A 111772-nucleotide genomic window follows, 5' to 3' on the forward strand; every position below is an offset into this window, starting at 1 on the left:
GGTGCGCGGCGGGTCCAACCTCTACACGCATATCAAGGACCAGAACGCCACGGTGGGGGCCTGGGAGTTCCATGCGCTGCGCAGCTACCTGCGCAACCGGTTCCCCGTGGCGCATCTGTGGGAAAAAGGGCCGGGGATGAAGATCAGCGAGGAGGGGCTGACCCGCGTGTCCTCGACCATAACCATCGGCGAGTTGCCGGTCTGGTCCGAGTACGTCAAGACCGGCTTCGGCAAGTCGAAGCAGGCGCTGCGCGTCGGCCTGCACGGGCAGCTGACCGGCGCGACCCGGATGGAGCCGCTGGGCAAGGGCGGCGCAAACGTCGAGATAGGATCGGCTGGCGGACGCGAGAGCCACCACGTGCCGCAGTACCTGCTGGTGGAGTTCTATCGCGGAGTGAGCAAGAAGCCCGGGGTGAATACCTGGGGCGCGACGGGGGATTACTGGGTGCCGGGGTTCACCGGCACCGGGGTCAAGCCGCTGGAGCGGCCCAAGGGCAAGAAGGAATACACCGCCTTCGAGGGCGACGGGTTCAAGGTGGATCTCGCAAAGCTCGACCCCAACTCCGAACGCGGCTCGGGCATGCCCACCGTTTCGCTCGCCACGGACACGCACCAGAAGGGGCAGCTGCACATGTCCGGCAAATCCGCCTGGGGCATTGCGGACGAGCTGGACGCGCCGCTCTCGCAAGGCGTGGCGATGTATGGCCATTACGTCGGCAAGATGGTCTCGGGCGCGAAGGCGAAGAAGAGCCTGACCGACGCAGCCCCCGGTGGGCTCGACACGCCGGGCGGGTTCCGGGGCATGGTGGACGCGGTGATGACCGGCGCGAAAGCGCCCGGGAACAACAGCGGGCAAGCGGCGCTCTCGGACCTGCACAAGGTGACCGAAGCGACGATGAAGGCCGGGTATGTCCAGTTCGTCGGGTACATGAAGGGGCAGTTGAAGAAGGGTCTCGAAGACCTCGAGGTCGAGACCTACCGGACGGTGGCCCGCACCCATTCCGGCTATTCCAAGAACGATTCCGGCGAGACTTTCCCCAAGGGATACGAGGCCGAGGCCTCGTCGAGCTGGATCAACGCCGTCGTCGCCGCGCTAAAGGAAAAGAACAAGCAGCAGTTCGGCGACATGTACGTGGCAAGCGCATGGTGATGGCATGACCGATTATCCCCCGAACAAACGCGGTTTCCTGCTCAAGGGCGCCATCGTCGAGTTGAAGGAAGGCGGGCTGATCGGCTTCACGCCGTCCTTCCACATCTTCCAGTACAACCCGCAGGTGCTGAACACGACGGTGGGCCTGAACTACGGCACGCCGATGAAGGCCGCCGGGGTGGCGAAGGCACAACAGGAGGACAAGCCCGTTTACTACTTCGGCGGGCAGGCGATGGCGGCGCAGCCGGACGATCCGCAGCTGTCCTTCACCATGGATATCGTTCTCGACGCCATAGACGATCTCGACGAGGGCCATCCCATCGGCATCACCGTGGGCATTGCCGACCGGCTCGCCGGGCTGGAGTTGATGGCCTACCCGAGCAACACGCTGTTCGAGAACGCGCTTGCGGCGGTCGGGGACGCCATCGGCGATGCGCTGGGCTTCCGCAGCACGGTCGATGTGCCGCTCCAAAGCATCCAGATCTTCGTTTTCGGCCCCGGCAAGCTGCTGCCCGTGCGCCTGACCGCCATGACCATCGAGGAACAGGCGTTTCATCCGAACCTGCTTTACCCGATCCGGGCCAAGGTCAGCCTCGGGATGCAGGTGCTGCGGCCGTCCGATCTGAAAATGTACCCCGAAACCTCGCTGGTCCGGCAGATCGCTACCGGCTGCTACATCTTCACCCGCGAACAAAAGAGCGTCCTGTCCACCGTGGGCGGCCTCTATCGCGGGGCGGAGGCCGTCATGGACATCGTGGGAGACCTGTTTTGACCTATCCGAAAACCAGCCGCTACCATGGTTTGCCCCTGCGCAGCGTTCCCGGCCCGGACGGCAAACCCGTCACCGTCGTCGAAGCGCCCCGCCGCGAGGACCTGCCGACGCTGGGTTGGCACGCCTACCAGCCGGGGCAGACGCTCGATCACCTTGGCCACGCCTATTGCGGTGCCCCGCAGGCGTGGTGGCGGGTCCCGGATCACATGAACGTCCTCTGGGCGGATTCGCTGACGGAAGAGATGGAAATCGCCATCCCGAAGACGGGAGGCGCGCGGTAACCCATGGCCTTCAACTGCGGCATCGACGTGAGTGGCACCCCGGCAGACGATCTGTCGGCGCAGGCGCTTGTGGTGGTGACGGAGGAGATCGGGCGCGATACGCAATGGGAGCTGCAGCTGGAACTGCTGCCCCGGGACGGCGATTTCCCGCAATTGCTGGACGACCGGCTGTCGCCCTCCACGGAGATCGGCATCTACGCCAAGACCCCGCCCCTCGGGATAGACGTCCTCAGCGTTGGCCCCGTGGAGGGGCAGTCCATCAGTCTCGTGAATGGGGCCGAGGGGTCCACCCTTACGGTCTACGGGCGCGGGGCGGAGGCGCGGCTCGACCAGAGCGAGACGATAACCGTGCACGAGGGGCTGACCACCACGGACGGCACTATCGTCATGGGCATCCTCGCGGGCAAGACCATGATCCCGGACGTGGATCTGACCCTGATGGCGCGTCCGCCGCTCGGCCATCCCATCGTGCAGCGCGGCAGCGATCTGCAACTGATCCGCCACCTCGCCCGTCGCAACGGCATGGAATTCTGGATCAGCTATGTCGCCGCCCCGGTCGGCCCGGTGGTCACCACCGGCCATTTCCGCAAGATCGCGCCCACGCCGTCGCCCAACCTGCCGGAGCTTAAGCTGAACGCAGGGCGCGATCTGATGGGGGCGCAGAAGGCCAATATCGCGGCGCTCGACATTCATTTCGACATCGTCGCCCCGACGAAAGTTCTCGCCGACGGCATCGACATCGGCCCCGGGAGCGGGATCAGCGGTGAGACCGAATTGCCCACCATGGACCCGCTCGGAACGACGCCGTTCCACGAGATCGGCAACACGCCCCGCGACATGCGCCTGACCAGCGCGGCGGACGGGGCCGGGGATTTGCAGGGCATGGCGAAGGGGGTGCTGACCGAGGCGCAGTTCTTCCTTCGCGCCGAATGCGAGGTCAGCGCCCACGACCTCGGCGCGGTGCTGCACGCCCATGACACCGTCAAGGTCAGCGGCGCGGGCTCGCGCCATTCGGGGCGGTACATCGTCGAGAAGGTGGAGCACCGCTTCGACGACACCGGCCACACCATGCGCCTGCGTCTGATGCGCAATGCCTGGGGCGAGGATACGCCCCTGTCCATCGTGGGGTTATGACAGATGCCGAGAAACGAGACCGAACAACTGCACGACATCGTCACCCGGCGCTTCTATGGCAAGTACCGGGGCGAGATGATGGGCATGGTCCAGTCACTCCCGCCGCCGCAACGCCCGCGCGTCATGGTCAAGGTTCCCGCAGTCCTGGGCGACGCGACGTTGCCCGCCGAGGTCTGCGTGCCCTATGCGGAACAGGGGGCAGGGTTCCTGATGGTGCCGGAGAACGGCTCGCTGATCTGGGTGGAGTTCGAGGCGGGCGATCCGCGCTTTCCGATCTGGGTCGGGTGCCTGTGGCCCGATGGCGCGGCGCCGGTGCAGGTCATGCAACTGCCGGGCAAGAAGGTGCTGCAGACCGGCGTGACCACGCTGGAAATGGACGACGGCGCCCGCACCGCCACACTCAGCACCTCGCGCGGGCCAAAGCTCGCCATGGCGGGGGAGGTGACGATCTCCACCGGCGTCGCCTCGCCCACGGTCAAGGTAACGACATCGGAGGCGGAGCTGGGCACGGCGGGGGTCGGCAAGGTCTCCGTCACCAGCACCGGCACCAGCATCAACAGCGGGGGGTTGGATGTGACCTGATGGCCAAGTTCCTGACAGAAGCGACGAAACTGACCTGCCCGCACGGGGCAAGCTGCACCGTGACCGCCACGGAGCAGAGCGTGTCGGCCACCACCGGCAAGCTGTTGAAGCCCACGGACAGTTTCACGGTCTCCGGCTGCCAGTTCAAGATCCCCGCCGGTCCGGCGCAGATCCCCAGCCCCTGTACCACGGTGGTCTGGCTGTTTTCGAGCATGCGCGTGCAGGGCCCGTACCTGACGCAATCCTCTGTCGGGGTTTGCTTCAGCGCGCTGGGTTTCCCGCAGGGCACGCTGACCATCGCCAATCCCGATCCCCGCGCGGAGGGCATGTGATGCTGCGACCAACCCGCAAATCCTCTGTCGCTCGCAATTTCCTCGTCCCGATGGGTGTGGACAGCAGTCTTGGCGCACTCAGGACCGTCACCGACGCGGAAGTGCAGATCAAGGCGCTTCTGATGCAATTGCTGATGACCGATCCCGGCGAGCGCGTCATGCGGCCCGAGTTTGGCACCGGCATTCGCGGCATGGTCTTCGAGCCGCTGCGGCAGGCCTCCGCGGCGCTGGTCAAGGCGGCGATCTGGGGCGCGGTGCAGGCGCATCTGGGTGACGTGGTTCGGCTCAGGCAGGTGAAGGTGGAAGTGGCGGACAGCGCCCTGCTGATCGACGTGACCTACAGCATCACGCTCAGCCCCGAACCGCAGTTCCTCAATCTGGAGGTGCCGCGATGAACGGTCCCGACAGGCTGGCGCTTCTGCGGGCGCATCCGGTGCTGACTGGCATCGACTTCGTCACGGTCGGGCCGGATCACGATGTGGTGGAGGTGATCTTCCACAAGACACCCTCGCAGGATCTGCAGGACGATCTGACGGTGGCCGATGTCACCGTTCTGCCCGACCCGCCGGACGGTGCCCCCGCGCCTGCCATTGACGAGATCACCTGGCACGGCCCTGCCGCGCAGCGTCGCCTGCGCATCCGGTTCAACGGCCCCGGCCCCTTCGCGCCGCAACGGCTGACCATCACCCATGGCGACATGGACCCGTACTTCGGCACGGTGCTGTTCTCCTTCAAGGCGGGCTGCCCCTCGCCTTTCGACTGCGCCCCGGACGACGGCTGCCCGCCGGAGCCGGGCTCCGCGCCGCTGCTGAGCTATCTGGCGCGGGATTTCGACAGCTATCGCCAGTTGCTTCTCGACTACGCCGAGACCCATTGGCCGGAATGGTCCGAACGTCATGCGTCGGATTTCGGGGTGATGATGCTGGAGGTCATGGCGGCGCTCGCGGATGAGCTGGCCTACTATCAGGACCGCGTCTCGCAGGAGGCTTTCTTTCCCCGCGCCACCCAGCCCCGCTCGCTGCGTGCCCATGCAAGGATGGTGGCGCATGACCCGGTGCAGGCAGAGTCCGGTTTTGGCTTTGTGGTAGCGGAGGTGAACGGCGCGGCGGGCGTGGTTCCGGCAGGAACGCGTGTCTGGGCACAGGCGCAGACCGGGGAGCGGATCGCCTACACCGTTGGAAAGGGGCTGGCGGAGGAGTTGGGCGGCGTTGGCTATGCCGTCGATGCCGCCCGCAACGCGCTGGACCCGCATATCTGGGATGAGGACGATCTCTGCCTTTTGCCCGGCACGCGGGAAATCTGGCTTCGAGGCGCTTTGACCGCCGCCCTGCCGCTGGACGATGTGACCGAGGACGGCACCCCGGCGCGGCGGCTGTTCCTCGTGCAGGCGGCGGATGTGGCGGAGGAACTCCCCTTCGGCGCCCGCATCGTGCTGATGACCGAAGCCGAGGATGACGCCGACCCGCTGACCGGCGACGTGATCACCCGGATCACCCTGTCCGAGCCGCTGGACGCCCCGGTCTGGCTGCCGACGCTGACGGTGCATGGCAACCTGCTGCCCGTCAGCCCGGGGGAGACGCAGGACGGCTGGTGTCTGGCAGGCCGCGCCGAAGATGCGCCAGTGGGGTTGGCGGATGACCTGATGGCGGCGCTCCTGACCTCCATCGAACGGCAGGGCGGGGAGGGTGAGGTCATTCACCGCCTGTTCATCCCCGGCAGCGACGAGGCCGGTCTGGTCTGGCGGAACGGCGTGCCGGATGTGGCGCTGATCCAGCAGCAGGTGGTCGGCGGCGTGCCGAACGATGATCTGGATTGGCAATGGCGGGCGTCTCTGGTGGGGGCAGTGTCGTCCTTGCCCGAGAGCCGTGATTTCACATTGGAGGAGGGGCGCTGGGATACCATCCGCACCTTCCGCCGCCCCGAGGGCGACGTGATCCACCGAGACTATGCCAGCCCCTTCGGCCACACGATCCGCTTCGGCAATGGCGAGTTCGGTGTGCAACCGCCTCGGGGGACATTGTTCCGCATGGTCTGGCGGCTCGGCGGTGGCGTTGCGGCGAACGTCGGGGCGGGGGTCCTGACCGGGATCGAGGTGCCGCCGGGGCTGGATCTGACTATCACCAATCCGCTGGCCATCGACGGCGGACGTCTGGCCGAAACCCCCGCCGAGACTCGCATCATCGCCCCCGAAGCCTGGCGGCAGATCACCTATCGCGCCGTGCGCCCGGAGGATTACGCCGAGGCTGCGACGCGTCTGCCATGGGTCGAGAACGCCGCGTCTGTGTCGCGCTGGACCGGCTCCTGGCTGACCGTCTTCACCACGCCGGATCCGCGCGATACGACCGGGCTGTCCGGCGACCGCCGTGCCGAACTTGAACGCTGGCTCGACATGTTCCGGCAGACCGGGCGCGACAGCCGCGTCTCGGACCCTCTCTATGCCGACATCGACCTCGAACTGACCGTCTGTGCAACGCGGGGCACCGATCCGTCCGCCTTGGCCAAGCGTCTCACGTCCCGGCTTTCCTCCGCCCGGGGGGCGCTCTTCGATCCGAACGCGCTCAGCTTCGGCACTGGCATCGACCGCTCCGACATTGTCGCCGCCGTGCATGAAGACCCCGGCGTCCGGGCGGTGGAACGCATCCGGCTCAGGCGGCGCGGCTGGTTCGACTGGCGCGACATGGCGGCCCGCTACGCCCCCGAAGGCACCGCTGAAATCATCCGCATCGAGACCAACCGCGCCCGCCCGGAACGCGGCGCGGTCACGGTCCTCGTGGAGGGAGGCACATGAAGCCCTGTTTCTGCCCTGTCCCGGCCCCCGACGCCACCCTGCTCGACATCCCGCCGAACCTGCCTTGGATTCCACGGCAGCCGGGGCGGTTCTCCGACTTTGCCCGGGAACTGCGCCAATCCATCGGGGCGGTGCCTGCGCTGGACGACTGGAGCACCTACGCCCCGCGAGACCTTGGCCGGATGCTGATCGAGTTCTGGGCGGTGATCGGCGAGGTGCAGGGGTTCTATGATGAGGTCCGCGCCAACGAGGCCTATCTCGGGACCGCGCAGGGGGCGGATGCTTTGGCCGATCTCGTCGCCATCCTCGGCCACGAACGCCGCCCCGCCGTTTCGGCGCAGGCGCTTCTGGCCTTGCAGGTGAGTGGGGTCCGGTCCGTCACGCTCCCCGCCACCGCCGCCTTCCGCTCCGGCGCCGTCGATGGCGGCCCGCCGCAGATATTCGAGACCGGCTCGGAGGCGGGGCTGCATCCGGCCTTCTCTGCGTTGGACCCGCTGCCGCTGCCGCCTGAGACCCTGCGCGACGCGCTGGGTCTGGCCGGGACGGCAACCACGCTGCCTTATCTCTATATTCTGCCCGATACGCTGAACGTGAAGACCGGCGATCTGCTTGTGGCTGAAACCGCCGATACGCTGGCCGTCAGCAAGGTCACGCGCCTGCGGGAAGAGGCCTTCGACAACGCGCCGCCGCTGACGAAGGTGACGCTCGATCCGCCTTTGGCGCTCTCGCCCGATGTCGCGCCGGAGGACGTCAGCCTCTGGCGCATGAACAGCCGGGCGCGGCCGTGGCTGACAGCCGCGGTGTCCGGCGATCCGGCGGTCTATCCGGCGTCGGGCGGCGAGATCGTGCTTGAAACAACCCTGCCGCAGGTCGCCGCCGGGGATTTCGTCACGCTCTACACGCCGGATGCCCGGGACGTGGCGCGAGTGTCGCAGACGGGGCTTGTCCGCATGACCCTGACCGCCGCCACGACGATCAGCGCGGAGGACAGCGAGGGCGATCCGCTGCCGATCCCGGTTCCGGCGGTGAAGACGCAGGTGACGAAGCTGACCCTGCCCGGCCACGACCGGCTGACCACAAGTATTGGCACGCTGACCATCGGCCATGCGGCGGTGAGCGCAGGCAAGCTCGGCACGCCGCCGGTGACGCGGCTGACAGCCTCCGGCGGCGAGAACCTGCCGCTTGCCGATGGTCGCCGCGTGCGGCAGGCGCTGAGTGTCGCGGAGCCGCAGGGCCGCACCGTGATCCTTGCCGACCGCTTCGGCGCGGGGCAAGCGGTGGAGGCGGAGATCGACCCGGCCTCGGGCACGCTGGCCCTCGGGGCGCTGGACTTACCGCTCGACATCGCGCTGCCGGTGCGGGCTCGGGGCAATGTGGTCCATGTGACCCGGGGCGAGAGAGTTGTCGACGAGGTGATCGGCCATGGCGACGGCGCGGTGGGCTTCCAACGGTTCAAGCTCGGCAACGGCCCGCTGACCTATCTCGAAGCGCCAAACGAGGAGGGACTTGCGCCGCAGATCGAGGTCCGGGTGGACGGGCAGCGGGTGGGCCGGGTGCCGACGCTGTTCGGGGTTGCAGCGGATCGGCTGGTCTATCGGATGCGCGATGTGGCGGGCGAGGAGCCGAAGGTCGAGTTCGGGGATGGCGTCTGGGGGGCGCGGCTCAGGACCGGAGCTGTCGTGACGGCCAGTTATCGCTTCGGCGGGGGCAAGGCGGCACCGGAGGCAGGCTCGATCAGCCAGCTTGTTGCGGCGAAGGCGGAGATCACGGCCATCGACCAACCCTTTGCGGCCTTCGGCGGGGCGGACGCAGAAACGCCGGAATCCCTGCGCGAGAGCGCGCCTGCCTCGGCTTTGCTGCTCGGGCGGGTGGTTTCCCTGATCGACTTCGAAACCGCCGCCGCGCAGCATCCTGGGGTCACTGGTGCACAGGCGCGATGGGCGTGGTCGGCGCGGAAACAACGGCCCTTGGTCCGGGTCTACGTCGCCCCGGATTCAGGCCTGGTGAAAGGCGTGTCGGAACGGCTCAGGGCCTTGAGCGATCCGTCCGTTCCGCTGGAAGTCGTCGCGGCGGTGCCGATGCCGCTGCGATTGGTGCTCAACGTCACGGTCTTCGATGATTTCCGCGAGGCGGACGTTCTTGCGACTTTGCGACTGGCCTTGACCGGCCCCGGAGCCCGGCTGGACATCGCCGCTCCGCAGATCGGTGCAGCGCTGTTCCCGAGCGTGATCACCGCCGAGGTCATGGCGGTCGAAGGTATCGACCGGGTGGACGTCATCACGCTGGATGGCGCGGCCCTGCCCCAGACCGGCCTTGCCGTGCCGGAAGGCCAATGGGCGACCATCGACCCGGCCCGGGGCGGGGCGTTGATCCTGAACGGGGAGAACGGTTCCGCATGAACGCGCAAAAGGACACCACCGTCTACGACGGCTACGACGCCTATTTCGCGGAACGGCTCTGGGACATGATCCCGCGCCAGTACCGCGACATGGATTTCGCAGACGCGGAAAACCCGGGCGTTCTGCGCGGTTTCATCGAAGCGCTGGCGCAGCAGGCGGCGGGTGTGCGACGCAGTCATGACCGCCTCTGGGAAGACCAGATGATCGAAACCGCCGCGCCCTGGGCCGCGTCCTATATCGGGGCGTTGGTGGGGACCCGGATGCTGCCGCAACAGAACCTGCGCGGGCAGATCGCGGATGTGGCGAAGACGATCTACTATCGCCAGCGGATCGGCACGCCCGCCCTGCTGGAACAGCTGATTTCCGACATCGCCGGATGGGAGGGCGTGGTGGTCGAGGGCTTCACCACACTGGCCCGCACGCCGCATGGGCTGGACGCGCGGCGTGATGCGGTGAAATGGGCCGGGGCGGCGGATGTCCGGTCTCCGACCCTGACTTACACCGTCGATGGCGGGCCGTTCGATCCATTGCGGCACACCCCGGAGATGGCCGCGCCGAAGGGCAGACGAGGCAGCCATGCGATCAGCCGGGTGACGTTTCACCTGTATCCGGTGTCAGCGATCCGCACGCGTGGTGTCCGGCCCCGGGCGATTCCCGGCGCGGCGGATGCCTATACCTTCGACCCCTCGGGGCGCGACGTGCCTCTGTTCGCGCCAAGAGGCCGGGACGAGGTGACGGAGACGGCGACACCCGGCGCGGATTGGGCTCCCGCGTTGCCCTGGGACCTGCCAGCACCGATCCCCTGCGGGATGCTGGGGCACGATGTCTATCGCCTGACCCGGGCGGCAGTCGTGACGCTGGTTGGCGATGGCGACCTGACGCCAGCGCAGGGTGAGGCACTTGCCCCGTTGGAGGGGCATGTCTTCGACGGGCTGAGCCGGTTGCGTCAGGGCCTTCTGACCCGCCCCGGCGGTGCGGCGCTGCTCGCCCTGCCGATCCTCGACGCCATCCGCGCGGCGACGATCCTGCCGGAGTGTGGCAAGAGCGCCCTGCTCGGCGTTGCGATGTCCGTCGAGCGGGGCGGTGCGTCGGCCGAGACCTTTGAAGGCACCAGCGCCGGGGACCTGTCCGATCCCGCAACGATCCGGGCACAGCGTGGTCTGGTGATCGACCCGGTGCGCGGGCGATTCCGCTTTGCCGCGCCGCCCGTCGCCGGGGCCTTGACCGTCGATTACCATACCGGCCACCTGACCGCGCTCGGGGCGACCGGGCACACGCGGACCGTGCCGGATGCTCCGGTGACGCTGGGTACGAACAATGGCAACTGGCCGATTGCGGCGAACTGGCCGCGCGACGGGCACTTGCAGGTGGATGATAGCCTGACCTACGGCCAGCCGCCGGATGTGGACGACATCGTCCATCTGACGGTGTCCAGCCCCTCGGGTGAGCGCCCCTATGCGCGGCTCAATGGGGACTGGACCCTGACCGCCCATGCCGATGGCAACGCGGTGCTGCATCTGGACGGGCTGTGGCTCGGGGCCGGGGCTCCGGCGAGCCTGGTGCTGGAGGGCGACTGGGAGGAGGTCCGGATCAGCGCCAGCACGCTGGACCCGGGCGGTGCCCTGTCATCCGATGTAGGCGCGGACGTGCTGCCGCCCCTGCCGCTGATCGTCAACGGGCGGGTGGAGCTTCTGGTCCTCGACCGAAGCATCGCGGCGCAGGTTGCAGCCTCCGGCCATATCGAGAGCATGGACATCGCGGATAGCACCCTGCAATCGCAGGGTTTTGCCATCAACGCCGCCGACGCGCGGCTGACCATCAAGCGCTCCACCGTGCTGGAAGGCAACGTCCGGGTGCAGGAACTCTGGTCCTCCGACAGCCTGTTTGCCGGGCATGTGGTGGCCTTCAACCTGCAGACCGGCTGTTTCCGCTACTCCGCCGCCCGGCAGCCCTCGCATGTGCCGAAACCCTATCGTGCCCATGTCCTCGAACCAAACGAGACCGGCGGCACGCTGTTCCGCTCCCGCCGCTTCGGCGATCCCGGCTATGCCCGCCTGCAAGTCACCGCGCCGGAGCCAGTCAGGACAGCGAACAGCGAGCGCAACGAGATGGGCGTCTTTGCCAGCCACAGGGCGGAGACGCGGCTGACCAGTCTGAAACAGAAGATCGAGGAATACGCGCCGTTCGGGCTCTTGCCGATCTGGCGATTTGAAACGTGATTTTTCAGGAAGGAGGGCGCCATGGCGACCCGCGACCATTCAGTTTCCCGCTTTGATCCCCGGATCAACACGCGCGGCATCGAAGGCCAGACAGGCCGGGTGATTACGGATGAGGACCTGACCCTGATCGGACAGGTCACATCCGAGGAGATGGCACAGGACCGCATCGGGATCATCGGGCCACAGGGCACGTCCGATCATGGCTTCCGTATTTCTGCTGCCAACGTCGATGCGGGGACGCCGGATTTCCGAATCGAGGCAGGCAACTACTGGATCGGCGGGCTGAGGGCGCAATTGCACGCGGACACGACCTTCCTGCTGCAACCGGACTGGCTGCAAAACCCCGGTGGCTCCGTCGCGGCGGGAGACCGGATGGACATGGTCTGGCTGGAGGTCTGGGAGCAGATCGTCGGCGCCACCGAGGACGTGGCGATGGTTGATCCGTCGCTGGGCGGTATCGACACCACGGCGCGGCGGCGTGTGATGAGCCGGGTGCATCTGGCCGAGGATCTCGAAGGGGAGGATTGCGCGGAGGTCTGGGAGAGCCTGCGTCGGCGGTGGCTGGAGGCCGGGGCCGGTGTGGTCACGCCGCTCTTCGAGCTTGCGGGCAACGGCACGCTGACCACGCGCTTCACCGGCGAAGGGGTGGTGCAGGACCTGTGCTCGCCCCCGGTGGCGACTGGTTTCCTCGGTGCGGCCAACCGGGCGATCCGGGTGCAGATGACCTCCGCCGACACCTTCTGCTGGGGGTTCGAGAACGGCGGGCGGCTGCTGCGGGCGCGGGTGACGGAGGCCAACACGCTGACCCTGTTGACCGATCCGGTAGACGCGCACCACTGGCCCGCGCCGGGGCAGGTGGTGCAGGTCCTGCCCTTGGGCGCGGTGCTGACCCACGGCGAGAAGATCGCGGACGAGCTGTTCGATTGCCATTTCACGACCGTCGAGGCCGGGTATGACCCGGACGAGGGCACCTTTACCCTGACCGACGCCGTGCCGGGCGGCTTTGGCGAGGCTTGGAAGGCGCGGGCCGATGCGGATGCTCTCGGGCGGACCAAGTTCGGCACGAGCGAGCCGCACGGCGATTACGTCTTTGTCCGCATCTGGGACCGGGGCGAGGACCGCTCCGCGCCGGAACTCGATGCAACGGTGCCGCAGGTGCTCGGCACCACGGGGATCGAGGTGGCGATCGGCGGCGACACCCTGCGGCGCGGCGACAGCTGGGAAATCTCGGCGCGACCCAGTGCTCCGGACGAGATCATTCCGTGGCAGATGGAAGTGGGCAAACCCTACGGGCCGTACCGCCGCTATGTCGCGCCACTCGCGCGCATCTTCTGGCAGGGGCGCAGACGGGCCACGGTGTTCGATTGCCGCACCACCTTCCGCCCGCTGACGCGGCTGGGCGATTGCGTGACGCTCAGGGTGGGCGACGGCACCCACAGCCACGGCGATTACGAACACATTCAGGACGCGGTCAACGCCCTGCCGCCGGCCGGGGGAAAGATCCTCGTCCTGCCGGGGCGCTACGAGGAGCGTGTGGAGATCGACGATTTCCACGGGGCGCATGGGATCACCATAGAAGGCTGCAAAGGGCGCACCTTCGTCATCGCGCCGGACGACCGGGATCGGCCCGTGTTCGGTATCCGGGACTCGGAGCGGGTCACGCTGAAGGACATGACCATCGAAGCGCCGGAGCAGCTGGCCGTTCTCGCCGTGCGCTCCCCGCGCAACCGGATCGGCTCGCGCCATATCCGGCTGGAGAACCTCCAGATCAACCACGCGCAGCGCGGCGGCGTCATGCTGCTGGCCACGCAGGAGGCGGTGATCGAAGGCTGCGCCCTGCATGCGGACGGCACCTTCAATCCGGGTGTGCGCCTGCCTGATGTCATCCACCGACCCTCCATCTATGTTCAGGGCGACGGACTGACCGTGAAGGGTTGTCAGCTGATGGGCTTGTCCGAAGAGGCGCTGACGCTGGTGCTCGGCGGTATCCAGGTCGGCGGCGCGAGCGAGGATGTGCTGATCGAAGGCTGCTCCATCGCGGGCTGTTACGGCCATGGCATCACGCTTGGGTCGGTGTCTTGGGTGCGGAACACCAATGCCGGAACCATCGAGGACGCCTTCGCCAACCTCGGCATCGAGGCGGTGCAGAGCCAGGATTTCTGGCTCAACGCCGACAACTGCTTCGGCATCGACCCGGGGCGCAGGCCGGTGGACCCGGAGGACGATGTCAGCGTGCTGATCCCGATCTCCGACGGGCCGGTGGAGCAGATCGTCATCCGCGATTGCGAGATTTTCGGCATGGGGGCCTGCGGGATTTCGGTGGCGATGTACTTCGACTTCGACGCCAACCCGGATTTCATCACGACGAACGATCTGGAAATCCGGCACAACCGGATCTTCGGCAACCTTCTGGGCGAGAACGTGCCTTATCCGCAGGAATACCGTGCGGTCGCGGCCTATGGCGGGGTGACCTTGGGCGATGCTTCCGGGGTCGAGATCCGCGACAACCGGATCGAGGAGAACGGCCTGAGCGACGATACGCCGAAGACCGGCATCTTTGTGCTGTTCGGCGAGAGCGTTGCGATCTGTGACAACGTCATCCGCGGCAATGGCCGCCGGGCCGACCAGGCGGATGCAGAGCCGTCCGGCTGGCGCGGCGGCGTGGTGATCGGGCAGGTCAGGCCGAAGCCGCAGGCCGGGCCGGAAACGGACGACGGCATCCGCAGCGACGGCGCGCAGGCGCTGCGCGTCACCGGCAACACCATCGTCGCGCCGCAGGGCCGGGCGGTGACCGCCTTCGGCCTCGGCGCGATGATGGTAACCGGCAATCGGCTGACCACGCAGAGCGGCGGCACGGGAAGCTGGCTGAGTGCGCTCTCGGGCATCGGGATCGCCCCGCAGAAGATGGACCTCGGCACCGTGCTTCTGGCGGCGGTTCTGGTGGCCTTCGAGGAAGGCCGCGCGCCGAATGCGCTCTCCGGGCATGGCATCCTGACCGCGATGGGCGGCGAGGTGGTGGCGCTGGGCAACAGCGGCTTTTCCTCGGAGCTGTACTTGCAGACGCTTGGCCTCTCCGGGGCCTTGGTGCAGGGCGAGGACGCCGCATTCGACTACAGCGGCGATCTGATGGCCGGGGGTGACATCATGCTCTCGGACAACCAGATCCGGCTCGACGGGCAGGACGGCCGCCCCGCCACCTCGGTCAGTGCCGTGGTTGCGGCCTCGCTCGACAGCGTGATGATGCAGGGCAACCAGATCGCGCTCGACATCGGTCTCAACGATTTCGTCGCGATCAATGCGCTGGCGCTGGGCTGGACGGTTCATGCCTCGGACAACCGGCTGAAGGAGCCGATCCTGAATGCCTTCCTGTCGGCCCTGACGCTCGGGCTGATGAACACGACGGTCTACAACCAGGCGACGCATTGTGTGTTGGCCTTCGGTCCGCCGGGGATGCGGGAAGACACCGGCAATACCGAAGCGGTCGAAGCCTTCTTCGATTTCGACGTGCCGCTCTGCGACATGCTGCGGCGGGCGCTGATCGGGCTCAATGACTTCCAGGCCGTGGCAATGCCGGTCCAGTGAGGAGAAAACCGATGATGAAGAAGACGATCAAGCTCGGGGACTTCAAGAGCCCCATCGACGCCGACAGCTTCGCCTCCGGCCTGATGCAATTGCCCAAGCTGACGGACGCCATGCGGATCGCCGGGCTACGGGACGGGACAGGCATGGCTCAGGCAAAGGTCGTGGCCGCCGAGCGTGCGGCCCTGCGGGCGAAACTGCGCGACGATCCGGTTGCCGAGGCCCGTGCGGAAAAGGCCCGTGCGGACGCCAAGGCGTTGTCCGACGCCCTGGAGCGCGAGGTGACGCGCGTGACCACGGGATTGGCCGGGACGTTGAAGCCGGAGGGCGGCGGCAAGCCGAAGAAGGATACGTTCACGGTCAGCGGGACGTTGATGACGATACGCGGCCTGAAGATGCACGGCGTCACGGTGCGCGGTTGGGCGGGCAAGCGCAAGGAACCGTTCGAGGCGGTCACCTCGGAGGAAGGGGTCTTCACCATGGCCGTCCCGATTGGCGAGGACAGCGCGGTATCCGAAGGGGATACCCTGCACTTCGAGGTGGTCTGGAAGAAGGAGACATTCAGCCACGATGGCTTCCCGGTGCTGACCGTGGCTGCGGGCGGGAAGGCGGAGGTCGTCCTGACCATGCCGAACACCAATGCGCCGAAAAAGGACCCGGGAAAGAAGGAAGCGGCGTCGAAGGACCCTGCAAAGGTCCGGGCGGATACCGGGTTGACGAAGGCCCGAAGGGCCAACGCCCGGCTGAACCGGCTGATCGGGCCGTGGGACATCCTGAAGAAATGAAATAGGGGCGCGGTTGTCCCGCGCCCCGGTCTTGTGTCGCGATGGACCGCGTCTCAGCGCAGCGGCGCGGGCGGCTCGATGTCGCGGGTCATGCCCTTGGGGGCGAAAAGCTGACTGCTCATGGGACTCTCCTTTAAGTCTGGTTGCCTCTTGGGTCCATTTTCTTGCGGACCGATGGAGCCGTTTGCCGGTCCGGGCGTTCCGTGGAAGGCGCGGATCGGTACGGCTGCTCTCAGGGAAACCAGCTTGAAGGTGTTTGTGTCAATCCGAGTCGGGCAAAGGTTAACGCCGTTGCTTTGCGCCTGTGCCGTAAAAGACCCATTGGTCACCAAGGGGTTCCGGCATTCGCGTCACTGACTGCCGCAGGTGCGGGTCCTGCGGCATACAACGCGCGGGCCGGTCACGGGCCGAAACGTCAGCGGGTCCGGTCGCTCGTGTCGACGGCGGTCGGCGGTTCGGACGCGCCAATCTTGGGAGCCCGCGCCGATGCTGACCCTTTCAGGGTCAGCAGTTTGTGCGTGTCGATCCGCTGGGTTGTCGGCGGCTCGCTGTTGCCGATTTTCGGCGCTTGCGCCGCGTCGGTGCCCTTGAGGGACAGGATTTTGTCCGTGTTTACCTTCATGGCGATCTCCCTTGATCGGAGGTGCGGCAGGTCTCAGCCGCTGGCGGGTTCGGTGGACCCGATCTTCGGCGCCCGGGCGGCAGAGGCTCCCTTGAGCACCAGCAATTTGGCCGTGTCGATGTCCTGAATGACCGGCTCGGACGTCCCGATCTTCGGTGTACGGGCGGAAACGGGGCCCTTGAGAACAAGCAATTTCGCAGTGTCGAGCATGATGGCGATGTCCAATCCAAAGCAGGTTTCGGGGCCGTGTCGAGCCCCGGCGCGGGTATCACTGCTCGCAGCCTCGCCTTTTTCCCGCAGTTTGCCAACGGGGTTCGGCAGAAAAATGTTGATTATACACAGGTTCCTGATTCACATTCGGAAATGAGCAGACAAAAGGTTAAAAAATCGCCATGGCCAGCACAGGCATGTCACAGCACGAAACCCATCTGGACGCGCTCGGACGCCTCATGCGGGGCTGGCCGGGAGAGGCGCTCGACCCGCGCGGCATCGTACGCATCGTGAACCGTGGGGGAAGCAAGCCGCCGATTTTCTGGGTGTTCAATGCGCGCCACGAGCCGGAGAACTTCGCCCGTGAACTGGGTCAGGACCAGCCGCTGATCTACGCCCGCTCACTGCATCTCGTCATGCCGCCGGACCAGGATCGGGCAGCGGCCAATCTTCCTCTGGCGCGGTACTACGCCCAGGTGCTGACCCCGAACCTCACCGGCCTGCACCTGTTCCTCGGTGCCAACTGCCAGGGCGCGCGGCTGATGCTGGAATTGACCCGGATCTTGCGCGGCAACGGCGGCCGGGTGTCCGGGGTCTGCGTCATCTCCGCCCTGCCGGATATCGAGGTCGGCGTTCCGGCGCTGCTGATCTACGGAAGCCGCGATCCGCAGCACGATCCGTTTTTCTTCGACGCGGTTTCCGCCCAGAAACAGGCGAGCCGCTGCTTTGCCACGGTCCGGCGCATCGTCATCGACGCGGGACACGGGCAATACGCGGTAGAAGGCACGGTGGAGACCGTCGTGGCGCGGGTTCAGGAGTTTTCCGTGTCCCTCAATTCCCGCCCGGTCTTCAGCGCCTGAACGAAGTCCTTCACAGTTGGATGCAGGATCAGCGCCGACGGGTGCACCGGCACGCCCAAGGCCTGTTCCATGGCGGCAGAGATTTCCACCGCCTTGATCGACTCGCCGCCGAGGTCGAAGAAGTCGCTGTCTTCGGTGATGTCCTCGCCGGGAAAGGCCTTGGCGAAGGTTTCCCGGACCAGGCCGTCGACGTCGCTCCAGGGGTCAGAATCTGTCAAAGCCGCTTTCCTTGTCTTCTGCCAAAGCCTTGAGATGCTTCAGCGAAATCTTGCCTGACGCGTTGCGCGGCAGGGTTTCGGTGACCCAGAACACATCCGGGTGTTTCATGGTGGACACATGGCGCCGCACCTCCCGGGCCAGGGTGTCGCGAGGCAGGCCGGTTTCCACCGCCAATGCAATCAGGTCGCCCTCGTCGCGGGCGTCGGGCAGGGCGAAGGCCATGCAATCGCGAACGCCCTCCATGGCGAGCACGACCTCCTCGATCTCCGTCAGGTTGATGGTCACGCTGCGGCGGCAGGCGAGTTGCTCGCTGCGGCCCAGGACATAGAGAAACCCGTCCTCATCCATGCGCCCGAGGTCGCCGGGGCGGACGATCTGGCCGTTGATCCAATGCATCTGTACCGCGATCAGGCCGGTCTCCCCGGCGGGCAAACGGTTCTGGTCGGCGTCCTCGATCCATACCTCGATACCGTTCAGCGGGCGGCCGACCGAACCGGGGCGCTCCTCCGCTTCCTTTCCGGTGATCATCGCCACCGCCCCGGCGCGGCTCATGGAATAGGTGTTGCAGGCGGCGGGGCTGAGCAGGTGATGCGCCCGTTGCAGGTCTTCGCGCGCAATCGGCCCGCCGACGGTGGAGAACCGCTGCAATTGTGGGTAGGCCGGGCCGAGGGTCGCGATGTCGCGGGTGTCGTGCAGTTTCAGCAGGTCGCGGATCAGCACCGGCGCCAGGGAGACCGACCGCAATTCCGGATGCATCAGGGCGCGATCAAGCTCTTCGAGCGTGTGAAACAGCGGCATGCTGATCAGGGTGCAGCCGTAGGTCAGCAGCCGCAGCCAGTGCGTCGCCACGGCGTTGAATGACAACGATCCTTGCGTCAGTCCGTTCAGCCGGTGGATATTGCCGATCAGGGTGAAGTTCGTATCGAGCAGCGCAATGAAGTCGCGGTGACTGCGATGCCGGAACTTCGCGGCTCCGGTGGTGCCGGACGTGGCGAGATGGATCGACGGGGTGTCTTCGATGTCGTCGAAGGACAGCATGCCGTCGGGGAGGATGTCGGGCCGGTCCGGCAGCAGCACGAAATCCGGCTCCCGGGCGAGCCGCTTGAAGTCCGTGAAAAAGCGCGTGGCCCCGACCTGTTCGGCGGAAGCGCGGATCTCGGCTGCGGTTTGGCGGATGTCGAAAAACACCGGCGCGGCGCCGAGCGACCAGAGCGCCAGCATCGCCTCCACGCCGCGCGGCTGGTCGGCGCAGATCAGCGCCACCGGCTCGCCCCGCGTCACGCCGGCGTCGCGGAACAGATCCGCCAGCAGCGCGGCCCGGGACATCACGGTGCCCCGGCTGATCACCCGTCCCTCGCGTTCAATGAGCGGCGCCGCGGGGTCTGCCAGCACATGCGCCTTGAAGGCATCGCCGAAATTCGTGGCGTCAGTCTGCATCCATCGCCTTTCTGGCATCCGTGAACAGGGTCTGGCCGAAGGGGGAGAACAGGGCGTGTTCCGTCAGCACCGGCAGACAGTCGTCGAAAGCCTTGCGCGCGGCCTCGGACTGTTGCGCGAGGTCGTCGGCCCAGTCCGGGGCCAGCGGCGATGCACAGACCACGCGCGCGGCGGCGACCATGCGGGCAGAGACCCAGGCGGCGTGAAAGATCCCCTCCATCGGACGCGGCTCGCGGCGCAGCGGCGAAGCGTAGCGGGCCTCGCCGTCGTTCAGCAGGACCGCGTCGTCGAGGTGATACAGGAACATCCGAAGATGTGCGCTTTCATGGACCACGCTCATCAGCGCCCGAGCCGGTGACGTCAGCGCTTCGGCGTTGAAGATCAGCGCCCCGAAGGCATCGAAGCTGGACGCGCCGCCGAAATGGCCGGTGCTGCCCGCGCCGGGTACGGCGAGCAGGATCTGGGACACCAGGGCAGCAAGGTCTGCGTGCCAGTCCGGCGCGGCGCGATGCAGGGTATCGAGTGCCTCGCCCAGCGTCCTCCGGGCGGCGTTGATCAGGACCGGCGGCGGGGCGTCGAGGTGGGTCATCAGGCCAACATCGTCGAGGAAGGCCGCGCGAAGCAGCGCCTCGCCAGCGGGCGTCAGCGCCTCGGGCGAGAACGGCAGGATCGTGAGAGCCTCTGGCGCTGCCGTTCCCTGCGGCGCGGCGTCGAGCAGCGTCGTGCAGGCCGCGCGGAACCCGTCCCGGTCACCACCCTGCGCCGCCTTGAGGATCGCGGCATGACCCGCAAAGACCACCGGCGCGGGGAACGGATCCGCATTCAGGGTCAGGTCCGACAGACGGGCCGGGGACAACCCCTCCGGCGCGACGCCCGCACCTGCCTCGAAGACCAGATGGTGCAGGGACGTGTGCAGACGCGTCCGCAGGTCTGACCGCGTGGCCTCCAGGGTCGAAACTGCCGGGAAAAACGTCATGGCACCCTTCGTCAAATGCACCTTGCCGAAGGTATGCGGGAGGCTTGCCCGGCTTTCAAGGGCCGTCACACCAGCCCATCCGTCTCATTGCGCCAGCAGCGCTTCGATCCGTGCCACCCGCGCCTGGAGGTCCGCGTTGGCGCGTTTCTGGTCCGCGAGTTGGTCGTGCAATTCCGCGATGTACAAATGCGCCTTCTCCAACTCGTTCAGCATGCCGCCGGTCATGTCGGTCAGGTTGAACGGGCCGTCCTCCGGTGTTGGCCCGACATTCGGCAGGTGCCGCAAGCTGCGCATCATCTCGGCCTGTTCGGGGATCGACGGCAGCGGGTAATCGTCATCGAACACCCGGTCACACCCGGCGCTGCAGCCTCCCACGGTATAGATCTTGCCGGAAATCGTCAGGTCGCCGTACCGGCTGAGCGCCATCTGCAGGCCGCCATCGGAATGGTTCACCATGAACCGCCCCTGCGCATTGTTCTCATGCACGAAGTACCAATCGTTCCCGGTATCCGTGTTGGCGAGGGTGAAATAGCTGCCGCCGTTGTTCTCCATCCGGAACATCTCGCGCACGGCCTTGGTGGTCGAGGCTTCCTCGACCTTGATCGCCGCGGTGCCATCCGTGCGCCTCAGATGCAGCGCGGTTTCGGGATTGTAGAGGCCCATGCCGGTGTTGCCGTTGGCCGCAAGGTAAAGCGCGTATTCGCGGGCGCCGTGCTCCGCAACGAAAGGGCTCTTCTCCGCCGTGTAATCGAACAGCTGGAAGCGTGCATTGTCGGCGGTGACCTCCCAGACCTGCCAAGGCTTGCCGCCACTGGCGTCCTGCTCCAGACGGATGGACGGGTTGTTCGGGCTGACCATGTGCAGGTCCCTCCCGGGCAGCGCCGTCCCGAAGCCGATCCGGCCCGACTGCGACACCACAAGCGCATTGTCGCGGGTGTCGCCCTTGATCTTGAAGGGCGTCATGGCGTTGTCGACATCGCTGATCGAGAAATTGTCCTCGCCGCCGCTGAAATCGTCATTGATGTTGATGCGCCAATCGCCGCTGGGATAGCCGCTGGAGCTGGTATCCACGAAATTCAGGTGGATCTGCGTGGTCTTGATCCTGAAATCGTCGATGCCGGGAACCTCCGGATCGGCGCAGGCCGAGCCGACGCAGAGAAAATTGCGGATGGTGGGATCGGTGGTGGAGAGCACCTCCGCCGAAGCCGACCCGGCGGTCAGAGACAGTGAGATGATGATGGGGGTTGCGAAACGTCCGGGCATGGAAACCCTCCTTTCTCAATAGGATTTCGAGGCGCGGCGGGCCGACCGCGCCTGGATCTGAAAACCTTTGTCCACGGGACGGCCGCGATGGCTCACCCGAATGGACCGGAAACAATGCAGAGCAGCATACACGGAAACCGCCGGAACACCAAAACCCCGGCGGCTGATCCGCCCGTCAACGGGCGGCGAGCGACCGCACGAGGGCTTCAAGCTCTGCCAGCCGGGCGTCCTGCGCGGTGACACGCGCCTCCAGTGCCGCATTCTCCCCGTGCAACTCCGCGATATAGAGATGGGCCTTCTCCAGTTCGTTCAGCATCCCCCCGGTCATGGCGGTGAGGTTGAACGGACCGTCTTCCGGTGTCGGTCCGACGTTCGGCAGATGCTTCATTTCCCGCATCATGGCGGCCTGTTCGGCAATGCTCGGCAGCGGGTAGTCCGCGTCGAACACCCGGTCACAGCCCGCCGAACAGCTTCCGGCGGTGAAGAGCTGGCCCTGAATGGTCAGATCGCCCTCCGCCGTCAGGGTCATTTCCGGACCGTCAGCCACGCCATCGGTGATGATGAAGCGGTTGGGGCTGTTCTGTTCGTGGGTGAAATACCATGTTGTCCCGCTGGCGGTATTGTCGAGAGTGAAATAGGAGCCACCGTTGTTCTGCATCAGGAACATCTCGCGCACTGCCGGGGCGGCGCTGCTGTCCTCCACGATGATCTTCGATCCTGGCGCACGGACGTGCAGCTTGGCCTGCGGTGACGCATAGCCGATGCCCACCCGACCAGCGTTGTCGAGATAAAGCGTGCTGGTGGGGGTGTTGGACTCGATCTGGAAAGGAAGGCTGCCCGAAAGGGTGCGATCCTGGACCGTGAAGTTCTGGCCGCCGACCACATCCCATTTCCTGGCCGTCCCTGTCTGTTCGAGCCGCAACGTCGGGTCGATGGCCGCCTTCAGGTGCAGATCCTTTTCCGGGATGGACGTCCGAAAGCCGATCTGCCCGTCGCTGCCGATCCAGAGCGTGTCATTCGGCGCGGCGTTCTCGACGGTGAACGGCGTGGTGTTGTCGTCCTCGTCCTTGATGGTGAAACGGTCGATGCCGCTGCCGCTGTCGTTGATCTTCAGCCGCCAGTCGCCGGACTGGATGCCGGGCGTGGTCGAAGTGTCCTCGAATATGATATCCGTGGTCGTGTACTTCAGCTTGAGAGGTGGGCTGCCTGTGCCGTTGCTTTCGCTTGTCTGGCACGAAGAACCAACGCACATCGTGCCGTTGAACGATGACATGGAGCCGTTGAAATAATTGGTGCTGGACCCGTTCTGTGTGATCTTTCCGCTGATAACCACATCGGTGTTGTGAAGGTCCTGCGCGAGGGCAAGGGGCGCCACCAGCGACCAAAACACGGCGGCTCCGGTAAGCCGGATGGGTGAGGTTTGCATGGTATTCTCCTTGATGCCCCGGCGAAAGGCCGGGTCAATATCGTTGGTTCGGAATAAGATTGCGGCCCTGCGGACGAGCAATTGACGAAGGGTAAAGGACGGGTCCCGGTCGAGTCAAACCGCGTGACCAACCGGGACAGGGGCGCCCCGCGCGATCAGTCGCGCCCGGATTGCCGTGCGATCCAGGTTTCAACCGCTGCCAGCCTGTCTGTCATGGCCGCGTTTTCCGCCTCCTGTACACGCAGCCGCTCTTCCAGTTCGGCGATATAGAGATGGGCCTTTTCCAACTCGTTGAGCATGCCGCCGGTCATCTGGGTGAGGTTGAACGGTCCATTCTCCGGCGTCGGTCCGACGTTCGGCAGATGCTTCCTCTCCCGCATCATGGCCGCCTGTTCGGCAATGCTTGGCAGTGGGTAGTCCGCCTCGAAGACTCGGTCACATCCGGCGGTACAACTTCCAGCGGTGAAGAGTTGCCCCTGAATGGTCAGGTTGCCCTCCGCCGACAGGGTCATTTCCGGACCGTCGGCCACGCCGTCGGTGATGATGAAGCGGTTGGGAGATGCATTTTCATGGGTGAAGTACCACGTCGTCCCGCTGCTGGTGTTGTCCAGCGTGAAGTAGGACCCGCCGTTGTTGCGCATGGCGAACATCTCGCGCACCGCGGAGGGGCTGGCGGCGGTATTCTCGACCAGCACCGAGGCCGTGCCGTCGGTCCGCTGGACATGCAGTGCGGATGCCGGGTTGTTCAGCCCGAGGCCGATGCTGCCGGTCGCGGCGTCGGCGAAGATGTTGTTCTTGTTGTCGGTGCCCCAGACCCTGAAATTGTAGTCGTTCTTGAAGGCGTTCACGTCGAGGATATTGTCGCGCATGTAGATCGCGCCGTCGGGGACGGTCTCCTTGATGATGAACGGCTGCGTGTTGGCCGTCTGGTTGTAGACGAGGAACGTGCCGACAGAGTTCAGCAGGTCGTAGACCTGCGCCCCGTCGCCCGACTCCATGCGGATCGCGGCGATGGTGCCGGTGCCGATAAGGTGGACGTCGCGGCCGGGAATGCTGGTCCCGATGCCGAGCCGCCCGTTCGAGGCCAGATGCAGCCCGCCATCCGGCGCGCCGCCCTCGATGCGGAAGGGGACACTGCCGGAGGTCTCGTCCTCGATGCGAAATTCCTCGGGGTCGTTCGCCACGGGGCCGTTGGTCGCGATCGCCCAATCCCGGCTGGGAAAGCCTGTGGTGATGCTGACGTCGTCGAAGCGGAGCCGGGTGCTGCCGCCCTTCACCTTCAGTTCGCTGTAGGTGGCGTTGAAATCCTCTGCGGCGGCACAGCTTGCGCCGACGCAGAGGTCGTTCTGGATGATCGCCTCGTCCGTCGTGAGGACGACATCAGCGAATGAGGGGATGGAGAGGCAGGGCGCGAGGACCAGCGTCAAGACAAGATGGTGTGCAAAGACAGAGCGGGACCACATGGGATCAATACCTTTTCTTGAGGGATAATGCGCACGCAATGGGGGTGCTTCAAAATCGAAATCAACCAATAGGTAAATCATTGCGGCATCTTTCGAAGATGGCCGGTTTCGAGTGCTATGTCAAAAGGTTGGCGCATGGACAGCGCGCACTCCGCCGCCATGGAAGTGCGCACTGGGCGCGGCTCAATTTGTCGGAAAGTTGAAATCCTGCCCCGCCTGCCTCAGCGGCTCGCGAGGCTTTCCACAAGCGCTTCGAGCCGGGCGATGCGCGCCTCCTGCTCGGCATTGCGTGCCCGTTCCGCCGCGACCGTGTCGTGCAGCTCGGCAATGTAGAGATGCGCCTTTTCCAGCTCGTTCAGCATGCCGCCGGTCATTTTCGTCAGGTTGAACGGGCCGTCCTCCGGCGTCGGGCCGACGTTGGGCAGGTGCTTGAGCGCTTTCATCTGTGCCGCCTGCTCCGCGATGCTGGGTAGCGGGTAGTCCGCATCGAACACCCGGTCACAACCGGACGCACAGGAGCCGGCGGTGAAGAGCTGGCCCTGAATGGTCAGATCGCCATCCGCCGTCAGCGTCATTTCCGGCCCGTCCGCCACGCCATCGGTGATGATGAAACGGTTGGGCGCGGCCTGTTCGTGAGTGAAATACCAGGTCGTGCCGCTGCTGGAGTTGGCGAGCGTGAAATACGATCCGCCATTGTTCGTCATGTTGAACATCTCGCGGACCGCCGAGGAGCCGCCGCTGGCTTCGACGAGGATGCGTGGGCTCGCGCCCGCGACATGCAGGTTGGCGGTGGGAATGCTGGTGCCCAGCCCGAGATTGCCGCTCGGTGCCATCCAGAAGGCGTTATCCGGGATGCCCGCCTGCAGCGTGAAGGGCGTGGTCCCGGCCGTCGTGTCCTCGATGGCAAACTTGTCGATGCCGCCATCCGCCCGAGCTTGCGGATCGTTGACGCGGATGATCCAGTCGTTGTTCGGACTGGTGGAACTGGACGTATCGTCGAAGACGATGGAGTGCTGGGTATATTTCATCACCAACGTTTCGTCGTTGGCGAAGGTCGTGGTGGGAGAGCAGACATTGCCGAGGCACAGGCTGCCGTCGATCACGCTGTCGTCTTCCACGTAAAGGCTGCCGGTCGATCCGAGGTCCACGGTCAGATCGCCTTCGATGATGTAGTCGCCAGTGAGGGTCGTCTGTGCCAATGCAGGGCCTGCGAGACACACAAGCAAGGCGGCAAAGGAGCGGATCGAAAATTGGGTCATGGAAAGGACTCCGGTTCGGTCTGGGTAATGGATATGGGTCGAAGGAAACGCCTGTTGCAGGCCAAGGCCTGCGGGCGACGCAATTACCCGATGCTACGGCGATCTGCGTCGCCCTGTCAATTTTCCGATGCGGCTCAAAGCCTTGAGGCAAGGTCTCGCAGCATCGCCTCCATCTCGGTCATGTGCTCGTCTTGCGTCCTCAGCCGGTCCTCCAGCGTGGCAATCGTTGCCTTCTGGTCCTGGATCACGTCCTCCTGGTCGAGCGTGTAGAGCGTCAGTTCCTCGACCTTCTGGAGCAGCGTCATCTGCATGCCGGTCATGTCGAGGCCTTCGGCCCTGATCTCCGCGGCGGAGGGCACCTCCGGCAGATGGCCGTTCTTCTCGATAAAGGCCCGGACTTCGGAGAGCGGCTTCAGAGCGTAGTCCTCGCCGAAGACGAAGTCCGGTACATCGAGTTGCGTTGCCCCGGCGAAGTACCGGCCGGACACGGTCATGTCCCCGGTCCGGGTCAACGCCATCTGCACGCCGCCGTCGGAATGGTTGATCAGGAACCGGCCCTGCGTGTTGTTTTCATGGACGTAATACCACGAATTGCCCGACGCCGTGTTCGTGAGGGTGAAGTAGGAGCCGCCGTTGTTGCGCATCTCGAACATCTCGCGGACGGCTATGCTCCGGCTGGTCTCCTCGATGCGGAGTTTCGCCGTTCCGTTGGCGCGCCAGATGTGCAGAGCCGCTCCGACACCGCTTGTCCCCATGCCGATATCCCCGTTGCCGGTGATGCGCAGCGCGTTGGTCGGGGCATTCTTGAAGATCGAGAACGGCGTGGTGTTCAGGTTGATGTCGCGGATGAACATGTTGCCATGATTGAACAGCATGTCCCAGGCCTGCGCGGGAAGACCGCCGGCGCTGGACTGCTCGAAGCGGATCGTCGGCGATGACGGGGAGACGATGTGCAATTCCGTCTGTGGCAGGGATGTGCCAAGGCCAAGGGCGCCGTCACCGGCAAGATACAGGCTGTTGGTCGGCGTATCGCCCTGGATCACGAAGGGTTTCGTGCCGATTGTCAGGTTCTCGACGGCAAAGAGGTTTTCTCCGTTCAGGAAATCCTCGTTCGCCCGCAAACGCCAGTCGTAATAGGGGTACGAGCTTGTCGGACTCGACATGTCGATGAATTCGAGCCGCGGAGAGCCCGCCTTGAGCCTCGCAATGGCTTCCCCGGGGACGTAGCTTTCGGGATCGCTGCATCCCGAACCGACGCAGAGATTGTCACGGATGATGGTGTGGTTGTTGATGACGTTGTCGGCAAGCGCCGGAATGGCTGTAAGGGCAAGGACACATGTCAGCTCTGCTGTGCGCATTTTGAAACTCCTTCTGGAATGCGCACAGCATAGGGATTTCTCGTCAAAACGCAGGTCAGGAATATCGCTGCGCCTTTGCCCGCCATGTCGGAAGGCTCACCTTGCCGCGAGCGCTTCGACCATACGGCGCAGCTCCGCGATCTCTGCCCGCTCCGCTTCGAGGTCGGCCATCCGCGCCTCCAGCTCGGCAATGTAGAGATGCGCCTTCTCCAGTTCGTTCAGCATCCCGCCGGTCATTTTCGTCAGGTTGAACGGGCCATCCTCCGGCGTCGGACCGACATTCGGCAGGTGCTTCAGAGATTTCATCAGCGCCGCCTGTTCCGCAATCGTCGGCAGCGGGTAATCCTCGTCGAACACGCGGTCACAGCCCGCCGAACAGGAGCCTGCGGTATACAGGTCGCCCATCAGCGTCATGTCGCCGGTCCGGGTGAGCGCCAACTGCAACCCGCCGTCCGAGTGGTTGATGAAGAACCGGCCCTGCGGGTTGTTCTCGTGGACGTAGTACCACGAGTTGCCCGTCGCGGTGTTGGCCAGCGTGAAATAGGAACCGCCGTTGTTGCGCATCTCCAGCATTTCGCGGGCGGCGGTTGTCGGACTGTCTTCCTCGATCCGGATGCGGGCGTTGCCGTTGTCGCGCAGGATGTGCAGCGCCGCGCCAACGCTGCCGGTGCCAATCCCGATGTTGCCCTCTTGCGAGATGCGCAAGGAATACTCCGGCGCATTCTTGGCGATCGACAGCGGCGCGGTGTTCAGGTTGACGTCCCGGATCGCCATACCGGCGCTGTTGAAGATCATCTCGTAGGTCTGCGCCGGAAATCCGCCCGCCGTGGATTGTTCGAAGCGAATGCCGGGAGTGCTGGGCGAGACGATGTGGATGTCCTGCTGCGGCAGCGTCGTACGCAGGCCGATCTTGCCTGAGTTGTGGACATACAGGCTGTTCGACGGTGCATCGCCCAGGATGGTGAAAGGTCTTGCGCCCGTCGACAGGTTATCAACCGCGAACAGGTTCAGGCCGCCGAAAAAATCTTCGTTCGCCCGGATGCGCCAATCGTAATAGGAGTAGGACCCGGCGTCAGTGGAGGTGTCGAAGAATTCGATGCGCGGGTAGATGTCCCGCAACCGGACGAGGGCTTCGCCGGTTGCGTAGGGCTCCGGATCGACGCAGCCGTCCCCGACGCACAGGTTGTTCCGGATGATCGTGTTACTGGTGATGACATTATCGGCGTGAGCCGGCACGGCAAGGCAAACAAAGGCAAGGGCCAGGGACGTGAAACGCATCTGAATACTCCGTCTGGAAATACCAAGAGACTGCATGATGCGAAAGGAAACGCCCAGTCAGGTTTTCCTGTCAAGGCAGTGCCGTGCCAGTGACCTTCAGCAGCACGTCAACCTGCCTGCGCAGGTCTGAAATCTCGTCGCGCTCCGCTTCGAGGTCGGCCACCCGCGCCTCCAGCTCGGCAATGTAGAGATGGGCCTTCTCCAGTTCGTTCAGCATGCCGCCGGTCATCTGCGTCAGGTTGAACGGGCCGTTCTCCGGCGTCGGACCGACATTCGGCAGGTGCCTGTTTGCCTTCATCATCGCGGCCTGTTCCGCAATCGTGGGCAGCGGATAGTCCTCGTCGAACACCCGGTCACATCCAGCGGCACAGGAGCCTGCGGTGAACAGCTGACCGGGGATCGTCATATCGCCGGTGCGGGTCAGGGACAGTTGCAGGCCGCCGTCGGAATGATTGATGAAAAAACGCCCTTGCGTGTTGTTCTCGTGGACGAAATACCATTCGTTGCCCGTGGCGCTGTTGGCCAGCGTGAAATACGATCCGCCATTGTTCTCCATCTTGAACATTTCCCGGGCGGCGGCAGTGCTTGCTGAGGAGTTGTCCACGAGAATCCTTGCGGTGCCCGGCTTGGCCACGTGCAGGCTCGCCGACGGCGTGGACGTACCCAGTCCGACATTGCTGGTGTCGTCCACATAGAGGCTGTGTGTTCCCGCGCCGTTCTCGATCGTCAAAGGCACCCTGTTGAGAATTGTGCCGACGTCGACCAGCTGAAAGCCGAAATCGGACAGCTGCAGATCCAGAATTTGCGAAGTGGCGCCACCGGAGGTGTCCTGTTCGAGCCGCAGGGTCGGGGCAAGCTCGTCGACCACATGCAACTCGCGTTGCGGCAGACTGGTGCCAAATCCAATCCCGTCCGGTTCGATGATCAGCGAAGACGTCGGCGCCAGTCCGTTGATCAGGAACGGCGTCGTGGTGCTCGTGCTGACCCGGCTTGCGCTGATGCCGAAGTCCTTGGCGCCGCCGTTGGTTGCGCTGGCGAACAGGTTCCATTCGATCTCCGTGCTGTTCGAGCTGTCGAAATAGATCCTCGGCGAGGTCGCCTTGAGGATGATGCCGCTCCACGGGGCCGCTTCGGAATCCCCGGCGACGCAGCTTGGACCGATACAGGCGTTGCCGATCACGCCGAGATCGTCATTGATGAGGTTCTCCGCCTGAGCGGGAAGCGAGAAAAACGCGATGCAGGTCGTGTGAATGAAAATGCTGGTGAGATGTCGCACGGTATTTTGGTCCTCCATAAGAAACGTCTGAAAAATCCGAAAATTGATACGGGTCTGGTCCGCACGGACAGTGGGATGACCTCTGGATCGGCCGGAATGGTGAATGATTTTGAGACAATAGCAGAACCGGCAGCCCGCGTTGACTCCAAATTGCCAACTTGCGTGCAGGGCGCGGCGGCTTTCCTCGACCGGCGTGACAGGCGACTGGGTCGAGTCCGGAATATGATACGGATTTGAGTTACTTTTACCCCCCCGGCGCAGCGATCCAAGGGGCGCTTTGTCGCCGCGCTTGTCCTTGCGCGGCAAACACGATCATCCGGCGGCTTTGGAAAGCAAGGCATTGATTTCACGAGGTCATCGCTCTCCAATACCTCGGACATTGGTTCTGGCGTAAGCACCGGGCGGTCTGTCCGATGGTGATGCGTCACTACCATGCGCCCGGCGTTGGCGGGGCGAGCGGCACAGCCTGGAAACGGGCAGCGCTAACGGTGTGGAAAGCTTTCCCGTGGAATGACTCCCTCCGTATCCAACGAGAGGAATATTCGGGACATGAAGCTCAGATCCATGATCACAACCGCGGCGTTCGCCTGTTCGCTGCCCCTTGTCGCCAACGCTGCCCAGGGTATCGACAATGCGCATGTGCGCTTTGCGCAGGTGGCGGCGCTCGAAGGCCCCGCCGCGGCGCTTGGGCAGGGTATGCGCCTCGGCCTGCTTGCCGCCTTCGAAGAGGCGAACGCGGCGGGCGGTGTCCATGGTCGGACGCTCGAACTCGACAGCCAGGACGATGGCTATGAGCCGGACCAGTCGATTTCCCACGTGAAATCGGTGATCGGCGGCGACAACCACATCGGCCTGATTGGCGCAGTCGGCACCCCGACCGCTGCAGCGACGCAGCCGCTCGCCACAGAGGCGGGCATGCCCTACATCGGCCCGTTCACCGGGGCCGGGTTCCTCCGCGATGCGGCGCTCAGCAACGTGCTGAACGTGCGCGCGACCTATTTCGCCGAGACGGAGGCGTGGATTCAGTACCTGGTGGACAAACAGGGCATGAAGTCCGTGGCCATCCTCTACCAGGACGACGGTTTCGGGCGCGTCGGCCTTGCCGGTGTGCAGGCAGCTCTTGAGAAACGCGGCATGACGCTGGCTGCGGAAGGCACCTACACGCGCAACACGACGGCGGTGAAGACGGCCCTGCTGGACATCCGCAAGGCGAAGCCTGACGCGGTTGTCATGGTCGGGGCCTACAAGCCCGTCGCCGAGTTCATCAAGCTGTCGCGACAACTGAAATTCGATCCGACCTTCGTGAACATCTCCTTTGTCGGGTCCGAAGCACTTGCCGCAGAGCTGGGTGATGCCGGTGAAGGTGTGATCATCAGCCAGGTGGTGCCCTTCCCGTGGGACAACTCCATCCCTGTCGTGGCGCAGTACCAGGCTGCGCTGGCGAAGGTCGATCCGTCCGCCGCGCCGGGCTTCGTCTCGCTCGAGGGGTATCTGACGGGTCGTCTTGCGATCAAGGCGCTGGAAGACGCCGGGCAGGATCTCACCCGCGCGGGGTACCTCGAGGCCATGTCACATTTGTCCACGCTCGATTTCGGCGGTGTCACCATGCAGTTCGGACCGGGAGACAATCAGGGCATGGACAGCGTGTTCCTCACCCGGATCACCAAAGACGGCAGTTTCGAACCCATCGAATGACTTCTTCAGGGCCCGGTCGCCGTGGTGGCCGGGCCTGTCTTTCCAACGTCGTATCAAATGGCGAGAATAACATGACCGAGCAGACACCGTCGGCGAGCCGCCGCACCTGGCGACCCTTTTCCAAACTGAGCTCCAAGATCATGCTGATCCTGGTCGCCCTTGGCAGTGTCTCGATGCTCGTGGGACTGGTTGCCTCGATGACCTTTTCCAGCATCACCGACAGCATGACCGACCTGACCAGCGTGCGACTGTCCGCGCTTGAAAACAGCAGCGCCCTGATCGAAGCCGCGGACGGTACGAAGAATGCCATGGTCGATGTGCTTACCGAGCGCAACGCGGAGGCGCTGGCGACGGCAGCCAACGAAGTTGAAAAAGCGACCGCCGCGTTGAATGCCGTCGTTTCCGATCTTCCCGAGGATGTCCGCCCACTTGTGGAGGGCGACGCGCGGAATGCCAACGCAATGCTGGCGCGGCTGGTCGGGGCGCGGCAGACCCAGCAAACCAACCAGATGGGCATCGCCGAGAGGATTGACGTCCTGCAAACCCGAAGCGCATCGTTGCAGGCGCACATGATCGAAGTCGCCGACGAGGCTTACTTCGACCTCACATTGGGCGGTGAGTCGACCATCAGTGGCGTCGAGACCACGCTCAAGACCCTGGTCGAGGAACAATTCAGCGGATTGCAGGGCCTGTTGCAGGCACGGGCCGAGGCCAACCTGCTTGCGGGGATGCTCTACGCGCTCCAGATGACGGACGACATCGGGACGCGAACCTTGCTTGCCGATGTCACAAATTCGGCCGAAGCCCGGCTGAAATCCACGATCGAGCAGCTTTCCGGCAATCCGACGACGCGGGACTACGTTCCGGTCCTGCAGGAGGCCGCGGCGTTCTTTGACGGACTCATCGTCACCAACGGGTTTCCCCGTCCGAGCATGCAGCCGCGCATCCTCGAAACCCGCCGTGATCTCGACCAGTCGCTGTCTGACGCAATCGACAACACGGTCTTCATGCTCACGATCAACGCCGAAGAGGCCATCGGAAACAGTCGCGACGCAATCCAGTCGCTGCTCGACAACGAGGTCGGACAGATCAACACGTTGTTCTCTATCAGCAAGCTCATCAACCGCTTCCAGGTGGCCGCGCTGGACCTCGTCATCGCACCGGGCGTCGCCGAAGCCCGGGCGGCGGCGGAGGGTCTCAATTCGGCGGCGTCCGAGCTGACTGTTTTCGAGGATTTCTCCGATGGGCGGCTGCGCGAGGATCTGAATGCGCTGGCCGCGCTCGGCGATCCGGAGACCGGGTTGCTACTCTACAAACTCGCCATGCTGGAAGCGGATTCGATGGCTGCGGATGCCGCGAAGTCGACGTCGGCGGCGGTCTACACCATCAGCAATGTCGCCAGCGACCTGGCTTCGGAGAACCTGACAGCCATCGCGAACATGGCGCATGGCATCCGGACGGACGTGGCCAAAGCGAATGCACAGGTAAACCAGTTGCTCTTTGCGCTTGGCGGGGCCGTTCTGCTGGCCTTCGTGCTGACCCGCTGGATGGTCAACCGGCCGCTCGACAGGCTGCGTGCCTCGACAGAGCGGCTCGCCGAAGGCGACCTGGCCGAGGTCAAAGGGTTTGAGCGGTCGAGCGAAGAGATATTCCGGATCGCCAGCGCCCTTGCCGTTTTCCGGAATGGCCTTCTGGAAAAACGTGAAATGGCCGAACGTCAGGAGAGGGAGCAACGGCTTCGGTCGGAGCAGCAGGATGCCGCGGTAGCGGCCATCGGTGGCGGCCTCGCGCGCTTGTCGCGTGGCGACCTGTCGCAACAGATCACCGCCGACGTGGCTGAGGGCTATGCCAAGTTGCGGGACGATTTCAACCGGGCGCAGGAAACGTTGCGCGACATGCTGAAAGACATGGCCGACACCTCGACGGGACTCCAGGACAGCGCGAACCAGATCGGCTCTGCCTCAGAGGACCTGTCGCGCCGTACGGAGAACCAGGCCGCGACGCTGGAAGAGTCCGTTGCTGCGCTGGATCTCGTGACGTCGGCGGTCAACGCCTCGGCCGACAGTGCCCGCGACGCGGAGAACAGCCTGGATGCGGCGCGCGCCGAAGCTCAGCAAACCGGCGATGTCGTTCGCGACGCGATTGGTGCCATGCAGCAGATCAAGAGCGGCTCAGACAGCATTTCGCGCATCGTCGGTGTCATCGACGACATCGCCTTCCAGACCAACCTGCTGGCCCTGAATGCCGGGGTCGAGGCGGCGCGCGCAGGATCGTCCGGCAGCGGTTTCGCGGTGGTCGCCGCGGAGGTGCGCGGGCTTGCCCACAGGTCATCTGAATCCGCCATGGAGATCAAGGCACTGATTGACCAAAGCGCGGCGCAGGTTGATGAAGGTGTCGATCTTGTCGGTCGCGCCGGAGAAGCGCTGACGGCCATGCTGGACCGGTTCGGCGCGGTTTCGAGTATGATGAGCAGCATAGCGCAGTCTGCAATGGAGCAGTCGGTGAGCCTCAAGGAGGTCAACAGCGCGATGAACAATCTTGACCGCGTGACCCAGGACAACGCTGCGATGGTCCAGGAATCGGCAACAGCCACGCAGAGGATGACGGCGGACGCGGCGCGCATGGCCAGCCTCGCAGCCCGGTTCACGACGGACGTGACGCCACGTGCGGACTCTCAAGCGGCAGACGCGCCCAAGGCCAGACCGCGACACGTGCGAGCGGCCTGAGGACGGTCGGCGCGGACGGATCGGGCGATCGCTCCCGGTTGCTCGATCTTCTGCGCCATTTCGGACCGTCCGACGACGGCTGTATGGACTATGGTTAGAGGCAACTCATCCGCCGCGAATAGAGGGCGGGTTCCCCGGCCCTGCGTGCGGTGACGCAGTCAAGCGCCGTCAGGGTCTTGGAAAGCGAGCAGGTTTCTGCAACATGCGGAAACCGCCACGCCGGACCAAGAGGCCTGCTGTGGTCGCGGCCTTGGGAGAGGGATTTCCATGATGCATTTCTATTCATCGCCGGGCAGCTGTGGCATCGGCATTCGGGTTCTGCTCGAAGAAGTGGGCGCCCGGTTCGAAGCCCATGCACTGAACTTCGCCGCCAAGGAGCAGATGGATGCACCTTATCGTGCCGTAAATCCCAAGGGCAAAGTGCCGGCACTCGTGCGTGATGACGGGTCGCTGCTGACCGAGTTTCAAGCGATCGCGTTCTGGCTCGCCGACGCCTTCCCGGATGCGGCGCTGGTGCCGTCTGATCCGGAGGGCCGCCTGCGGGTCATGGAAATCATGGATTACATGGTCGGCTCGGTACACATGCGCGGCTTTACCTTCGTGATTGTCCCCGGCAAGTTCACCCCGACGCCCGCGTTCCAGGAGGAACTCGTCACCCACGGCAAGGCGCAGATCGCCATCGGCTTTGCGACGCTTGTCGATGTCCTGGGTGACAAGGATTACCTGATGGGCGCATTCGGCATCCCCGATGCGGCGCTGTTCTACATGACCCGGTGGGCAGTGGAAAAGGGCGTGAATCTGCCGCCGTCACTGGCGGCGCATCACAACCGGATGCTTTCCCGGCCCGCCGTTTTGCGTGCACTTGAGGGCGAGGGCATCGCGGTTCGCCGCGCCGCCTGATTGCCGGGCCGGAACCGCAGGGCGCGTCCCTCCTGGACCAGCTTCGATCGGCGCGTGATGTACGCGACACCGCGCCGAGCAGCAGTCCGGCCGAGGCGCGTCACACGCGAAGGCTGGGTACAATGGGTTGGCGCAAAACGAGAACGGCCGGGACCAGCGACAGCAGTAGCGTCACGGAGACGAAGCCAGCGAGGAAATGGATCTCGCTCCAGCCGAGCGGTGCGTTGACCAGAATGTCGGTTCGGGCGGTCACCACGCGGGACAGGACCGTGGCAGCGGCGAAACCGAGTCCGAGCCCTAGCAGCGATCCGGCGAGCAACAGGACCGCACCGAAGGACCAGACCACGGCAAAGACGAACCGGGCCGGAGCACCGAGCGCCCGCAAGAGCGCGATCTGCCGGTGGAAGAGGCGGGAGAGGATGAACAGCCCGAGCAGGACGGCTGCGGCCACGAGGATCTGGGTGACCAGTGCCATCAACGACATGATCTGCCGCACGTCGCCGAGCACGCGATACAGCTGTGCCAGAACCGCGCCGGGGAAGAAGGCCATGGTCTCGCGGTCGCGGGTGAATGCGGAGCGCAGGGCATAGTTGGCCCAGAGCGCCTCGGACCGGACCACGATGACAGGGGTGCCGGGGAAGTAGTCCGCATCGAAGGGTGGGCCAAGCTGGTCCCCGGCCTCCGGTGCATGGCCATTGGCGAGGCCATGGACCTCCCAGACGCTTTCGATCGGAAGAAGGATGGCCCGGTCCCAGGGCGTACCCGTCGGGGCGAGGCGGCCGACGATCGTCAGATGGGCATCGCCATGGGCGTCCTCTTCCGCCGCGTCGCCGTGACCATGCGCGGGCTCGAAGTCTTCGCCGATGTCCAGCGGAACGAGCGCGCCCGCAAGCGCTTCGTCATGCGCTGCCCACATCCGACCCTCGATCCGGTCGTCGGCAAGGTAACGGGCGAAATCGGCGGTAGTCCCGACCACGGAGGACGTGCCATAGCTGTCGCCAAAAGCCAGTGGCGCGGCGATGGAGACATTCTCGTTGCCCGCGATCTCGGTGTAGGTCGCGCCATCCAACAGCGGCATGTCCGAGGGTTGCAGGAAGACGGCGGCCATCATCACGGTCATCTCGCTGCCGGGAGCGGAGACGATCAGGTCGAACTTGTCGGCCGCCTGCGCCGTGCCGTGCCGCAGGCCGCGCTCCTGCGCCAGAAGGCCGATGCCCATGCCGACGGAAATGGCGATTAGCAGGACGAACAGCGTGGAAGCGCCGCGAAACCGGCTGAGGATGGCGCGTACCAGCGGCCATGGCGCGAATCCGCGCAGGACGATCCCACCGACGAGAAGCGCAGGCAGGAGCAGAAGCGCCGTCGCGAGGCTGTCCTGCGCGAGGGCGGGGAGGGTGTCCCAGAGGGTCAGCATGGCGCGGCCTCGTTGTCTGCGGTCAGGGTGCCATCGGCAATCGTCAGGACGCGGTCCATGCGGGCGATCAGCCGTGCGTCGTGACTGACGGCGATCAGCGTGCAGCCGGTTTGCCGCGCCAGCATCACGAGATCGTCGATGAGCCGGTCGGCGGCGGCGCGGTCGAGGCTGGCGGTGGGTTCGTCGGCGAGCAGCACCGGCGCTTCGGAGGCCATGGCGCGGGCGATGGCCACCCGCTGGCGCTCGCCGCCGGAGAAGCTGGAGACCCCGCGGAGGCCGGTATCGGCGAGCCCCAGCGCCGTGAGGCGCGCGCGGGCGCGGGCATGCAGAGCCGCCCGCTCGCGGCGGGGCCGGAAAAGGGCGGAAAGCGCCGCGTTGTCTGCCGCGCCCAACTCCTCGAACAGCAGGAAGTCCTGAAAGATCATACCGATCCGGTCCGCACGAAACCGGGCCCGGCGCTCCAGGTTCAGGTTGAAAATGTCGACATCTCCCCAGCGCACATGCCCCCGGGCTTGCAGCAGACCCGCAAGCGCAAAGAGCAGCGTTGACTTGCCGGCACCGGATGGCCCTTCGATGCCGACAAGCGTACCGGGGGAAACCTGCAGGTCGGGCACAGAGAGCAGGACGCGGCCGCGATCGCTGGTCACGGTCAGGCCGGAAACAGTCAAAGGCAGTCCCATGGTTCAGGCGACGCTCGCGTCGGCCAGGCGGACGAGGCTGACAAAGCCGGTCTCGGGGTCCTTGTAGGCACCGAGTTCCAGCACGCCGGAGGTGACGATCTTCTTGTTGTAGGGCACCACGTCAACTGTCCGCTTGGTATAGACGGCAAGGATGTCGTTCGGCCAATCCGCCTCGGTCTCGCAGAACGGGCAGACGGACATCGGGCGGCGGGTGAGGACAAAGAAGCTGCTTTCCGCCTTCAGGGGCGGGGCCATGTAGCCATCGACCGAGATCCTCTGGCCTTCGCTGTCCTTCGCCAGCTGCGAAATCGCCTTGCGGTCATAGAGATAGCGCAGCTTGAGAACCTCATCGGCGGCAAGCGCCGGGCGGGCCAGGAGCGGCGTTGCAAGTGCGGCGCTGACGAAACGGCGGCGGGTGAGCATCGTATGTTTTCCTTCGGTTCCGCCAACGGGGGCGGGCTTGTCGCCCCTTGGGACGAAACACGGGGCCCTGACGGTGCCGGGCCCCGTGCGGTGGTCATCGAGACGCGGTCACTCGGCGTTGATGGCGTGGTTCATCACGTGGAAGATCACGTTCTGCTCGATCGTGCCATCGACCAGATGCGCCCACGGACCCTTGGCATAGACGGCCACGTCCTCGCCGGAGTGGGTTTCCGATTCCATCGGGATAAGCGCCTGCTGGAGGTAGTCGAGATCCATCGCTTCCTCTTCGGTGACTTCGGGACGCGAGCCGGAGTAGTCGTTCTCGCCTTCGCCCTTCAGCAGGATCGAGCCGGAGCCGTTGGCATAGGTGATGACCGAGTAAGGCTTGCCGTCATCCGCGAGGTTCGGCTCATCGGTGTGCTTGTCCTCGGTCTGGGAGATGCCATAGCACAGGCCCTGGATCGGCGTGCCGCGCCCGCAGTAGCCGTTGAAGGTGATGGCGTGCTCATGGTCGGCGGTGACGATGATCAGGGTGTCCTCGTCGTTGGTCAGCTCATCGGCGAGAGCCACGGCCTCGGTCCAGATCATGCCATCGGCGGCGGTGCGGGCGAAGTTGCCGGCGTGGTTGGCGTGGTCGACACGGCCAGCCTCGATTTCGAGGTAGTAGCCGTTCTCGTTCTGGCTCAGGAACTCGATGGCGGTGCGGGTCATGTCGACCAGCGACGGCTCGGTGTCCGGACGGTCGGCTTCATAGGAGACGTGGCTGTCGGTCCACAGGCCGAGGATCGGCTTGCCCATGTCCAGCGCGTTCAGCTCTTCGAGGTTGGCAGCGTACTGGATGCCCGCATCCTTTGCCACGGCGAGCAGATCCTGACCGTCGGGACGATGGCCGGTGCCGCCGTTCGGGGTCTGCGCGCCTTTCGGCGTGAAGTAGCGCGAACCGCCGCCGAGCACGATGTCCACCATGCCGGAGGTCATCGAGTCGATCATCTGGGCGGCGATGTCCTTCTGGGCGGTGCAGCCCTCCGGCAGCTCGTCTTCCCAGTTGCGGTTGGCGGTCTTGGAGTAGACAGCGGCCGGGGTGGCGTGGGTCACGCGGGCGGTGGTCACGATGCCGACCGACTTGCCCATGCCCTCGACGATCTCGGCGAAAGTGGTCAGTTCGTTGCCAGCCACGGTCGAGCAATCGTCATGGATCGCCGAACCGGAGAGGTTGATCAGGTTGAAGCGCTGCTTCACGCCGGTGTTCATCGCGCCTGCGGTCGGCGCGGAGTCCGGGGTCTGGGCGTTGATGTTGTAGGTCTTCACGATACCGTTGTAGAAATCGTTGGTCTCGTAGGGCAGCACTTCCTCTTCGCCGAAGTTGCCCTTCTGCTGACCCACGTACAGGCGGGTGGCATAGTTGGTGCCGACGCCGTTGCCGTCGGCGATCATCAGGATCACGTTCTTCGCCTTGCCGGTGTTGGCCTGGCGGGCGATGATTTCCTGGATTGTGGTCTCACCGGCGGTGAACCAGTCGTTGTCGGTCTGAACCGAGGGCAGCTCCTGTGCGGAGACGGCGGTTGCCGCGCTCAGGGCCAGAGCGGAGATCAAGGTGCGTTTCATGCGGGCATTTCCTGATGGCTGTTTCGATCGCCAACCCGTTCGGGCTGACAGCTCAGGTGCTCCTTAGGGGCGCTGTGTAACGGGTGCGTGATGCTTTCATGACAGTATTTGACACGTCCTGACTCCCGGCCGCTTGGCCTTGCGGACCGCGTGTTCTATACCCGAACACTCGCCAGAACCGGAGCCGCTCATGGGTCTCGTCCGCCAATCGCCGCTGATCGCCCCCTTGCCGGACGGGCCGTTCCGCTTCTTCGCGCTCGATGTGGAGACCGCGAACAACCAGCGCGGCAGCATATGCCAGCTCGGGATTGCCTGCGTGCGTTTCGACCGCTCCATCGACACCTGGGTGACCTATGTGGACCCGCAGACCGACGACTGGTCCTGCACCCGCATCCACGGGATCACCGGCGAACATGTCATCGGCGCGCCCCTTCTGTGTGATGTGCTCGACGTGATCGAGGCACGGCTCAGCGGGCATGTGATCTACCAGCATTCCGGCTTCGACAAGGCGGCGATTGCCGCCGGGTGCCGGGAGTACCAGCGCGATGCACCTGAATGGGAATGGCGAGACAGCGTGCTCGTCGCACGCAAAGCCTGGCCGGAGCTGAAGCGCAACGGCGGGCACGGGCTGGCCTCGCTCAAGGACTACCTTGGCCTCGATTTCCGTCACCACGACGCGGGCGAAGATGCCCGTGCGGCGGCGGAGGTGGTGCTGCGGGCCGAAACCGTATTTGCCGGGTGAGTCTTCGGGATTCGCCGGGGTGGATTGACCGGAATTTGATCAAGATCCGCATTGACGGCGCGTCACGAAAAGAGGGTTCTTCGTCGACGCTAACCGCGAAAGCGGGGTCAAGATTTTGTAATCGCGTAAAAATACCCTCATGCGCATGGCATCATGTGCCCGGCGCATGGCCTCATGCAACATCGGCATTTGCCCTTTGCAACCTCCCCTCCCTAGGGTCGCGCCAGTCAAACAGGGAGTCATAATATGTCATTTCTCAAATCCTGCGTCGCCGCCTCCGCGCTGGCCATCGCGCTCGCGGCCCCGGCCTATGCCGAAGTCACGCTGAACGTCGCCTACGATGCGGACCCGGTCTCGCTCGACCCGTATGAGCAGCTGTCGGGCGGCACGCTGCAGCTCAGCCACATGACCTTCGATCCGCTGGTGCGCTGGACGCAGGACCTGCAGTTCGAGCCGCGCCTCGCCACCGAATGGGAGCAGGTCGACGACACCACCATGCGCTTCAAGCTGCGTGAAGGCGTCAAGTTCCATTCCGGCAACGAGATGACCGCGAAGGATTTCGTCTGGACCTTCGACCGCGTCAAGGAAAGCCCCGACTTCAAGGGCATCTTCGCGCCCTTCACCGGCATCACCGCCGTCGACGATTATACCATCGAGGTGAAGACCGCCGAGCCTTATCCGCTGGTCCTGCACACCATGACCTACATGTTCCCGATGGACAGCGCCTTCTACGAGGGCACCACCGAGGACGGCAAGGACAAGTCCGAGATCGTCAAGCACGGTGACAGCTTCGCCTCGCGCAACATCTCCGGCACCGGCCCGTTCACCGTGACCGCCCGCGAACAGGGTGTGAAGGTCGAGTTCGAGCGCAACCCGAACTACTGGGACACGGAGTCCAAGGGTAACGTGGACCATATCGTCCTGACCCCGATCAAGGAAGATCCGACCCGCGTCGCGGCGCTGCTGTCCGGTGACGTCGACTTCATCGCGCCGGTGCCGCCGACCGACCTCAAGCGGATCGAGGATGCCGAGGGCGTCAACCTGATCACCATGCCGGGCACCCGGATCATCACGTTCCAGATGAACCAGAACCGTGTCGAGGCGTTCAAGGACCCGAAGGTGCGTCTGGCCATCGACTACGCGGTGAACAACGCCGGGATCGTGGACCGCATCATGCGCGGGTTCGCCACCGTGGGCGCGCAGGCCTCCCCCGAGGGCTACGCCGGCTACTCTGCCGACATCACCCCGCGTTTCGACGTGGAGAAGGCCAAGGCGCTTATGGCCGAGGCGGGCTATGCCGACGGCTTCTCCATCACCATGCTGGCGCCGAACAACCGCTATGTGAACGACGACAAGATCGCGCAGGCGGTGGCCTCCATGCTGTCGCAGATCAACATCAAGGTTGACCTGCAGACCATGCCGAAGGCGCAGTACTGGCCCGCCTTCGACGAGCGTGCGGCGGACATGATGATGATCGGCTGGCACTCGGACACCGAAGACTCGGCCAACTTCCACCAGTTCCTGACCGCCTGTCCGAACCCGGACAACGGCAATGGCCAGTACAACTCCGGCAACTACTGCAACCCGGAAGCCGATGCGCTGATGGACAAGGCGAATGCCGAGACCGATCCGGAAGCTCGCGCCAAGATGCTGCAGGATCTGGAAAAGATCCTCTATGACGAAGCGGCCTTCATCCCGCTGCACTGGCAGGACCTCGCCTGGGGCGCAAAAGCCGGCATGAACGCCGACGAGATCGTGAACCAGCTCGACTTCCCCTACTTCGGCGACCTCGTCGTCTCCGAGTAAGACCGGGATCGGAGCCCGGGCAAACCGGGTCAATCTTCCCCTGGAAGGGCGGTCCTTCGCCCTTCATTTCCGCCACGGGCCGTGGTTCTTCCGCGGCCCGTGTGCCATCCTGTGCCCGGGGCCGACCCCGGCCTGACTTCCAGGAGGACCGCCGTCCATGTTCGCTTACCTCGTCAAACGGGTGTTCCAGGCCATTGCCGTGATGCTGGTGATCTCGCTCATCGGGTTTGCCATCCAGGGCAATCTCGGCGACCCCCTGCGCGAACTCGTGGGCCAGTCCGTCTCGGAAGAGACCCGCAACGAATTGCGCGACCAGCTCGGTCTCAACGACCCCTTTCTCGTGCAATACTGGCGCTTTCTCGGCAACGCCGTGCATGGCGACCTCGGCACCTCCTACTTCTTCAAGGAACCGGCGGTCGACGTGATCCTCAAAAAGCTGCCCGCGACGCTGGAACTCGTCTTCGGCGCGACGGTGATCATCGTCGGTCTCTCCGTCCCGCTCGGCGTCTATACCGCCATCAAGCCGAACAGCTGGCTGAGCCGCGCCATCATGGCGATCAGTATCGTCGGCATCTCCATCCCGGTTTTCCTCACCGCCATCCTGATGATCTACCTCTTCTCGGTAGAACTCGGCTGGGCGCCGTCCTTCGGACGCGGGGAAACCGTGCATGTCTTCGGGTACTGGGACACCAACTTCCTCACCCTCGACGGCTGGGCACATATCGTCATGCCCTCGATTGCCCTCTCCTCCATCATGCTGCCGATGTTCATCCGGTTGATCCGCGCCGAGATGATGGAAGTGCTGCAATCCGAATACGTCCGCTTCGCCAAGGCAAAAGGCATCGCGCCCTGGCGGATCTACTTCATCCACGCGCTGAAGAATACGCTCCTGCCGGTCATCACCGTGGGCGGCGTGCAGATCGGGACGATGGTGGCTTACACGATCCTGACCGAGACCGTCTTCAGCTGGCCCGGCATGGGCTCGATGTTCCTCGAAGCGGTCAACCGCACGGACACGCCGCTGATCGTGGCCTACCTGATCGTGGTCGGCTTCATCTTCGTCGTGACGAACACCATTGTCGACCTGATCTACGGGCTTGTGAATCCCACCGTCAAACTCGCGAGGCTGGGCGCATGACCGACCAATCCGCAAACCCCGTCCTGCTGCCGCGCCGCCCGTCCCGGTTCAAGGCGCTCTGGGACAGCCACATCGGTTACAGCTTCCGACGCAACCCGGTGGCCATCGTCTCCTTCACGGTGTTCGTCATCATCACGATGCTGAGCCTGCTCGCCCCGCTGATCGCGCCCTTCGATCCCTACGATCCGGCGCAGATCGACATCATGAATTCCGAATATCCGCCGTCATGGATCGACGGTTCGCTCCCGGAATTCTGGCTCGGCACCGACGATCAGGGCCGCGATCTGTGGTCCACCATCCTCTACGGCACGCGCCTGTCACTGATGATCGGACTCTGCGCGGTGCTGGTGCAGGCCTTCCTCGGCATCTCCATCGGCCTGATCTCCGGCTATGTCGGCGGCAGGACGGACAGCATCCTCATGCGCCTTGCGGACATTCAACTGTCCTTCTCCACCCTCATGGTCGCGATCATCTTTCTCGCCCTGACCCAGGCCCTCTTCGGCTCCGAAGTCTTCGGCCAATACGCGGTGATCTTCCTGATCCTCGTGATCGGCGTCGCCGAATGGCCGCAATATGCAAGGACCGTCCGCGCCACGGTGCTGGCCGAGAAGAAAAAGGAATACGTCGACGCGGTGCGCGTCCTCGGTTTCGGCCCGGGGCGGATCATGGTGCGGCACATCCTGCCGAACTCGCTCTCCCCGATCTTCGTCATTTCCACCGTGCAGGTGGCCAACGCCATCATCTCCGAAGCCTCCCTGTCGTTCCTCGGCCTCGGCATGCCGCCCTCGCAACCCTCGCTCGGCTCGCTGATCTCCGCGGGCTTCGATTACATCCTGTCGGGAAGCTGGTGGATCACGGTGATTCCGGGTGTCGTTCTGGTTGTGCTGGTCCTTGTCATCAACCTGCTCGGCGACTGGGTGCGCGACGTGCTCAACCCGAAACTCTACAAGGGGTGATCCGATGAGCCTGCTTTCCGTCCGTGACCTCACCGTCAAATTCGCCAAGCGCGGCGAGACCGTCACCGCCCTCAACGGCATCTCCTTCGACATCGCCCGCGGCGAGCGGGTCGGCGTGGTCGGCGAGTCCGGCGCGGGCAAATCGATCACCGGCTTTGCCCTGATGAACCTGCTCTCGCGCCCCGGCTATATCGACGGCGGCCAGATCCTGTTCGAGGGGCAGGACGTGCTGAAAATGTCTGAACGGCAGGTCCGCGCCCTGCGCGGCAACCGCATGGCGATGATCTTTCAGGACCCGATGGTGACGCTGAACCCCGTCCTGACCATCGGCCAGCAGATGATCGAGACCCTGCGCGCACACCGCAAGCTCTCCCATGAGGAAGCCCGTCAGATCGCACTGGTCAAGCTCAAGGAAGTCTACATCCCCTCCCCGGAGGCCCGCCTCGACCAATACCCGCACGAACTTTCGGGTGGTATGCGCCAGCGCATCGTCATCGCCATCGCCTTGCTGCTCGATCCGCAACTGATCATTGCCGACGAGCCGACCACCGCGCTCGACGTGACCATTCAGGCCGACATCATGGAATTGCTGCTTGAAATGTGCCGGTCGAACATGGTCGGGCTCATGCTCATCACCCACGACCTTGGCGTGGTGTCCCAGATCACCGAGCGCACGCTCGTGATGTACGCGGGCCGCATCATCGAGTCGGGAAAGACCCGCTCGATCATCAACGACCCGCAGCATCCCTATACGCAAGGCCTCATCAACGCGCTGCCGCAACAGACGCCGCCCGGCTCCCGCCTCAAGCAGATCCCCGGCACCATGCCGACGCTCTCGGCCATGCCGGACGGCTGCCCCTTCAACCCGCGTTGCCCTCTGGCAACGGACATCTGCCGCCAGACCATGCCGCCGATCACCCAATACGGCGACGTGCAGGTCGCCTGCCACGAGGTCCAGCGCCTGCACGCCGACCTGACGACGGAGGCCGCGCAATGACCGCCCCACTCCTGCAGATCCGCAATCTGGAAAAGCACTTCGACGTCGAGAGCGGCTTTCTCGAAAGCCTGAAATTCAGAGAAGGCAAGCTGGTCCGGGACACCACAGCCGTGCATGCCGTCAACGACATCTCCTTCGACATCGCGAAGGGCGAGGCGGTTTGCGTTGTCGGCGAGAGCGGTTGTGGCAAATCCACCGTCGCCCGGATGGTCGCCAACCTGCTGGAGCCGTCCGCCGGGTCGATCACCTATGACGGCCAGCGCATCGACACGCTCCGGGGCCGCGACCTGCTGCCGATCCGCAAGAAGATCCAGATGGTCTTCCAGAACCCCTATGCCTCGCTCAACCCGCGCATGACCATCGGGCAGACGCTGGAAGAGCCGACGACGTATCACAACCCGAAGGCCAGTGCCGGGGAAATCCGGGACAAGATCGCCGCCGTCATGAAATCCGTCGGCGTCGATCCGGCCTGGGCCTCGCGCTATTCGCACGAGCTTTCCGGCGGCCAACGCCAGCGCATCGCCATCGCCCGCGCTCTGACCGTCGATCCGGAGTTCATCGTCGCCGATGAGCCGATCTCCGCGCTCGACGTCTCCATTCAGGCGCAGGTGCTGAACCTCATGCTGGAGATGCAGGAGCAGCACGGCATCACCTACCTGTTCATCACCCACGATCTCTCCGTGGTCGAGCATTTCGGGACGAGGGTTGTCGTCCTCTACCTCGGTTCCATCTGCGAGGTGGCCGACACGCGGACGCTGTTCGCCAACCCGAAACACCCGTATACGAAGGCGCTGCTCTCCGCCGTACCGCAACTCAAGGACGACCGTCCGAATCACATCCGGCTCAGGGGCGAGATCCCGACGCCGATCAACCTGCCCTCGGGCTGCCCGTTCCAGACCCGCTGCCCGCTTGCGAACACCCGATGCCGGTCCGAGAAGCCCGCGAGCCTGCGGCAACCCGACGGAAGCCTTGTGGCTTGCCACGCAGTAGAGGAAGGTCGGGCAGACAAGGACATGCGAGAGGCCGTCTGACGTGGAATTCAACTGGCTGCGCGATTTCATCGCCCTGACCGCGACGCAGAGCTTCTCTCGCGCCGCCGAGGAGCGACACGTCAGCCAACCCGCCTTCTCCCGCCGCATCCGCGCACTGGAGGCCGCCGTGGGTGCGACCCTCATCAATCGCGAGACCCTGCCGCTGTCGCTGACCCCCGCCGGGGCGATCTTCCACGATCAGGCCAAGGCGATGCTGCGCACCGTCGAGGAAACCATCGAGCGGTGCCAGGCAGCGGAGGTGGAGGACGAGAACCTGCTGCGCCTTGCGGCCAGCCAATCGCTCTATACGACCTACCACAACAGCCACTTCCAGAGCCACGTGGACGCCGGGCACCTGTCGGTCGACCTCGGCGCTACCGCATGGCCCGCCGAGAAATTCGCCGCCGCGTTGCAGTCCGGCGGCGTCGACCTCGTCATGGTCTACTGGCACCCGGCGCTGGGCTTTCTCGCGCCGCTCGATCAGGGGGCGTTCGAGTACGTCACCATCACGCACGACCGGTTCATCCCCGTTTCGCGGCCCGATCCGCAGGGTCAACCGATGTTCCGCCTGCCGGGCAAGGACAAGACCCGCGTGCCGCTGATCTCCTACGGTTCCGCCTCGGTGCTGCGTCCCATCGTCGACGACCTGCTGGAGCGGCACGAGGGCACGGCGCATACGTTGCTGGTCAGCTCCAACGCGCTGTCGTCCTCGGTCAAGGCGCTGATTTCCGAGGGCTTCGGACTTGGTTGGCTGCCCCGCCGGTTCTGCGACCGGGAGCTCGACGGCGGCACGCTGGTGCCCGCAGGCGATGCGCGGTTCGAGGCGGACATCGAGATCCGCCTCTACCGCCGCCGCGACAATCGCAAACCGATGCTGGACAAGGTCTGGCGCGCGGTCGCGGCACGGGATGGAATGCCGCTGGACGGCGTCACCGCCTACCACAAGGTCACGCGCCTGAACCCGGGCAAGACCGCGTCCTGACGCGCTTCGCCAGACCGCGTCAGCCTTCGAGGTCGGTGATCATGTCGACGCGCGTGCCGTGCCGCCCGCCTTCGAATTCCGTCGTCAGGAACGCCTCGACAATCGCCAGGGCAAGGCCTTCTCCGACCACCCGTGCGCCGATGGACAGCATGTTGGCGTCATTGTGGGCGCGGATCATCCGGGCCGAGAATTCGTCCGCGCAGACACCGCACCGGATGCCCTTGACCTTGTTCGCGGCCATCATGATGCCCTGTCCGGTCCCGCAGAGGATGATGCCGAGATGGCAGTCCCCCGACGCGACCTTGTGCGCCGCGGCCGCGCCATGCGTCGGGTAATGGGTGCTTTCCGGCGAGGTCGGGCCGATGTCGACCGGCTCGAAGCCGAGGCTGGCAATGTGGCGGGCGACTGCCTGCCGCAGGGCAATCGCTGCGTGGTCGCTGGAAAGGACGATACGTCTGGTCTCGGTCATGGAAGGGGTCCCGCGTGGTGAGGTTTGCTGCCACAAACCCCAATCGGCGGCGCAGGTCAAATCCGGAACTGTCACAAACGGTCACTGATGCCGTCGGATGCTGGTCCTGTGGTCGGTTTCGGAGCGTGCGCTCCGCCTGAGATTAGTGTTGCGCGGATCGCGTCCGGAGGGTTTTCTGGGCCACGCACATGCCGCGAAACGCGAAGGACCCCAACATGACCGACGCTCCCGTCAAAGGCCCCGCCTCCTACTTTCCGTCCATCGAGAAGAAATACGGGCGGCCGATCCAGGAATGGCTCGACATGGTCGAAGCGCTGGAAGGGGAGGCGCACATGCAGCGGGTCAACTGGCTCAAGACGGAACACGGCCTGGGGCACGGTAATGCAAACGCCATCGTCGCCCATGTGATGGCGGGCAAGACCTGACAGCAAAACCGGATCTGTCCGGAGGCGGCGAACGGGCGCATCATCGCCCGTCGTCCGTTTGGATGCCGCATGAGACGCAGCAGGCGCAAGACACTGTCAGTCGAAGGCGATGGCGACGGAGCCGAAGGCCCCGAAATCGGCGTCGATGACGGTGCCCGGCGGGCATTCGAGCGGTGCGATGAAGCTGCCGGAAAGGATGACCTGACCGGCTTCGATGCGCTGGCCGTATTGATGCATGCGCCGGGCGAGCCAGACGATGCCCATGACGGGATCGTCCAGAACGGCGGCGCCGAGGCCCGTGGCGACGACCTCGCCATCCTTGCGGACGATCGCCCCGGTCCAGCGCAGGTCGTGGGCGTCCGGCGCGTGGCGCTCCGCCCCGAGCACGATCCCCGCGTTCGCGGCATTGTCTGACACGGTGTCGACGATCACCCGCGCCCTGCCGGTCATCGGATCGGCGCGCAGGATTCGGGTATCGAGGATCTCCAGAGACGGCACGACGGCCTCCATCGCCGCCAGCACCTGCTCACGCGTGACATCCCCGTCCAGCGGCGCTTTCATGACGAAGGCGATCTCCGCCTCGACGCGCGGCTGGATGAAGCGGCCTTTCGGAACGGTGCTTCCGGTTTCAAACAGCATATCATCGTAGAGCACACCCGAATCCGGCGTGTCGATTTTCAGCGCCTCCTGCATGACCTTCGAGGTCAGGCCGATCTTCCAACCCAGGATGCTGCGCCCCTGCGCCAGCTTCCGCGCCATCTGCGCCGACTGGATGGCATAGGCATCGTCCAGCGTCATCTCCGGGTGCCGCAGGGACAGCAGGCCAATCTGGCTCCGGGTCTCCTCCGCCATCAGCAGGTCCGCCGCGGCGATTTCGATCTCGTCCGGGGTCATTCTTCCTCCACCGTGTTGCGCAATATACCGATACCCTCCGCCTCCACCTCGATCACATCGCCGGGTTTCAGCCAGATTGGCGGATCGAACCGCGCGCCCGCGCCGGTCGGCGTGCCACAGACGATCACGTCGCCGGGCACCAGCGTCGTAAAGGTGGAGACGTAGCTCACGATATAGCGGAAGTCGTACATCATGCGTGACGTGCGGTCCTGCTGGCGCACCTCGCCATTCACCCGGGTTTCGAGCTTGACGTCGTCAAGCTGCGCCGCATGCGTGAAAGGTACGAGCCAAGGCCCGATGGAGCCGGAGCGGTCCCAGTTCTTGCCCTGCGTGACGTTGAACTTGGCATGACGGACCCAGTCGCGGATGGTGCCTTCATTGCAGAGCGTCAGCGCGGCGATGTGGTCGTAGGCCGCCTCTCGGGCAATGCGGCGGCCGCCCTTGCCGATGACGATGGCGATCTCGCCTTCGTAGTCGAGTTGCTCGCTCTCCGGCGGGCGGATCAGCGGCTGGCCATGGCCGGTGAAGCTGCGCGGGAAGCGGATGAACAGGCTGGGGAAAGCCTTCGCATCCGTGGTCCCGTCCTTGTACTCCGCGTTGCGGTCCGGAAAATTCACCCCGACGCAGATCAACTTTTCGGGGTTTGCTATGGGGATGAGGAAGGTGACGTCCTCCTCCTGCCAGTCCGGCGCACACCCGTCAGCGGCCTGCAGAAGCTCGGCCAGTGCCCCGGCTGCGACGGCCTCCTTGAGGCCCCTGAAGCGGGTGCCGAACTGCGCCGTCAGGTCGACGATGCCGGTTTCGGAGGCAACGCCATAGCGGTCCTGTCCTCCCGCGTGAAAGGCGACAAGGCGGCTCATGGCGCGATGATCGGCGAGGCGCCGAGGGTCGAGGGTTGCGGCTCCAGCCCCTGAAACAGCGAGCCATGCTCGAACCAGCTGCGCGGCGCGGGAGCGCCCCAGAGGGTCTGACGCTGCGGGTCCTTGAGGTCCCACTTGATGGCTTCGAGGTCCGGATCGACGGTCTGGTAGTCGGAGCAGTAGATCTCGATCCGGTGACCATCGGGGTCGAGGATGTAGAGAAAGAAGGCGTTGGAGATGCCATGCCGCCCCGGCCCGCGCTCGATGTTGGCCACATATCCGGTGGTCGACATCAGATCGAGCAGGTCGATGATGTTCAGGGGCGTCGGCACCCAGAAGGCGGTGTGGTGCAGGCGTGGGCCGAGACCGTTGGTGAAGGCGATGTCATGCACGCCGCCCTTGCGATGGGTCCAGGCGGCCCAAAGCCGTTTCGACTCCGCGTCCTCGGTGTATTCCGTCACCCGGAAGCCGATCTCGTTGTAGAAGGCAACAGCGGCGTCCACGTCCGGCACGAAACAGTTGAAGTGGTCGATGCGGAGTGGCTTCACACCCTTGTAGAGCGCGTATTTCTGATGGATCGGCGCGAGACGATCCATCTTGTGGTAGAATTCGACAGGCATCCCGAGATGGTCATGCGTCGCCAGCGTCCGGCCCTGATACGGCCGCTCGACCCAGGTGCAGGCATGGCCCCGCGCCGTGAACCACGCTTCTGCCTTGTCGAGGCATTCCTCGTCGAAGACCTTGAAGGACAACGCCTTCACATGCGCGGCGTCCGACTTGTGCAGAACCATGCAGTGATGGCCGCGCTCCTCCATCGCCCGCAGGTAGACGGTGCTCTCGTCCTCGTCGGTGATCTGGAGGCCCAGCGTATCGACGTAGAAGCGCTTGGACGCGGCGAGGTCCGTCACGCCGAAATCGACATGGCTCAGACGGATGATGTTGAAAGGCGGGTAAAGGTTCGGGGCGGGAATGGGCATGGCGGTCTCCGTATCGGATGCGAAGGGATCGGGGGAGCTGGTCCGGGCTTGTCAGTCCTGTAGGGCAGCCCGCGCGGACGCATATTTCGCGGTCAGCCGCGCCCGGGTGTCCTCCTGCAACAAGGATAACCGAACCGGATCGGCGTTGTCGTCCAGGTCGGCGTGCTTGACGATCCGCGCATGCGCATCGCTCTTGACGCGGGTGTAATAGGACTCCGACGTCTCCCCCGCGCGGCGGGTCAGCGCGTCGACGGCATGGGCGATCTCCGGGCCGAATTGTGTCCCGATCTCGCCCAGAGTCACCGCCGTGTCCTCGACCACGTCATGCAGAAGTGCCACGACACGCGCGGTGTCCGCATGCGGCCCTTCCGGCACCCGCGCGGCGACCCGCGCGACATGCCCGATGTAAGGTGCACCGGCCTTGTCCACCTGTCCTGCGTGGGCGGTCAGGGCCAGTTCGAAGGCGTCTCCAATTAGTCCCATCTCAGCCTCCCAATTTCGGAATCTTGTGACCGGTGCGAGGGAAGGAGACGTTCACCGTCTCCATGTAGAAGTCGAAGGACCAGTCGCCGCCGTCACGGCCGATGCCGCTGGCCTTCACGCCACCAAAGGGCGTCGGCAGGTGGCGGATGTTCTCGGAGTTCACCCACATCATCCCGGCCTGCAAGTCGTCCGTCATGCGCATGGCGCGGCCAAGATCGTTGGTCCAGAGATAGGCGGCGAGGCCATATTGCACGTCATTGGCTAGGCGCAGCGCCTCTTCCTCGTCCCTAAAGGGGATCGCGGTCAGCACGGGGCCGAAGATTTCCTCCTGCGCGATGGCCATGTCATTGGTCGCTTGTGTGAAGAGAGTCGGCGCGACGTAGCAGCCTTCCGTCCCCACCTTGCCGCCACCGGCGGCGATCGTCGCACCCTCGGCACGGGCCTTGTCCATGTAGGACAGGACCTTGGCCTCGTGCTCGGGATGGATCAGCGGGCCGACAACCGTTTCCGGGTCGAGCGGATGGCCAACCTTGATGCGCTTCGCCGCCTGGGCAACGCGCTGACAGACGTCGTCGTAAATGCTTTCCTGCACCAGAAGACGCGAGGACGACGTGCAGCGCTCTCCGTTCAGCGAGTAGATCATGAAGACGGCGGCATCCACCGCGCGGTCGATGTCGGCATCGTCGAAGACGATGACCGGGTTCTTGCCGCCCAGCTCGAAATGCACCCGCTTCAGCGTCGCCGCGCCCTGCGCCATGATCATGGAGCCGGTGCGGCTTTCTCCGACGAAGGCGATGGCCTTGATGTCCGGATGCTCGGTCAGCCGCTTGCCCGCATCCTCGCCGAAGCCGTTGACCACGTTCAGCACGCCCTTGGGCAGGCCGGCTTCCTCGGCAATCTCCACCAGCAGCTTCGCCGTCATCGGCGAGAATTCGGCGGGCTTGTGCACCACCGTGCAGCCGGAGGCCAGCGCCGGGGCGATCTTCCACGTGGACAGCATGAAAGGCGTGTTCCAGGGCGTGATGACCCCCACCGGGCCGATGGGGCGCTTCGAGGTGGTGTTCATCTGCGTCGGCGTGCGCGTCACCGCGCCGTCCTCCGCGCCCGGTGCCTGATCGGCGAAGTAGCGGAAGTTGGCCGCGCCGCGGATCGCCGCCTTCGACATGAAGCGCAGCGCCTGTCCGGTGTCCATGCACTCGGTGAAGGCGATTTCCTCGGCCCGCGCCTCGATGGCCTCCGCGACCTTGATGAGGATCTTGCGCCGCTCCGCGCCGGGGGTCTTCGACCAGCCCGGGAAAGCCGCCTTCGCTGCCGCCACAGCCGCGTCGATATCCGCTTCTGCGCCCCGTGCAACCTGTGCCAGCACCGTCAGATCGACGGGCGAGACGGTTTCGAAGGTCGCGCCAGACGCCGCAGGCACCGAAGCGCCGCCGATATGGTTCATCACGCCCCCTTCGGCAAAGCGGGCCATATAGTCCCGCGCCCTGGCGATATTGCTTTCAAGCGTCATGTCTCAGTCCTCTTTCTGCTCCGGCGTCGGTTCGTCCCCTTGGGGCGAGAGCCGGGCGTGGATCGGCGTGTCTTTCCAGCTGAGCGTCGGGTCTGACACCCGGATGTCCAGCGACAGGGCGAAATGCGGCTCGGCAAGCCGCTCCGAGAGCACCTCCTGCGCTGCAGCAAAGATCCGGTCTCCCGCCGCCTTCAGGACATCTGTCGTCCGGCCTGCGCCGACGGACAGGGTCATCGCGGCGAAATCATTCTCCACCAGCCCGTCCGCAACAATGCACACATCCGCCCGGTGCGCCCGCACCCGGATGCCGGCCAGGGGAAAGATCCCCGCAGTGGTCATCGCCCCGTGCGCCGCGCGGCACAACCGTTCGACGACCTCCGGCGCGAGCCCCGGCGAATACTCGATGGACAGATGCGGCATGACTCTCCCCCCTCTTTCTCTTCACATGTTAAACACTGTGCCGGTTGTCAATCCTTAACATGTGAAGTACACCTTCGGCATTCCGGAGGGTACCGTTCCATGCAGACACGCCAGACGGCTTCCAGCACCGCGCTCGCCCGCACCCGGCGTACCCTGCCGATGGCGCTGTTGCGGGCGCGGGAAACGGTCATGGAACAATTCAGGCCCATGCTGAACCGGCTCGACGTGACCGAGCAGCAATGGCGCGTGCTGCGCGTTCTGGACGAGGCCGACCGGATGGACGCCACCGAGCTTGCCACCCGCGCCGCGATCCTCGCGCCGTCTCTCTCCCGTATTCTCAAATCGCTCGAAGCCCGAGGGTTCATCGCGTCGGGCAAGGACGCCGCCGACCGCCGCCGCACCCTCATCAGCCTCACCGAGACCGGCGCCCGTTTCTTGGCCGACGCCTCTCCCGAAAGCGCCGAAATTTACGCTCGGATCGAGGCGCAGGTCGGGAAGGACGCCATCGAAACGCTCCTGGACCAGATCGAAACGCTCATCGACAGGATGAACACCGGGCAGTGAGGCCGCGTCCTGCCTCGCGTACCCGGACCGCCCCCTCGTGTTGACAGCCCATACCCCGCTGAGTACCGATTGAAGTCTCCGCGTCGCCATCGGCCCCCCCTGTTCCGGCAGGCACAGTGCCGGGCTGGACGCTGTGGGTGACAAGGAAGGGGAGAGCCGCGTCATGTCCGGGAAAACCAGGAAGGTGATCATCACCTGTGCCGTGACCGGCTCCATCCACACGCCATCCATGTCGCCGCATCTGCCGATGACACCGGAAGACATCGCGGATGCCGCCATCGGGGCCGCGGAGGCGGGTGCGGCGATCATCCACCTGCATTCACGCAGGCCCGATACCGGCCTGCCGGACCAGTCCATCGACGCCTACAGGAACATCCTGCCGGTCATCAAGCAGCGCACCGGCGCGGTGCTGAACATCACCACCGGCGGCTCGGCGCTGATGACGACGGAGGAGCGGCTCGGGCCGGCCCTGCATTACAAGCCCGAGGTGGCCAGCCTCAACATGGGCAGCATGAACTTCGGCCTCTACCCGATGCTGAAGCGGTACAAGGACTTCCGGTACGATTGGGAAGAAGAGTACCTGCGCGGCTCCGACGACCGCGTGTTCAAGAATACCTTCAAGGACATCGAGACCATCCTGACGAAATGCGCCGACAATGGCACGCGCTTCGAGGTGGAGTGTTATGACATCGGGCACCTCTACACCTGCAAGCACTTCGTCGACCGGGGCCTGATCAAGGCACCGCTGTTCATCCAGTCCGTCTTCGGCATTCTCGGCGGGATCGGACAGCATCCGGAAGACGTGATGCACATGAAGCGCACGGCGGACCGGCTGTTCGGCGATCAATACCAATGGTCCGTGCTGGGCGCGGGAGCGAAGCAAATGCAGATCGCGGCGCAGTCCGTGATGCTGGGCGGCCACGTGCGCGTCGGGCTGGAGGACTCGCTCTGGCTGGGCCGGGGCATGCTGGCGGAAAGCAACGCGGCGCAGGTCACCTTTGCAAGGAAGATGATCGAGGACCTCGGGCTGGAGGTCGCTACGCCGGATGAGGCGCGCGAGATGCTGGAACTGAAAGGGAGCCATGATGTCAACTTCTGACACGCTGATCGCTGAGCGCACGGGCAACGTCCTGCGCCTGACGATCAACCGACCGGAAAAGCGCAACGCCATCAACGACGAGACCATCCTCGCCCTGACGGCCGCCTTCAGGGAAGCCTCGCAGGATACGGAGATCCGTGTCATCGTGCTGACCGGCGCGGGCGAGAAGGCCTTCTGTTCCGGGGCCGATCTGGGCGGCGGTGTGTTCGCCTTCGATTATTCCGAGCCGAAATCGAACTATGCCGACATGCTCCGCGCCGCCCGGCTCTGCACCGTGCCGGTGGTCGGCCGGATCAACGGCTTCTGCCTCGCGGGGGGCATGGGGCTGCTGGCAATCTGCGACGTGGCGATTGCCGCCGACACCGCGAAGTTCGGCCTGCCGGAAGTCAAGGTCGGCCTCTTCCCGATGCAGGTCGCCGCGCTTCTGCAACGCATGATCCCGCCCCGGATGTTCGCAGAAATGTGCTACACCGGCGAGATGATCGACGCAGCCGAGGCGCAGGCTGTGGGTCTGGTCAACGCCGTTGTCGCCCCGGACGCCCTGGATGCCAAGGTGGACGAGATGGTCGCCCGCATCTCGGCCAATTCCCCGACGGCGATCCGGCGCGGGAAATACGCGCTCGCGGCAACCGCGGGCATGGCGCCGGAACAGGCTCTGGCGCACATGGAGGCGCAGGCAGGCCTGATGTCGCTGACCGAGGACGCCCGCGAAGGTATGACGGCCTTTACCGAAAAACGCAAACCGCAGTGGACCGGCCGCTGAGCCGAACCGGGCCTCACCAACAGGAGCCGCAAGATGAAGATCACCCGCGCAGGCAGCGCCCCCTCGAAACCAGGTCCGGGAGAGTGGTTCACCGGACAGGTGCGCATGGACCCGCTGTTCCAGGCCGAAGCCCCGGGCCGGGCCGCAGGCGCGCATGTGACCTTTGAACCCGGTGCCCGCACCGCATGGCACACCCACCCCGCCGGTCAGACGCTGATCGTCACCTTCGGCCGGGGCCGCGTTCAGCGCGAGGGCGGTCCCGTCGAAGACATTCACCCCGGCGACGTCGTCTGGTTTCCTGCCGGTGAGAAACACTGGCACGGCGCCGCGCCCGACACCGCCATGAGCCATATCGCCATTCAGGAGGTCGTCGACGGCTCTGCCGTGACCTGGCTCGATCACGTCACCGACGCCGAATACGCGGGCTGACGAGACCCGCAGTTTGATGACCCGGCGGCGTCCGGGCCGGAGGATCTGACCATGGACTTCACCATCTCCCCCCGCATCGAGGACTTCCGCGTCCGCATTGCGCGGTTTGTCGAGGACGAGATCATTCCGCTGGAAGCGGATCGTGCCAACTACGACCCGCATGAGAACATCCGCAAGGACGTGCTTCACGGTCTGCGCGAGAAGGCGAAGGCGGAGGGGCTCTGGTGTCTTCAGCTGAAAAAGGAGACCGGCGGGCAGGAACTCGGCATTCAGGGCATGGCGGTCTGCTACGAGGAGATGAACCGCTCGATCTTCGGACCCTGCGTGTTCAATGCCGCCGCGCCCGATGACGGCAACATGCAGGTTCTGGAGAAGGTCGCGACCGAGGCGCAAAAGGCCGAATGGCTCCAGCCCATCGTGCGCGGCGACGTGCAGTCGGCCTTCGTGATGACCGAACCGGCCCCCGGCTCCGGCTCCGATCCGGGCGGCATGATGCTGACCAGGGCCGAAAGGCGCAATGACCGCTACATCGTCCGCGGCCGCAAGTGGTTCATCACCGGCGCGGAAGAGGCCGAGCATTTCATCCTGATCGCCCGCACCTCCGACGATCCGCGCAGGGGGCTGTCGGCCTTCCTGCACCGCAAGGACACCCCCGGGTTCCGCATCGAGCGCCGCATCCCGATCATGGGACCGGAGGAGCATGGCGGGCATTGCGAGGTCGTCTACGAAGACATGGAAATCCCCGCCGAGAACCTCCTGATGGAGGAAGGCGACGGGCTGAAGCTCACCCAGATCCGCCTTGGACCGGCCCGGCTGACCCATTGCATGCGCTGGTTGGGGCTGGCGAAACGCTGCGTCGAGTTCGCGTCGGAGTATGCACAGAACCGTTTTGCGTTCGGCGAGCGCCTGTCCCAGCGCGAGAGCGTGCAGATGATGATGGGCGATCTCGCGATGCAGATCGAGATCGGCCGTCTGCTGGTGATGAAGGCGGCCTGGGAACTGGACCGCGGCAGTTATGCCCGCAAGGAGGTCTCGATGGCCAAGGTGCATGTGGCGAACGTCCTGCACAAGGCAGCCGACACCGCGATTCAGATCAACGGCGCTCGGGGGTATTCGAAGGACACGCCCCTGGAATGGATCTATCGCTACGCCCGCCAGGCTCGGCTCGTCGATGGCGCGGACGAGGTCCACAAGATGGTCTTGCACCGCAATGTCGAGAAGGAAGGTCGCGGCTTCTGGACATGGGACGTGCAGACATGACCCACGAACAGATGAATGACGAAAGACAGGCCTTCTGGGCGGCGCTGTCCGAAGCCGCTCCGGAGCTTGGTATCGAAGCAAGTCCGGGGTGGGAAAAGGAAATCGGTCTGTCCCGGGACGGTCGGGTGCGGATCAAGATGTCCCTGTCCCAGGACAAGACATCGGTCTACCTGGTGGCAAGGTCGGACGCGGCCCGTGACTGGGTGCTCGCCCATCTTGACGGTTTGGCCAAAGAGCTGCGCACCACAGTCGGCACAGCCAGCGGCGAGCCGGACAAGGGCCGATGGTTTCGCAAGGACAATGCCAAGGCCTGTGTCACCGTGCGCAGGCAGTGGCCGGAGGCGATCCGCTGGCTGCGGGCACAACATGCGACGTTCAAATCAGCCATAGCGGTCTTGGAGGGGACATGACTCCCGACTTCGATCCGGCGCGTCTGGAGGCGTTCCTTGCCGCGCAGTTCGGAGAAAAGGCGGCGATGCAGGTCCAGCGCATCGCCGGGGGCCAGTCGAACCCGACCTATTTCGTCACCTGGGGCAATCAAAGAATGGTCCTGCGCAAGCAGCCCAATGGCCCGATCCTGCGCGGCGCCCATGCGGTGGACCGCGAGTTCCGCGTGATGTCCGCGCTGCACCCTGCGGGCGTGCCGGTGCCGCGCCCCGTGATGTTTTGCGATGATCCCGACGTGCTCGGTACGCCTTTCTACCTGATGGAGCGGGTCGAGGGCCGGGTGTTCCCGGACGGGGCGCTGACCGACGCCAGGCCGGAGGAGCGCCCCGCGCTCTGGATGGGCCTCGCCGATGCCATGGCGAAAATGCACGCCGTCGTCCCGGGCGATGTTGGCCTCGGCGATTTCGGCAAGCCGGGCAACTACTTCGCACGGCAGATTGGCCGCTGGTCCCGACAATGGGAGGAAAGCTCGCACCCGCCGATTCCCGAGCTGGACGAATTGGCGCACTGGCTCCGGGAGAACCAGCCGCTGGACGACGGGCATGTCAGTCTCGCCCATGGCGATTACCGGATGGGCAACGTGTTGTTCCACCCGACGGAGCCCCACGTCGTCGCCATCCTCGACTGGGAACTCTCGACGCTTGGCCATCCGCTGGCCGACCTCGGGTATTGCTGCATGGCCTGGCATTCGAGCCCCGACGAATACGGCGGGCTCCTCGGATTGGACCGTGCTGCGTTGAACCTGCCGTCCGAGGAGGATTTCGTCGCCCGCTACAGGGCTGCGAGCCCCGGACTGGCGCCGCCGATGCCCTTTCACAAGGCCTTTGCCCTCTTCCGCTTCGCGGTGATCTGGGTCGGCATCGCGGACCGGGTCAAGGCGGGCACAGCCGCAGGGGCGCAATCCCCGGACGGCATGGCCGCGAAATTCGCACGGCGCGGGATCGAAGTCATCGAAGGCAGGCACTGACAGGAAGGACATCCGACCGGTCGGCATCGTCGGCGCGGGCACCATGGGCATCGGCGTCATGATCACCTGCATCAGGCGGGCCTTTCCGTTATGCTGGTGGATCGCAGCGTGGACGCTTGTTGGTGCGGCAGAATAACAGGCGAAACACCTGGATCGGCAGGTCGATACGGGTTGGATCACGCAGAAACAGCCGGATTCTGCGCAGTATTTGATGCGCGGCGCGATCGAGACGGCGGCATTGAGCGACACCGTCAGGCCCTTTCTCATCGCGCCCGCGCAGGAACGGGGGCAGCCGACCGGCAGGCCGCGACGAGTCTTGGCTGCACTCGGGAACAGATGGACAGACACGGGGTCCGGACGGATCGGACCGGGACGGCCGCCGCCTCTCCTGACGCAAGCCACCGTCAGGAATTGCGGGCCAATCGGAAGCGGATAAAACGCACCTTATGGATCGAGTGACGCTGGTCTTGAGGACTCGAATCTGCGTCTTGCGTCGAGGGCATCTGGAGGCATCCTCCAGATCGCTGTTCCGCGATGCCCCCAAGCCGGGGGATTCCATGCGTCATGGCCGGACCGCTTCGGACAAATCCCCAACCGCAAAACCCTTCAAACAAGGGCTTTCCGGATGTCTCTAACCATGTTCGGAGAGGAAAGTGGTGCCGCTGAAGGGACTCGAACCCCCGACCCCATCATTACGAATGACGTGCTCTACCAGCTGAGCTACAGCGGCCCTGGTGGCGGGCTATTAGCAAACAGCCCGCCGCATGGAAAGGGCTATTTTGCCCGTTCGGGTTCCGCGTCGATCACCTCCGCATCCTCCGGTTCCGTCATCTCGGGCGCCGGGGCGGGTTTGGCAGGGTCGGCGACCGGGACGGGGGCTTTCGAGTGGTCCTCGATCGCGCCCACGATCAGCGGCAGCATCTCCGCGCCAGCCGGCAGGACGACCTCCGACTGAGGCGGCTTGGTCCAGCTCAGCGTGTCGAAGGCCCCGCAGTTGGAGCAGAGCGGCGTCCATTCCGCGTGGATCGTGTGGCAGTTGTCGCAGACCCATTGCGGGCCGCGCGGGGCGGTCAGCGCCTTGGCGAGGAAGCCGCGCACCACGGCGTCCGCCGCGCCTTCGCCCTTCTCGATGGCGGCCATGATCGCCAGCACCCGGGCGTCCGGATCGCTCTCCATCAGATCGCCCAGGGCGCGGCGCGCCTCCGGGAAGTTCTCCGCCGCGAGGTTCAGTTCCGCCTTGAGCAGCCTGGTCTCGCGGTGTTCCGGCTTGATCGAGGTCAGCGCGGTGAAGCGCTTGACCCGCTGCTCCGGTGTCTCGTTCGGTTCGATTGCGGCAAAGGCGGCGGCGAGATCCGGGTGCGGGTGCACCTCCCATGCCTTCTTGAGAATGCGGATCGCGTTCTTCTTGCGGTTCTGCGCGATATAGCCCTTCGCCGCCATGGCCGCCGCGGGGATCAGGTCGGGCGAGGCCTTGTTGGCCTTGATCGCCGCCTCGGCCGCAGCCGCGCTGGCGGCGTCGTCCTTGATTTCCTGTGCCTCGGAGAGCGCCAGCACCGCGTCGCGTCGCTTGAACACATCGCGCGGCAGCGTGCCGGTCTTCAGTTTGGTTTCCAGCGTCTTGCGCGCGCCGACCCAGTCGGAGCTTTCCGCTTGCAGGCGCAGCAGCGTGTCCTGCACCTCCACATGCTTCGGCTTGATCGCAAAGGCACGCTCCGCCAGTTTCAGCGCCGTGTCGGTGTCGCCGGTGGCCAGCTTCTGCTTCATCAACCCGCGCACGCCGACGAACCGGGTGTTCTCGTCCTTCAGCAGGCGCTTGTAGACCTCCTCGGCCTTCTTGGTATCTCCCACCATCTCAGCCGCCTGCGCGGTGATCAGGTTGGTCAGGTCCGGACGGTTCAGGTACTTGTCCGCCTTCGTCGCCTTCGCCATGGCCAGGCGGCCCTCGCCGGAGGCCAGCGCCATGAGGCCCTCGGAGAGCGCCTGGAACCCCTTGCGTTCGCGGTTGCGGTCGAAATAGCGGCTGAGCGCGGTTTCATCGCCGTTGATCCACTTGAGTACCGCGATGACGAGGCCGAAGACCTTGAAGAACAGCCAGACCAGAACCACCAGCACGGTGGCTGCAATCACCGATTGCAGCGGTCCGAGGGTGTATTCGGTCCCGGCAACGGTGATCTGCACGCCGCCGGAGCTTTCCATGAGGTAGCCGGCGCCAAGGGTCAGGGCCGCGACCAGCGCGACGAAAACGACAATCTTGATGAGTGACCAGAGCATTTCGTGACCCTTATTGCTTATTCAAGTCTTGGGCGAGCGTCTGCGCCGCGGCGAGCACGTCCCGGCGGGCCTCGGCGCGCGCGGTCCAGTCGGACAGCACCGCTTGTGCTTCGGCGGGCAGCGCCGCGAGTTCCGTCAGCGCGGCATCCAGGTCCCCGGCCTTCACGTCGGCTTCGGCACGGGACAGCACGGCGTCCGGGTCGTCGCCTTCGCGCGGCTGCGTGGAGCGTGCGCCCAACTGCGCCGAGAGGAAACTGGAGAATCCGCCGCCGCCCTCGCCGCTGTCGGCCTTGCGGGCCGCAGCCAGCGCGTCGCGGGCGACATCGGGGAAGTCCGTGGCCAGCGCGGTCAGCGTCACCACGCCCTCTTCGGCATGGGCGCTCAGCACCTCGGGCACGGTCACGCCATTGCCGGTCAGCACCGTCAGCGGCGCGGCAAAGGGCTTGCCCTCCTGCGCCAGCGCGATGACCTCGGCGGCGGCGCCCCGGCTCGCGGCCAGTGTCGCCTGATCCTCGGCATCGGCATTGGCGGCAAGAGCCTTCTCTGCCATCGCCATGATCTCAGCCTTCTGCTCCTCGACCGCCTGTTTCTGGGCGGTGATCGCACCGCGCAGCTCATCGAGTTCGCGTTCATAGGCGGCAATCGCCTCCGGACCCACCGCATCGGCCACCGGGGCCTTCTCGACGGCGGTCAGGCGGCTGTCGAACTGCGCGAGACTCTCCTCCAGCTTCGACTGCCCGTCCCTGAGGCCGCTCAACCCGTCTTCGACCCCCGCGACGGAGGTGGACAAGGGGCCAAGGTCGATGATGCCGATGGCCTTCTGCGCCTCGGCGAGCTCTGCCTGCAACTTGGCGATCTGCTCGGACTGCGCTTCGATGGTGGCGCGGGCCTCTTGTTCGAAGGCGCTCTGTTCCTCGCCGCCGAACAGGTCCAGCTGTGCCGCGCCGAAACCCAGCGCCGCCGCGACAAGCCCGCCGAGCACGGTCGGGACAAAGCCGCCCTTGCGTTCGATGATCTTCTCCTGAACCACGGTGGTCGGGGCGGCGGGGGTCTCGCGGACCGGCTCGACCTTCTCCGATGCCATGTCGTCCGTGGTCTCCTCGTCCACCACTTCCGCCGCGCCGGTGGCATTGCTCACGTCGTCCGAGAGCGTCTCCGGACGGACCAGCGTGTCCGCAGGGGCCTCCGGCAATGCCAGATCCCGCGTCGCGCCCTCGCTTTCGCCCTCCAGCACCTCCGCCTCGGAGGTCACAGCTTCAACGGCCACAGGGTCGGAGGCCTCCTGCGCGGGCGCCGCTTCGATGCTGTCGTCCGATGCGGCAACGGTCTCGTCTCCGGCGCCGCCCGTCACGGTGTCCGTCATCTCTTCGGGTTTGGCATCATTCTCCCCGGTCTGATCCGAGGGCTTGTTGGACTTTGCCTTTGCCACGTGTCGTCACCCTTTCACTTGCCCCGTGTGTCCGTCGCGGGCACGCCGGTCATGGCCTTCAACTGTCAACCGATTCCCCGGGAGTTTCCAGCAATTCCAGAACAGCCGTCTGCATCGCGTCGGAATCGGGTCGGCTTGCGATTGTCTGTCTTCTTATATGAAGCGCGGAGAGGGGCTTGACCACAGCCGGACTGAGACCCGCGACAAGAAGCGGCGCTTTAATCGGCAATCTGGCGAAAAGCGCGGCGGTTCTCGGCGAGTAGAGCGGTGCGATAACGGGAATTTTTCCCGCCAATGCGGTCAGCGCCTCTTCTGTGGGCGGGATCTCCGGCTGGTCGTAGATCACGGCCTCCGTCACGTCCAGCCCCTCGGCGCTGAGGCGCTCGGCGATATTGCCCCGGCTGTGGGTGCCATGGACGTGCAGCCATTGGCCTTCGGGGCGCTCTTGCGACATCCGCGCGATCAACGCCTCTGCATCGCCCTGCGCGGACTGCGCTTCCATGCCGGACTCCGATGCGGCCCGCGCGGTGGCGTCGCCCACCGTCACGCAGGGCAGGTCCCGACGCCCGCTCCGCGCGATCCAGAGCCGCACGCCGTTGGCGGAGGTGAAGATCAGCCCGTCGAGGCCCTCCTGCGCGGGCATGTCGCCTGTCGAGGCGACCCCGATCAACGGGGCATAGACCTCCCGGAACCGCGCGCCCTTGTCCCGCAGCGCCCGCACCACGCCCTCCGCCTGCGCCCTCGGGCGGGTCATCAGAAGGATCGGCAGCGGGCTCTGCATCGGCGCTCCGGGATTGTGAGGCGGCTTTGGCGGTGGTACTCGGCAGGGCAGGGTAAGGCAATGGAAAGACGGATGGACCGTTTCCCGCTCATTCTGGGCATCGAGAGCAGTTGCGACGATACCGCCGCCGCATTGGTGAGCGGGCGGCAGGTTCTGTCCTCCGTGGTCATGGGCCAGAACGCGCTGCATGCGGATTTTGGCGGCGTCGTGCCGGAAATCGCGGCGCGGGCGCATGCGGAGCGCCTCGACCTCTGCGTCGAGCAGGCCTTGCAGGAGGCAGGCGTGCCGCTGCAGGAGATCGACGCCATCGCCGTCACCGCCGGGCCGGGGCTGATCGGAGGGGTGCTGTCGGGCGTGATGCTGGCAAAGGGGCTGTCCGCCGGTTTGGGCAAGCCGCTGATCGGCGTGAACCACCTTGCAGGCCATGCGCTGACGCCCCGCCTCACCGATGGCCTTGTGTTCCCCTACCTGATGCTGCTCGTCTCCGGCGGCCATTGCCAGTTCCTGACCGTCTCCGGCCCGCAGGCGTTCACCCGCCTCGGCGGCACGATCGACGATGCCCCGGGCGAGGCCTTCGACAAGACCGCGCGTATCCTCGGCCTGCCGCAGCCGGGCGGGCCGTCGGTTGAAGCCGCGGCGAAGCAAGGCGATGAAAAGCGGTTCCGTTTTCCGCGCCCGCTGCTCGACCGCGACGGCTGCGACATGTCCTTCTCCGGGCTGAAGACCGCCATCCTGCGCCAGCGCGACGCGCTGATCGCGGAGCAGGGGGGGCTGACCGGGCAGGACCGCGCCGACCTTTGCGCCGGGTTTCAGGCCGCCGTGCGCGATGTGCTGACGGAGAAGACCCGTCGCGCGATTGCCCTCTACCAAGGTGAAAACCCTGTCAAACCGGCCCTCGCGGTTGCCGGAGGGGTGGCCGCGAACATGGCTTTGCGCGGGGCGCTGGAAACCCTCTGTGCCCAGACCGGCCTCACGTTTACCGCCCCGCCGCTGCGTCTGTGCACCGACAATGCGGCGATGATCGCCTATGCCGGGTCCGAACTCTTCGCGCTTGGCGAGACCTCCGACATGACCCTCGCCGCCCGCCCGCGCTGGCCGCTCGACAAACGCGCCGCGCCCCTCGTCGGCTCCGGCAAGAAGGGGGCGAAGGCATGAACGTCGCCGTGCTCGGCGGCGGCGCCTTCGGCACCGCGCTCGCCATCGCCATCGGGCAGACCCGCACCGTGACCCTCTGGGCGCGGGACAGCCGCCACTTGCAGGAGCACCGCGAAAGCGCGCGCCTGCCGCAGGCCATGCTGCCGCCAAACGTCACCGTCACCGGCGATCTGCCGCAGGCGCTGGATCACGATACACTGCTGTTCTCCATGCCGATGCAGGCGCTCAGCCCGTTTGCCGACGCCATCGGAGACCCGCTGACGGGCAAGGCGCTCGTCGCCTGCTGCAAGGGCATCGACCTGAACACCCTCACCGGCCCCGCGGCCATCCTCGCTGCCAAATGGCCGGAGGCGGTCCCCGCCATCCTCACCGGCCCCAGTTTCGCCGCCGACATCGCGCGGGGGCTGCCCACCGCGCTGACCCTCGCCTGTGCAGACGAGACGCGCGGCGAGACGTTGCAAAAGCAGCTGTCCACCCTCACCCTGCGGCTCTACCGCACCGCGGATGTCACCGGCGCGGAGCTGGGCGGGGCGCTGAAGAACGTCATCGCCATCGCCTGCGGGGCCTGCATCGGGGCGGGGCTGGGAGACAGTGCCCGTGCCGCGCTGATGACCCGGGGCTTTGCCGAGATGACGCGCCTCGCGGCTCTCCTCGGTGCGAAACCGGAGACCCTTGCGGGGCTCTCCGGCCTTGGCGATCTGACGCTGACCTGCACCTCCGACCTGTCACGCAACTTTCGCTACGGTCTGGCGTTGGGGCAGGGCGACGCCTTCGATCCGGCCATCACCGTCGAAGGGGCCGCCACCGCCCGCGCCGTCGCCCGCCTCGCCGAACAGAAGGGTTTGCCCTTGCCCGTCTGCACCGCCGTCTCCCGGCTCACGTCCGGAGATCTCACCGTTCCGCAGGCCATGGAGGCCCTGCTCTCTCGCCCCCTCAAGGAGGAATAACACATGCTCATCGCCCTCATCGCCCACGACAAGCCCGACGCGTTGCAGACCCGCAAGGACAACCGCGACGCTCACCTCGCCTATATCGAGGCCACCGGCGTGGTGAACCAGGCCGGGCCGCTGCTCGATGAGGCAGGCGAGATGTGCGGCAGCCTCGTGATCCTCGACGTGACCGACATGAGTGCGGCGCAGGACTGGGCCGCGAACGATCCCTATGCCAAGGCCGGGCTTTTCGCCGACGTGACGCTGACCCCGTGGAAGCGGGTCATCGGCGGATGAGATACTGGATCTTCAAGTCCGAGCCGGAGACCTGGGGCTGGGACGACCAGCTGGCCAGGGGCGATGCGGGCGAGGAATGGAACGGCGTGCGCAACTACCAGGCGCGCAACTTCATGCGGGAGATGAATGTCGGGGATCGCGGCTTCTTCTATCACTCGCAGAAGGAGCGGGCGATCGTCGGCAGCGTCGAAGTCATCACAGAATCGCACCCGGACAGCACCACGGACGACGACCGCTGGGACTGCGTCGACATCAGGGCTCTGGAGACGGCGAAGACGCCAGTGACACTGGACCGGATCAAGGCCGACCCTCGGCTTGCGGAGATGGTCCTTGTCAGGAACTCCCGCCTCTCGGTGCAGCCTGTGACAGCGGAAGAATGGCGGATCCTCTGCGATCTGGCCGGGCTTTCCGCCTGACCGCGCCGGTGCCACTCGAACTTAGCGGACGGCGTCCGTCGCCTCGCTGAACTTGCGCAGCAGAAACTGGTAGGACGGCAGGTCCCGGATGGCGATGGCACGGAGAATTGACTGCCGCGCCTCGTCGCTCTGGCCCATGTCGTGCAGGAATTCCGCCCTGACGGCCAGGAAGCCGGGCGTCTCCCCAAGCGTCCCGGACAACGCCGTCAGCTCCTCGAAACACGCCTCCCGGAAGATGCTCCGGCGCAGCTTGTAGAGGAAGGCAGGGCGGTGGGCGACCGGGAACAGGTCGCGGTATTTGCAATAGATCGCGAAGGCCGTGGCGGGTTTGCGCGCGACTATGGCGTTGGCGATGGTCTGCGGGCGCGCCTCGCCGAAACGGCGGGCAGCGCGGATGCTGTGGGCGATGGCCTCCGCATCGCCGGTCAGGCAGGCGTCGAAGATGCGTTCCAGCGTCTTCGTCCGGGTCACGCATTTGACGCTGCCGTGACCGAGGTTATCGAGCCGCACCAGACGCGCGTCGATCACCGCCATGATGCGCTCGGCACTTTCCCGGTCTCCGGCGTCGTGCGGATCGCAGGCAAGGATATTCAGCGCGGCACCATCCCCGGCGGCGATCTCCATGCCGTGGTTCAGGGCCGGGTCGAAATACTGCGTGAAACGGCGGTCGGCGATGACGTCCGGGTCGATGGAATACTGCGGCGAGAAGGACAGCGCCACGTCGAGCCGGAAATCCCGCCCGTATTTCAGCACGGCCCAGGCGCCCATGCTGAAGCCATAGCCGATGCGCCGCTCCGCGCTGTCGAGGAGCGGGCCGGCGGCGTTCAGCGCCGACCGGACGGAGGCTTCCGGATACCAGTTCTGCCGCTTTCCGACGAAGCCGATGGCGGGCAGGTCCAGCTTGCCGATCGGCTCCCCGGCCCAGATCGTCGGCTGAGGGTAGGGGCGCATCATCATTTCGCCGAAGGTCACGATCAACGCGTCGGTCCGGCTGCCGGGCTGGTGGATGCACTGGAGGTGCGCGTCCTCGTAGAGCAGGCTGTTCGTCATGCGGTCTTTCGCCCTGTGCTGGTGCGGTGCGGGCAACGGCGCGACTGACTGGCCCGGCGCTGCCTGACAGGGTGCTTAGGACCTTCCCGGGGCGGGGACAAGATCGGCCGAGGCCACCCCGTCATCCATGGCAAGGCCCCGCACCTCGCGGCACGGGGCCCTGTCGATCCGTCGGATCAGCGGCTCAGAGTTTGCCGATGGTCCAGAAGAAGGTCTCGCCCGAACTGTCGTCGACACCGTCGTTATCGGTGCTGACCCAGGCGGTGCCGTCCTCGAAGATGGCCAGCCCCTCGATCTTGTCGACCACGTAGCCGCCCTGGGCCTTCAGGTCCGGCAGCAGGTCGCGGACCTCTTCCTTCGACACCACCGGCAGATCGCCGCCCAGCGGGGCGGGCACCATCTCCGACGCCGGGATGCGGTAGATCTTCTTGGTCACCGCCGCCGCACCGATCTGGTTGTCCCGTTCGATCACGTAGACGTAGTCGCCATGCGCCACGATCTCCGAAAGGCCGACCCAGCCGGTCTCCGGCTCGGCCTTGGAATAGGCCACCACGCCCCATTCCTCGGTCTCAATGTTGTAGGCGACCAGCTTCACGCGGTTCTTGGGATCGTCCTTCCACTCCCGTTGAACCGCCATCCACAGGGTGTCGCCCAGCTTGGTGATGCCCTCGAGCCCGAAACGGGTCTCGTTGGCCAGCAGCTCCGCCGGGAGGCTGATCTCGTCCTTGATCTGGCCCTTGGCGTTCACGTGGTAGAGCGCATGCGGAACGAGGCGGTCGGTGCGGCCCTCGCTGGCGATCCAGAAGCCGCCTTCGCCGTCCAGCGTGATGCCCTCCATGTCGAGCTTCTGCGCGGGCTGGCCGGCACGCGTCACCGGCAGGGCGGAAACGATCCGCGCGGGGGTCTGTTTCGTGTCGACGGTGAAGATCGTCGGCTGGTAGCCGTAGAAGCTGTCGTTGACGAAGTAGATCAGACCGTCCTCGCCTGCGACCATGCCGGAGTTCGCGCCCCAGCCGATCAGCTCATCCGCACCGGCGGAAGTCAGCTGCGGGTAGGCCGCCGGGGCGTCCTGGTACTCGTACAGCATCACATGCGCCCGCACGCCGCCGTCCTCCACGAGGTCGGCCTCGTTGGCGGTGGCAAAGAGGTTGCGCTCGGGGATGGCGATGATGCCTTCCGGGGCGATGCCGGACGGCAGGACCTGTTTGAACACCGGGTTCGCCGGATCGGTCACGTCATAGACGGAGACGGTCGAGGAGCGCTCACCCAGCACGAAGGCATAAGGCACCCCGCCGAAGGTGGCGAATTCCATGCCTTCCGGCTCCACGCCCTTGGCATCGGACCGCTTGTCCGGGTAGTGCCCCGCCTGAATGATCGCGGTCTCGAAGTCGGAGCCGCTCTCGAACACTTCGGTGCCGTCCTTGCGGAACACGGTGATGGAGCGCGAGCCGCCGTCCATGTCGCCTTCGTTGGCGATCATGAAGTGCGTGTCGTCGAGCCACTGAACCCCGTCCGGCTCGCGCAGGCGGCCGGGCTGAGCATCGGTGAACAGCAGCGCGGCGCGCTCGTCCACGGTGTCGATGCGGGTCAGGTCGACGCTGCCTGCGGAGAAATGGCTCATCACGGTGCCATCGGCGCCGATCACCACCATCTCGTTGTTTTCCTGCATGGTCACGACGATCTCGCCGAGGCCGTTCACGTCCACGAACTCCGGTTCGGGATCTTCCGGCGCGATCTGCGCAAGGCCGGTCACGTCGATCCGCTGGATGTCGCAATCCATGGCGCCGTCGGTGATCGTCACCTTGCTGACCCAACCTGCCGGCATCTGGCCGACGCGGCCATCACCCGCGTCCTCGTCCCGCTCGTTCTCGATGGCGACGGCGATGAACGTGCCCGCCTCGTCATGCGCGGTGGAGTCCGGCTGGCCACCGAGGTCGCATTCCTGCCCGATCTCGCCGGTGGCGAGGTCCACGGACACGAGCTTGCCGCCCGGGTTTGTGTAGCTCTCGGAGGTGTTCACCGCGACATAGGCGGTATTGCCGATCACGGTGACGGAGGTCGGCTCGCCGCCCATGTCGGTGTTGCCCAGCGGCTTCGGAGCCTTCGGGTCGGTGATGTCAATGCGGCCGACCACGCCCAGCGGGCTGTCGGTGTAGATCAGCGTCATGCCGTCTTCCGACGCGGCAATGATCTCGGCGCTGCTCTCGCGGCTGGTGTCCGCGCCGTCTGCCATGTTCAGCGGCGTGGCAAAGCTGGCGATGCGGTTGAAGTTCATCTCGGCCTGGGCCGACCCGGCGATCAGCGCGGCGGCGCTGGTCATGGTAAGCATGCGGATCACGAAGGAATCCCCCTGTTGCTGCAATACCGGGTTGCTGTGGCGGGGAAAGGTAACAGGCGTGCGACGGTTCTGTGAAGGTTTTTGCACCGCCCGGGTCAGCCCCGGTGACAGGCTGCCGCCTGGTAAACGATGCCGGTATCGTCGAAGTAGAGCGTCTCGGCCGCCAGCATTCCGCGATGGTTGCGGTAGGTGAGGGTCAGCATCCCGAACCCGTCGAAGACGTCCAGAACCTCGAACCGCAAGTCCGGTTGCCTGTCCAGCGCCGCCGCCCAATAGGCCCGCAGCGCCGACTTGCCCCGGAGTTCGCCCTGTCCGACCAAGGCCAATGCCTTGTTCGAGCGGAACACGATGTCCTCTCGGTAATGCGCCATGATCCGGCCCAGGTCATGGCTGTTCCACCCGTCTTGCCAGTCCTGTGCAAACGCCTGCGCGTCCATTCCGTCCTCCCGAGTCGAAAAAGGTCAATATTAATGACCTTAACCATATCAAGATGTCGGGCAAAGGACTTGGTCCGCCCGTCCTTGCGCGGAGCAGCCCCGGCCTTGAGCCGGGGCCTCCTGATTTCGGGTCATGAGGTCCCGGGACAAGCGCGTCACTCCGCGAGGCTCTTGGCCAGCCGCATCAGCGTTACGGCCTCTTGCCGGTAGCCGAAAGGATCGTCACCCCGCGCCGCCGTCGCCGCCGCGATGGCGTCGTCATAGCTGAAGTCGCCGATCAGTTCGGAGCCCTGCAACAGCTGTCCGAACCCGGCGATTGCCACGGCGAATTGCGCATCCGGAAGCGGCGGCGTGTCCGCGAGGATCGGTGCCTCGATCAACGCGCTGGCGTCCTCGCCCGGTGCCTTGTAGCGCAGCCGCAGGAAGCCCAGTTCCTCCACCGGCCCACCCTCGGGTGCCGCGCCATAACGCAGGGGATCGGTCAGACGCGCGTCCGAGCCGGCCGGCGTGATCTCGTACAGGGCCGTGACCTGATGGCCCGCGCCGATCTCGCCGGCGTCCACCTTGTCATTGTTGAAATCCTCCCGTTTGAGCGCCCGCGTCTCGTAGCCGATCAGCCGGTATTCCGCGACCGCCGCCGGGTTCCACTCCACCTGGATCTTCACGTCGTCCGCAATCGGTACCAAAGCCCCGGTGAGTTGATCCACCAGCACCTTCTGCGCCTCGCTCAGCGTGTCGATATAGGCCGCCATGCCGTTCCCGGTCTGCGCCAACGCCTGCATTGTGGCATCGTCCAGATTGCCCCGGCCAAAGCCCAGCACGCTGAGGTAGGTGCCGCTCTCACGCTCCTTGGCGATGTAGTCCTTCAAAGCCTCCGGATCGCTGATCCCGACGTTGAAGTCGCCATCGGTGGCGAGGATCACGCGGCTGACCTCGCCATCCGCTGTCATCTCTTTCGCTGTGGCATAGGCTTGCTGCAGACCCGCCTGACCGGCGGTTCCGCCGCCCGCGTCGAGCCGCTCCAGCGCGTCCAGGATCGTCTGGCGTTCGCTTGCCGGTGTCGGGTCCAGTACCCGCCCGGCGCTGCCCGCATAGGTCACGATCGAAACGGAATCCTCCGCCGACAGCTGGCCCAGCAGCAGCCGGAACGACTGCTTCAGCAGCGGCAGCTTGTTCGGGTCCGACATGCTGCCGCTGGTGTCGATCAGGAACACGAGGTTCAGCGGCGGCCGCGCCTCTGGCATCGCGCCCTGCAGGCCGATATGCACCAGCTTCGTGCCCTCCCGCCACGGGCTGTCCATCACGCCCAATGAGGCGCGGAACGGATCCGCCCCCTGCGGTGCAGGGTATTCATAGGGGAAGTAGTTCACCATCTCCTCGATCCGCACCGCGCCCTCGGGCGGCAGACTGCCATAGGTCAGCGAATTGCGGATGATCGACCAGGAGGCCGTGTCCACGTCGATGGAGAAGGTCGAAACCGGGTCTTCGGCGACCACCTTGATCGGGTTGGCGTCCGCGTCCGGATAGGCTTCGGTGTCCGCCTCCACCGGCAGTGCTTCGACCATCGGGGCTTCCGGTGCCAGCGCACCGACCATGCCGCCCGCCGCGGAATCCCGCGCCATCATCTTCGGCGCAGCCATCGGAGCGGGGGCGGGCAAGGGTTCGGCTTCCTCGACCATGACCGGCTCCATGACCACCACATCATCGGCCATCTCCGCCTCGGGTTTGGCGGCAAAGTCGCTCTCGGTCATCGTCATGTCCGGCGCCCGGGCGTTTTTCTGCACGACCGGAATGACCGCCACCATCGCTAGGGCGACAAGGGCGGTGGAGGCGGTCATCACACCGCGCGAAGACAGGGGTTTCAACAACATGGCAAGTGCTCCTCTGAGGCCCCGCCTTTCGGGGCGTTCAGAAGTAGGACGCAGGGCATCGCGGTTTCCTTGGAGCGCGTCGAAATTTTTCATCGCCAAAGCGAGATTTTCCGCCCGCCGCGCCGCATCCGGCTCCGGTGTCGCGGCGTCCAGCGCCGCTTTCAGATCGTCGAACTCGCTCATGCCTCCGCCTCCAGCATCTGCTTCAGCTTCTTCTTCGCCTCGGACATGCGCCAGCTCACCGTGCCTTCGGAAACGCCCAGAACCTCGGCCACCGCCGCATGGCTCAGACCTTCGAGCACCAGAACCACCGTCTCCCGCAACTCCGGCGGGGTCAGGCGGTCCATGGCGAGGCGCAGCCAGTCCAGCCGCTCCGCCGTCTCCGCCGCCTCGGCCCGGCGGGCGATCTCCCAATCGCCCCAGCCATCCGCCGCCCGCGCATGGGTGCCCAGCCGCCGGAACCGATCCCGCGATGCGTTGACGGTGATCCGGTAGAGCCAGGTCGTCACGCTGGCCTCGCCCCGGTAGCCTTGCAGCTTCGCGGGCAGCGCGGCGCAGATGTCCTGCGTCAGGTCTTCCGCATCGGCGCGGCTGCCGGTCAGACGGAAGGCCAGCCGGAAGATTCGGTCGTGCAGGCGGAGGATCAGCTGCCCGAAGGCCTCCCGATCCCCGCCCGCAGCCGCAAGCGCAAGGGTTTCATCCGATACCGTCATGTCCATCACAGTGCATCAGACGCACCGGAATGGGAATTCCTTGGACGGCCTCGCGATTTTCCGGTGAGGCGGAAAATTTTGCCGGGACAAGATTTTCAGTCGGGGTCGTCCTTGGTTGCGCCATTGGTCTGAGCGACCAATGGACGACGCCCCGGACCCCGCGGTATTTTCGGACCAAAGAAGACCCGGGCCGGAGCCGCCCCCGTCAGTTTCGCCCTTCGCGCAGCCAGGCGCCGACGATCAGGGCCGAGGCCAGGATCAGCACCAGCCAGGCCGGGAGCAGCGGCGATTGCCGCACGTCCAGCGTCTCGAAGGCCTCGCGCGGGGTGATGCCGATCCAGCCGCGTCCCGCTGCCGGGCGGCCCGGGCGGACGCTGCGGATGGCGGGCACGCCGTCCGCGAGCCGGGGCGTGCCGCCGCGCAGGCTCTCGATCATCGGCGCGAGGGCGTCGGCGCTTGCGATGGTCTGTTCGAACTCGCGCGGCGCGGCGGGACCGAGGCCGATCACCGCGCTCTGGTCGCCTTCCTCCAGCCGGTAAAGCCCGATGTCAGGGCCCTCGTAGAGCGCCTCGAAGCGGCCAGGGCTGACTTCCTGCAGGGGCACCTCCTCGGTCTCGCCATCGGGCCGGGTCACCGTTACCGCGCCAATGTCGTCGCCCAGCGAGCGGCGGATGATGCGCATGGTCTGGCCTGTCGGCTCCGCCCAGAGTGCCTCTTCCTCAAGGTCCGGCTCCTTCATCATCCAGTGCGCCAGACGCCGCAGCAGTTCCAGCTGCGGCCCGCCGCCCTCGAACCCGCGGGACCAGAGCCAGGCATGATCCGAGGCCAGCAGCGCCACGCGCCCTTCGCCGACGCGGTCGAGGATCAGCAGCGGGCGCTCGTCCACGCCGGACATCAGCACCTCGCCCCGGTCCGGTGTCACCTCCACCTGCCGCATCCAGCGGCCCCAGGTGTCCGCCCCTTGCAGGCCCGCCGTCACCGGGTGCTTGTGGCCAAGGTCCGTCACCGTCGGGCGATAGCCCTCCTCCACCACCCGCGCCGTGGGCTCCGCCGGCATGATCTGCGCCAAAGGCGACCGGTAGATCGAATCCGCCGAGGCAAAATCCGGCCCCGCCGCGATCAGCACCGCGCCGCCGTTCTCCACGTAGTTGCGGATGTTGTCGAAGTAGATCGACGGCAGGATGCCGCGCCGCTTGTAGCGGTCGAAGATGATCAGGTCGAAATCGTCGATCTTTTCAAGGAACAGCTCCCGCGTCGGGAAGGCGATCAGCGAGAGTTCGTTGACCGGCACGCCGTCCTGTTTCTCCGGCGGGCGCAGGATGGTGAAGTGCACAAGGTCCACCGAGGAATCCGATTTCAGCAGGTTGCGCCAGGTCCGTCCGCCGGGGTGCGGCTCGCCCGACACCAGCAGCACGCGCAGCCGGTCGCGCACGCCGTTGATCTGCACCAGGGCCCGGTTATTGCGGTCGGTCAGCTCGCCATCCGCTTCGGGCACGACGAATTCGATCACGTTCAGCCCGCCGTGGGGCAGGGTGATGGGCAGGCTCATGTCCGCGCCGATCGGCACCGTGAAGCTCTGCGGTTCCGCACCGTCGACGGAAATCCTGAGTTCGGTTTCGGCATCGCCCGGTGCCGCGCCGTCGTCCTCCACGCGCAGGGTCAGCTCGACCTCCTCGCCGAGGATGGCGAAGGCGGGGGCGTTGCGCACAGTGAGGCGGCGGTCCCAGTCGTCCTCCTGCCCGGTCAGCAGCAGGTGCATCGGCGCGGGCAGGTCGGGCGCGCGCTCGAGGTCATGCAGGCGGCCATCGGACAGCAGCAGCACCCCCGCGATGCGCCCGCGCGGCTCCTCGGCGAGCGCCGCGCTCAGCGCTGTCATCAGTTGCGTGCCGGCATCGCCCTCGCCATCACCGACAGGGATGCGCCGGACTTCAGTGTTCGGGCGGGCCAGCAGCTGCGCTTCCAGCCTGTCCGCCGCGTCCTCCGTGACGCCCGCCCGCTCCGCCAGCTGTTGCGAGGCGCTCTGGTCTTCGAGGATCAGCACGATGTCGGCCAGCGGCGCGCGGTCTTCCACCTGCCAGCTCGGCTGCGACAGCGCCGCCACCAGCACCACACCTGCCAGCAGGCGCAACGCCCAGCCGGTCAGCCCGCGCCACAGCGCCAGCAGCGCCCCGCCCAGTGCCAGTGCGCCAATGATGACTACGATCCACCACGGCAGCAGCGGGTCGAAAACGATCTGTCCGGTCATTGTCCAAGCCTGTCCAGCAATGCAGGCACATGCACCTGATCGCTTTTGTAATTGCCGGTGAGCACATGCATCACGAGGTTTACGCCGAACCGCGCGGCGATTTCCCGTTGCCGTTCCCCGCTGTAGCCGCGCCCGAGTTGCACCAGCGGCTGGCCCTGCTCGTCGACCGCCCAGGCCGAAGCCCAGTCATTGCCGCCGATCACCACCGGGGTGACGTTGTCGTTGAGGTTGCGGAAGGGCATGCCGTCGATCAACTCTGCATCCGGCGGCGCCGCCTCGACCCAGACATCGCGCCCGACGTAGCGGCCCGGGAAATCCTGCAACAGGTAAAAGGCGCGGGTGAGGACGTGGTCCTCCGGCACAGGCTCCAGCGGCGGAATGTCCAGGGGGCGGGCAAGCTCCTGCAGCTTGCGGCCGTTCGGCGTGTTCGCGCCAAAGCCCGCGATGTCGGCGTCCCGGGTGTCGAAGACGATCATCCCACCGGAGCGCAGATACTCGTTCAGCTTGACATAGGCCGCTTCGGAGGGCGTCGGCTGGTCCGGGGTGATGGGCCAGTAGAGCAGCGGAAAGAACGCCAGTTCGTCGGTTTCGAGATCGACGCCCATGGGCTGTGCGGGCTCCACCGAGGTGCGGAAATAGAGCGTGTCCGACAGGCCGCGCAGACCTGCCTCCGCGAGGTCGTCGAGCCGCTGATCGCCCGTGATGACATGCGCCAGCACCACCTCCGAACTGGCGAGGATCGCCAGCCGGTCGTCTGTTGGCGTGTCTTGGGCCTGACCCCGATCCGGCAGCGCCATCAGCGCCAGCAGGATCATCGCCGGGCCGATCGCCCTTGGTCCGCGCAGCCGCCCGGAGAGCGCCAGCGAGGCGATCACATCAGCCAGCAGCAAGGTAATCGCCAAAGCCAGAAGCCACCCGGCCAGCGGTGTCTCGCGGGGTGCGCTCAGGCCGCGCAGCGCCGTCCCTGCGGGCCAGGTCATCGGGGCGAGCGTCGCATCCACGCTGATCACGTTCCGCGCCAGCGAGCGGTTCTCGCCCTGGTAGATCCCCGGGCGCAGCTCCGGCCCGAGGGGGTCCTGCACCAGCGACTCGCCCGCCACACCCGGCAGCGTCCCGGCATCCTGCGCCGCGCCAAAGGCGTCCAGCACCCGCAAAGGCTGCCACACGGTGCCTTCCATCTCGCCGGCCTCCGGCGGCTCCGCCAGCGAGGACACCGCCAACCGCTCCAGCATCTGCACGAACAGTCCCGACAGCGGCAGGCTCGACCATTCCGCGTTCGCCGTCACGTGGAACAGCACCACCTGACCCTGACCCACGCGCTTGCGCGTCACCAGGGGCGTGCCATCGGTCAGCTGCGCGATCACCCGCTCCGCCAGCGTCGGGTCCGGCTGTGCCATCACCTGACTGCTTACCGTCACATCCGCCGGAATGACCAGCCCGGCAAACGGGCTTTCCTCGTCGAAGGGGGCCAGCGTCTTCGGCTCGCCCCAGCTCATCGCCCCGCCCACGGTCCGCCCCCCGGCGCGCAGGCGTACCGGCATCAGCGGGTCCTCCTCGGCGCGGCTGAGGTCGCTGGCGGCCAGCCTTGGCCCGGCGAAGCGCAGCAGCATGCCGCCCTTCTCGACCCACTCCATCACGCCATCCGTCTCCGCCTGCGACAGGGTCGCGACATCGGCCAGCACGATCACATCCGGGTTCGCCGGGAGAATGTCCGTCAATGCCCCGTCCAGAATATCCGCCGTCGGCACCAGCGCCTTGTGCAGGTAATGCAGCGGCGAGAGCAGCTCCAGCCCCTCGCGGTCCTCGCGCCCCGCGATCAACGCCACCTCGCGCCGTTGCAGGCTGTCGTCCGGCAGGCTCACGGCCCCGGCGCTGCGGTTGCCCTCGATCTCGAAACGGGTCATCCGGGCGCGCAGCTCCGCAGGTACGGAAATCTCCGACTCCGCCCGGGTCTCGCCGCTGGCAAAACTCACCGGGGAGCGCAGCAGCACCGCATCATTGCCTGCCGGGTCCTTGCCTTCGCCCACCAGCGTAACAACCGCCTCCGGACCGGGGCGCAGGCGGTGGGCCACGATCTTCAGGTTACCATCCTCGAACCGCGCCGGTTCCAACGCCAGCAGGCCGCGCGGGCTTTCGTAGACCGTCACGCGGCCCCGCGATTCCAGTTCCGCCAGAAGATCGTCCCGCCCGTCGCGGGCCAGCCCGTCGGACATCCACCAGGTCTCGAACCCGCCTTCCGGCAGGTCTTCCAAAGCCGCCGCCATTCGCGCCGCATCCGGCTCCCACGGTTCCGGCAGCACGCCTGTCAGGCTTCGCCGCACGGCGTCCGCCGCCACGAAGCGCACCTCTTCCGGCGCGGTCAGTCGCAGCAGGCCAACCGTCCGCCCCTCGCGCCCGGCCTTCGCCAGAAGCCCGTCCAAAGACGTCATCCGCGCCCGCCAGTCCGCCGCCGAGGCCCAGCTTGCGTCCATCACCACCAGCAGCGGCCCTGTTCCGCCGGCCTGTTCCTCGTCCTCCGGGTTCAGCACCGGCCCGGCCAGCCCGATGATCACCGCGGCCACGGCCAGCATCCGCAGGAGCAACAGCCACCACGGCGTCCGGTCGCTCACCTGCTCGTCGTCCTTGAGGCCGAGCAGCAGCACCACGCCCGGGAACAGCCGCCGGATCGGCGCGGGCGGCACTGCCCGCAGGATCACCCAGAGGATCGGCAAGGCCAAGAGCCCCAGCAGCAGCCAGGGCGAGGCAAACCCGATCAAACCGAAAAGCGTCATCCGTGACCCCCGTCCATGGCCCGGTAGAGCCAGAGCAGCGCCGATTGGGCGCTGGTGTTCGTGTGATGCACGCTGAACTGCCAGCCGGTCAGGCGGCACAGGTCGTTCAGCCGCGCCTTGCGTTCGCTCAGCCGCGTCAGATAGCGCTCGCGCAGCTCGCCCGCCTTGAGCGTCTCATGGGCCAGCGTGCCGCCAACGCTTTCGAAGATCGTGCGCCCCTCGAACGGGAAACTTTCCTCGCTCGGGTCCAGCACCATCAGCAGAAGACCGCGCACACCACGATCCGCCGCCTTGGTCAGAGCATTCTCGACAGCGGTGACGTCGCCGAGGAAATCCGAAACGAACAGCGCCCGCGAATGCGGGATGATGCCGCGTGCCTCCGGCTCCGCGTAATCCGCCTCGCTGGCGCTGGCGAAAAACTCCGCCAGCCGCAGGATCTGTACGTCGCCGCTGCGCGGCGGCAGGGTCCAGCCGGTCAGCCCGACGCGCTCGCCCGCCCTGAGGAGCAGAATGCAGGCGGCCAGCGTGATCAGCCGGGCGCGATCTGCCTTGGACTCTCCGTCCTTAGTCCCCGCGAACCGCATCGACGCGCCGGTGTCGAGCCAGACCTGCACGCTCTGCGCGATCTGCCATTCGCGTTCGCGCACGAATTGGTCGTCGCCCCGCGCCGAGCGCCGCCAGTCGATCTGCCGGTAGCTGTCCCCGGCGCGGAGCGGCCGGTATTGCCAGAAGTCATCGCCCATCCCGGCGCGGCGTCTGCCATGCTCGCCCAGAAGGACTGTCCCGGCCAGTTGCTCGGCCCGCGCGCGGAGCGCCGGAAAATTGCTCGCCTCTTCCTGGGCGCGCTGGCGGAGGGTGAGAATGTCAGAGGTCATGGGTGAACGATCCGTTCAAATGCCTTTGGCGCGGGGGCCACGATTGCCACCCGGCACCCCCGCGTCAGCTTTCTTTCCCCCAAGGGAGCGCCCGATATCGTCACGCCGCCGCCTTCTTCCGGCTCATGCCCGCCGCCACCTCGTCGATCAACGCGCCGAGGTTCTCGCCCCGTGCCCGCGCCGAGAAGGTCAGCGCCATGCGGTGCACCAGCACCGGCTTGGCCATGTCCAGCACGTCCTCCGGCGACGGTGCCAGCCGCCCCTGCAAAAGTGCCCTTGCCCGGACGGTCATCATCAAGGCCTGCGCCGCACGCGGGCCGGGACCCCAGGCGACGATCTCGCGCACCCGCTCCGGTGCGGCGGGATCGTTCGGGCGGAAGGCACGGACCAGATCGAGGATCATCTCGACCACCGCATCGCCCACCGGCATCCGACGCAGCAGCTTCTGCGCCGCGATCAGCGTCGGCCCGTCGAAGACCTGGTGCGAGTCGGCCTCCTCGATGCCGGTCGTGGCCAGCAGGATGTCCTTCTCCGTGCCCCGATCCGGGTAGGGCACGTCGATCTGCACGAGGAAGCGGTCGAGCTGCGCTTCGGGCAGAGGGTAAGTGCCCTCCTGCTCGATCGGGTTCTGCGTGGCGAGCACGTGGAACGGCGCTTCGAGCGCCCGGGTCTGCCCGGCCACGGTCACCACCTTTTCCTGCATCGCCTGCAGCAGCGCCGATTGCGTTCGCGGCGAGGCGCGGTTGATCTCGTCGGCCATCAGCAGCTGGCAGAAGATCGGCCCCTCGATGAACTTGAATGCCCGGCTACCGTCGAGACCCGTCTCCAGCACCTCCGAGCCCAGAATATCCGCAGGCATCAGGTCCGGGGTGAACTGGATGCGGTTGCCGTTGAGGCCCATGACGGTGCTCAACGTCTCCACCAGCCGCGTCTTGCCCAGCCCCGGCAGGCCGATCAGCAGCGCATGACCGCCGCACAGAAGCGCCGACAGGGTGAGGTCGACAACCCGCTCCTGTCCGATGAAGCGGGCAGTGATCGACTGCTTCGCCTCCGCCAGCCGCGCCTCCAGCGCCTCGATGTCTGCGACCAGATCTTCGGCCTCGGCCATGGCAATTCTCCTGTGTGACCTATACTCATTGAGATGAGTGTATCGCCGGAACAGTAAATGGCAAAAGCATATGAGCGGACAAAATCTCGTGACACCCTCCGCTGACGGCCTCGCGGCCTCGGCCCGTGCCGCAACGAAAAAGAAAGGCCCGCCGCCGGTCCACCTGTGGAATCCGCCGTTCTGCGGCGATCTGGACATGCGGATTGCCCGCGATGGCACGTGGTTCTACCTCGGAACGCCGATCGGGCGGTTCGAACTGGTCAAGCTGTTCTCCTCCATCCTGCGCAAGGATGGCGATGCCTATTTTCTGGTCACCCCGGTGGAAAAGGTTGGCATCACCGTCGACGACGCGCCTTTCGTCGCGGTGGATTTCACCGCCGAAGGGACGGGCGAGTCACAGGTTCTCACGTTCGAGACACATGTCGGCGATACCGCCATCGCCGGGTCCGGGCACCCGATCCGGGTCTCCCGCGACCCGGAGACCGGAGAGCCGTCGCCCTACATCCTGATCCGCGCCAACCTCGAAGCCTTGATCGACCGCAAGAGCTTTTACCGCCTCGTAGAGCGCGGCAGTCACCATGACGGCTGGTTCGGCCTCTGGTCGAGCGGCACGTTCTTCCGGATCATTCCCTCGGACGAGCTGCCGCGCGATTGACACCGGCCCGGGGTTTCCCGCAAGGATCTGCCATGACCGACTCCCTCTGCATTCTCGGCGCCGGCCTCGCCGGGTGTTCCGCGGCCCTCGACCTCGCGCAGCGGGGCCATGCCGTGACCCTGATCGACCGCGCAAACCGGCCGATGATGGCGGCGAGCCGCCACAACGAGGGCAAGTTGCACCTAGGATATATCTACGCCGCCGACCCGGACCGCCGCACCCACCGCATCATGGCCGAAGGCTCGCTGCGGTTTCTCGGTGAAATCGAACGCCTCACGGGTATGCCCCGCACGATGCAATCGGTCAGCGCCGGGTTCAACTACATCGTGCCCGAGGACAGCCTGATCCCGGCGCAGGCGCTCTGGTCGCATGTGCAGGCCGTCGATGACACCGTGGCGGCGCTGGGCGGCCAGCTGCCGCGCAGCACCTGGCTCAGCCCCGAGGCCTTGTCCCGGCACTATGGCCGCACCGTCACCGGAGGCTTCCGCACCCCGGAAATCGCCATAGACCCGGGACGGCTGTCGGACATCGTCGGGGCCGCCGTGCTGGCGCATCCGAACATCGACTTCCTGTCTGCAACCATCCGCGAGGCGCGGCAGGAGGCGCATGGCGGCTACAGCCTGACCCTGCGGTGGCAGAACGAGACCGTGCAGCTCACCGCGCCCCGCGTGATCAACGCACTCTGGACCGACCGCCTGCGACTCGACGCGATGGTGGGGCTGCACTCGCCCCATACCTGGTCACGGCGGTGGAAGGCGACGGTGATGATCGACGTGCCGGCGAAGGCCGTCACCCTGCCACCGACCACCGCCATGGTCGGCGCCTACGGCGATTTCGTGCTCTACGGCGCGCAGCGGGTCTATGTCTCCTGGTATCCGACCTGCCGCCTGTCGATGCAGACCCTCGGCGGCGAGACCGTCCACACCCCGGCGGACGAGGAGACTATCCGGCGGGACAGCCTCGACACCCTCGCCAGGCTGATTCCGGGCGTCCGCGACCTGCACTTCTATGCCGAGACCACGAAGATCGGCGGCGGGGTCATCATGGCGGTGGGCGACACCGACATCGACCAGCGCCAGAGTGGGCTGCACGCCCGCCACCAGATCGGCGTGGAGGGCAGCGACAACTGGCTCTCCGTCTCGACCGGCAAGCTGTGCACCGCGCCGATGTTCGGCGTCCAGGCAGCGCAGCGGATCCTGGCGAAGGCGGCGGCGTGAGACGTGCGATGCGCCGTCTGTCCGGAGCCTCGCGCCCCCACGCCATGCCTTCTCCACCCCACCCCAACCCTCCCCAGAGGGGAGGGAGTCCCCGCGTGCCATGACCCTATCCGACATCTCCATGCTCATCCCGCTCTATGCGAGCGCGCCGCAACTCCCGCGCCTGCGGCACAACATCGAGAGCCACGCCGCCGCGGGCGGGCCGGTGATCCTCTCGGACCAGCATGGACTCGACGACACCGGGCCGCGCCTTGCCTCCGAATACAGAAACGTGCTCTACCTGCCGCCCGATCCGTACGAGACGACGCGGAACTGGGTTGCCAACACCAACCGGTTGATCACCGCCTGCCGGACGCCCTTCTTCCGCATCCTTCCGCATGACGACACGGCCGCGGCAGAGGACACCCGGCATCTCGTCCAGCCGCTCCGCGACGAGTCCCGCATCGTTGTCAGCCATGGCCGTGTCACCGCCATCGACGAAGCCGGCAATCGCCTGCCGCAGAAGGATGAGCCGAAGCGGCCGCTGCGCCCGGTGGACGACGATCTGATCTTCTCGGCGGGGTTCTTCTGGCAGGGGCTCTACAGCGGCGCGTGGAAGGCCGCGATCCGGCGCGATGTGCATGGTGGCGGCCCGCTCCTGATGCGCCCGACGCCGACCCTTCGGCACACCGAGCGCGCCTGGCTCTTTGCGCTGTCGTTGCTCGGGCAATTCACCTTCACCGAACGGGCCAGCCTGACCAAGTGCTACTGGTCCGGCTCCCTCACCGACAGCTGGCGGTTCACCGCGCAGGACCAGATCGACGCCGCGCGGGTGATGGCGGATTATGTGACGGACCTGCTGCCGGACAATGCCGAAGCCCGCGCCTTGCGCTTCAACCTCCATCTCAACGCCATGCGTCGGGCGAACTGGTACGACGGGCTGTGCAGGCAAAGACCCGCCTTCGAGCCGCCCGCGCAGTTTTCCGACGCGAATTAACCTTTCTGAACGGAAATTAACCGGATTTCGGCGGGCTTAGGAGGGAGCCGGAGGTAATCTGTACGAAACTCGGGCAGAATCGCACCGAATGCCGGAAACGGGCGGTTCGGCGCGGTTTCGGCTGGGGGTAATCTGTCCGAAAATCGGCAGGTTTTGTACCAAACTGGCCGATACAGACCCCCCATGACCCCGATCCGGGGCACCGCGCGGTCCGTTACCCTGCGTTCGGTGGGGTAACGGACGGGCCGTCAGTCGCCGAGTTTGGCGTGCACTTCGGCGAGGTCGATCTCCCCGATCGGCATCTTGTTCGCGGGGTTGTCGAAGTCGTATTTGAACAGCGCGAAATCCCGGTGATAGATTTCCTTCATCAGGTGCATCGACAGATCGTCGAAGTAATCCTCAACCGGATGGAGCCGCTTCGGGCCGTGGCCCTCGGACTCGTTGAAACGGGGAATAGAAGCAAGATCAATGGGATGCGGCGTCTGGATGTGGTTCAGAACGTCCTGCATCCCGTCGTTGAACTGCTCCGTCCAGAAGATCTTGTTGTAGCGCCCGCCGTTGACGATGAACGTGCTCACATGCCCGGACATGGCCGACCAGTGGATATCCGGCTCCATCGGCCGCCGCCAGCGGATGGTGTCGCGCACGAACAGCAGGAAGCGGCGGAAGCTCCTGATCTGATCGAACGCCTCCTGCCCATCCGGCCCCCCCACCTCGATCCCGTACTTCTGGATCAACAGCGGCACGAGGTTCCCGCGATAGCGTTTCCCGTTTCGCTGGATGCCGCAAATCTTGTCGAAAAAGCTCGACAAAACACGGGTGTAGGGATTCCGGACGCAGGTGAAGGTATAGGCGCTGCGGGTCTTCACCATGGCCTTGATCGTCGGCTGGCTTTCCTCGATGGCCCACTTGTGCATGCCTTCCGTGGCATCATGGATGTCGCCGTCAAAGAACCGCCCGTGGTCGGAATAGTACATGATCTGCCCAATGGTCGAGCAGGCGCATTTCGGCACCACGCGGTACACGACACTCTGACTTTCTGTCATCCACGTGCCTGGAAACCCCATGCACAGCACCTCCCAAAAAGGCCGTTCCGGCCCGAACCTGCACCTAAACTTCTCAAGAAAAAGCAAAGAAAACAGGTTTCTTCAACGTCCTTTCACCCTTATCACATAACCAATCCGACAAAAGTAGGGCAGCGCGGTTTTCGGGATGGCAAAAATTGCCTTCATACTCCTGTGTCACAAGGATCCTGACGCCATCATCAAGCAGGCGCAGAGCCTGACCGCCGTGGGCGATTACATGGCGATCCATTTCGATGCCCGCGCCCCCCGTGCCGATTTCAACAAGATAAAACAAGCGCTTGCGGACAACCCCAACGTCACCTTCGCGAAGCGGATCAAGTGCGGCTGGGGCGAGTGGAGCCTTGTGCAAGCCTCCCTCAACGCCATCGAGGCAGCGGTGGACCGCTTTCCCCGGGCGACGCATTTCTACATGCTCTCGGGCGACTGCATGGCGATCAAATCCGCCGAGTACGCGCATGAGTTCCTTGACCGGCGCGATTGCGATTACATTGAATCCTTTGACTATTTTCAATCCGACTGGATCAAGACCGGCTGGAAGGAAGAGCGGCTGATCTACCGCCACTGGTTCAACGAACGCCAGCAGAAGCGGCGCTTCTATGCGATGTTCGAGGTGCAGAAATGGCTCGGGTTGAAGCGGGCGATCCCGGAGGATCTGGAAATCATGATCGGCAGCCAGTGGTGGTGCCTTCGCCGCCGCACCATCGAGTGGATCCTGGACTTCACCAGACGCCGGCGCGACGTGATGCGCTTTTTCCGCACGACATGGATTCCGGACGAAACCTTCTTTCAGACTGTGGTCCGCCATCTCGTCCCCGGCTACGAGATCGACAGCCGCACGCTGACCTTCCTGATGTTCTCGGACTATGGGATGCCGGTGACATTGTATAACGATCACTACGACTTGCTGCTGTCACAGGACTTTCTCTTCGCCCGCAAGATCAGCCCCGCCGCGACCGAATTGCGCCGCCGTCTCGGGGTGCTTTACGCGTCCGAAGGGGCACGTTTCCAGATCTCAAACGAGGGTCGCTCGCTTTACAAGTTCCTGACCGAGAAGGGCCGCATCGGTCGCCGCTTCGCCCCGCGCTTCTGGGAAAAGGAAAGCTCGCTGGGGCGGGAGCGCGAGCTGCTGATCGTGATATGCAAGAAATGGCATGTGGCCAAGCGTCTGCTGGACCGGGTGCGGCAGATGACCAACATTCCCTGCATCGAATATCTGTTCAACGAGCAGGATTGCCCGCTCCCGGACCTCGGCGGTATCCAGTCCAGCATGGACAAGCGCCACCGCCACCGGCGAGCACTGATGCGGATGCTTTACGATTATTACGAGACTGATCGGCTGATCGTCTGCATGGACCCGGCCAACCTCGACCTGCTCGAAGACTTCGGCCACGACAGGGCATTGACTCGGATGCTCGAAATCGAGTGCCTGTTTTCAGACGACTACCTGATCGGGCATTCAAAGCGTGTGGGCCTGGCCGGGGAGCGGACGCCGCGCGAGACGCTTGAGCGGCTCTTGCCCACGGTGCGAAACGACATGCTGCACGAGAGCGACCGCATCCGCGACGCGAATTTCGACAACTTCCTGCGCATCCGCGAGGCGGACAGTGCGGAAGCCAACGCGCGGGCTTTGCAGGAATTCCTGACGATCACGCCGGAGAAGGCGCTGGACATCGCCGCGACGGACTATCTTTATGCCGACTGACAGCGGCAAGCCTGACCGAGGACGACATGAGCTACAGTTACGACGACCAGAACATCTTCGCCAAGATCCTGCGCGGCGAGATTCCCAACACCACGGTGCTGGAAACCGAGCATACGCTGGCGTTCCGCGACATTCATCCGCAGGCGCCGGTGCATGTGCTGGTGATCCCGAAGGGGCCATATGTCTGTTTCGATCACTTCGCGCTGGAAGCGTCGGACGCGGAGATCGTCGACTATGTCCGGGCCGTCGGCGAGGTCTGCCGGATGGAAGGGCTGGAGGCGGACGGCTGGCGGCTGATCGCCAACGCCGGGACAAACGGCGTGCAGGAGGTGCCGCACCTGCATGTGCATATCCTTGCGGGGCGCGTGCTTGGACGAATGCTGGCCAAGGGCTGAGGCGAGGCGGCCGGTGAGCAGTATTCTAGTCTGAAATTCTGCTCACCGTCAGGCGCTGCGCGTCAGGGACAGGAACACGTCCTGCAGGTCCGCCTGTTCCGTGCGCACGTCGCGAATGCGGATGCCGGCGGCGTGGACCGCACCGAGAACCGTCTCGGCGGATGTTTCCTTCGCATTGTAGCTGAAGGCCAAAGCCCCGTCCTCGCGGCGCTCGACGGTGATTCCGTTTGCTTCGGGCAGGCGGTCAGGGGCCGTGTCGGGAAAGATCACCATGGTCTTCGCGTCCAACTGTCCCAGCAGGTTCTTCGTCGAATCCCGCGCCACCAGCGCCCCGTGGTTGATGATGGCGATCTCGTCGCACATCTCCTCGGCCTCTTCGAGGTAGTGCGTGGTCAGGATGATCGTCATTCCGCGTTCCCGGTTCAGCTTGCGCACGTTGGCCCAGAGCATCTGCCGCAACTCGATGTCCACGCCAGCGGTCGGCTCGTCCAGCACCAGCACCTGAGGGCTGTGCACCAGCGCCTTGGCCAGCAGGAGCCGCCGTCGCATGCCGCCGGACAGCGTCCGCGCATAGGCCTCCGCCTTGTCCGTCAACCCGACCATCTCGAGGATCTCGTCGCTCCGGCGCTGGCTTTTCGGCACGCCGTAGAGCCCCGCCTGCACCTCCAGCGCACCACGCGGGGTGAAGAACGGGTCGAGGTTCAGCTCCTGCGGCATGACGCCGATGGAGGCGCGGCTCTGGCGGGGATTTCTGTCCTGATCCCATCCCCAGATCTTCACCGACCCGGCGGACTTCGTCACCAGCCCTGCAAGGATGTTGATCAGCGTCGACTTGCCCGCCCCGTTTGGCCCGAGCAGGCCGAAAACAGACCCCGCCGGCACATCGAGGTCGATGCCCTTGAGGGCTTCCTTGCCGCCCTCGTAGGTTTTCCGCAGACCTTTGATCCTTATGGCATCCTGCGTCATGGCACCATCTTGCTCCTTCGGGGTTCTTGCCGCATAACGCACCTAGTGCAAAGCCTGCCGGAGGGAAAGCGCCATGGCCATCGAAGCGCCGGAAACGAAGATCGTGCAAAGCCATCGCATCGCCTGTGACGGCGGTGAAGCCGGTCTCGGCCATCCGCGCGTCTGGCTGCAGATCCCGGAAGACACCGGCTTTGTCGAGTGCCCCTATTGCGATGCAAAATACGTTCACGCGGATTTCGCCACCAAGGTCTGATGTGTGCCGCTGAGCGGCAATCGGTGACTGGCCACGCCTGACGGAACGTGGCAAACCTCTCCCGGAACAGGACTGCGGGAGAACGACGATGGGCGAGAATTTCGGCAAGGGGTGCCACCTGCACCTGATCGACGGATCGGCCTATATCTTCCGGGCGTTCCATGCCCTTCCGCCTTTGACGCGTAAGTCAGACGGGCTGCCCATCGGGGCGGTCAGTGGTTTTTGCAACATGCTGCAACGCTACATCGAGGAGAACACCGGCCCCGATGCGCCGACGCATGTGGCGGTGATCTTCGACAAGGGCTCGCACACCTTCCGCAACGACATGTACGACCTCTACAAGGCCAACCGCGAGGCCATGCCGGAGGACCTGCGCCCGCAGATCCCGCTGACCCGCGAGGCGACGATTGCCTTCAACATCGCCTGCAAGGAGATGGAAGGCTTCGAGGCGGATGACATCATGGCCACGCTGGCCCGGCAGGCCCGTGAGGCGGGCGGGCGGGTGACGATCCTGTCGTCGGACAAGGACCTGATGCAGCTTGTGGGCGATGGTGTCGAGATGCTCGACCCGATGAAGAACAAGCGCATCGACCGCGAGGGGGTCGAGGAGAAATTCGGCGTTGGCCCGGAGCGGGTTGTCGATGTGCAGGCACTGGCGGGCGACTCCGTGGACAACGTGCCGGGCGCGCCGGGTATCGGCATCAAGACCGCCGCCTTGCTCATTAACGAGTTCGGCTCGCTCGAGGAGCTTCTCGACCGCGCCGAGGAGATCAAGCAGCCGAAGCGGCGGCAGGTGCTGATCGAGCACCGGGCGCAGATCGAACTGTCCAAGAAGCTGGTGAAGCTGGACGAGGACATGGACCTGCCCTTCACGCTGGACGATCTGGAGGTGCGCGAGCCGGTGGCGGAGGACCTGCTGGCGTTCCTGACGAAGATGGAATTCCGCACCCTGACGAAGCGGGTCTCGGACAAGCTTGGCGTCGAGGCCCCCGCCATCCCGGACACCACGCCAGAGGGCGCGAACCCGCCGGAGGAGGCGCCGGAATGGCCGGCCATCGACCCGGAGAAATACGACTGCGTCTCGGACATGGCCGCTTTGGAGACGTGGATCGCGCAGGCGCGGGAGCGCGGGTATGTCGCCGTGGACACGGAGACGACGGGTCTCAACGAGATGGCCTGCGACCTCGTCGGCATCTCGCTTGCGGTGATCCCGGGGCAGGCCTGCTACATCCCGCTGACCCACCGCGCCAGCGCCACGGATGACCTCTTTGGTGGAGATGAGTTGGCCGAGGGTCAGCTCAAGCTGAACGATGCTCTGGATGCCTTGAAGCCGCTACTGGAAGACCCGGCGGTGCTGAAGATCGGCCAGAACATGAAGTATGACGCGAAGATCTTCTCGCGCTACGGCATCGAGGTCGCGCCGATCGACGACACGATGCTGATGAGCTACGCGATGAACGCGGGTCTGCACGGGCACGGTATGGACACGCTGGCGGAGCGGTATCTGTCGCATACTCCCATTCCGATCAAGGACTTGCTCGGTTCGGGCCAGAAGCAGATCACCTTCGACCGGGTGCCGATTGCCGATGCGGTGAAATACGCCGCCGAGGATGCGGACGTGACGCTGCGCCTGTGGCTGACCTTCAAGCCGCAGCTGCACCGGGCGAAGGTCACGCGGGTCTACGAAGGGCTCGAACGCCCGCTGGTGCCGGTCCTCAAGCAGATGGAAATGGCCGGGGTGAAGGTGGACCGCGAGGTGCTCTCGCGCATGTCCAATGCCTTCGCGCAGAAGATGGCAGGGCTGGAGGCGGAGATTCACGAACTGGCGGGGGAGAGTTTCAACGTCGGCTCTCCGAAGCAGCTGGGCGAGATCCTCTTCGACAAGATGAGCCTGCCCGGCGGCAAGAAGGGCAAGACCGGGGCTTATGCCACTGGCGCGGACATCCTTGAGGATCTGGCGACGGAGCATGACCTGCCCGCCCGCGTGCTCGACTGGCGGCAGCTGAGCAAGCTGAAGTCGACCTACACCGACGCCTTGCAGGAGCATATCAACAAGGAGACGGGCCGCGTCCACACCTCCTACAGCATCGCCGGGGCGAACACCGGGCGGCTGGCGTCCAACGATCCGAACTTGCAGAACATTCCTGTCAGAAGCGAGGAAGGCCGCCGTATCCGCGAAGCCTTCGTCGCCGATACGGGCAAGGTTCTGGTCTCCCTCGACTATTCCCAGATCGAGCTGCGCATCCTCGCGCATATGGCGGATATTCCGGCCCTGAAGGACGCCTTCCGCGACGGGCAGGACATTCACGCGATGACCGCCTCCGAGATGTTCAACGTGCCGATGGACGAGATGACGCCGGACATCCGGCGGCAGGCGAAAGCGATCAACTTCGGCGTAATCTACGGCATTTCCGGCTTCGGCCTCGCCCGCAACCTGCGTATTCCGCGCGCCGAGGCGCAGGGCTTCATCGACCGCTACTTCGAGCGTTTCCCGGGCATCAAGCAGTACATGGACGACACGATTGCCTTTGCGAAGGAACACAAGCGGGTCGAGACGCTGTTCGGGCGGGTGATCCACACGCCGGAGATCGGCGCGAAGGGGCCGCGGGCGGGCTTTGCCCAGCGGGCCGCGATCAACGCGCCGATTCAGGGCACGGCGGCGGACATCATCCGCCGCGCGATGATCCGGATGCCGGAGGCGATTGCCGGGCTGCCTGCAAAGATGCTGTTGCAAGTCCATGACGAACTGATCTTCGAAGTGGACAAAGGCGCGGCGGAGGATCTGATCGGAGTCGCCCGCGACGTGATGCAGGGCGCGGCGGAGCCGGTGGTGAAGCTGGACGTGCCGCTGATCGTCGACGCCGGGCAGGGCCGCAACTGGGCCGAGGCGCATTGATCTTCGGGCTGAGGGTCGATGCAGACTCGCAGGATTGGGTCTTCGAGAGTTTTCACTGGGCCATCGACGAAGGATTATTGACGGCGAACACCCGCCTGATCCTTCCGACCAAAGCCAATTTCCCGGCTCCGAGCGAGCCGAAACGTGCCGCACCTGCGCTGGTTGCGGCGATCCAGAGGCATTTGAACATCGACGTTCCGGTCGAGGTGGTCCCGCTTGATGCGCTGCCGGCGCAGTACCGGATCGACTACAACGCGCTGAGCGGTATCGGCGGGACGTGGTCGTCCGATGGCAAGACGACGGTGATTGCCTATGATCTGGCGGCTGCGGACCGGCCGCTCGGGTTCCTGTCGACGCTGGTGCACGAAGTCATGCACCAGCGCCTGCACATGACCCGAAGCGAAATGCCGGGCGGTCCGGAGGCCGAGGAGCTTTCGACGGACCTGCATTGCATAACGACCGGGTTCGGAGCCATCCAGCTGGCCGGTGCGGAGCAGGTTGGCTGGCAGGGCTACCTGCGTCAGGAAACCCGGGCCTTCGCGCTTCGGCTGTTTCTCGAGTTGACGGGGGAGGCGATGCCCGACCTGCCGCCACGCTCTGCAAAAATGGTGCGTCAGGCGGCAAAGCTGCTGACAAAGCGGTTGCCGGATGTCCAGAGCCTGCGCGGCCGCCTTCGCGGCGGGCCTTAGTCCAGGCTGCTTCGCGGCACCCGCACGAGCCCCTCGCCCCGGTCGAACATTCCCAGACCCGGGGCCAGCCCTTCCAGGGTTGCGGACCCCATGAGCGCCGTGCCCAGCGTTTCGGCGGTCACAGGCTCTCCGGCTTCTTGCAGTTTCTCGATCCACAAGGCCGCGACGCCGAGGGCGTGCGCCATGGCCATGGAACTGCCGTTCAGGCTGCGCACGCCATCTCCGGCGCTGGCGGAGATGATCCCGACGCCGGGAGCGGTGAGAAAGGGACCACGATTGCTGAACGGCGCGGGGGTGAGCCCCGCCTCGCCGGGCCCGAGCGCGCCCACGGTCAGCACTCCGCGGGCCGCCGCGGGCGAACTGGGCCCGGAGTCGAACTGCGGCGAGATGGTGCGCAGGCTGTCGTTGCCGACCGCCGCGACAATGAGGGGCCGCCGGGCCGGGTCCATCAGGCGCAGCAGATGCTCGACCACCCGCAGATTGCCGCGATGGGCGTGCACCGCCTCCTGCGTGGCGAGGGGCAGGGGATACCCCTGATCCTGGAAGGCTTCGATCTGTGCCGTGGTGTCATAGCTGAGGGCAAAGCCGACCGCCTGCGCCCCCTGCTCGTAGGCCCAGAGCAGCGCCCGGAGAAAGCCGTCGGAGGTGCCCTGTCCGGCATCGCTCAGAGCCTTGGCGACAATCAGCGAGGTCATCCCACGCGCGACTCCGATCCGCACGCCGCCCATGTCCCGGCCCAGCACGGTTCCCGCGAGATGGGTGCCATGGCCGTTCACGTCCTCCAGCCCGGTTCCGACGAAATCCCGGGTCGTCAGGGACAGCTTCCTGAAACACGGATGCCTGGCGTCGATCCCGGTATCGAGCAGGGCAATCCGGGCGCCGCGTCCGGTGCGTTGTGTCCGGTCCGCCCCGACCGCATTGATGCCCCATCCTGGCACGAGGTCGTCCGACCGCACCTCGTCCATCGGTTCCGGTGCGATCTGGCGGGTCGGCATCGCCGGGGTCAGCGCAAGGAAACCGGGGTCCTTCTCCAGCTCGGCGACCTCGGGCGGGGTCAGGGAGATCACGCGAATCTCCGGGTCCCCGGGCTGATCCGGTGCGGACGGGCTGAGCGGCCGGAGTCCGGGCATATTCGACCTGCGCCATGAGCAAGACTTGTCGCGCAGGACAATGTAGCGGGTCATGAAATGCTCCGAAGAATAGCCTTGTCGCCAAGGCTACTCCCGGAATGCGTGAATCCCAAACACCCTCTGCGTGAACCGCGCGTTAAATCTGTATCAGATCAGGCCGCGCTGGCGGAACAGCGCCTGCATGTTGGCCTCGGGGCGTGGCCCGATATGGCTGATCACCTCAGAGGCGGCGACGCAGCCCATCCGGCCCGCCGTCTCCATGTCGCGGCCCGTGGCGAGGCCATAGAGGAAGCCGGCGGCGAACTGGTCGCCTGCGCCGGTGGCGTCGACGGGGACAACCTTGGTCACGGGAATGTCCGTGCGCACGCCGTCCTTAATGATGGTGACGCCATCGCCGGAGCGGGTGCAGACCAGCAACGGGCAGATCGCGGACACGGCGGCGAGGTCAGCCTCCAGATCGTCATTGCGGAACAGCGATCGGATCTCGGCCTCGTTGCCGATGACGTAATCCATCTCGTTCTCGATGAGCGTGAGGAAGTCGTCGCGATGGCGTTCGACACAGAAAGGGTCCGAGATGGCGATACCGGCCATGCCACCGGCGGCGCGGCAGGTGCGGGCAGCCTTAAGGAAGGCTTCCTTGCCCTTCGGCTTGTCGAAGAGGTAGCCTTCGAGGAAGACGATCTCGGCCTGTCCGGTCACCGCCTCGGACACGTCGTCCGGGCCCAGTTCGGAAGAAATCCCCAGATATGTGTTCATCGACCGCTCGCCGTCGGGCGAGACGAAGATCATGCTGCGCGACGTCGGCAGCTCGCCCCCCGGCACCGGCGGATTGACGAAGTCGATGCCCTCCTTGGTCATCGCCTCGGCATAGAAGCGCCCCAGCGCATCGTCATGCACCCGACCGATGAAGGCGGTGGAGAGACCGAGCGTGCCGACGCCGGCAATGGTATTGGCGACGGAGCCGCCCGGCGTCTGCACCCGGTCCTTCATCGCGGCATAGAGCGTCTGGCCCCGGGCCTGTTCGACCAGTTGCATGATGCCCTTCTCGATTCCCATCAGGTCGAGAAAGGTATCCTCGGCGCGGCTTATGACATCGACGACGGCGTTGCCGATGCCGATGACCTTGTATTTCTTGCTCATGCGGTTTTGTCCTCGAACTGGCACAGGTCCGCGATCAGGCAGGCCTTGCACTTCGGTTTGCGGGCGACGCAGATATAGCGTCCGTGAAGGATCAGCCAGTGGTGGGCGTGCTGCTGGAAGTCGACGGGGATGTGATCCTCGATGGCGCGCTCGACGGCGACGACATCCTTGCCCGGGCAGATACCGGAGCGGTTGCCGACGCGGAAGATATGCGTATCCACCGCTTGCGCCGGGTAGCGCCACCACATGTTAAGCACCACATTCGCCGTCTTGCGTCCGACGCCGGGCAGGGATTCCAGCGCGGCGCGGGAGCAGGGGACCTCGGATCCGTATTGCTCGACGAGGATCTGGCTGAGTTTGATGACGTTCTTGGCCTTGTTGCGGAACAGGCCGATTGTCTTGATATGCTCGATCACGCCCTCCTCGCCGAGGGCGAGCATCTTCTCCGGCGTGTCGGCGATCTGGAACAGCTTTTCCGTCGCCTTGTTCACCCCGGCATCGGTCGCCTGCGCGGACAGGGCGACAGCCACGACCAGCGTGTAGGCATTCACATGGTTCAACTCGCCTTTCGGCTCCGGCTCGGAGTCCCGGAAGCGGGTGAAGATCTCGCGGATCGTGTGATAGTCGAGCTGCTTTGCCATGGGCGCGGGTATGGCCCGCAATTGCGTTCTGGGCAAGACTGACTGTGTCGCAAGGCAATTTTGCCCTGACATTGCGCGTGTTTCGGGCATTGCGGTGGCTGACACAAAATTTGCGCGGTCGGTCTGCGGCGTCAGCCTGCGTTTTATGGTAAGAGAGGTCTATTCGAAAAATCGTTACAGGGGGACTCTTGGATGAGAGGTATTGCATCTATTGCCGCACTTGCGGGCGCTTTGGCACTTGGGACGGCAGCACAATCGGCGACATTGGCGGGATATCCGGCACCGGGCGGGACGAGTTATTCCAGTTCGGATTTCGCGTTCAGCAATTATGGACCAAACACCGGCACAGCCACGTGGACCTATTCCGGTTTCGATCCGTCTGCATGGGATCAGCTGTGGTGGGGCTTCGAGGATCTTGAACTGGCCATGGATGGCGCAATCGACTCGGCGGGCGAAGCGATGAGTCTTGCCTCCATGTCCGGTGCGACCATCGTCTACGAGGGGGTCACCTCGGTCCTTGCCGGTCCGGTTTACACCCGGGCGGTTGCGACGATCATCAGCGGCGGCTCCGACTGGATAGATCCGACTACGGTCGGCATCACAAGTCCGACCATCTTCGCCGTCAGCGAAGTCGACGGCACGGTGCCGTTTGTCGTGACCTTCGCCGTGACGGCAAGTGGCACTTACGACGCGGGCGGGGCGGGCTATGTTCCTTGGTTCAACTACTTCGACCCGAATACCGGGCCGACAGAGGACGGCAATTCGCGCACCAGCTACTACCGCAATTTCTACTACACCGCAGCCGTTCCGGTGCCCGCAGGGCTGCCTCTGCTGCTTGGGGCGATGGGCGCTCTGGCCCTGCTCCGGCGGCGCAAACCAGCCTGACAAACCGCAGGAAACGGGTCGCGGATGGGGTGTGTTCGGGTAGACTGGTTCTCAAAGGAGACAGCCATGCCCAAAGACGACGCCCCGTCCTACCATTACCAGGTCATGCGCCGCGCCATCGACGCGGTTGATACTCTTGGCCCGCAGGCGACGCTGGACGATCTCGCCGGCGAGATCGGCATGAGCCCGGCGCATTTCCAGCGGCTGTTCAGCAAGTGGGCCGGGGTGTCGCCCAAGCGGTATCAGCAGTACCTGACCCTGAGCCACGCCAAGCATCTGCTGCAGCAGAAGTTCACCATGCTCGACGCGGCGCATGAGGCGGGGCTGTCTGGTGGCGGCAGGCTGCATGACCTCTTCCTGCGCTGGGAGGCGATGAGCCCCGGCGAATACGCCCGCATGGGCGCGGGGCTGACGATTTTCTGGGGCTGGTTCGAAAGTCCGTTCGGCCCGGCCCTGGTCATGGGCACGGACAAGGGCGTCTGCGGCATCGGCTTTGCCGCGGAGACCACGGCGGAGGCCACAATGGAAGATCTCGTGGGGCGCTGGCCCAAGGCGACCTTCGTCGAAGATCCGATGCGCCTGCGGCCCTGGGCGCTGCAGGCCTTCGGCGTGACGCAGGACGGCCCCTTGCCGCTCTACCTCATCGGAGCACCCTTCCAGATCAAGGTCTGGGAGGCTCTCATGCGCATTCCCTCCGGCCACGTCACCACCTATTCGGAAATCGCCGAGGCCATCGACCATCCCAAGGCCGTCAGGGCCGTGGGCACCGCCGTGGGGCGCAACCCGATCAGCTACCTGATCCCCTGCCACCGCGCCCTGCGCAAATCCGGTGGGCTGGGCGGCTATCACTGGGGCCTGCCGGTGAAACGCGCGATCCTGGCCTGGGAGGCTGCGCGGGAAGACGCCTGATCCGGTCTGATCCGAGGCAATGGGCGGAGGCTTGCCGATTTCAGCGTGACTTCGGTTGTCCCCGAGCCATTGTTATTGAATATCAGACCGAACCGACCCCATGAATGCGGGGCAAATAACCTGAGAGGCAACTCCCATGATCCGGGCAAACTCCCCGATTCTTCTGGCCCTCGTGGCTGCACTTGGCCTGAGCGCCTGCACCACCGGCCCCTTGATCAGCGAAAACGATCCCAACCGTCAGGCCAAGCAAGGCGCGCTGATCGGCGCCGGTCTTGGCGCCATCACCGGCCGTCTGGCAGGTGGCAGCGATGTGGGCGAACGCAACCGCGCCACCGTCGCCGGTGCGCTGGTGGGCGCGGCCGCCGGTGCGGCTATCGGCAACCAGCTCGACAAGCAGGAAGCCGAACTGCGCTCGCAGCTTGGCAACAACGTCGATATCCGCAACACCGGCGACCGCCTGATCGTCACCATGCCGCAGGACATCCTGTTCGCCACCGACAGCGCGTCCCTGCGCCCGACGCTGGTCTCCGACCTGCGCGACGTGGGCCAGTCGCTGCTCGCCTATCCGAACACGACGGTGCAGGTCATCGGCCACACCGACAGCGACGGCGACGCCAGCTACAACCAGAATCTCTCGCAGCGCCGTGCTCAGGCCGTCGCCAACGTGCTGGTGTCCGAGGGCGTGTCCAGCGGCCGCATCGCGGTCATCGGGCGCGGCGAGGATCAGCCCGTGGCGTCCAACCTGACGCCGGAAGGCAAGGCTCAGAACCGCCGGGTCGAGATCGTGATCCTGCCGAACGCGTAACCTGCGCGCTTCTGCACGGCAGACTTGCAACGCCGCGGCTTGCCGCGGCGTTGTTGCATTGTACGTCTAGGCTGCAAACAGGGAGTATCGACATGAGCGCATTGAATCTTCTCGGCATCAGCGGCTCGCTTCGGGCGGCCTCGACGAACACGCTTCTTGCACGGGAAGCGGCGCGGCGTTTCGGCGAGGCGGAGTTCACCCTTGCCGACATCCGCTTCCCCCTGTTCGATGCGGACTTGCAGGCGGAAGAGGGAATCCCCGAGGCGGTGCAGACCGTCGCCGACCAGATCGCTGCTGCCGACGCCGTGGTCATCGCCACGCCGGAATACAACAAGGGCATCACCGGTGTGCTGAAGAATGCGCTCGACTGGATCAGCCGGACCGAGGGCAACCCTTGGCTGCACAAGCCGGTGGCGATCATGTCCGCCGCTGCCGGGCGCGCCGGGGGCGAGCGGTCGCAGAACATGACCCGCCTGTGTCTGACCCCGTTCCGGCCAAGGCTGCTGACCGGGCCGGAGGTGATGATCGCCGCGACGAAGGACCAGTGGGACGAATCCGGCCATTTGACCAACGCGTTCGGGATCAAGTTGCTGGACGAATTGATGGGCGACTTGCGGGCCGAAGCCATTCTGATGCGGGCCCAGGTCGTGAACCCGTGAACGGGTGCCCCCGGGGGCCGGCTCATGATCCACGCCCGCCAGCGAAGGGTTTCGATCTGGCGGATCTTGCGCGGGGGCTTGTCCGGCCTCGTCGAGAGAGATCTCAACGAAGTCGAACATTTTCGAAAGGCCGCAACCGCACCGTGACATCCGCTCGAAACGCCCTGGCTACCGTGCTTCCGGCTTCGACGCGTCCCCGGTTCAGATTTGTTGGGACGGGTTCCTAGTCGATGCGGCGCACCAGCAACTGGTTGCCCGCCCCGCGTTTCGTCTCGAAGATCTTCAGGTCGGCCACCAGATCGGACAGCTTGCGCTTGCCATAGCTGCGGGTGTCGAAGTCCGGGTTCGACTTCGTCATCAACTGGCCGACATCGCCGAGGCGATACCATTCGTCGTCCTGCTCGATCGAATCCATCGCCTTGAAGATCATGTCCCGCACCGCGTGCAGATCACCGGATGTGCTTTTCTTGGGGGTCTTCTCCTGCTCTGGCGCCCCGTCGAGGTTTTCGAGGAATATGAAGCGCTTGCAGGCTTTGCGGAAGGCGTCTGGGGTCTTCTGCATGCCCATGCCGTAAACGTCGAGACCCTGCTCTCGGATGCGGCTGGCGAGGCGGGTGAAGTCGCTGTCGGAGCTGACGAGCACAAAGCCGTCGAAACGGTTCGAGTGCATCAGGTCCATGGCGTCGATCACGAGGGCAATGTCGGAGGCGTTCTTGCCCACGGTGTTGGCGGGCTGGTGGTGCGGCACGAGGCCGAACTCCGCCTGCACCTTGGACCACCCGGACATCTGCTGGCTGGAGAAATCACCGTAGCAGCGCCGGACGCTGGCCTCGCCAAGGCCCGCGATCTCGTCGAACAGTGCCTTTGTGTATTTCGGAGAGGTGTTGTCGGCGTCGATGAGGACGGCGAGAAGTTTGTTGTCGGCCATTTTGGCTCCTTTATGTCTCCTCCTACATAGTGTCTTCGGCGTCCCGGGAAAACCGGACTTTGCGGATCGGCGACTCTCGCCTAGGCTGAAAGGGCATTTTAACGGGAGCATCGCGATGGAATTTCAGGAGAAACAGCCGATTGAATCCGGGTTCGCCCCGATTTTCGCCGAAAAGATCGCGCCGCACCTTGGCTCGCTCGAGGGGCAGCGGCAGGAGTTGCAGGAGAAAGGCAAGCAGCAGTTCAAGATCGCGCTTGGCATTGGCGTGGTGCTGGCAATTGCCGTCGCTGTCTTCACCGGCTTCTCGGCGGGCGGCATTTTCGGTGCCATTGGCGTTCTGATCATCGCCCTGATTGGCGGTGCGGTGGCGAAGGGCGGTCAGTCCGGGAAATACACCGGGGCGCTGTCGGATCTGATCATGCCGCCGGTCTGCGACTTCCTGGGCGATACGAGCTATGACAAGCGCCCGGGCGAGGTGTTCAAGACGCAGGACCTGAGCACCCTCGGGCTGGTCGATCTGCACGACAATGCGATGTTCGAGGACCGGATTGCCGGGCAATATCGGGGGCTGAGTTTCGAACTGGCGGAGACGCGGCTGACCCAGGAGATAAAGGAAAAAGAGGACCGGACCACGACGAAGGAGGTGTTCGACGGGCTGTTGATCCGGATCGGCCTGCCGATGCACGCAACGACGGAGATCCTCGTGACGCAGGACATGGGCAGCGTCGGCGGCGCGGTTCTGGGTTTCCTCGCTGGCGAGACCGGGCGCGGAATGCCGAAGGTCGACACCGGCTATGCGCCGTTCGAGGCCTCCTACACCCTGCACGCCAAGGACCCGGAGGCGGCGATGACGCTGATGAAGCCGCCGTTGCTGGATTCGTTGATCGCGGTCGGTGACAGCGAGGCGGACAAGGGGGCGGAGGGCTTCCGCGCCTCGTTCAAGGACAAGAACCTCTGGCTGGCGCTGGCCCGCAAGGAGAAGTTCATGGAGATCGGCGGGATCGAAACCTCCACAGACAAGGTCACGGAGGTGTTGCACGGCATCTTCGGGGACATGGCGCTGATCCGGCGGGTGATCGACCGTCTGATGGACGATACACCCGCCGGGTGAGGCTCAGGCCACCTCGATCACCGACTTGTCGATGGCGAGGACGTAGCCGCGCTTGGCCACGTTCTTGACCAGCAGCGCGGAGACGAGCTGGTTGCCCAGCCCGTCCCGCAGCCGCTTGATCCGCATCGCCCCGGCGCTCTCGTCGCAGTCATGCTCCGGCTTGCCGGAGATCACCGCTTCGATCTGGGCGCCGGTCAGGATGTCGTCGTCCATGCGCGCCTCCGCCAGCACCGCCAACGTTTCCATCAGCGCCTCCGTCAGCTTGAAGCCGGTGGAGTTGAGGTAGACGGTGTTCTCCTCGCGCGACAGAACGAGGCTCGACACCTCGATGCCGGAGCGTTCGATCTGTGCCATGCGGCGGTTGATGCCCACCAGCATGACAAGGAACACCAGCGCCGCGATCAGCATGGCGGCAGAGAAGATCAGCAGGACGAAGATCACCATCCGGTAGCCGGTCAGCGTATCGGCAAAGGCGGTGCCGCTTTGGGCGAGGATTTCCAGCAGCTTGATTTCGGCGGGACCTGTCAGGAGATCGTTCTCGACAAAGATCCGCTCGACTCGCGCGTTGAAGGCGTTGGCGTCGGGCAGGGTCAGCATGAGCACGACCGCCACCGTCACCAGAAGGGCGACGATGGCGGCAATGCCGTAGGCGACGATACGGGTGCCGGAGCGGCGGGTGTCAGTAACGGAGATAGTAGTCACCGGCATTGGACCTCATGGCATCGGTAGGCACTTTGGTGGACAGGCCCAGCACATTGAGCAGGACCCAGCCGTTGCGGGACAGGCGATCGGCGGCTTTTTGATCCGCCAGATTCGCGGGGGGGCAATCGCCCGGCAGGGCGAGTATGCCATAATGCAGGCGCAGGGGGCTGTCCTGCTTGGCCTTGTACTCGACGTAACACTCAGCCTGCGCGGCGGCAGGCAGGGCTGCGAGGAGACCGAGGGACAGGAGAAGGGCGGCGATGTGTTTCATGTCGTCACGATGCGCTCCGCCCCTTTGAAATTCAATAACTCTAAAGGCCTGTGGGGGCGGTTATCCGATAGCGGGGCGGTGTTATTGCCCGATTTCGACCGGTCGGGAGAGGCTTTCCCCATGGGCACCTGATCCCGGGTGCCGATTGCCAACCCAAGCCCGAGAGGAGACCACCCCATGTCCCGGAAGTTCATCACCACCGTTCTTGCCGTTGCCGCAACCATCACCGCGCTTGCCGCCGCACCTGTTCGCGCGGATCACAAGAAGGACGGCCTGCAGAAGGTCATCATCGGCGCGACCGTTCTTTATCTCACCAGCCGGATGATCGAGGATCTGTCCCGCAAGGGGGTCACCGTCTATCCCTACGGTCAGAGATATGGCTCCCAGCAGGCGCACGGTTACGGCAACAACGGTCGCCATGGCGATTGGGACCGCGGCCGCGACTGGAAGAAGAAGGACCGCCGCCCGGACCTGCCCGCAAGCTGCATCCGTCGCATCGAGAAGCGCGGGGAAACCGTGAAGGTCATGCCGCGCCATTGCCTCGAAAAGAACGACATCTCCACCCGCCGCCTGCCGGATCGCTGCGAGATCGACTGGCGTGGCAAGAACGGCCGCCGCACGGGGTATGCCGTTCACTGCCTGACCCGCAGCGGCTACGACATCGCGCGCCGCCGCTGACCCAAGGATAAACGAGCAGCAAGGAAAGGGGCGTCTCATGCGGCGCCCCTTTCGCCGTGCCGGGGCATGGACAGCGCGGCGGCGAGGCACTATCTGAGCGGGATGGCCCAGAAACCGCAAAAAGCTGACCCGAACTACAAGATCATCGCCGAGAATCGGCGGGCGCGCTTCGATTACGCGATCGAGGACGATATCGAGTGCGGGATCATCCTGACCGGATCGGAGGTCAAATCCCTGCGCGAGCATTCCGCGAACATCGCCGAAAGCTATGCGGCGGTGGAAGAGGGCGAGCTTTGGCTGGTGAACAGCTACATCGCCCCCTACGAACGCGCGATGTTCAAGCATGAGGAACGCCGGCGGCGCAAACTTCTCGCGTCGAAACGCGAAGTGGCGCGGATGTGGAACGACACTCAGCGCAAGGGCATGACGCTGGTGCCGCTGGTGATGTACTTCAACCACAAGGGCATCGCCAAGCTGAAGATCGGCATCGCCAAGGGCAAGAAGAACCACGACAAACGCGAAACCGAGGCCAAGCGCGACTGGGGCCGCCAGAAAGCGCGGTTGCTCAAGCAGGGGTGAGCAGGTTCAGGGTTTGACCCGGTCGCAATCATCACGGTCAATTCCGTCCGGGTCCATGTCGAACAGCTGGTCAGCAAGGTCGAGTATCGTGTCGTGCGCGTGCAGGGCGCGGCGCCAGTCTTCCGGAATGCCGGAATAGCCCCAAAGCCTCCCCGCCATTTGACCGGTCACCGCACCGACGGTATCGGCGTCTCCGCCGAGGTTGACGGCTGCCAGCAGAACAGTCCTGAAATCCGCTCCCTGTGTCATGGCCCAATGAGCCGCCTGCAAGGTATCGCGGACCCAACCCGTCGCTTCTGTAGGGGGCGTGATGGGGCGGGGCAGGCCCTGCCGGTCGCCCGTCCGCAGGAATCGGGCGATGTCACTGGCGGCTTGCAGGCAGGAAGGGCTTGCGTGCGTCAGGCTGCTTTGCTCCCGGGCAATGGCATCGGTTCGACCCGGGCAGGCCCCAAAGGCCAAAACGACCGGCGCGAGCCGCATGATGCCGCCATTGCCGGACTGCGCCTCATCGACCGGGCCGGCCATCGGATCGCCGGTGGACAGGTAACGGTCCAGTGCTGCCGACGTCTGGTTTCCGATGTCGAAACACGTTCCCGTAGAGCTGAGATACCCGACATCCCGCCAATTCACAAAGCGGTTCATGACGTCGCGCGCAACCCATCGTCCCTGATGCAGCAGAGAATGGGCGAGACACAGGGCCATGGAGGTGTCGTCGGTCCAGTACCCCGCTGGCAACCGGAACGGACCGCCGCCAACAATGGTTTCGACAGGCTGGACCTGCGCGCGCGGGACGAATTCCAGCGTCGTGCCGAGCGCATCGCCAACGGCAAGCCCGATCAGCATGCCGCGTGCTTCGTCTCGGGTGAATGGCTTTGTCATGGCTGGTTCCCGAATCTGTGAGAGGGGGTGACATGAGGGTGGGTCTTGTTCGAAGTCTCGCCCGCGCAGCCTATGCCTGTCCATGATCTGGAACTGGCGTCAGCGCAGTCAGCCGGAGTTTCTTCGCCATGCAATAAGGTTCCGCCATGTCGCTACCCTTGCCAGCCTGCGTCCCCGCGACTAAGGACAGGGAAACCCGTAAACCGCATCTGACCGATGAGCAAACCGATGGCGATGGACGATCCCAAGACGCTGGTCTCGACCGAGTGGCTGGCAAAGCATCTCAAAGACCCGGACCTGCGCATCCTCGATGCCAGCTGGTACATGCCCGCCATGAACCGCGATCCGAGGGCGGAGTACGAGGCGGCGCATATACCCGGCGCACGGTTCTTCGACATCGACGAGATTTCCGACGCCCGCTCCGATCTGCCGCACATGGCGCCGCCGGTGGAGAAGTTCATGTCCCGGATGCGGGCCATGGGTGTCGGCGACGGCCATCAGGTTGTGGTCTATGATGGCACGGGGGTCTTCTCTGCCGCGCGGGTCTGGTGGACGTTCAAGCTGATGGGCAAGGACGATGTCGCGGTGCTCGACGGGGGGCTGCCGAAGTGGCAGAGCGAAGGCCGCGAGATCGAGGATCTGCCGCCGATGGTGCGCGACCGCCATATGACGGTGCAGCGCCGGGCGCATCTGGTGCGGGATGTGACGCAGGTGTCCGCCGCCTCCAAGCTCAAGGATCACGAGATCATCGACGCGCGGAGCAAGGCCCGGTTCCGGGGCGAAGTGCCGGAACCCCGTGCGGGACTGCGCTCGGGACATATCCCCGGATCGAAGAACGTGCCGTTCGACACGCTTTTGAACGCCAACGGCACCATGAAGGCACCCGGGGAACTCAAGGCAGTGTTCGAGGCGGCGGGTGTGGACCTGTCGAAACCCGCAATCACCACCTGCGGCTCTGGCGTGACTGCCGCGATTCTCAGCCTTGCCCTGGAACGCATCGGCAAGGTCGACCATTCCCTATACGACGGGTCCTGGAGCGAGTGGGGGCAATTCCCCACGCTGCCCGTCGCGACCACAGAGGACTGACAGATGTTCGAATCCCTCAAGGAGCAACCCGCAGACAAGATCCTGATGCTGATGCAGGCCTTCAAGGAAGACCCGCGCGAGCAGAAGATCGACCTTGGCGTCGGCGTCTACAAGGATGCCAGCGGCAATACACCCGTCATGCGGGCGATCAAGGCGGCGGAGAAGAAGCTCTGGGAGCAGGAAACCACCAAGTCCTACACCGGCCTTGCCGGTGATCCGGCCTATGGCGACGCGATGATCGCGCTGGTTCTGGGTGACTCTGTTCCGCGTGCGAATGTCTCGGCGGCGGCAACCCCGGGCGGCACCGGCGCGGTGCGTCAGGGCTTCGACCTCGTGAAGATGGCGAACCCGGCGGCGAAGGTCTGGGTCTCCGATCCGACCTGGCCGAACCACCTGTCGATCCTCAAGCACATGCAGATGGAGACGGTCCTCTACCGCTACTTCGACAACGAGACCCGCGGCGTCGACTTCGACGGCATGATGGCGGATCTCGAAAAGGCGGAAAAGGGCGACGTCGTGCTGGTGCATGGCTGCTGCCACAACCCGACGGGCGCGAACCTGAACATGGCGCAGTGGAAGGATCTCGTGGCTCTCCTGAACCGAAAGGGCCTGATCCCGATGGTCGACATCGCCTACCAGGGATTTGGCGACGGTCTGGATGAAGATGCGCAGGGCGTGCGCCTGATCGCGTCCTCCTGCCCTGAGACGATCATTGCCGCCTCCTGCTCGAAGAACTTCGGCATCTACCGTGAGCGCACCGGCCTCCTGATGACCGTGGCGAATGAGAACGGCAACCAGAAACTCAACCAGGGCACGCTGAACTACCTCAACCGGCAGAACTATTCCTTCCCGCCGGACCACGGTGCGCGGCTGGTGACGATGGTGCTGACCGATCCGGAGCTGCGGGCCGATTGGGCGGCAGAACTGGAAGAGGTGCGGCTGTCGATGCTGGGCCTGCGCGAGCAACTCGCGGCGGAACTGCAGCGCCTGTCCGGCTCCGATCGCTTCGCCTTCATCGCCCAGCACCGGGGCATGTTCTCCCGACTCGGCGCGAGCCCTGAGCAGGTGGAGAAGATGCGGGCAGATTCGGGCATCTACATGGTTGGGGATTCGCGCCTGAATATCGCGGGTCTGAACAAGACCACCGTGCCGATCCTCGCCAAGGCGATCATCGACGCGGGGGTCTGATTTTTCGCGCGGGGTGCGGGGCATAGCCCCGCCCTACCGAGTGCTGCAATGAATGTTGACGGCGTCCCTTCGGAGGCGCCGTTTTTTTTGGGTATTTGAGCCAAGAAGAAGCTGGGGTTCAGCCATGCGCCGCGCGGCTGTCGTCCGGGGCCTCGGCGCGATCGTGGGGGCCATAGTCGCGCAGGACGTGACAGACCTTGAGTCGGTAGTCGGCGAAGAGGTGGTTTTTCCCTTGCGATTGCGCCTTGCGATGGGCGGCCAGCTGGCGCCAGCGGTCCACGGCGGCCTCGTCCTCGAAGAAACTGATGGAGAGCAGCTTGTCCGGGTTTGTCAGGCTCTGGAAGCGTTCGACGCCAAGGAAGCCTTCGACCTCGTTGACGAGAGGGCGCATCTGCGCGGCGATGTCGAGATAGGCGTCCTTTTTGCCGTCCTTTGGGGTGACTTCGAAGATGATGGCGATCATGGCGGCTCCGGGAGATTGTTTCAGCCAGTCTTTCCGGTCGCGGCGCAGGCTTCAACCGGCTTTGTGCTCGGAGTCAGGAAGGGCCGCAGCAGGGCCATGGGGTGGGCGCGGAGCGAAAGGCGCAGGGCGACGTAGTCCTCGACCACCTGCTCGCCAAGGCTCATGGCGGGCAGGTCGGGGCCTGGTTCATGGATCGCCTCCCCGTCCATGTCGAGGGCGAAGAGCGGCAGTTCCGGGCCATTGGTCAGCGCCTTCGCCTCCCAGAGCGCCGTGCGGCGGGGCAGATCCAGCGCGGCGAAGCAATCCGCCTCCGCCAGCCGGGTCAGTAGCGCTGGTCCCAGCCCCGCCCTTCGCCAGACGTCGCGCACCGTGGTATAGCCGTTGCCACGCGCGGCGGTGATCCAGTTCGCGTCCTCCTCGGAGATGCCCTTGATCTGGCGGAAACCGAGGCGCAGGGCGAGGCGGCCGTCTTCGTCCGGTTCCATCCGGTTGTCCCATGTGCTGGCGTTGATGCAGACGGGCCGGATGGTAACGCCGTGCTCGCGGGCATCGCGCACGATCTGCGCCGGGGCGTAGAAGCCCATCGGCTGGGCGTTCAGCAGGGCGCAGGCGAAGAGCCCGGGAAAATGCCGCTTGATCCAGGCGGAGGCATAGACCAGCAGGGCGAAGCTCGCCGCGTGGCTCTCCGGGAAGCCGTAGGAGCCGAAGCCCTCGATCTGGGAGAAGCAGCGCTCCGCGAAGTCCATGTCGTAGCCATTATTCGCCATGCCGCGCAGGAAGCGGGTGCGGAATTCGCTGACGTTGCCATGCTTCTTGAATGTGGCGAGAGAGCGCCGCAGTCGGTCCGCCTCCTCTGGGGTGAAGCCCGCGCCGGTGATGGCGATCTGCATCGCCTGCTCCTGGAAGAGCGGCACGCCGAGGGTCTTGCCCAGCACCTTGCCCAGTTCATCGGACGGAAACTGCACGGTTTCCTCGCCGTTGCGGCGGCGGATGTAGGGATGCACCATGTCGCCCTGAATAGGACCGGGCCGGATGATGGCGACCTCGATGACAAGGTCATAGAAACAGCGCGGCTTCATGCGCGGCAGGAAGTTCATCTGCGCCCGGCTCTCGACCTGGAAGACGCCGATGGTGTCGGCCTTGCAGAGCATGTCGTAGACGCGTTGGTCCTCCGGGGGGAGGGTGGCGAGGCTGTAGGTCCTGCCATGGTGGAGCGTGATCAGGTCGAAGGCCTTGCGGATGCAGGTCAGCATGCCGAGGCTGAGCACGTCCACCTTGAGGATGCCCAGGGCGTCGATGTCGTCCTTGTCCCAGCAGATCACGGTGCGCTCTGCCATGGTGGCGTTCTCGATGGGGACCAGTTCGTCGAGCCGCCCTTCGGTGATGATGAAGCCGCCCACATGCTGCGAGAGGTGGCGGGGGAAGCCGGTGATCTCCTGCACGAGGTCCAGCGTGAGCCGCAATTGCCGGTCGTCCGGATCGAGGCCGATTTCGCGCAGGCGGTGATCCTCCACCGCGCCTTGCGAGAAGAAACCCCAGAGTTGGGAAGACAGTGCGCCGATGGTGTCCTGTGACAGGCCCATGGCCCGGCCAACCTCGCGGATCGCCCGCTTGCCCCGGTAATGGATCACGGTGGCGCAAAGCCCGGCGCGGTGGCGGCCATAGCGTTCGTAGATATGCTGGATGACCTCCTCGCGCCGCTCGTGTTCGAAGTCGACGTCGATGTCCGGCGGCTCGTCGCGGGCCTCGGAAACGAAACGCTCGAAGACCATGGTGCCGACCTCCGGGCTGACGGAGGTGACGCCAAGCGCATAGCAGACGACGGAATTGGCGGCGGAGCCGCGCCCCTGACAGAGGATATCGCGGGAGCGGGCGAAAGCGACGATGTCGCGGACGGTGAGGAAATAGGGTTCGTAGCGCAGCTTGGCGATGAGCGTCAGCTCATGCTCGAGCATGGCGACGACCTTCTGCGGCGCGCCTTGCGGATAGCGCCAGCGCAGCCCTTCATGCGCAAGCCGGGAAAGCCGCTCGGCGGCGGTCTCGCGCCCGGTGATCTCGGAGGGATACTCGTAGCGCAGGGAAGCAATGTCGAAGCGGCACTCTTCGGCCAAAGCCACAGCCCGGTCCACGGCGTCCTGATGGGGCCCCAGCAAGGCCCGCATCTCCGCCTCCGACCGCAGCCGCTGCTCCGCATTGGCCAGTGCCGAGCGGCCAAGCTCCGCGACGCGGCAGCCGCTCCGAATGGCAGTCAGCACATCCGCCATGCGCCGCCGTGCGCCGTGGTGCATGATCGGCGTGGCGGTGGCGACGGTGGGTAGCCCCAGCCGCTCCGCCAGCCGCGCCAGCCGGTCGAGGTGCGCCAGCCCCTCGCCGCGATAGGACGGGGCCAGCGCCAGCGCCATCTGCCCGCCAAGGCGGCGCGACAGCCGTTCCGCCATCGGCAGCCATCCACCCGCGCCGGGCCTCAGGCTTCGCGCTTCCGGCGGCGGATGCAGGACAAGCCTCAACCCTTCCATCTCCCCCGGCAGGTCATCCAGCCCGAGATGGCACTCCCCCTTCGGCGCCCGCAGCCGCCCCTTCGAAATCAAACGACACAGGACGCGCCAGCCCTCCCGCGTCGCGGCCAGCGCGGTCATCTCCACCCCCTCCCGGAACACCAGCCGCGCCGCCGGAATGAGCCGGGGTACCGTCGTCAGGTTAAGCTGCAAGGGCTCCCCCGGATGCCCCTCAGGCAAGGGTGGGCCAATGAGACCGTCCCGCGCCTCGATCGCCGCCCGCTCCTTTACCTGATGGGCAATCTCCTTCGCCTGACTGAAGGCCCGCACGATCCCGGCGACGGAATTCTCATCGGCGATGGCAATCGCCTCCAGCCCCAGCAAAGCGGCACGCTCCATGTACTCCTCCGGATGCGACGCCCCGGTGAGGAAGGAAAAGTTGGAAGTGATGCAGAGTTCCACGGCCATGAGATCAGTATATGTTCCCTCTTTGTTCCGAGCGAGTCCTTCCGGTTTCTTCTTGGCCAAAATACCCTAAAGCCCGCCCGACACGCACGAAACGGCCCGTTTGTTTGCAAATCCTCAGCGAAAGCCTTACCTAGGAGGGGAACGAGAGCACCCGGCGGCCCCGGCCTCTCCCATGAACCCTTCCCAAGACAGATTCGGAGCACCCATGACGCAGGTCAAATCCGGCGACACCGTTCGCATTCACTACACCGGCACCCTCACCGACGGCACCACCTTCGACAGTTCCGCAGGGCGCGACCCGCTGGAGTTCCAGGTCGGCTCCGGCCAGATCATCCCCGGCCTCGACAAGGCCATTCCGGGCATGACCGTCGGCGAGAAGAAAAAGGTCGAGATCCCGGCGGACGAAGCCTATGGCCAGCCGAACCCGGAGGCGACACAATCCGTACCGCGCGAGCAGATCCCGGCGGACATCCCGGTCGAGGTCGGCCTGCAGTTGCAGGTCCAGACCCCGAACGGGCAGGTGGTGCCGGTGACGGTGACCGAAGTCACCGAGAGCGAGGTGACCCTCGACGCCAACCACCCGCTGGCGGGCAAGGACCTGACGTTCGACTTCGAACTGGTCGAGATCGTCTGATCCATCTGAGCAAGCGCACCATCCTGTAGGGCGGGGCTTTGCCCCGCCTTTTTCGCAAGGACCTCTTCCCGCCCCCAACGCACCGCGTTAGGCTTGCCGAAAACAGCGGGAAGGACTTCCACATGCACATGGCCAATCTCGACGGGCTTCGCCTGCATTACCGCATCGACGGACCGGCGGACGGCACGCCCGTGGTCTTCGCCAATTCGCTCGGCACCGATTTCCGCCTCTGGGACCCGATCCTGCCGCTGCTGCCGAAGGGCTTGCGCATCCTGCGCTTCGACAAGCGCGGACACGGCCTCTCCGATTGCCCCTCCGGCCCGTACACCATGGGCCAACTGGTCACCGACACCGAAAAGCTGATGGACCTGCACGGGTTCAAGGATGCGATTTTCGTCGGTCTGTCCATCGGCGGGATGATCGCGCAGGGCCTTGCGACCAAGCGGCTGGACCTCGTGCGCGCCGTTGTACTGTCCAATACCGGGGCCAAGATCGGCACCCGCGACATGTGGCAGGAGCGGATCGACGCGGTGGCGGCCGGTGGGTTGTCGGCTGTTGTCGATGGCACGATGCAACGCTGGTTTGCCCGCCCGTTCCACACCACTGCCGATTTCCACGCCTGGCGGAACATGTTCCTGCGTTGTCCGGCGGCGGGCTGGATGGGCTGCGGCGCGGCGATTGCCGGGACGGATTTCTACACGACCACCGCCGCCCTGCGTCTTCCGGCGCTGGGCATCGCGGGCAGTGAGGATGGCTCTACCCCGCCGGATCTCGTGCGTGAGACGCTGGGCCTGATCCCCGGCTCCGAAGTGAAGCTCATTCAGGGCGCGGGCCATCTTCCGTGCGTGGAGAAACCCGCCGAATACGCTGCCATCCTGACCGAGTTTCTGAAAACGCAAGGCGCGGTCTGAACGCATGGCCCGGTTCCTGTTGATCCACGGCGCCTGTCATGGCGCCTGGGCCTGGCGCGACGTGGTCCCAGCTCTTGCCGTGCTGGGTCACGAAGCCCGGGCCATCGACCTGCCATCCCACGGTGCGGACCCTGCGCCCGCTACGTCAGTAACGCTCGACACATATGCCGAAGCCATCGTTGAGGCGTTGGAGCCGGGTACGATCCTCGTCGGTCATTCCATGGGCGGTTTTCCGATCAGCAGGGCCGCGCAGCTGGCGCCGGCGATGATCGACCGGCTTGTTTTCGTCTGCGCCTACACGCCGTGGCCGGGCTTGTCCCTGACCGAGATGCGCAAACTTGCGGGCCGTCAGCCGCTGGTGCCCGCGTTCCGCCGTGGCCCGGATGGCGCGACCATGACGTTCGACAAGACCATGGCCCCGGACCTGTTCTACCACGACTGCCCGCGGGAGGTCGTGGCGTTCGCGCTCGACAATCTCTGCCCGCAGCCCATCGCCCCGATGTCCACCGCCCTGCCGGACGAGGCCCGGGTGACAGTGCCGCGCAGCTACATCACCTGCCGCAACGACCGCGCCATTCCGCCCGAACTGCAGGACCTCCTCGCCTCGAAACTGCCGGAGGTAGACCGCCACGAACTTCCGACTTCGCACTCGCCTTTCTTCGCCGACCCGACCGCGCTGGCGGAGTTGCTCGACAGCATCGCCCGAAGCGCCTAAACGCCGGGGAAACAGACGAGGACCGCCATGCCCGCTTCGCCCTTCGACAGCGCTCACCTGCACACGCTCTTCCCCACCGGCGAGACCGCCCGACTGTTCTCCGACAGCGCCGAGGTCCGGGCGATGATGCTGGTCGAGGGCACACTGGCCAAGGTGCAGGGCGCGCATGGCGTCATCCCCGAGATTTCCGCCGCCGCCATCCACCGCGCCAGCCTCGAGTTGCAGATCGACCCGGGCAGCCTCGCCAAGGCAACCGGCGAGAATGGCGTCACCACACCGGCCCTTGTCGCCGCCTTCCGGGACCTGATGCAGGCACCGGAACACGCGCAATACCTGCACTGGGGCGCGACCTCGCAGGACATTCAGGACACCGCGCTGATGCTGCGGATGCGGCAGGCGCTCGTCCATGCGGAGGGGCATCTCGACACGATCCTCGCCGGGCTGGCCGCGCTGGCCGAGCAGCACGCCGAAACGCCCATGGCCGCCCGCACCTATGGTCAGCACGCCACGCCCACATCCTTCGGCGCACAGGTGGCGCAATGGGGCTGGCCGCTGCTGATGCTGAAACGGGAATTGCCTGAGCTGCGCGAAACCTGCCTGCTGGTCAGCCTCTCCGGCGCGGCCGGCACGGCCTCCGTGCTGGGCGACGACCCCGCCGCGATCCGCCGGGAGCTGGCCGAGAAGCTCGGCCTGCAGGACCCGGGCCGCAGTTGGCACACGGACCGCACGCCTATCCTGCGCCTTGCGGGCTGGCTCAGCCGCGCCGCGCTGGCCTGCGGCAAGATGGGGCAGGACCTGATCCTTGCCACGCAATCCGGGATCGGCGAGGTCATCCTCGGCGGGACCGGCGCGTCGTCCACGATGCCGCAGAAGCAGAACCCTGTGGCTCCCTCCGTCCTGAAAGCCCTTGCCTCCCATGCCCAGGGCCTGCACGCCACGCTTCAGGGCGCGGCAGTCCACGCCCAGCAGCGCGACGGTGCAGCCTGGTTCACCGAATGGCTGACCTTCCCGCAGCTGGTGCTGACCGCCACCGCCGCGCTGACCCATTCCGCGGCGCTTGCCAAGTCGCTCCAGCCCGCTGCCAAGACCATGCAGGAGACGCTAGACGGCACCGGGGGGCTGATCCTCGCCGAAGCGCTTTCCTTCGCACTGGCCGCCCGGATGCCCCGCCCGGACGCGCAGGCGGCGACGAAAACGCTCTGCAAGCAGGCGCGCGAAACCGGAAGTCCATTAGAGCAGATCGTGCGCGAGGCATACCCGGACCTTCCCGCTTCCTTCTTCGACAGCACCCGCCAGATGGGCACGGCCCCGAAAGAAGCCCGCGCCTTTGCCGAGGCCGTGCGCGGCTGACCCCCGCTCCGCGACGTCACACGTCGCATTCGCGCTTGCACCGCCGGATCGCCCGTCGCACCCTCGCTTGCAAAACAGGGGAGGGATCGGCGACATGACCACCATGAGGGCAGCCGTCTGCACGGCACACGGCAAACCGCTTGAAATCGAGGAGCTTCACCTGCGGGCGCCCCTGCCCGGAGAGGTCGAGGTCACGCTCGAAGCCGTCGCCATCTGCCATTCCGACATTTCCTACGCCGAGGGTGCCTGGGGCGGCGACCTTCCGGCGGTCTACGGCCATGAGGCGGCGGGCCGGATCACGGGGCTTGGCGATGGCGTCACCGGCTTCGCGACGGGCGACCGCGTGGTGGTCACGCTGATCAAGTCCTGCGGCACCTGCGGCAACTGCGTCACCGGTCGTCCGGTGATCTGCGAAAACGCCGGTGCCCCTGCCTCGCCGATCACCCGCGCCGATGGCACGCCGGTGGTCAAGTCGATGAACTGCGGCGCCTTCGCGGAAAGGGTCATCGTCGACCCGAGCCAGATCGTGAAGATGCCGGAGGACATGCCGGCCGAGAGCATCGCCCTGCTGGCCTGCGGCGTCATCACCGGCATCGGCGCGGTGATCAACGCAGGCCGCCTGCGCCCAGGTGAAGATGTGGTCGTCATCGGGGCGGGCGGCGTCGGGCTCAATGCCATTCAGGGCGCCCGCATCGCCGGTGCCCGCCGCATTGTCGCCGTCGACATGAGCGAGGAAAAGCTGGACGACGCCATGGACTTCGGCGCCACCCACGGCGTCCTCGCCACGGCGGACGAGCCATGGAAGCAGGCGTTCAAGGCCCTGGGGCGCGGCGCGGACCTCGTGGCCGTGGCCGTTGGCGTCCTGCCCGCCTACAACGATGCCCTGCGATACATGGGCTGGGGCGGACGGATGATCATGGTCGGCATGCCGCACTCCGGGGGCATGGCCGAATACGAGCCGGTTGTGCAGGCCTTCATGGGCCAGCACATGATCGGCTCCAAGATGGGCGACGTGGTGATCCAGCGCGACATCCCCTGGATGGCCGATCTCTACCGGCAAGGCCGCCTGAAGCTCGACGAACTCGTTTCAAACCGCTGGCGGCTCGACCAGATCAACGACGCCATCGCCGACACCAGGACCGGCAAGGCCCGCCGCAACGTGATCCTCTTCGACAGCTAAGCGCCGCCCCGGGCTTCTTTGGTCCAAAAATACCCTTGGGGGTCCGGGGGCGAAGCCCCCGGTCGGGGGGGGGGGCGCGGGGGGGCGCCAAAAAAAAAACCAAAAACAAAGAAAA

The 111772-nt window shown here is 65.3% G+C and carries 103 protein-coding genes and 1 tRNA gene (1 of these 104 running past the window's edge); 57 read left to right on the forward strand and 47 right to left on the reverse strand.

The window, feature by feature from the left end; all coding sequences use genetic code 11:
• The 12 genes in view from ACP159_RS01850 to ACP159_RS01905 are tightly spaced (at most 21 nt apart) and all read left to right on the forward strand, a layout consistent with a single transcriptional unit that may run on beyond the window.
• Nucleotides 1-1150: the 3' end of an eCIS core domain-containing protein gene (locus tag ACP159_RS01850; protein ID WP_425097913.1), read on the forward strand. 5810 nt of this gene lie to the left of the window's left edge; 1150 of the gene's 6960 nt are visible here — the last part of the coding sequence; its start codon lies off the left edge, out of view; its stop codon occupies nucleotides 1148-1150.
• Between the two features lie 4 nt (nucleotides 1151-1154).
• Complete coding sequence (locus ACP159_RS01855; RefSeq protein WP_425097914.1) at nucleotides 1155-1922, forward strand: hypothetical protein; 768 nt, start codon at nucleotides 1155-1157, stop codon at nucleotides 1920-1922.
• Nucleotides 1919-2203, forward strand: coding sequence for a hypothetical protein (locus ACP159_RS01860; RefSeq protein ID WP_425097915.1), 285 nt, complete (start codon nucleotides 1919-1921; stop codon nucleotides 2201-2203). The genes ACP159_RS01855 and ACP159_RS01860 overlap by 4 nt, the downstream gene beginning before the upstream one ends.
• A 3-nt stretch (nucleotides 2204-2206) precedes the next feature.
• Nucleotides 2207-3337, forward strand: a complete 1131-nt coding sequence (locus ACP159_RS01865) for a phage late control D family protein (protein WP_425097916.1) — start codon at nucleotides 2207-2209, stop codon at nucleotides 3335-3337.
• A gap of 3 nt (nucleotides 3338-3340) precedes the next feature.
• Nucleotides 3341-3919: a phage baseplate assembly protein V gene (locus tag ACP159_RS01870; RefSeq protein WP_425097917.1), complete on the forward strand. Its 579-nt coding sequence runs from the start codon at nucleotides 3341-3343 to the stop codon at nucleotides 3917-3919.
• The gene (locus ACP159_RS01875; RefSeq protein WP_425097918.1) at nucleotides 3919-4251 is read left to right on the forward strand and encodes a hypothetical protein; all 333 of its coding nucleotides are present in this window, start codon (nucleotides 3919-3921) and stop codon (nucleotides 4249-4251) included. Before ACP159_RS01870 ends, ACP159_RS01875 begins: the two co-directional genes overlap by 1 nt.
• Nucleotides 4251-4646: a GPW/gp25 family protein gene (locus ACP159_RS01880; RefSeq protein ID WP_425097919.1), complete on the forward strand. Its 396-nt coding sequence runs from the start codon at nucleotides 4251-4253 to the stop codon at nucleotides 4644-4646. Before ACP159_RS01875 ends, ACP159_RS01880 begins: the two co-directional genes overlap by 1 nt.
• The gene (locus tag ACP159_RS01885) at nucleotides 4643-7039 is read left to right on the forward strand and encodes a hypothetical protein (RefSeq protein WP_425097920.1); all 2397 of its coding nucleotides are present in this window, start codon (nucleotides 4643-4645) and stop codon (nucleotides 7037-7039) included. Before ACP159_RS01880 ends, ACP159_RS01885 begins: the two co-directional genes overlap by 4 nt.
• A complete protein-coding gene (locus ACP159_RS01890; RefSeq protein ID WP_425097921.1) occupies nucleotides 7036-9438 on the forward strand; it encodes a hypothetical protein in 2403 nt (800 codons plus the stop codon). Before ACP159_RS01885 ends, ACP159_RS01890 begins: the two co-directional genes overlap by 4 nt.
• Nucleotides 9435-11657: a hypothetical protein gene (locus ACP159_RS01895; RefSeq protein WP_425097922.1), complete on the forward strand. Its 2223-nt coding sequence runs from the start codon at nucleotides 9435-9437 to the stop codon at nucleotides 11655-11657. Before ACP159_RS01890 ends, ACP159_RS01895 begins: the two co-directional genes overlap by 4 nt.
• A gap of 21 nt (nucleotides 11658-11678) precedes the next feature.
• A complete protein-coding gene (locus tag ACP159_RS01900) occupies nucleotides 11679-15239 on the forward strand; it encodes a DUF6519 domain-containing protein (RefSeq protein WP_425097923.1) in 3561 nt (1186 codons plus the stop codon).
• An 11-nt stretch (nucleotides 15240-15250) separates the two neighbouring features.
• The gene (locus ACP159_RS01905) at nucleotides 15251-16021 is read left to right on the forward strand and encodes a hypothetical protein (protein ID WP_425097924.1); all 771 of its coding nucleotides are present in this window, start codon (nucleotides 15251-15253) and stop codon (nucleotides 16019-16021) included.
• 415 nt (nucleotides 16022-16436) lie between these two features.
• Here the strand turns inward: ACP159_RS01905 and ACP159_RS01910 are convergent, their stop codons facing one another.
• Both ACP159_RS01910 and ACP159_RS01915 read right to left on the reverse strand, forming a co-directional pair.
• On the reverse strand, nucleotides 16437-16643 hold the full coding sequence (locus ACP159_RS01910) for a hypothetical protein (RefSeq protein ID WP_425097925.1): 207 nt from the start codon (nucleotides 16641-16643) through the stop codon (nucleotides 16437-16439).
• A gap of 33 nt (nucleotides 16644-16676) precedes the next feature.
• The gene (locus tag ACP159_RS01915; RefSeq protein ID WP_425097926.1) at nucleotides 16677-16853 is read right to left on the reverse strand and encodes a hypothetical protein; all 177 of its coding nucleotides are present in this window, start codon (nucleotides 16851-16853) and stop codon (nucleotides 16677-16679) included.
• A 182-nt stretch (nucleotides 16854-17035) separates the two neighbouring features.
• Between ACP159_RS01915 and ACP159_RS01920 the strand changes: the two genes are divergently transcribed.
• On the forward strand, nucleotides 17036-17713 hold the full coding sequence (locus ACP159_RS01920) for a hypothetical protein (protein WP_425097927.1): 678 nt from the start codon (nucleotides 17036-17038) through the stop codon (nucleotides 17711-17713).
• Here ACP159_RS01920 and ACP159_RS01925 read toward each other — a convergent pair.
• The 10 genes from ACP159_RS01925 to ACP159_RS01970 form a co-directional block, all read right to left on the reverse strand.
• Complete coding sequence (locus tag ACP159_RS01925; RefSeq protein WP_425097928.1) at nucleotides 17665-17931, reverse strand: acyl carrier protein; 267 nt, start codon at nucleotides 17929-17931, stop codon at nucleotides 17665-17667. The two genes, ACP159_RS01920 and ACP159_RS01925, sit on opposite strands and share 49 nt — an antisense overlap.
• The gene (locus ACP159_RS01930) at nucleotides 17918-19369 is read right to left on the reverse strand and encodes a class I adenylate-forming enzyme family protein (protein WP_425097929.1); all 1452 of its coding nucleotides are present in this window, start codon (nucleotides 19367-19369) and stop codon (nucleotides 17918-17920) included. The genes ACP159_RS01925 and ACP159_RS01930 overlap by 14 nt, the downstream gene beginning before the upstream one ends.
• Nucleotides 19359-20345, reverse strand: a complete 987-nt coding sequence (locus tag ACP159_RS01935) for an aKG-HExxH-type peptide beta-hydroxylase (protein WP_425097930.1) — start codon at nucleotides 20343-20345, stop codon at nucleotides 19359-19361. The genes ACP159_RS01930 and ACP159_RS01935 overlap by 11 nt, the downstream gene beginning before the upstream one ends.
• Nucleotides 20346-20429: 84 nt before the next feature.
• A complete protein-coding gene (locus ACP159_RS01940; RefSeq protein WP_425097931.1) occupies nucleotides 20430-21608 on the reverse strand; it encodes a hypothetical protein in 1179 nt (392 codons plus the stop codon).
• 175 nt (nucleotides 21609-21783) lie between these two features.
• Entirely contained in the window at nucleotides 21784-23034 is a 1251-nt protein-coding gene (locus ACP159_RS01945; protein ID WP_425097932.1) for a hypothetical protein, read from the reverse strand.
• A gap of 155 nt (nucleotides 23035-23189) precedes the next feature.
• Nucleotides 23190-24461 carry a hypothetical protein gene (locus ACP159_RS01950; RefSeq protein WP_425097933.1) on the reverse strand — a complete coding sequence of 424 codons (1272 nt, stop codon included), beginning with the start codon at nucleotides 24459-24461 and terminating at the stop codon, nucleotides 23190-23192.
• Between the two features lie 257 nt (nucleotides 24462-24718).
• A complete protein-coding gene (locus ACP159_RS01955; RefSeq protein WP_425097934.1) occupies nucleotides 24719-25756 on the reverse strand; it encodes a hypothetical protein in 1038 nt (345 codons plus the stop codon).
• A gap of 134 nt (nucleotides 25757-25890) precedes the next feature.
• Entirely contained in the window at nucleotides 25891-27114 is a 1224-nt protein-coding gene (locus ACP159_RS01960; protein WP_425097935.1) for a hypothetical protein, read from the reverse strand.
• A gap of 96 nt (nucleotides 27115-27210) precedes the next feature.
• Nucleotides 27211-28392 carry a hypothetical protein gene (locus ACP159_RS01965; RefSeq protein WP_425097936.1) on the reverse strand — a complete coding sequence of 394 codons (1182 nt, stop codon included), beginning with the start codon at nucleotides 28390-28392 and terminating at the stop codon, nucleotides 27211-27213.
• Between the two features lie 70 nt (nucleotides 28393-28462).
• On the reverse strand, nucleotides 28463-29668 hold the full coding sequence (locus ACP159_RS01970) for a bZIP transcription factor (RefSeq protein ID WP_425097937.1): 1206 nt from the start codon (nucleotides 29666-29668) through the stop codon (nucleotides 28463-28465).
• A gap of 549 nt (nucleotides 29669-30217) precedes the next feature.
• Between ACP159_RS01970 and ACP159_RS01975 the strand changes: the two genes are divergently transcribed.
• From ACP159_RS01975 to ACP159_RS01985, 3 genes are all read left to right on the forward strand, one after another.
• Nucleotides 30218-31363, forward strand: a complete 1146-nt coding sequence (locus ACP159_RS01975) for an ABC transporter substrate-binding protein (RefSeq protein WP_425097938.1) — start codon at nucleotides 30218-30220, stop codon at nucleotides 31361-31363.
• A gap of 71 nt (nucleotides 31364-31434) precedes the next feature.
• The gene (locus tag ACP159_RS01980; protein WP_425097939.1) at nucleotides 31435-34089 is read left to right on the forward strand and encodes a methyl-accepting chemotaxis protein; all 2655 of its coding nucleotides are present in this window, start codon (nucleotides 31435-31437) and stop codon (nucleotides 34087-34089) included.
• 267 nt (nucleotides 34090-34356) lie between these two features.
• Entirely contained in the window at nucleotides 34357-34989 is a 633-nt protein-coding gene (locus tag ACP159_RS01985) for a glutathione S-transferase family protein (RefSeq protein WP_425097940.1), read from the forward strand.
• Nucleotides 34990-35089: 100 nt separating this feature from the next.
• Here ACP159_RS01985 and ACP159_RS01990 read toward each other — a convergent pair whose 3' ends face one another.
• The 4 genes from ACP159_RS01990 to ACP159_RS02005 all read right to left on the reverse strand — a co-directional run bounded on the left by ACP159_RS01990 (nucleotide 35090) and on the right by ACP159_RS02005 (nucleotide 39111).
• Complete coding sequence (locus ACP159_RS01990; protein WP_425097941.1) at nucleotides 35090-36403, reverse strand: FtsX-like permease family protein; 1314 nt, start codon at nucleotides 36401-36403, stop codon at nucleotides 35090-35092.
• Nucleotides 36397-37083: an ABC transporter ATP-binding protein gene (locus ACP159_RS01995; RefSeq protein WP_425097942.1), complete on the reverse strand. Its 687-nt coding sequence runs from the start codon at nucleotides 37081-37083 to the stop codon at nucleotides 36397-36399. Before ACP159_RS01995 ends, ACP159_RS01990 begins: the two co-directional genes overlap by 7 nt.
• A 3-nt stretch (nucleotides 37084-37086) precedes the next feature.
• The gene (locus tag ACP159_RS02000) at nucleotides 37087-37506 is read right to left on the reverse strand and encodes a hypothetical protein (RefSeq protein ID WP_425097943.1); all 420 of its coding nucleotides are present in this window, start codon (nucleotides 37504-37506) and stop codon (nucleotides 37087-37089) included.
• Nucleotides 37507-37614: 108 nt separating this feature from the next.
• Nucleotides 37615-39111, reverse strand: a complete 1497-nt coding sequence (locus ACP159_RS02005; protein ID WP_425097944.1) for an alkaline phosphatase — start codon at nucleotides 39109-39111, stop codon at nucleotides 37615-37617.
• A gap of 190 nt (nucleotides 39112-39301) precedes the next feature.
• Here ACP159_RS02005 and ACP159_RS02010 point away from each other — a divergent pair, with 190 nt between their 5' ends.
• The 7 genes from ACP159_RS02010 to ACP159_RS02040 all read left to right on the forward strand — a co-directional run bounded on the left by ACP159_RS02010 (nucleotide 39302) and on the right by ACP159_RS02040 (nucleotide 46763).
• Nucleotides 39302-39853, forward strand: coding sequence for an exonuclease domain-containing protein (locus ACP159_RS02010; RefSeq protein ID WP_425097945.1), 552 nt, complete (start codon nucleotides 39302-39304; stop codon nucleotides 39851-39853).
• A 246-nt stretch (nucleotides 39854-40099) separates the two neighbouring features.
• Complete coding sequence (locus ACP159_RS02015; protein WP_425097946.1) at nucleotides 40100-41659, forward strand: ABC transporter substrate-binding protein; 1560 nt, start codon at nucleotides 40100-40102, stop codon at nucleotides 41657-41659.
• A gap of 157 nt (nucleotides 41660-41816) precedes the next feature.
• Nucleotides 41817-42797, forward strand: a complete 981-nt coding sequence (locus tag ACP159_RS02020; RefSeq protein ID WP_425097947.1) for an ABC transporter permease — start codon at nucleotides 41817-41819, stop codon at nucleotides 42795-42797.
• Complete coding sequence (locus ACP159_RS02025) at nucleotides 42794-43753, forward strand: ABC transporter permease (RefSeq protein WP_425097948.1); 960 nt, start codon at nucleotides 42794-42796, stop codon at nucleotides 43751-43753. The genes ACP159_RS02020 and ACP159_RS02025 overlap by 4 nt, the downstream gene beginning before the upstream one ends.
• A gap of 4 nt (nucleotides 43754-43757) precedes the next feature.
• Complete coding sequence (locus ACP159_RS02030; protein ID WP_425097949.1) at nucleotides 43758-44750, forward strand: ABC transporter ATP-binding protein; 993 nt, start codon at nucleotides 43758-43760, stop codon at nucleotides 44748-44750.
• Complete coding sequence (locus ACP159_RS02035; protein ID WP_425097950.1) at nucleotides 44747-45781, forward strand: ABC transporter ATP-binding protein; 1035 nt, start codon at nucleotides 44747-44749, stop codon at nucleotides 45779-45781. The genes ACP159_RS02030 and ACP159_RS02035 overlap by 4 nt, the downstream gene beginning before the upstream one ends.
• Before the next feature lies 1 nt (nucleotide 45782).
• Nucleotides 45783-46763: a LysR family transcriptional regulator gene (locus tag ACP159_RS02040; protein WP_425097951.1), complete on the forward strand. Its 981-nt coding sequence runs from the start codon at nucleotides 45783-45785 to the stop codon at nucleotides 46761-46763.
• Between the two features lie 19 nt (nucleotides 46764-46782).
• Here ACP159_RS02040 and rpiB read toward each other — a convergent pair whose 3' ends face one another.
• A complete protein-coding gene (gene rpiB, locus ACP159_RS02045) occupies nucleotides 46783-47232 on the reverse strand; it encodes a ribose 5-phosphate isomerase B (RefSeq protein ID WP_425097952.1) in 450 nt (149 codons plus the stop codon).
• 215 nt (nucleotides 47233-47447) lie between these two features.
• On the opposite strand from rpiB, the gene ACP159_RS02050 reads away from it, so the two are divergent.
• The gene (locus ACP159_RS02050; RefSeq protein ID WP_425097953.1) at nucleotides 47448-47657 is read left to right on the forward strand and encodes a DUF4287 domain-containing protein; all 210 of its coding nucleotides are present in this window, start codon (nucleotides 47448-47450) and stop codon (nucleotides 47655-47657) included.
• Between the two features lie 96 nt (nucleotides 47658-47753).
• Here ACP159_RS02050 and ACP159_RS02055 read toward each other — a convergent pair whose 3' ends face one another.
• From ACP159_RS02055 to ACP159_RS02080, 6 genes are read right to left on the reverse strand one after another with little or no spacing between them, the layout of a single operon-like run.
• Nucleotides 47754-48551: a 2-oxo-hepta-3-ene-1,7-dioic acid hydratase gene (locus ACP159_RS02055; RefSeq protein ID WP_425097954.1), complete on the reverse strand. Its 798-nt coding sequence runs from the start codon at nucleotides 48549-48551 to the stop codon at nucleotides 47754-47756.
• The gene (locus tag ACP159_RS02060) at nucleotides 48548-49411 is read right to left on the reverse strand and encodes a fumarylacetoacetate hydrolase family protein (RefSeq protein ID WP_425097955.1); all 864 of its coding nucleotides are present in this window, start codon (nucleotides 49409-49411) and stop codon (nucleotides 48548-48550) included. Before ACP159_RS02060 ends, ACP159_RS02055 begins: the two co-directional genes overlap by 4 nt.
• Complete coding sequence (gene hpaD, locus ACP159_RS02065) at nucleotides 49408-50388, reverse strand: 3,4-dihydroxyphenylacetate 2,3-dioxygenase (protein ID WP_425097956.1); 981 nt, start codon at nucleotides 50386-50388, stop codon at nucleotides 49408-49410. The genes ACP159_RS02060 and hpaD overlap by 4 nt, the downstream gene beginning before the upstream one ends.
• Nucleotides 50389-50439: 51 nt before the next feature.
• Nucleotides 50440-50871, reverse strand: coding sequence for an HD domain-containing protein (locus ACP159_RS02070; protein ID WP_425097957.1), 432 nt, complete (start codon nucleotides 50869-50871; stop codon nucleotides 50440-50442).
• 1 nt (nucleotide 50872) lies between these two features.
• A complete protein-coding gene (gene hpaE, locus ACP159_RS02075; protein WP_425097958.1) occupies nucleotides 50873-52381 on the reverse strand; it encodes a 5-carboxymethyl-2-hydroxymuconate semialdehyde dehydrogenase in 1509 nt (502 codons plus the stop codon).
• 3 nt (nucleotides 52382-52384) lie between these two features.
• Complete coding sequence (locus ACP159_RS02080; RefSeq protein ID WP_425097959.1) at nucleotides 52385-52801, reverse strand: 5-carboxymethyl-2-hydroxymuconate Delta-isomerase; 417 nt, start codon at nucleotides 52799-52801, stop codon at nucleotides 52385-52387.
• A gap of 99 nt (nucleotides 52802-52900) precedes the next feature.
• Here ACP159_RS02080 and hpaR point away from each other — a divergent pair, with 99 nt between their 5' ends.
• The 7 genes from hpaR to ACP159_RS02115 all read left to right on the forward strand — a co-directional run bounded on the left by hpaR (nucleotide 52901) and on the right by ACP159_RS02115 (nucleotide 58330).
• Nucleotides 52901-53365: a homoprotocatechuate degradation operon regulator HpaR gene (hpaR, locus tag ACP159_RS02085; protein WP_425097960.1), complete on the forward strand. Its 465-nt coding sequence runs from the start codon at nucleotides 52901-52903 to the stop codon at nucleotides 53363-53365.
• 163 nt (nucleotides 53366-53528) lie between these two features.
• Nucleotides 53529-54464: a 3-keto-5-aminohexanoate cleavage protein gene (locus ACP159_RS02090; RefSeq protein WP_425097961.1), complete on the forward strand. Its 936-nt coding sequence runs from the start codon at nucleotides 53529-53531 to the stop codon at nucleotides 54462-54464.
• On the forward strand, nucleotides 54451-55227 hold the full coding sequence (locus tag ACP159_RS02095; RefSeq protein ID WP_425097962.1) for an enoyl-CoA hydratase/isomerase family protein: 777 nt from the start codon (nucleotides 54451-54453) through the stop codon (nucleotides 55225-55227). The genes ACP159_RS02090 and ACP159_RS02095 overlap by 14 nt, the downstream gene beginning before the upstream one ends.
• Before the next feature lie 33 nt (nucleotides 55228-55260).
• Nucleotides 55261-55656, forward strand: coding sequence for a (R)-mandelonitrile lyase (locus tag ACP159_RS02100; RefSeq protein WP_425097963.1), 396 nt, complete (start codon nucleotides 55261-55263; stop codon nucleotides 55654-55656).
• Nucleotides 55657-55707: 51 nt separating this feature from the next.
• On the forward strand, nucleotides 55708-56916 hold the full coding sequence (locus ACP159_RS02105; RefSeq protein ID WP_425097964.1) for an acyl-CoA dehydrogenase family protein: 1209 nt from the start codon (nucleotides 55708-55710) through the stop codon (nucleotides 56914-56916).
• A complete protein-coding gene (locus ACP159_RS02110) occupies nucleotides 56913-57326 on the forward strand; it encodes a hypothetical protein (RefSeq protein ID WP_425097965.1) in 414 nt (137 codons plus the stop codon). The genes ACP159_RS02105 and ACP159_RS02110 overlap by 4 nt, the downstream gene beginning before the upstream one ends.
• Nucleotides 57323-58330, forward strand: coding sequence for a phosphotransferase family protein (locus tag ACP159_RS02115; RefSeq protein WP_425097966.1), 1008 nt, complete (start codon nucleotides 57323-57325; stop codon nucleotides 58328-58330). Before ACP159_RS02110 ends, ACP159_RS02115 begins: the two co-directional genes overlap by 4 nt.
• A 654-nt stretch (nucleotides 58331-58984) precedes the next feature.
• On the opposite strand, the gene ACP159_RS02120 is transcribed toward ACP159_RS02115, so the two are convergent.
• The 4 genes from ACP159_RS02120 to ACP159_RS02135 form a co-directional block, all read right to left on the reverse strand.
• Nucleotides 58985-59060, reverse strand: a tRNA-Thr gene (locus tag ACP159_RS02120).
• 44 nt (nucleotides 59061-59104) lie between these two features.
• Nucleotides 59105-60601 (reverse strand): heme biosynthesis protein HemY, encoded by a 1497-nt coding sequence (locus tag ACP159_RS02125; RefSeq protein WP_425097967.1) that lies wholly within the window; start codon nucleotides 60599-60601, stop codon nucleotides 59105-59107.
• A gap of 10 nt (nucleotides 60602-60611) precedes the next feature.
• Nucleotides 60612-62030, reverse strand: coding sequence for a mitofilin family membrane protein (locus tag ACP159_RS02130; protein ID WP_425097968.1), 1419 nt, complete (start codon nucleotides 62028-62030; stop codon nucleotides 60612-60614).
• A gap of 58 nt (nucleotides 62031-62088) precedes the next feature.
• Nucleotides 62089-62811: a uroporphyrinogen-III synthase gene (locus ACP159_RS02135; RefSeq protein WP_425097969.1), complete on the reverse strand. Its 723-nt coding sequence runs from the start codon at nucleotides 62809-62811 to the stop codon at nucleotides 62089-62091.
• Nucleotides 62812-62883: 72 nt separating this feature from the next.
• Here ACP159_RS02135 and tsaD point away from each other — a divergent pair, with 72 nt between their 5' ends.
• The 4 genes from tsaD to ACP159_RS02155 are packed head-to-tail and all read left to right on the forward strand — an operon-like array spanning nucleotide 62884 to nucleotide 65608.
• Nucleotides 62884-63966: a tRNA (adenosine(37)-N6)-threonylcarbamoyltransferase complex transferase subunit TsaD gene (gene tsaD / locus ACP159_RS02140; protein ID WP_425097970.1), complete on the forward strand. Its 1083-nt coding sequence runs from the start codon at nucleotides 62884-62886 to the stop codon at nucleotides 63964-63966.
• Nucleotides 63963-64913 (forward strand): NAD(P)H-dependent glycerol-3-phosphate dehydrogenase, encoded by a 951-nt coding sequence (locus ACP159_RS02145; protein ID WP_425097971.1) that lies wholly within the window; start codon nucleotides 63963-63965, stop codon nucleotides 64911-64913. The genes tsaD and ACP159_RS02145 overlap by 4 nt, the downstream gene beginning before the upstream one ends.
• Before the next feature lie 3 nt (nucleotides 64914-64916).
• Entirely contained in the window at nucleotides 64917-65192 is a 276-nt protein-coding gene (locus tag ACP159_RS02150; protein WP_425097972.1) for a YciI family protein, read from the forward strand.
• Nucleotides 65189-65608, forward strand: coding sequence for an EVE domain-containing protein (locus ACP159_RS02155; RefSeq protein WP_425097973.1), 420 nt, complete (start codon nucleotides 65189-65191; stop codon nucleotides 65606-65608). Before ACP159_RS02150 ends, ACP159_RS02155 begins: the two co-directional genes overlap by 4 nt.
• Before the next feature lie 21 nt (nucleotides 65609-65629).
• Here the strand turns inward: ACP159_RS02155 and ACP159_RS02160 are convergent, their stop codons facing one another.
• The 9 genes from ACP159_RS02160 to ACP159_RS02200 form a co-directional block, all read right to left on the reverse strand.
• The gene (locus ACP159_RS02160; RefSeq protein WP_425097974.1) at nucleotides 65630-66658 is read right to left on the reverse strand and encodes a hypothetical protein; all 1029 of its coding nucleotides are present in this window, start codon (nucleotides 66656-66658) and stop codon (nucleotides 65630-65632) included.
• A gap of 184 nt (nucleotides 66659-66842) precedes the next feature.
• Nucleotides 66843-68987: an esterase-like activity of phytase family protein gene (locus tag ACP159_RS02165; protein ID WP_425098192.1), complete on the reverse strand. Its 2145-nt coding sequence runs from the start codon at nucleotides 68985-68987 to the stop codon at nucleotides 66843-66845.
• Nucleotides 68988-69091: 104 nt separating this feature from the next.
• Entirely contained in the window at nucleotides 69092-69433 is a 342-nt protein-coding gene (locus ACP159_RS02170) for a YybH family protein (protein WP_425097975.1), read from the reverse strand.
• Nucleotides 69434-69588: 155 nt separating this feature from the next.
• Nucleotides 69589-71487 (reverse strand): vWA domain-containing protein, encoded by a 1899-nt coding sequence (locus ACP159_RS02175; RefSeq protein WP_425097976.1) that lies wholly within the window; start codon nucleotides 71485-71487, stop codon nucleotides 69589-69591.
• Nucleotides 71484-72017, reverse strand: a complete 534-nt coding sequence (locus ACP159_RS02180) for an RNA polymerase sigma factor (protein ID WP_425097977.1) — start codon at nucleotides 72015-72017, stop codon at nucleotides 71484-71486. Before ACP159_RS02180 ends, ACP159_RS02175 begins: the two co-directional genes overlap by 4 nt.
• 205 nt (nucleotides 72018-72222) lie before the next feature.
• Nucleotides 72223-74262, reverse strand: coding sequence for a DUF7408 domain-containing protein (locus ACP159_RS02185; RefSeq protein ID WP_425097978.1), 2040 nt, complete (start codon nucleotides 74260-74262; stop codon nucleotides 72223-72225).
• A complete protein-coding gene (locus tag ACP159_RS02190; RefSeq protein ID WP_425097979.1) occupies nucleotides 74259-77033 on the reverse strand; it encodes a DUF4159 domain-containing protein in 2775 nt (924 codons plus the stop codon). The genes ACP159_RS02185 and ACP159_RS02190 overlap by 4 nt, the downstream gene beginning before the upstream one ends.
• Complete coding sequence (locus ACP159_RS02195; RefSeq protein WP_425097980.1) at nucleotides 77030-77908, reverse strand: DUF58 domain-containing protein; 879 nt, start codon at nucleotides 77906-77908, stop codon at nucleotides 77030-77032. The genes ACP159_RS02190 and ACP159_RS02195 overlap by 4 nt, the downstream gene beginning before the upstream one ends.
• 100 nt (nucleotides 77909-78008) lie before the next feature.
• Entirely contained in the window at nucleotides 78009-79016 is a 1008-nt protein-coding gene (locus tag ACP159_RS02200) for an AAA family ATPase (protein WP_425097981.1), read from the reverse strand.
• 70 nt (nucleotides 79017-79086) lie between these two features.
• Between ACP159_RS02200 and ACP159_RS02205 the strand changes: the two genes are divergently transcribed.
• The 3 genes from ACP159_RS02205 (at nucleotide 79087) to ACP159_RS02215 (ending at nucleotide 81864) form a co-directional block, all read left to right on the forward strand.
• A complete protein-coding gene (locus ACP159_RS02205; RefSeq protein WP_425097982.1) occupies nucleotides 79087-79671 on the forward strand; it encodes a DUF1285 domain-containing protein in 585 nt (194 codons plus the stop codon).
• Nucleotides 79672-79703: 32 nt separating this feature from the next.
• Entirely contained in the window at nucleotides 79704-80888 is a 1185-nt protein-coding gene (locus ACP159_RS02210) for an NAD(P)/FAD-dependent oxidoreductase (RefSeq protein ID WP_425097983.1), read from the forward strand.
• 100 nt (nucleotides 80889-80988) lie between these two features.
• Complete coding sequence (locus ACP159_RS02215) at nucleotides 80989-81864, forward strand: hypothetical protein (protein ID WP_425097984.1); 876 nt, start codon at nucleotides 80989-80991, stop codon at nucleotides 81862-81864.
• Nucleotides 81865-82112: 248 nt separating this feature from the next.
• Here the strand turns inward: ACP159_RS02215 and ACP159_RS02220 are convergent, their stop codons facing one another.
• The gene (locus tag ACP159_RS02220) at nucleotides 82113-82931 is read right to left on the reverse strand and encodes a sulfotransferase family protein (RefSeq protein ID WP_425097985.1); all 819 of its coding nucleotides are present in this window, start codon (nucleotides 82929-82931) and stop codon (nucleotides 82113-82115) included.
• A 145-nt stretch (nucleotides 82932-83076) separates the two neighbouring features.
• On the opposite strand from ACP159_RS02220, the gene ACP159_RS02225 reads away from it, so the two are divergent.
• Nucleotides 83077-84651 (forward strand): DUF5928 domain-containing protein, encoded by a 1575-nt coding sequence (locus ACP159_RS02225; protein WP_425097986.1) that lies wholly within the window; start codon nucleotides 83077-83079, stop codon nucleotides 84649-84651.
• Nucleotides 84652-84677: 26 nt separating this feature from the next.
• Nucleotides 84678-85046 (forward strand): histidine triad nucleotide-binding protein, encoded by a 369-nt coding sequence (locus tag ACP159_RS02230; protein WP_425097987.1) that lies wholly within the window; start codon nucleotides 84678-84680, stop codon nucleotides 85044-85046.
• Between the two features lie 48 nt (nucleotides 85047-85094).
• Here the strand turns inward: ACP159_RS02230 and ACP159_RS02235 are convergent, their stop codons facing one another.
• Nucleotides 85095-86012 (reverse strand): ABC transporter ATP-binding protein, encoded by a 918-nt coding sequence (locus ACP159_RS02235; RefSeq protein ID WP_425097988.1) that lies wholly within the window; start codon nucleotides 86010-86012, stop codon nucleotides 85095-85097.
• Between the two features lie 73 nt (nucleotides 86013-86085).
• Here ACP159_RS02235 and ACP159_RS02240 point away from each other — a divergent pair, with 73 nt between their 5' ends.
• The 3 genes from ACP159_RS02240 (at nucleotide 86086) to ACP159_RS02250 (ending at nucleotide 89850) form a co-directional block, all read left to right on the forward strand.
• The gene (locus ACP159_RS02240) at nucleotides 86086-86265 is read left to right on the forward strand and encodes a zinc-finger domain-containing protein (RefSeq protein ID WP_425097989.1); all 180 of its coding nucleotides are present in this window, start codon (nucleotides 86086-86088) and stop codon (nucleotides 86263-86265) included.
• Between the two features lie 88 nt (nucleotides 86266-86353).
• Nucleotides 86354-89161 (forward strand): DNA polymerase I, encoded by a 2808-nt coding sequence (gene polA, locus ACP159_RS02245; protein ID WP_425097990.1) that lies wholly within the window; start codon nucleotides 86354-86356, stop codon nucleotides 89159-89161.
• Nucleotides 89158-89850, forward strand: a complete 693-nt coding sequence (locus tag ACP159_RS02250; RefSeq protein WP_425097991.1) for a hypothetical protein — start codon at nucleotides 89158-89160, stop codon at nucleotides 89848-89850. Before polA ends, ACP159_RS02250 begins: the two co-directional genes overlap by 4 nt.
• On the opposite strand, the gene ACP159_RS02255 is transcribed toward ACP159_RS02250, so the two are convergent.
• From ACP159_RS02255 to nth, 3 genes are all read right to left on the reverse strand, one after another.
• A complete protein-coding gene (locus tag ACP159_RS02255) occupies nucleotides 89847-90980 on the reverse strand; it encodes a S8 family serine peptidase (RefSeq protein WP_425097992.1) in 1134 nt (377 codons plus the stop codon). The two genes, ACP159_RS02250 and ACP159_RS02255, sit on opposite strands and share 4 nt — an antisense overlap.
• A gap of 147 nt (nucleotides 90981-91127) precedes the next feature.
• Nucleotides 91128-92120: an adenosine kinase gene (locus ACP159_RS02260; RefSeq protein WP_425097993.1), complete on the reverse strand. Its 993-nt coding sequence runs from the start codon at nucleotides 92118-92120 to the stop codon at nucleotides 91128-91130.
• A complete protein-coding gene (nth, locus tag ACP159_RS02265; RefSeq protein ID WP_425097994.1) occupies nucleotides 92117-92761 on the reverse strand; it encodes an endonuclease III in 645 nt (214 codons plus the stop codon). Before nth ends, ACP159_RS02260 begins: the two co-directional genes overlap by 4 nt.
• A 192-nt stretch (nucleotides 92762-92953) precedes the next feature.
• Between nth and ACP159_RS02270 the strand changes: the two genes are divergently transcribed.
• From ACP159_RS02270 to ACP159_RS02285, 4 genes are all read left to right on the forward strand, one after another.
• The gene (locus ACP159_RS02270) at nucleotides 92954-93646 is read left to right on the forward strand and encodes a VPLPA-CTERM sorting domain-containing protein (RefSeq protein WP_425097995.1); all 693 of its coding nucleotides are present in this window, start codon (nucleotides 92954-92956) and stop codon (nucleotides 93644-93646) included.
• A gap of 66 nt (nucleotides 93647-93712) precedes the next feature.
• On the forward strand, nucleotides 93713-94555 hold the full coding sequence (locus ACP159_RS02275) for a methylated-DNA--[protein]-cysteine S-methyltransferase (RefSeq protein WP_425097996.1): 843 nt from the start codon (nucleotides 93713-93715) through the stop codon (nucleotides 94553-94555).
• Between the two features lie 136 nt (nucleotides 94556-94691).
• Entirely contained in the window at nucleotides 94692-95360 is a 669-nt protein-coding gene (locus tag ACP159_RS02280; protein ID WP_425097997.1) for an OmpA family protein, read from the forward strand.
• Nucleotides 95361-95452: 92 nt separating this feature from the next.
• A complete protein-coding gene (locus tag ACP159_RS02285; RefSeq protein ID WP_425097998.1) occupies nucleotides 95453-96019 on the forward strand; it encodes an NADPH-dependent FMN reductase in 567 nt (188 codons plus the stop codon).
• Between the two features lie 223 nt (nucleotides 96020-96242).
• On the opposite strand, the gene ACP159_RS02290 is transcribed toward ACP159_RS02285, so the two are convergent.
• Nucleotides 96243-96947 carry an NYN domain-containing protein gene (locus tag ACP159_RS02290; protein ID WP_425097999.1) on the reverse strand — a complete coding sequence of 235 codons (705 nt, stop codon included), beginning with the start codon at nucleotides 96945-96947 and terminating at the stop codon, nucleotides 96243-96245.
• A 115-nt stretch (nucleotides 96948-97062) separates the two neighbouring features.
• On the opposite strand from ACP159_RS02290, the gene ACP159_RS02295 reads away from it, so the two are divergent.
• Nucleotides 97063-98058 (forward strand): DUF3137 domain-containing protein, encoded by a 996-nt coding sequence (locus tag ACP159_RS02295; RefSeq protein WP_425098000.1) that lies wholly within the window; start codon nucleotides 97063-97065, stop codon nucleotides 98056-98058.
• A gap of 3 nt (nucleotides 98059-98061) precedes the next feature.
• On the opposite strand, the gene ACP159_RS02300 is transcribed toward ACP159_RS02295, so the two are convergent.
• Both ACP159_RS02300 and ACP159_RS02305 read right to left on the reverse strand, forming a co-directional pair.
• Nucleotides 98062-98766, reverse strand: a complete 705-nt coding sequence (locus tag ACP159_RS02300) for a winged helix-turn-helix domain-containing protein (protein ID WP_425098001.1) — start codon at nucleotides 98764-98766, stop codon at nucleotides 98062-98064.
• Nucleotides 98738-99031 carry a hypothetical protein gene (locus ACP159_RS02305; RefSeq protein ID WP_425098002.1) on the reverse strand — a complete coding sequence of 98 codons (294 nt, stop codon included), beginning with the start codon at nucleotides 99029-99031 and terminating at the stop codon, nucleotides 98738-98740. The genes ACP159_RS02300 and ACP159_RS02305 overlap by 29 nt, the downstream gene beginning before the upstream one ends.
• A 177-nt stretch (nucleotides 99032-99208) precedes the next feature.
• On the opposite strand from ACP159_RS02305, the gene ACP159_RS02310 reads away from it, so the two are divergent.
• Nucleotides 99209-99709, forward strand: coding sequence for a hypothetical protein (locus ACP159_RS02310; protein WP_425098003.1), 501 nt, complete (start codon nucleotides 99209-99211; stop codon nucleotides 99707-99709).
• Between the two features lie 102 nt (nucleotides 99710-99811).
• The gene (gene smpB / locus ACP159_RS02315) at nucleotides 99812-100288 is read left to right on the forward strand and encodes an SsrA-binding protein SmpB (RefSeq protein WP_425098004.1); all 477 of its coding nucleotides are present in this window, start codon (nucleotides 99812-99814) and stop codon (nucleotides 100286-100288) included.
• A gap of 6 nt (nucleotides 100289-100294) precedes the next feature.
• Here the strand turns inward: smpB and ACP159_RS02320 are convergent, their stop codons facing one another.
• Nucleotides 100295-101131, reverse strand: a complete 837-nt coding sequence (locus ACP159_RS02320; protein ID WP_425098005.1) for an ADP-ribosylglycohydrolase family protein — start codon at nucleotides 101129-101131, stop codon at nucleotides 100295-100297.
• Nucleotides 101132-101401: 270 nt separating this feature from the next.
• Between ACP159_RS02320 and sseA the strand changes: the two genes are divergently transcribed.
• Nucleotides 101402-102253, forward strand: coding sequence for a 3-mercaptopyruvate sulfurtransferase (gene sseA / locus ACP159_RS02325; RefSeq protein ID WP_425098193.1), 852 nt, complete (start codon nucleotides 101402-101404; stop codon nucleotides 102251-102253).
• Nucleotides 102254-102256: 3 nt separating this feature from the next.
• Entirely contained in the window at nucleotides 102257-103441 is a 1185-nt protein-coding gene (locus tag ACP159_RS02330; RefSeq protein ID WP_425098006.1) for an aromatic amino acid transaminase, read from the forward strand.
• A gap of 118 nt (nucleotides 103442-103559) precedes the next feature.
• Here the strand turns inward: ACP159_RS02330 and ACP159_RS02335 are convergent, their stop codons facing one another.
• The gene (locus tag ACP159_RS02335) at nucleotides 103560-103904 is read right to left on the reverse strand and encodes an antibiotic biosynthesis monooxygenase family protein (RefSeq protein WP_425098007.1); all 345 of its coding nucleotides are present in this window, start codon (nucleotides 103902-103904) and stop codon (nucleotides 103560-103562) included.
• A gap of 20 nt (nucleotides 103905-103924) precedes the next feature.
• A complete protein-coding gene (locus ACP159_RS02340; RefSeq protein ID WP_425098008.1) occupies nucleotides 103925-106867 on the reverse strand; it encodes an error-prone DNA polymerase in 2943 nt (980 codons plus the stop codon).
• Nucleotides 106868-107072: 205 nt separating this feature from the next.
• On the opposite strand from ACP159_RS02340, the gene ACP159_RS02345 reads away from it, so the two are divergent.
• The 5 genes from ACP159_RS02345 to ACP159_RS02365 all read left to right on the forward strand — a co-directional run bounded on the left by ACP159_RS02345 (nucleotide 107073) and on the right by ACP159_RS02365 (nucleotide 111657).
• A complete protein-coding gene (locus ACP159_RS02345; RefSeq protein ID WP_425098009.1) occupies nucleotides 107073-107501 on the forward strand; it encodes an FKBP-type peptidyl-prolyl cis-trans isomerase in 429 nt (142 codons plus the stop codon).
• 122 nt (nucleotides 107502-107623) lie between these two features.
• A complete protein-coding gene (gene pcaD / locus ACP159_RS02350) occupies nucleotides 107624-108412 on the forward strand; it encodes a 3-oxoadipate enol-lactonase (RefSeq protein ID WP_425098010.1) in 789 nt (262 codons plus the stop codon).
• 4 nt (nucleotides 108413-108416) lie between these two features.
• Nucleotides 108417-109127, forward strand: a complete 711-nt coding sequence (locus ACP159_RS02355; protein WP_425098011.1) for an alpha/beta fold hydrolase — start codon at nucleotides 108417-108419, stop codon at nucleotides 109125-109127.
• Between the two features lie 27 nt (nucleotides 109128-109154).
• Nucleotides 109155-110477 (forward strand): class-II fumarase/aspartase family protein, encoded by a 1323-nt coding sequence (locus ACP159_RS02360; RefSeq protein WP_425098012.1) that lies wholly within the window; start codon nucleotides 109155-109157, stop codon nucleotides 110475-110477.
• Between the two features lie 94 nt (nucleotides 110478-110571).
• Nucleotides 110572-111657, forward strand: coding sequence for a Zn-dependent alcohol dehydrogenase (locus ACP159_RS02365; RefSeq protein ID WP_425098013.1), 1086 nt, complete (start codon nucleotides 110572-110574; stop codon nucleotides 111655-111657).
• Nucleotides 111658-111772: the final 115 nt, after the last annotated feature.

Origin of the sequence: Tropicibacter sp. S64 (assembly GCF_049803835.1) — a bacterium.
Taxonomy (GTDB): domain Bacteria; phylum Pseudomonadota; class Alphaproteobacteria; order Rhodobacterales; family Rhodobacteraceae; genus Pacificoceanicola.

Excerpts from the sequence above, each read along its gene's own strand:
- ACP159_RS01855 (WP_425097914.1), top strand. The coding sequence starts at position 1,155 with ATGACCGATTATCCCCCGAACAAACGCGGTTTCCTGCTCAAGGGCGCC.
- ACP159_RS01865 (WP_425097916.1), top strand. The coding sequence starts at position 2,207 with ATGGCCTTCAACTGCGGCATCGACGTGAGTGGCACCCCGGCAGACGAT.
- ACP159_RS01870 (WP_425097917.1), top strand. The coding sequence starts at position 3,341 with ATGCCGAGAAACGAGACCGAACAACTGCACGACATCGTCACCCGGCGC.
- ACP159_RS01875 (WP_425097918.1), top strand. The coding sequence starts at position 3,919 with ATGGCCAAGTTCCTGACAGAAGCGACGAAACTGACCTGCCCGCACGGG.
- ACP159_RS01880 (WP_425097919.1), top strand. The coding sequence starts at position 4,251 with ATGCTGCGACCAACCCGCAAATCCTCTGTCGCTCGCAATTTCCTCGTC.
- ACP159_RS01885 (WP_425097920.1), top strand. The coding sequence starts at position 4,643 with ATGAACGGTCCCGACAGGCTGGCGCTTCTGCGGGCGCATCCGGTGCTG.
- ACP159_RS01890 (WP_425097921.1), top strand. The coding sequence starts at position 7,036 with ATGAAGCCCTGTTTCTGCCCTGTCCCGGCCCCCGACGCCACCCTGCTC.
- ACP159_RS01895 (WP_425097922.1), top strand. The coding sequence starts at position 9,435 with ATGAACGCGCAAAAGGACACCACCGTCTACGACGGCTACGACGCCTAT.
- ACP159_RS01900 (WP_425097923.1), top strand. The coding sequence starts at position 11,679 with ATGGCGACCCGCGACCATTCAGTTTCCCGCTTTGATCCCCGGATCAAC.
- ACP159_RS01905 (WP_425097924.1), top strand. The coding sequence starts at position 15,251 with ATGATGAAGAAGACGATCAAGCTCGGGGACTTCAAGAGCCCCATCGAC.
- ACP159_RS01910 (WP_425097925.1), bottom strand. The coding sequence starts at position 16,643 with ATGAAGGTAAACACGGACAAAATCCTGTCCCTCAAGGGCACCGACGCG.
- ACP159_RS01915 (WP_425097926.1), bottom strand. The coding sequence starts at position 16,853 with ATGCTCGACACTGCGAAATTGCTTGTTCTCAAGGGCCCCGTTTCCGCC.
- ACP159_RS01920 (WP_425097927.1), top strand. The coding sequence starts at position 17,036 with ATGGCCAGCACAGGCATGTCACAGCACGAAACCCATCTGGACGCGCTC.
- ACP159_RS01930 (WP_425097929.1), bottom strand. The coding sequence starts at position 19,369 with ATGCAGACTGACGCCACGAATTTCGGCGATGCCTTCAAGGCGCATGTG.
- ACP159_RS01935 (WP_425097930.1), bottom strand. The coding sequence starts at position 20,345 with ATGACGTTTTTCCCGGCAGTTTCGACCCTGGAGGCCACGCGGTCAGAC.
- ACP159_RS01940 (WP_425097931.1), bottom strand. The coding sequence starts at position 21,608 with ATGCCCGGACGTTTCGCAACCCCCATCATCATCTCACTGTCTCTGACC.
- ACP159_RS01945 (WP_425097932.1), bottom strand. The coding sequence starts at position 23,034 with ATGCAAACCTCACCCATCCGGCTTACCGGAGCCGCCGTGTTTTGGTCG.
- ACP159_RS01955 (WP_425097934.1), bottom strand. The coding sequence starts at position 25,756 with ATGACCCAATTTTCGATCCGCTCCTTTGCCGCCTTGCTTGTGTGTCTC.
- ACP159_RS01960 (WP_425097935.1), bottom strand. The coding sequence starts at position 27,114 with ATGCGCACAGCAGAGCTGACATGTGTCCTTGCCCTTACAGCCATTCCG.
- ACP159_RS01965 (WP_425097936.1), bottom strand. The coding sequence starts at position 28,392 with ATGCGTTTCACGTCCCTGGCCCTTGCCTTTGTTTGCCTTGCCGTGCCG.
- ACP159_RS01975 (WP_425097938.1), top strand. The coding sequence starts at position 30,218 with ATGAAGCTCAGATCCATGATCACAACCGCGGCGTTCGCCTGTTCGCTG.
- ACP159_RS01980 (WP_425097939.1), top strand. The coding sequence starts at position 31,435 with ATGACCGAGCAGACACCGTCGGCGAGCCGCCGCACCTGGCGACCCTTT.
- ACP159_RS01985 (WP_425097940.1), top strand. The coding sequence starts at position 34,357 with ATGATGCATTTCTATTCATCGCCGGGCAGCTGTGGCATCGGCATTCGG.
- ACP159_RS01990 (WP_425097941.1), bottom strand. The coding sequence starts at position 36,403 with ATGCTGACCCTCTGGGACACCCTCCCCGCCCTCGCGCAGGACAGCCTC.
- ACP159_RS01995 (WP_425097942.1), bottom strand. The coding sequence starts at position 37,083 with ATGGGACTGCCTTTGACTGTTTCCGGCCTGACCGTGACCAGCGATCGC.
- ACP159_RS02000 (WP_425097943.1), bottom strand. The coding sequence starts at position 37,506 with ATGCTCACCCGCCGCCGTTTCGTCAGCGCCGCACTTGCAACGCCGCTC.
- ACP159_RS02005 (WP_425097944.1), bottom strand. The coding sequence starts at position 39,111 with ATGAAACGCACCTTGATCTCCGCTCTGGCCCTGAGCGCGGCAACCGCC.
- ACP159_RS02010 (WP_425097945.1), top strand. The coding sequence starts at position 39,302 with ATGGGTCTCGTCCGCCAATCGCCGCTGATCGCCCCCTTGCCGGACGGG.
- ACP159_RS02015 (WP_425097946.1), top strand. The coding sequence starts at position 40,100 with ATGTCATTTCTCAAATCCTGCGTCGCCGCCTCCGCGCTGGCCATCGCG.
- ACP159_RS02020 (WP_425097947.1), top strand. The coding sequence starts at position 41,817 with ATGTTCGCTTACCTCGTCAAACGGGTGTTCCAGGCCATTGCCGTGATG.
- ACP159_RS02025 (WP_425097948.1), top strand. The coding sequence starts at position 42,794 with ATGACCGACCAATCCGCAAACCCCGTCCTGCTGCCGCGCCGCCCGTCC.
- ACP159_RS02030 (WP_425097949.1), top strand. The coding sequence starts at position 43,758 with ATGAGCCTGCTTTCCGTCCGTGACCTCACCGTCAAATTCGCCAAGCGC.
- ACP159_RS02035 (WP_425097950.1), top strand. The coding sequence starts at position 44,747 with ATGACCGCCCCACTCCTGCAGATCCGCAATCTGGAAAAGCACTTCGAC.
- rpiB (WP_425097952.1), bottom strand. The coding sequence starts at position 47,232 with ATGACCGAGACCAGACGTATCGTCCTTTCCAGCGACCACGCAGCGATT.
- ACP159_RS02050 (WP_425097953.1), top strand. The coding sequence starts at position 47,448 with ATGACCGACGCTCCCGTCAAAGGCCCCGCCTCCTACTTTCCGTCCATC.
- ACP159_RS02055 (WP_425097954.1), bottom strand. The coding sequence starts at position 48,551 with ATGACCCCGGACGAGATCGAAATCGCCGCGGCGGACCTGCTGATGGCG.
- ACP159_RS02060 (WP_425097955.1), bottom strand. The coding sequence starts at position 49,411 with ATGAGCCGCCTTGTCGCCTTTCACGCGGGAGGACAGGACCGCTATGGC.
- hpaD (WP_425097956.1), bottom strand. The coding sequence starts at position 50,388 with ATGCCCATTCCCGCCCCGAACCTTTACCCGCCTTTCAACATCATCCGT.
- ACP159_RS02070 (WP_425097957.1), bottom strand. The coding sequence starts at position 50,871 with ATGGGACTAATTGGAGACGCCTTCGAACTGGCCCTGACCGCCCACGCA.
- hpaE (WP_425097958.1), bottom strand. The coding sequence starts at position 52,381 with ATGACGCTTGAAAGCAATATCGCCAGGGCGCGGGACTATATGGCCCGC.
- ACP159_RS02080 (WP_425097959.1), bottom strand. The coding sequence starts at position 52,801 with ATGCCGCATCTGTCCATCGAGTATTCGCCGGGGCTCGCGCCGGAGGTC.
- hpaR (WP_425097960.1), top strand. The coding sequence starts at position 52,901 with ATGCAGACACGCCAGACGGCTTCCAGCACCGCGCTCGCCCGCACCCGG.
- ACP159_RS02090 (WP_425097961.1), top strand. The coding sequence starts at position 53,529 with ATGTCCGGGAAAACCAGGAAGGTGATCATCACCTGTGCCGTGACCGGC.
- ACP159_RS02095 (WP_425097962.1), top strand. The coding sequence starts at position 54,451 with ATGTCAACTTCTGACACGCTGATCGCTGAGCGCACGGGCAACGTCCTG.
- ACP159_RS02100 (WP_425097963.1), top strand. The coding sequence starts at position 55,261 with ATGAAGATCACCCGCGCAGGCAGCGCCCCCTCGAAACCAGGTCCGGGA.
- ACP159_RS02105 (WP_425097964.1), top strand. The coding sequence starts at position 55,708 with ATGGACTTCACCATCTCCCCCCGCATCGAGGACTTCCGCGTCCGCATT.
- ACP159_RS02110 (WP_425097965.1), top strand. The coding sequence starts at position 56,913 with ATGACCCACGAACAGATGAATGACGAAAGACAGGCCTTCTGGGCGGCG.
- ACP159_RS02115 (WP_425097966.1), top strand. The coding sequence starts at position 57,323 with ATGACTCCCGACTTCGATCCGGCGCGTCTGGAGGCGTTCCTTGCCGCG.
- ACP159_RS02125 (WP_425097967.1), bottom strand. The coding sequence starts at position 60,601 with ATGCTCTGGTCACTCATCAAGATTGTCGTTTTCGTCGCGCTGGTCGCG.
- ACP159_RS02135 (WP_425097969.1), bottom strand. The coding sequence starts at position 62,811 with ATGCAGAGCCCGCTGCCGATCCTTCTGATGACCCGCCCGAGGGCGCAG.
- tsaD (WP_425097970.1), top strand. The coding sequence starts at position 62,884 with ATGGACCGTTTCCCGCTCATTCTGGGCATCGAGAGCAGTTGCGACGAT.
- ACP159_RS02145 (WP_425097971.1), top strand. The coding sequence starts at position 63,963 with ATGAACGTCGCCGTGCTCGGCGGCGGCGCCTTCGGCACCGCGCTCGCC.
- ACP159_RS02150 (WP_425097972.1), top strand. The coding sequence starts at position 64,917 with ATGCTCATCGCCCTCATCGCCCACGACAAGCCCGACGCGTTGCAGACC.
- ACP159_RS02155 (WP_425097973.1), top strand. The coding sequence starts at position 65,189 with ATGAGATACTGGATCTTCAAGTCCGAGCCGGAGACCTGGGGCTGGGAC.
- ACP159_RS02160 (WP_425097974.1), bottom strand. The coding sequence starts at position 66,658 with ATGACGAACAGCCTGCTCTACGAGGACGCGCACCTCCAGTGCATCCAC.
- ACP159_RS02165 (WP_425098192.1), bottom strand. The coding sequence starts at position 68,987 with ATGCTTACCATGACCAGCGCCGCCGCGCTGATCGCCGGGTCGGCCCAG.
- ACP159_RS02170 (WP_425097975.1), bottom strand. The coding sequence starts at position 69,433 with ATGGACGCGCAGGCGTTTGCACAGGACTGGCAAGACGGGTGGAACAGC.
- ACP159_RS02175 (WP_425097976.1), bottom strand. The coding sequence starts at position 71,487 with ATGAGCGAGTTCGACGATCTGAAAGCGGCGCTGGACGCCGCGACACCG.
- ACP159_RS02180 (WP_425097977.1), bottom strand. The coding sequence starts at position 72,017 with ATGACGGTATCGGATGAAACCCTTGCGCTTGCGGCTGCGGGCGGGGAT.
- ACP159_RS02185 (WP_425097978.1), bottom strand. The coding sequence starts at position 74,262 with ATGACCGGACAGATCGTTTTCGACCCGCTGCTGCCGTGGTGGATCGTA.
- ACP159_RS02190 (WP_425097979.1), bottom strand. The coding sequence starts at position 77,033 with ATGACGCTTTTCGGTTTGATCGGGTTTGCCTCGCCCTGGCTGCTGCTG.
- ACP159_RS02195 (WP_425097980.1), bottom strand. The coding sequence starts at position 77,908 with ATGACCTCTGACATTCTCACCCTCCGCCAGCGCGCCCAGGAAGAGGCG.
- ACP159_RS02200 (WP_425097981.1), bottom strand. The coding sequence starts at position 79,016 with ATGGCCGAGGCCGAAGATCTGGTCGCAGACATCGAGGCGCTGGAGGCG.
- ACP159_RS02205 (WP_425097982.1), top strand. The coding sequence starts at position 79,087 with ATGAGCGGACAAAATCTCGTGACACCCTCCGCTGACGGCCTCGCGGCC.
- ACP159_RS02210 (WP_425097983.1), top strand. The coding sequence starts at position 79,704 with ATGACCGACTCCCTCTGCATTCTCGGCGCCGGCCTCGCCGGGTGTTCC.
- ACP159_RS02215 (WP_425097984.1), top strand. The coding sequence starts at position 80,989 with ATGACCCTATCCGACATCTCCATGCTCATCCCGCTCTATGCGAGCGCG.
- ACP159_RS02220 (WP_425097985.1), bottom strand. The coding sequence starts at position 82,931 with ATGGGGTTTCCAGGCACGTGGATGACAGAAAGTCAGAGTGTCGTGTAC.
- ACP159_RS02225 (WP_425097986.1), top strand. The coding sequence starts at position 83,077 with ATGGCAAAAATTGCCTTCATACTCCTGTGTCACAAGGATCCTGACGCC.
- ACP159_RS02230 (WP_425097987.1), top strand. The coding sequence starts at position 84,678 with ATGAGCTACAGTTACGACGACCAGAACATCTTCGCCAAGATCCTGCGC.
- ACP159_RS02235 (WP_425097988.1), bottom strand. The coding sequence starts at position 86,012 with ATGACGCAGGATGCCATAAGGATCAAAGGTCTGCGGAAAACCTACGAG.
- ACP159_RS02240 (WP_425097989.1), top strand. The coding sequence starts at position 86,086 with ATGGCCATCGAAGCGCCGGAAACGAAGATCGTGCAAAGCCATCGCATC.
- polA (WP_425097990.1), top strand. The coding sequence starts at position 86,354 with ATGGGCGAGAATTTCGGCAAGGGGTGCCACCTGCACCTGATCGACGGA.
- ACP159_RS02255 (WP_425097992.1), bottom strand. The coding sequence starts at position 90,980 with ATGCCCGGACTCCGGCCGCTCAGCCCGTCCGCACCGGATCAGCCCGGG.
- ACP159_RS02260 (WP_425097993.1), bottom strand. The coding sequence starts at position 92,120 with ATGAGCAAGAAATACAAGGTCATCGGCATCGGCAACGCCGTCGTCGAT.
- nth (WP_425097994.1), bottom strand. The coding sequence starts at position 92,761 with ATGGCAAAGCAGCTCGACTATCACACGATCCGCGAGATCTTCACCCGC.
- ACP159_RS02270 (WP_425097995.1), top strand. The coding sequence starts at position 92,954 with ATGAGAGGTATTGCATCTATTGCCGCACTTGCGGGCGCTTTGGCACTT.
- ACP159_RS02275 (WP_425097996.1), top strand. The coding sequence starts at position 93,713 with ATGCCCAAAGACGACGCCCCGTCCTACCATTACCAGGTCATGCGCCGC.
- ACP159_RS02280 (WP_425097997.1), top strand. The coding sequence starts at position 94,692 with ATGATCCGGGCAAACTCCCCGATTCTTCTGGCCCTCGTGGCTGCACTT.
- ACP159_RS02285 (WP_425097998.1), top strand. The coding sequence starts at position 95,453 with ATGAGCGCATTGAATCTTCTCGGCATCAGCGGCTCGCTTCGGGCGGCC.
- ACP159_RS02290 (WP_425097999.1), bottom strand. The coding sequence starts at position 96,947 with ATGGCCGACAACAAACTTCTCGCCGTCCTCATCGACGCCGACAACACC.
- ACP159_RS02295 (WP_425098000.1), top strand. The coding sequence starts at position 97,063 with ATGGAATTTCAGGAGAAACAGCCGATTGAATCCGGGTTCGCCCCGATT.
- ACP159_RS02300 (WP_425098001.1), bottom strand. The coding sequence starts at position 98,766 with ATGCCGGTGACTACTATCTCCGTTACTGACACCCGCCGCTCCGGCACC.
- ACP159_RS02305 (WP_425098002.1), bottom strand. The coding sequence starts at position 99,031 with ATGAAACACATCGCCGCCCTTCTCCTGTCCCTCGGTCTCCTCGCAGCC.
- ACP159_RS02310 (WP_425098003.1), top strand. The coding sequence starts at position 99,209 with ATGTCCCGGAAGTTCATCACCACCGTTCTTGCCGTTGCCGCAACCATC.
- smpB (WP_425098004.1), top strand. The coding sequence starts at position 99,812 with ATGGCCCAGAAACCGCAAAAAGCTGACCCGAACTACAAGATCATCGCC.
- ACP159_RS02320 (WP_425098005.1), bottom strand. The coding sequence starts at position 101,131 with ATGCTGATCGGGCTTGCCGTTGGCGATGCGCTCGGCACGACGCTGGAA.
- sseA (WP_425098193.1), top strand. The coding sequence starts at position 101,402 with ATGGACGATCCCAAGACGCTGGTCTCGACCGAGTGGCTGGCAAAGCAT.
- ACP159_RS02330 (WP_425098006.1), top strand. The coding sequence starts at position 102,257 with ATGTTCGAATCCCTCAAGGAGCAACCCGCAGACAAGATCCTGATGCTG.
- ACP159_RS02335 (WP_425098007.1), bottom strand. The coding sequence starts at position 103,904 with ATGATCGCCATCATCTTCGAAGTCACCCCAAAGGACGGCAAAAAGGAC.
- ACP159_RS02340 (WP_425098008.1), bottom strand. The coding sequence starts at position 106,867 with ATGGCCGTGGAACTCTGCATCACTTCCAACTTTTCCTTCCTCACCGGG.
- ACP159_RS02345 (WP_425098009.1), top strand. The coding sequence starts at position 107,073 with ATGACGCAGGTCAAATCCGGCGACACCGTTCGCATTCACTACACCGGC.
- pcaD (WP_425098010.1), top strand. The coding sequence starts at position 107,624 with ATGCACATGGCCAATCTCGACGGGCTTCGCCTGCATTACCGCATCGAC.
- ACP159_RS02355 (WP_425098011.1), top strand. The coding sequence starts at position 108,417 with ATGGCCCGGTTCCTGTTGATCCACGGCGCCTGTCATGGCGCCTGGGCC.
- ACP159_RS02360 (WP_425098012.1), top strand. The coding sequence starts at position 109,155 with ATGCCCGCTTCGCCCTTCGACAGCGCTCACCTGCACACGCTCTTCCCC.
- ACP159_RS02365 (WP_425098013.1), top strand. The coding sequence starts at position 110,572 with ATGACCACCATGAGGGCAGCCGTCTGCACGGCACACGGCAAACCGCTT.